This window comes from Methanocellales archaeon (assembly GCA_028715985.1).
Taxonomy (GTDB): Archaea; Halobacteriota; UBA148; order UBA148; family UBA148; genus UBA148.
Window position 1 is genome coordinate 1 of sequence record JAQUQR010000005.1, and the last position, 103,068, is coordinate 103,068.

Annotated in this window: 110 protein-coding genes; 62 read left to right on the plus strand and 48 right to left on the minus strand. The window is 42.8% G+C overall.

The genetic code is table 11. The annotated features are described in order from the left end of the window. The first annotated feature begins 355 nt into the window (after positions 1-355). The 4 genes from PHI74_05445 (at position 356) to PHI74_05460 (ending at position 2,609) form a co-directional block, all read left to right on the plus strand. A complete protein-coding gene (locus PHI74_05445; protein ID MDD5485447.1) occupies positions 356-706 on the plus strand; it encodes a methyltransferase in 351 nt (116 codons plus the stop codon). A 102-nt stretch (positions 707-808) separates the two neighbouring features. Next, on the plus strand, positions 809-1,318 hold the full coding sequence (locus PHI74_05450; protein ID MDD5485448.1) for an isoprenylcysteine carboxylmethyltransferase family protein: 510 nt from the start codon (positions 809-811) through the stop codon (positions 1,316-1,318). 166 nt (positions 1,319-1,484) lie between these two features. Then, positions 1,485-2,012 carry an isoprenylcysteine carboxylmethyltransferase family protein gene (locus PHI74_05455; GenBank protein MDD5485449.1) on the plus strand — a complete coding sequence of 176 codons (528 nt, stop codon included), beginning with the start codon at positions 1,485-1,487 and terminating at the stop codon, positions 2,010-2,012. Positions 2,013-2,198: 186 nt separating this feature from the next. After that, positions 2,199-2,609 (plus strand): nucleoside 2-deoxyribosyltransferase, encoded by a 411-nt coding sequence (locus PHI74_05460; protein MDD5485450.1) that lies wholly within the window; start codon positions 2,199-2,201, stop codon positions 2,607-2,609. 53 nt (positions 2,610-2,662) lie between these two features. On the opposite strand, the gene PHI74_05465 is transcribed toward PHI74_05460, so the two are convergent. Next, entirely contained in the window at positions 2,663-3,061 is a 399-nt protein-coding gene (locus PHI74_05465; GenBank protein ID MDD5485451.1) for a hypothetical protein, read from the minus strand. Positions 3,062-3,200: 139 nt separating this feature from the next. Here PHI74_05465 and PHI74_05470 point away from each other — a divergent pair, with 139 nt between their 5' ends. Together PHI74_05470 and PHI74_05475 are read left to right on the plus strand one after the other, a co-directional pair. Next, positions 3,201-3,803: a PH domain-containing protein gene (locus PHI74_05470; GenBank protein ID MDD5485452.1), complete on the plus strand. Its 603-nt coding sequence runs from the start codon at positions 3,201-3,203 to the stop codon at positions 3,801-3,803. A 233-nt stretch (positions 3,804-4,036) separates the two neighbouring features. Next, positions 4,037-5,005, plus strand: a complete 969-nt coding sequence (locus tag PHI74_05475) for an adenylate/guanylate cyclase domain-containing protein (protein MDD5485453.1) — start codon at positions 4,037-4,039, stop codon at positions 5,003-5,005. Positions 5,006-5,180: 175 nt separating this feature from the next. On the opposite strand, the gene rmuC is transcribed toward PHI74_05475, so the two are convergent. From rmuC to PHI74_05495, 4 genes are all read right to left on the minus strand, one after another. Next, a complete protein-coding gene (rmuC, locus tag PHI74_05480) occupies positions 5,181-6,062 on the minus strand; it encodes a DNA recombination protein RmuC (GenBank protein ID MDD5485454.1) in 882 nt (293 codons plus the stop codon). Between the two features lie 276 nt (positions 6,063-6,338). Next, a complete protein-coding gene (locus tag PHI74_05485; GenBank protein ID MDD5485455.1) occupies positions 6,339-6,839 on the minus strand; it encodes a hypothetical protein in 501 nt (166 codons plus the stop codon). A gap of 257 nt (positions 6,840-7,096) precedes the next feature. Then, entirely contained in the window at positions 7,097-7,888 is a 792-nt protein-coding gene (locus PHI74_05490) for a hypothetical protein (protein MDD5485456.1), read from the minus strand. Positions 7,889-8,245: 357 nt separating this feature from the next. Next, complete coding sequence (locus PHI74_05495) at positions 8,246-8,779, minus strand: hypothetical protein (GenBank protein MDD5485457.1); 534 nt, start codon at positions 8,777-8,779, stop codon at positions 8,246-8,248. A 274-nt stretch (positions 8,780-9,053) separates the two neighbouring features. Between PHI74_05495 and PHI74_05500 the strand changes: the two genes are divergently transcribed. Then, positions 9,054-9,368: a DUF1622 domain-containing protein gene (locus tag PHI74_05500; protein MDD5485458.1), complete on the plus strand. Its 315-nt coding sequence runs from the start codon at positions 9,054-9,056 to the stop codon at positions 9,366-9,368. Between the two features lie 5 nt (positions 9,369-9,373). Here PHI74_05500 and asd read toward each other — a convergent pair whose 3' ends face one another. The 5 genes from asd to thiD are packed head-to-tail and all read right to left on the minus strand — an operon-like array spanning position 9,374 to position 13,599. Continuing rightward, positions 9,374-10,399, minus strand: coding sequence for an aspartate-semialdehyde dehydrogenase (gene asd, locus PHI74_05505; protein MDD5485459.1), 1,026 nt, complete (start codon positions 10,397-10,399; stop codon positions 9,374-9,376). Positions 10,400-10,435: 36 nt separating this feature from the next. Further along, positions 10,436-11,200 carry a 4-hydroxy-tetrahydrodipicolinate reductase gene (gene dapB, locus PHI74_05510; GenBank protein ID MDD5485460.1) on the minus strand — a complete coding sequence of 255 codons (765 nt, stop codon included), beginning with the start codon at positions 11,198-11,200 and terminating at the stop codon, positions 10,436-10,438. Then, positions 11,197-12,069: a 4-hydroxy-tetrahydrodipicolinate synthase gene (gene dapA / locus PHI74_05515; protein ID MDD5485461.1), complete on the minus strand. Its 873-nt coding sequence runs from the start codon at positions 12,067-12,069 to the stop codon at positions 11,197-11,199. The genes dapB and dapA overlap by 4 nt, the downstream gene beginning before the upstream one ends. Beyond that, positions 12,062-12,265 carry a 30S ribosomal protein S17e gene (locus tag PHI74_05520; GenBank protein MDD5485462.1) on the minus strand — a complete coding sequence of 68 codons (204 nt, stop codon included), beginning with the start codon at positions 12,263-12,265 and terminating at the stop codon, positions 12,062-12,064. The genes dapA and PHI74_05520 overlap by 8 nt, the downstream gene beginning before the upstream one ends. A gap of 23 nt (positions 12,266-12,288) precedes the next feature. Next, positions 12,289-13,599: a bifunctional hydroxymethylpyrimidine kinase/phosphomethylpyrimidine kinase gene (gene thiD, locus PHI74_05525; protein MDD5485463.1), complete on the minus strand. Its 1,311-nt coding sequence runs from the start codon at positions 13,597-13,599 to the stop codon at positions 12,289-12,291. A gap of 122 nt (positions 13,600-13,721) precedes the next feature. Here thiD and PHI74_05530 point away from each other — a divergent pair, with 122 nt between their 5' ends. After that, the gene (locus PHI74_05530; protein MDD5485464.1) at positions 13,722-14,396 is read left to right on the plus strand and encodes an HAD-IB family phosphatase; all 675 of its coding nucleotides are present in this window, start codon (positions 13,722-13,724) and stop codon (positions 14,394-14,396) included. A gap of 8 nt (positions 14,397-14,404) precedes the next feature. Beyond that, positions 14,405-15,520, plus strand: coding sequence for a glycosyltransferase (locus PHI74_05535; GenBank protein ID MDD5485465.1), 1,116 nt, complete (start codon positions 14,405-14,407; stop codon positions 15,518-15,520). On the opposite strand, the gene PHI74_05540 is transcribed toward PHI74_05535, so the two are convergent. Both PHI74_05540 and PHI74_05545 read right to left on the minus strand, forming a co-directional pair. Continuing rightward, positions 15,517-16,815, minus strand: a complete 1,299-nt coding sequence (locus PHI74_05540) for a glycerate kinase (GenBank protein MDD5485466.1) — start codon at positions 16,813-16,815, stop codon at positions 15,517-15,519. The genes PHI74_05535 and PHI74_05540 overlap by 4 nt on opposite strands. 11 nt (positions 16,816-16,826) lie before the next feature. Continuing rightward, positions 16,827-18,038: a hypothetical protein gene (locus tag PHI74_05545; GenBank protein ID MDD5485467.1), complete on the minus strand. Its 1,212-nt coding sequence runs from the start codon at positions 18,036-18,038 to the stop codon at positions 16,827-16,829. Between the two features lie 406 nt (positions 18,039-18,444). On the opposite strand from PHI74_05545, the gene PHI74_05550 reads away from it, so the two are divergent. Further along, positions 18,445-19,368, plus strand: a complete 924-nt coding sequence (locus tag PHI74_05550; GenBank protein MDD5485468.1) for a branched-chain amino acid transaminase — start codon at positions 18,445-18,447, stop codon at positions 19,366-19,368. A gap of 162 nt (positions 19,369-19,530) precedes the next feature. Here the strand turns inward: PHI74_05550 and cofC are convergent, their stop codons facing one another. Then, positions 19,531-20,097 carry a 2-phospho-L-lactate guanylyltransferase gene (gene cofC, locus PHI74_05555; protein ID MDD5485469.1) on the minus strand — a complete coding sequence of 189 codons (567 nt, stop codon included), beginning with the start codon at positions 20,095-20,097 and terminating at the stop codon, positions 19,531-19,533. Between the two features lie 48 nt (positions 20,098-20,145). On the opposite strand from cofC, the gene cofG reads away from it, so the two are divergent. The 5 genes from cofG to purQ all read left to right on the plus strand — a co-directional run bounded on the left by cofG (position 20,146) and on the right by purQ (position 25,653). Then, a complete protein-coding gene (gene cofG / locus PHI74_05560) occupies positions 20,146-21,141 on the plus strand; it encodes a 7,8-didemethyl-8-hydroxy-5-deazariboflavin synthase subunit CofG (protein MDD5485470.1) in 996 nt (331 codons plus the stop codon). Continuing rightward, the gene (gene cofH, locus PHI74_05565; protein MDD5485471.1) at positions 21,116-22,210 is read left to right on the plus strand and encodes a 5-amino-6-(D-ribitylamino)uracil--L-tyrosine 4-hydroxyphenyl transferase CofH; all 1,095 of its coding nucleotides are present in this window, start codon (positions 21,116-21,118) and stop codon (positions 22,208-22,210) included. The genes cofG and cofH overlap by 26 nt, the downstream gene beginning before the upstream one ends. A 95-nt stretch (positions 22,211-22,305) precedes the next feature. Next, positions 22,306-22,545 carry a phosphoribosylformylglycinamidine synthase subunit PurS gene (gene purS, locus PHI74_05570; GenBank protein MDD5485472.1) on the plus strand — a complete coding sequence of 80 codons (240 nt, stop codon included), beginning with the start codon at positions 22,306-22,308 and terminating at the stop codon, positions 22,543-22,545. A 4-nt stretch (positions 22,546-22,549) separates the two neighbouring features. Beyond that, a complete protein-coding gene (gene purL / locus PHI74_05575; protein MDD5485473.1) occupies positions 22,550-24,838 on the plus strand; it encodes a phosphoribosylformylglycinamidine synthase subunit PurL in 2,289 nt (762 codons plus the stop codon). Positions 24,839-24,843: 5 nt separating this feature from the next. Further along, on the plus strand, positions 24,844-25,653 hold the full coding sequence (purQ, locus tag PHI74_05580) for a phosphoribosylformylglycinamidine synthase subunit PurQ (GenBank protein MDD5485474.1): 810 nt from the start codon (positions 24,844-24,846) through the stop codon (positions 25,651-25,653). A 383-nt stretch (positions 25,654-26,036) separates the two neighbouring features. On the opposite strand, the gene PHI74_05585 is transcribed toward purQ, so the two are convergent. The 4 genes from PHI74_05585 to PHI74_05600 all read right to left on the minus strand — a co-directional run bounded on the left by PHI74_05585 (position 26,037) and on the right by PHI74_05600 (position 29,235). Then, positions 26,037-26,180, minus strand: a complete 144-nt coding sequence (locus tag PHI74_05585; protein ID MDD5485475.1) for a hypothetical protein — start codon at positions 26,178-26,180, stop codon at positions 26,037-26,039. A 207-nt stretch (positions 26,181-26,387) separates the two neighbouring features. Further along, on the minus strand, positions 26,388-27,641 hold the full coding sequence (locus PHI74_05590; GenBank protein ID MDD5485476.1) for a YcaO-like family protein: 1,254 nt from the start codon (positions 27,639-27,641) through the stop codon (positions 26,388-26,390). Between the two features lie 496 nt (positions 27,642-28,137). Further along, positions 28,138-28,320, minus strand: coding sequence for a hypothetical protein (locus tag PHI74_05595; GenBank protein ID MDD5485477.1), 183 nt, complete (start codon positions 28,318-28,320; stop codon positions 28,138-28,140). 126 nt (positions 28,321-28,446) lie between these two features. After that, on the minus strand, positions 28,447-29,235 hold the full coding sequence (locus PHI74_05600) for a SagB/ThcOx family dehydrogenase (GenBank protein ID MDD5485478.1): 789 nt from the start codon (positions 29,233-29,235) through the stop codon (positions 28,447-28,449). A 607-nt stretch (positions 29,236-29,842) separates the two neighbouring features. On the opposite strand from PHI74_05600, the gene PHI74_05605 reads away from it, so the two are divergent. The 11 genes from PHI74_05605 (at position 29,843) to PHI74_05655 (ending at position 38,566) form a co-directional block, all read left to right on the plus strand. Beyond that, on the plus strand, positions 29,843-30,721 hold the full coding sequence (locus PHI74_05605; GenBank protein MDD5485479.1) for an ABC transporter substrate-binding protein: 879 nt from the start codon (positions 29,843-29,845) through the stop codon (positions 30,719-30,721). A 5-nt stretch (positions 30,722-30,726) separates the two neighbouring features. Further along, positions 30,727-31,638, plus strand: coding sequence for a UbiA family prenyltransferase (locus tag PHI74_05610; GenBank protein ID MDD5485480.1), 912 nt, complete (start codon positions 30,727-30,729; stop codon positions 31,636-31,638). Positions 31,639-31,659: 21 nt separating this feature from the next. Further along, a complete protein-coding gene (locus PHI74_05615; protein MDD5485481.1) occupies positions 31,660-32,862 on the plus strand; it encodes a radical SAM protein in 1,203 nt (400 codons plus the stop codon). Positions 32,863-33,117: 255 nt separating this feature from the next. Then, complete coding sequence (locus PHI74_05620; GenBank protein MDD5485482.1) at positions 33,118-33,384, plus strand: hypothetical protein; 267 nt, start codon at positions 33,118-33,120, stop codon at positions 33,382-33,384. A 325-nt stretch (positions 33,385-33,709) separates the two neighbouring features. Continuing rightward, the gene (locus PHI74_05625) at positions 33,710-34,363 is read left to right on the plus strand and encodes an isoprenylcysteine carboxylmethyltransferase family protein (protein MDD5485483.1); all 654 of its coding nucleotides are present in this window, start codon (positions 33,710-33,712) and stop codon (positions 34,361-34,363) included. Continuing rightward, on the plus strand, positions 34,336-34,992 hold the full coding sequence (locus PHI74_05630; GenBank protein ID MDD5485484.1) for an isoprenylcysteine carboxylmethyltransferase family protein: 657 nt from the start codon (positions 34,336-34,338) through the stop codon (positions 34,990-34,992). Before PHI74_05625 ends, PHI74_05630 begins: the two co-directional genes overlap by 28 nt. 166 nt (positions 34,993-35,158) lie before the next feature. After that, entirely contained in the window at positions 35,159-36,313 is a 1,155-nt protein-coding gene (locus PHI74_05635) for a hypothetical protein (GenBank protein MDD5485485.1), read from the plus strand. 256 nt (positions 36,314-36,569) lie between these two features. Beyond that, on the plus strand, positions 36,570-37,103 hold the full coding sequence (locus PHI74_05640) for a hypothetical protein (GenBank protein MDD5485486.1): 534 nt from the start codon (positions 36,570-36,572) through the stop codon (positions 37,101-37,103). Positions 37,104-37,278: 175 nt separating this feature from the next. Beyond that, positions 37,279-37,494 (plus strand): hypothetical protein, encoded by a 216-nt coding sequence (locus PHI74_05645; GenBank protein ID MDD5485487.1) that lies wholly within the window; start codon positions 37,279-37,281, stop codon positions 37,492-37,494. Then, positions 37,494-37,628: a hypothetical protein gene (locus PHI74_05650; protein ID MDD5485488.1), complete on the plus strand. Its 135-nt coding sequence runs from the start codon at positions 37,494-37,496 to the stop codon at positions 37,626-37,628. Before PHI74_05645 ends, PHI74_05650 begins: the two co-directional genes overlap by 1 nt. 365 nt (positions 37,629-37,993) lie before the next feature. Further along, positions 37,994-38,566, plus strand: coding sequence for a hypothetical protein (locus PHI74_05655; protein ID MDD5485489.1), 573 nt, complete (start codon positions 37,994-37,996; stop codon positions 38,564-38,566). Positions 38,567-38,657: 91 nt separating this feature from the next. Here the strand turns inward: PHI74_05655 and PHI74_05660 are convergent, their stop codons facing one another. Then, positions 38,658-39,851, minus strand: coding sequence for a radical SAM protein (locus tag PHI74_05660; GenBank protein MDD5485490.1), 1,194 nt, complete (start codon positions 39,849-39,851; stop codon positions 38,658-38,660). Between the two features lie 98 nt (positions 39,852-39,949). Here PHI74_05660 and PHI74_05665 point away from each other — a divergent pair, with 98 nt between their 5' ends. Next, complete coding sequence (locus tag PHI74_05665) at positions 39,950-41,134, plus strand: radical SAM protein (protein ID MDD5485491.1); 1,185 nt, start codon at positions 39,950-39,952, stop codon at positions 41,132-41,134. A gap of 1 nt (position 41,135) precedes the next feature. Next, a complete protein-coding gene (locus tag PHI74_05670; GenBank protein ID MDD5485492.1) occupies positions 41,136-42,134 on the plus strand; it encodes a radical SAM protein in 999 nt (332 codons plus the stop codon). A 27-nt stretch (positions 42,135-42,161) separates the two neighbouring features. Here PHI74_05670 and PHI74_05675 read toward each other — a convergent pair whose 3' ends face one another. Beyond that, positions 42,162-43,349, minus strand: a complete 1,188-nt coding sequence (locus PHI74_05675; protein MDD5485493.1) for an NAD(P)/FAD-dependent oxidoreductase — start codon at positions 43,347-43,349, stop codon at positions 42,162-42,164. Continuing rightward, positions 43,342-43,707, minus strand: coding sequence for a hypothetical protein (locus PHI74_05680; GenBank protein MDD5485494.1), 366 nt, complete (start codon positions 43,705-43,707; stop codon positions 43,342-43,344). Before PHI74_05680 ends, PHI74_05675 begins: the two co-directional genes overlap by 8 nt. Before the next feature lie 62 nt (positions 43,708-43,769). Between PHI74_05680 and PHI74_05685 the strand changes: the two genes are divergently transcribed. Next, positions 43,770-43,973 (plus strand): hypothetical protein, encoded by a 204-nt coding sequence (locus tag PHI74_05685; protein ID MDD5485495.1) that lies wholly within the window; start codon positions 43,770-43,772, stop codon positions 43,971-43,973. Between the two features lie 142 nt (positions 43,974-44,115). On the opposite strand, the gene PHI74_05690 is transcribed toward PHI74_05685, so the two are convergent. Continuing rightward, complete coding sequence (locus tag PHI74_05690) at positions 44,116-45,765, minus strand: putative manganese-dependent inorganic diphosphatase (protein MDD5485496.1); 1,650 nt, start codon at positions 45,763-45,765, stop codon at positions 44,116-44,118. 119 nt (positions 45,766-45,884) lie between these two features. On the opposite strand from PHI74_05690, the gene PHI74_05695 reads away from it, so the two are divergent. The 4 genes from PHI74_05695 to PHI74_05710 all read left to right on the plus strand — a co-directional run bounded on the left by PHI74_05695 (position 45,885) and on the right by PHI74_05710 (position 48,342). Then, entirely contained in the window at positions 45,885-46,142 is a 258-nt protein-coding gene (locus tag PHI74_05695; protein ID MDD5485497.1) for a hypothetical protein, read from the plus strand. Between the two features lie 71 nt (positions 46,143-46,213). Then, positions 46,214-46,579 carry a hypothetical protein gene (locus PHI74_05700; GenBank protein ID MDD5485498.1) on the plus strand — a complete coding sequence of 122 codons (366 nt, stop codon included), beginning with the start codon at positions 46,214-46,216 and terminating at the stop codon, positions 46,577-46,579. Between the two features lie 201 nt (positions 46,580-46,780). Further along, positions 46,781-47,089, plus strand: coding sequence for a hypothetical protein (locus tag PHI74_05705; GenBank protein ID MDD5485499.1), 309 nt, complete (start codon positions 46,781-46,783; stop codon positions 47,087-47,089). Positions 47,090-47,304: 215 nt separating this feature from the next. Beyond that, the gene (locus tag PHI74_05710; GenBank protein MDD5485500.1) at positions 47,305-48,342 is read left to right on the plus strand and encodes a hypothetical protein; all 1,038 of its coding nucleotides are present in this window, start codon (positions 47,305-47,307) and stop codon (positions 48,340-48,342) included. 12 nt (positions 48,343-48,354) lie between these two features. On the opposite strand, the gene PHI74_05715 is transcribed toward PHI74_05710, so the two are convergent. From PHI74_05715 to PHI74_05730, 4 genes are all read right to left on the minus strand, one after another. Next, the gene (locus tag PHI74_05715) at positions 48,355-48,927 is read right to left on the minus strand and encodes a BglII/BstYI family type II restriction endonuclease (GenBank protein ID MDD5485501.1); all 573 of its coding nucleotides are present in this window, start codon (positions 48,925-48,927) and stop codon (positions 48,355-48,357) included. 13 nt (positions 48,928-48,940) lie between these two features. Continuing rightward, positions 48,941-49,897: a site-specific DNA-methyltransferase gene (locus PHI74_05720; GenBank protein MDD5485502.1), complete on the minus strand. Its 957-nt coding sequence runs from the start codon at positions 49,895-49,897 to the stop codon at positions 48,941-48,943. A 119-nt stretch (positions 49,898-50,016) separates the two neighbouring features. Beyond that, positions 50,017-51,426: a radical SAM protein gene (locus PHI74_05725; GenBank protein MDD5485503.1), complete on the minus strand. Its 1,410-nt coding sequence runs from the start codon at positions 51,424-51,426 to the stop codon at positions 50,017-50,019. 4 nt (positions 51,427-51,430) lie between these two features. Continuing rightward, positions 51,431-52,474 carry a DUF1786 domain-containing protein gene (locus tag PHI74_05730; protein MDD5485504.1) on the minus strand — a complete coding sequence of 348 codons (1,044 nt, stop codon included), beginning with the start codon at positions 52,472-52,474 and terminating at the stop codon, positions 51,431-51,433. A gap of 325 nt (positions 52,475-52,799) precedes the next feature. Here PHI74_05730 and ahbD point away from each other — a divergent pair, with 325 nt between their 5' ends. From ahbD to PHI74_05785, 11 genes are all read left to right on the plus strand, one after another. Then, positions 52,800-53,846, plus strand: coding sequence for a heme b synthase (gene ahbD, locus PHI74_05735; GenBank protein MDD5485505.1), 1,047 nt, complete (start codon positions 52,800-52,802; stop codon positions 53,844-53,846). Continuing rightward, positions 53,843-54,292, plus strand: coding sequence for an AsnC family transcriptional regulator (locus PHI74_05740; protein MDD5485506.1), 450 nt, complete (start codon positions 53,843-53,845; stop codon positions 54,290-54,292). The genes ahbD and PHI74_05740 overlap by 4 nt, the downstream gene beginning before the upstream one ends. A gap of 5 nt (positions 54,293-54,297) precedes the next feature. Continuing rightward, complete coding sequence (locus tag PHI74_05745) at positions 54,298-54,759, plus strand: AsnC family transcriptional regulator (protein ID MDD5485507.1); 462 nt, start codon at positions 54,298-54,300, stop codon at positions 54,757-54,759. Then, on the plus strand, positions 54,752-55,387 hold the full coding sequence (locus PHI74_05750; protein ID MDD5485508.1) for a bifunctional precorrin-2 dehydrogenase/sirohydrochlorin ferrochelatase: 636 nt from the start codon (positions 54,752-54,754) through the stop codon (positions 55,385-55,387). Before PHI74_05745 ends, PHI74_05750 begins: the two co-directional genes overlap by 8 nt. Before the next feature lie 124 nt (positions 55,388-55,511). Further along, positions 55,512-56,741 (plus strand): glutamyl-tRNA reductase, encoded by a 1,230-nt coding sequence (gene hemA, locus PHI74_05755; GenBank protein ID MDD5485509.1) that lies wholly within the window; start codon positions 55,512-55,514, stop codon positions 56,739-56,741. 14 nt (positions 56,742-56,755) lie between these two features. Then, positions 56,756-57,718 carry a porphobilinogen synthase gene (gene hemB, locus PHI74_05760; GenBank protein MDD5485510.1) on the plus strand — a complete coding sequence of 321 codons (963 nt, stop codon included), beginning with the start codon at positions 56,756-56,758 and terminating at the stop codon, positions 57,716-57,718. Further along, positions 57,715-58,971, plus strand: coding sequence for a glutamate-1-semialdehyde 2,1-aminomutase (gene hemL / locus PHI74_05765; GenBank protein MDD5485511.1), 1,257 nt, complete (start codon positions 57,715-57,717; stop codon positions 58,969-58,971). The genes hemB and hemL overlap by 4 nt, the downstream gene beginning before the upstream one ends. Then, the gene (gene hemC / locus PHI74_05770) at positions 58,968-59,861 is read left to right on the plus strand and encodes a hydroxymethylbilane synthase (protein ID MDD5485512.1); all 894 of its coding nucleotides are present in this window, start codon (positions 58,968-58,970) and stop codon (positions 59,859-59,861) included. Before hemL ends, hemC begins: the two co-directional genes overlap by 4 nt. After that, positions 59,830-60,582: a uroporphyrinogen-III C-methyltransferase gene (gene cobA / locus PHI74_05775; GenBank protein ID MDD5485513.1), complete on the plus strand. Its 753-nt coding sequence runs from the start codon at positions 59,830-59,832 to the stop codon at positions 60,580-60,582. The genes hemC and cobA overlap by 32 nt, the downstream gene beginning before the upstream one ends. Next, positions 60,579-61,373 carry a uroporphyrinogen-III synthase gene (locus PHI74_05780; protein MDD5485514.1) on the plus strand — a complete coding sequence of 265 codons (795 nt, stop codon included), beginning with the start codon at positions 60,579-60,581 and terminating at the stop codon, positions 61,371-61,373. The genes cobA and PHI74_05780 overlap by 4 nt, the downstream gene beginning before the upstream one ends. Then, positions 61,363-62,559 carry a radical SAM protein gene (locus tag PHI74_05785; GenBank protein MDD5485515.1) on the plus strand — a complete coding sequence of 399 codons (1,197 nt, stop codon included), beginning with the start codon at positions 61,363-61,365 and terminating at the stop codon, positions 62,557-62,559. Before PHI74_05780 ends, PHI74_05785 begins: the two co-directional genes overlap by 11 nt. A 247-nt stretch (positions 62,560-62,806) precedes the next feature. Here PHI74_05785 and PHI74_05790 read toward each other — a convergent pair whose 3' ends face one another. From PHI74_05790 to thsA, 6 genes are all read right to left on the minus strand, one after another. After that, on the minus strand, positions 62,807-63,028 hold the full coding sequence (locus PHI74_05790; GenBank protein MDD5485516.1) for a hypothetical protein: 222 nt from the start codon (positions 63,026-63,028) through the stop codon (positions 62,807-62,809). 17 nt (positions 63,029-63,045) lie between these two features. Further along, positions 63,046-63,429: a CBS domain-containing protein gene (locus PHI74_05795; GenBank protein ID MDD5485517.1), complete on the minus strand. Its 384-nt coding sequence runs from the start codon at positions 63,427-63,429 to the stop codon at positions 63,046-63,048. A 111-nt stretch (positions 63,430-63,540) separates the two neighbouring features. Then, a complete protein-coding gene (dnaJ, locus tag PHI74_05800; protein ID MDD5485518.1) occupies positions 63,541-64,647 on the minus strand; it encodes a molecular chaperone DnaJ in 1,107 nt (368 codons plus the stop codon). A gap of 9 nt (positions 64,648-64,656) precedes the next feature. After that, entirely contained in the window at positions 64,657-66,471 is a 1,815-nt protein-coding gene (gene dnaK, locus PHI74_05805) for a molecular chaperone DnaK (GenBank protein MDD5485519.1), read from the minus strand. 4 nt (positions 66,472-66,475) lie between these two features. Then, positions 66,476-67,045, minus strand: a complete 570-nt coding sequence (gene grpE / locus PHI74_05810) for a nucleotide exchange factor GrpE (GenBank protein MDD5485520.1) — start codon at positions 67,043-67,045, stop codon at positions 66,476-66,478. Positions 67,046-67,364: 319 nt separating this feature from the next. Further along, positions 67,365-68,999: a thermosome subunit alpha gene (gene thsA / locus PHI74_05815; protein MDD5485521.1), complete on the minus strand. Its 1,635-nt coding sequence runs from the start codon at positions 68,997-68,999 to the stop codon at positions 67,365-67,367. Positions 69,000-69,220: 221 nt separating this feature from the next. On the opposite strand from thsA, the gene PHI74_05820 reads away from it, so the two are divergent. Next, the gene (locus PHI74_05820; protein MDD5485522.1) at positions 69,221-69,433 is read left to right on the plus strand and encodes a hypothetical protein; all 213 of its coding nucleotides are present in this window, start codon (positions 69,221-69,223) and stop codon (positions 69,431-69,433) included. 150 nt (positions 69,434-69,583) lie between these two features. On the opposite strand, the gene PHI74_05825 is transcribed toward PHI74_05820, so the two are convergent. Beyond that, a complete protein-coding gene (locus PHI74_05825; GenBank protein ID MDD5485523.1) occupies positions 69,584-69,727 on the minus strand; it encodes a hypothetical protein in 144 nt (47 codons plus the stop codon). A gap of 306 nt (positions 69,728-70,033) precedes the next feature. Here PHI74_05825 and PHI74_05830 point away from each other — a divergent pair, with 306 nt between their 5' ends. Beyond that, positions 70,034-70,645, plus strand: coding sequence for a PrsW family glutamic-type intramembrane protease (locus tag PHI74_05830; protein MDD5485524.1), 612 nt, complete (start codon positions 70,034-70,036; stop codon positions 70,643-70,645). A 132-nt stretch (positions 70,646-70,777) separates the two neighbouring features. Here the strand turns inward: PHI74_05830 and PHI74_05835 are convergent, their stop codons facing one another. Then, a complete protein-coding gene (locus PHI74_05835) occupies positions 70,778-71,761 on the minus strand; it encodes a transcriptional regulator (protein MDD5485525.1) in 984 nt (327 codons plus the stop codon). A gap of 59 nt (positions 71,762-71,820) precedes the next feature. Here PHI74_05835 and PHI74_05840 point away from each other — a divergent pair, with 59 nt between their 5' ends. The 3 genes from PHI74_05840 to pdxT are packed head-to-tail and all read left to right on the plus strand — an operon-like array spanning position 71,821 to position 74,622. After that, the gene (locus tag PHI74_05840) at positions 71,821-73,086 is read left to right on the plus strand and encodes a tRNA(Ile)(2)-agmatinylcytidine synthase (protein MDD5485526.1); all 1,266 of its coding nucleotides are present in this window, start codon (positions 71,821-71,823) and stop codon (positions 73,084-73,086) included. Between the two features lie 40 nt (positions 73,087-73,126). Then, a complete protein-coding gene (gene pdxS / locus PHI74_05845) occupies positions 73,127-74,023 on the plus strand; it encodes a pyridoxal 5'-phosphate synthase lyase subunit PdxS (GenBank protein MDD5485527.1) in 897 nt (298 codons plus the stop codon). An 8-nt stretch (positions 74,024-74,031) separates the two neighbouring features. Beyond that, positions 74,032-74,622, plus strand: a complete 591-nt coding sequence (pdxT, locus tag PHI74_05850; GenBank protein ID MDD5485528.1) for a pyridoxal 5'-phosphate synthase glutaminase subunit PdxT — start codon at positions 74,032-74,034, stop codon at positions 74,620-74,622. Between the two features lie 46 nt (positions 74,623-74,668). On the opposite strand, the gene PHI74_05855 is transcribed toward pdxT, so the two are convergent. Beyond that, positions 74,669-75,850, minus strand: coding sequence for a cation:proton antiporter (locus tag PHI74_05855; protein ID MDD5485529.1), 1,182 nt, complete (start codon positions 75,848-75,850; stop codon positions 74,669-74,671). Further along, complete coding sequence (locus tag PHI74_05860) at positions 75,851-76,333, minus strand: TrkA C-terminal domain-containing protein (protein ID MDD5485530.1); 483 nt, start codon at positions 76,331-76,333, stop codon at positions 75,851-75,853. 273 nt (positions 76,334-76,606) lie between these two features. Here PHI74_05860 and PHI74_05865 point away from each other — a divergent pair, with 273 nt between their 5' ends. The 3 genes from PHI74_05865 (at position 76,607) to PHI74_05875 (ending at position 81,879) form a co-directional block, all read left to right on the plus strand. Further along, positions 76,607-77,221, plus strand: a complete 615-nt coding sequence (locus PHI74_05865; protein ID MDD5485531.1) for a DUF3800 domain-containing protein — start codon at positions 76,607-76,609, stop codon at positions 77,219-77,221. A 394-nt stretch (positions 77,222-77,615) separates the two neighbouring features. Beyond that, positions 77,616-81,395 carry an N-6 DNA methylase gene (locus PHI74_05870; protein MDD5485532.1) on the plus strand — a complete coding sequence of 1,260 codons (3,780 nt, stop codon included), beginning with the start codon at positions 77,616-77,618 and terminating at the stop codon, positions 81,393-81,395. Between the two features lie 160 nt (positions 81,396-81,555). Then, entirely contained in the window at positions 81,556-81,879 is a 324-nt protein-coding gene (locus PHI74_05875; GenBank protein MDD5485533.1) for a hypothetical protein, read from the plus strand. Here PHI74_05875 and PHI74_05880 read toward each other — a convergent pair. Genes PHI74_05880 through PHI74_05890 form a run of 3 tightly spaced genes read right to left on the minus strand, consistent with a single transcriptional unit; the run spans position 81,876 to position 84,057 of the window. Next, the gene (locus tag PHI74_05880) at positions 81,876-82,565 is read right to left on the minus strand and encodes a phenylalanine--tRNA ligase beta subunit-related protein (protein MDD5485534.1); all 690 of its coding nucleotides are present in this window, start codon (positions 82,563-82,565) and stop codon (positions 81,876-81,878) included. The two genes, PHI74_05875 and PHI74_05880, sit on opposite strands and share 4 nt — an antisense overlap. A gap of 2 nt (positions 82,566-82,567) precedes the next feature. Further along, positions 82,568-83,158, minus strand: coding sequence for a DNA-binding protein (locus PHI74_05885; GenBank protein ID MDD5485535.1), 591 nt, complete (start codon positions 83,156-83,158; stop codon positions 82,568-82,570). Beyond that, positions 83,152-84,057 (minus strand): replication factor A, encoded by a 906-nt coding sequence (locus tag PHI74_05890; GenBank protein ID MDD5485536.1) that lies wholly within the window; start codon positions 84,055-84,057, stop codon positions 83,152-83,154. The genes PHI74_05885 and PHI74_05890 overlap by 7 nt, the downstream gene beginning before the upstream one ends. 127 nt (positions 84,058-84,184) lie before the next feature. Between PHI74_05890 and PHI74_05895 the strand changes: the two genes are divergently transcribed. The 5 genes from PHI74_05895 (at position 84,185) to PHI74_05915 (ending at position 87,811) form a co-directional block, all read left to right on the plus strand. Then, entirely contained in the window at positions 84,185-85,294 is a 1,110-nt protein-coding gene (locus PHI74_05895) for a DUF362 domain-containing protein (GenBank protein ID MDD5485537.1), read from the plus strand. Positions 85,295-85,407: 113 nt separating this feature from the next. Next, entirely contained in the window at positions 85,408-86,613 is a 1,206-nt protein-coding gene (locus PHI74_05900) for a trypsin-like peptidase domain-containing protein (protein MDD5485538.1), read from the plus strand. Positions 86,614-86,789: 176 nt separating this feature from the next. After that, a complete protein-coding gene (locus PHI74_05905) occupies positions 86,790-87,239 on the plus strand; it encodes a hypothetical protein (protein MDD5485539.1) in 450 nt (149 codons plus the stop codon). Next, entirely contained in the window at positions 87,240-87,623 is a 384-nt protein-coding gene (locus PHI74_05910) for a hypothetical protein (protein ID MDD5485540.1), read from the plus strand. Continuing rightward, a complete protein-coding gene (locus PHI74_05915) occupies positions 87,620-87,811 on the plus strand; it encodes a helix-turn-helix transcriptional regulator (protein ID MDD5485541.1) in 192 nt (63 codons plus the stop codon). Before PHI74_05910 ends, PHI74_05915 begins: the two co-directional genes overlap by 4 nt. A 2-nt stretch (positions 87,812-87,813) precedes the next feature. Here the strand turns inward: PHI74_05915 and PHI74_05920 are convergent, their stop codons facing one another. Next, positions 87,814-88,668 (minus strand): DMT family transporter, encoded by an 855-nt coding sequence (locus PHI74_05920; GenBank protein ID MDD5485542.1) that lies wholly within the window; start codon positions 88,666-88,668, stop codon positions 87,814-87,816. 441 nt (positions 88,669-89,109) lie between these two features. Here PHI74_05920 and PHI74_05925 point away from each other — a divergent pair, with 441 nt between their 5' ends. After that, on the plus strand, positions 89,110-89,337 hold the full coding sequence (locus PHI74_05925) for a hypothetical protein (protein ID MDD5485543.1): 228 nt from the start codon (positions 89,110-89,112) through the stop codon (positions 89,335-89,337). A 123-nt stretch (positions 89,338-89,460) separates the two neighbouring features. Here the strand turns inward: PHI74_05925 and nadA are convergent, their stop codons facing one another. The 3 genes from nadA to PHI74_05940 are packed head-to-tail and all read right to left on the minus strand — an operon-like array spanning position 89,461 to position 92,321. Further along, the gene (gene nadA / locus PHI74_05930) at positions 89,461-90,372 is read right to left on the minus strand and encodes a quinolinate synthase NadA (protein ID MDD5485544.1); all 912 of its coding nucleotides are present in this window, start codon (positions 90,370-90,372) and stop codon (positions 89,461-89,463) included. Continuing rightward, the gene (fdhD, locus tag PHI74_05935; protein ID MDD5485545.1) at positions 90,372-91,127 is read right to left on the minus strand and encodes a formate dehydrogenase accessory sulfurtransferase FdhD; all 756 of its coding nucleotides are present in this window, start codon (positions 91,125-91,127) and stop codon (positions 90,372-90,374) included. Before fdhD ends, nadA begins: the two co-directional genes overlap by 1 nt. Positions 91,128-91,136: 9 nt before the next feature. Next, positions 91,137-92,321, minus strand: coding sequence for a cysteine desulfurase (locus PHI74_05940; protein ID MDD5485546.1), 1,185 nt, complete (start codon positions 92,319-92,321; stop codon positions 91,137-91,139). A 177-nt stretch (positions 92,322-92,498) separates the two neighbouring features. Between PHI74_05940 and larE the strand changes: the two genes are divergently transcribed. After that, the gene (gene larE / locus PHI74_05945) at positions 92,499-93,230 is read left to right on the plus strand and encodes an ATP-dependent sacrificial sulfur transferase LarE (protein ID MDD5485547.1); all 732 of its coding nucleotides are present in this window, start codon (positions 92,499-92,501) and stop codon (positions 93,228-93,230) included. Here the strand turns inward: larE and PHI74_05950 are convergent. Continuing rightward, a complete protein-coding gene (locus PHI74_05950) occupies positions 93,227-93,850 on the minus strand; it encodes a DUF115 domain-containing protein (protein MDD5485548.1) in 624 nt (207 codons plus the stop codon). The genes larE and PHI74_05950 overlap by 4 nt on opposite strands. A gap of 180 nt (positions 93,851-94,030) precedes the next feature. Beyond that, positions 94,031-97,189, minus strand: coding sequence for an isoleucine--tRNA ligase (gene ileS / locus PHI74_05955; GenBank protein MDD5485549.1), 3,159 nt, complete (start codon positions 97,187-97,189; stop codon positions 94,031-94,033). Positions 97,190-97,235: 46 nt separating this feature from the next. Between ileS and PHI74_05960 the strand changes: the two genes are divergently transcribed. Both PHI74_05960 and PHI74_05965 read left to right on the plus strand, forming a co-directional pair. Beyond that, positions 97,236-98,201, plus strand: a complete 966-nt coding sequence (locus PHI74_05960) for a replication factor C small subunit (protein MDD5485550.1) — start codon at positions 97,236-97,238, stop codon at positions 98,199-98,201. 121 nt (positions 98,202-98,322) lie between these two features. Next, complete coding sequence (locus PHI74_05965) at positions 98,323-99,789, plus strand: hypothetical protein (GenBank protein ID MDD5485551.1); 1,467 nt, start codon at positions 98,323-98,325, stop codon at positions 99,787-99,789. Positions 99,790-99,796: 7 nt separating this feature from the next. Here the strand turns inward: PHI74_05965 and PHI74_05970 are convergent, their stop codons facing one another. Together PHI74_05970 and PHI74_05975 are read right to left on the minus strand one after the other, a co-directional pair. Beyond that, on the minus strand, positions 99,797-100,258 hold the full coding sequence (locus PHI74_05970; GenBank protein ID MDD5485552.1) for a DUF2240 family protein: 462 nt from the start codon (positions 100,256-100,258) through the stop codon (positions 99,797-99,799). Between the two features lie 43 nt (positions 100,259-100,301). Beyond that, positions 100,302-100,823 (minus strand): macro domain-containing protein, encoded by a 522-nt coding sequence (locus PHI74_05975; protein ID MDD5485553.1) that lies wholly within the window; start codon positions 100,821-100,823, stop codon positions 100,302-100,304. Positions 100,824-100,888: 65 nt separating this feature from the next. Here PHI74_05975 and PHI74_05980 point away from each other — a divergent pair, with 65 nt between their 5' ends. Next, on the plus strand, positions 100,889-101,266 hold the full coding sequence (locus tag PHI74_05980; protein ID MDD5485554.1) for a 30S ribosomal protein S8e: 378 nt from the start codon (positions 100,889-100,891) through the stop codon (positions 101,264-101,266). 406 nt (positions 101,267-101,672) lie between these two features. On the opposite strand, the gene PHI74_05985 is transcribed toward PHI74_05980, so the two are convergent. Together PHI74_05985 and PHI74_05990 are read right to left on the minus strand one after the other, a co-directional pair. Next, positions 101,673-102,239 (minus strand): hypothetical protein, encoded by a 567-nt coding sequence (locus tag PHI74_05985; protein ID MDD5485555.1) that lies wholly within the window; start codon positions 102,237-102,239, stop codon positions 101,673-101,675. Positions 102,240-102,302: 63 nt separating this feature from the next. Next, positions 102,303-103,068 (minus strand): hypothetical protein (locus PHI74_05990; GenBank protein MDD5485556.1); only part of this gene is annotated, 766 nt, incomplete at its 5' end.

A 103,068-nucleotide genomic window follows, 5' to 3' on the forward strand; every position in this document is an offset into this window, starting at 1 on the left:
TACTTGTTCGAGTACATGGGAGCCCTTGAGTTCCCTGTTATTGCCAAGCCGTATCAATACAATAAACTTAATATACCTATCGTAGACACTTACATCCATCCCCTGTTGTTGGTCTTCTGCTATCACTTAGGGGATACTTACTTTTTATAAGAGTTTGCATTAAGCTAGATTTGAGAGGGAAGGTTTTCTACAGAGCCGTAAAATGAGTCTTTTACACACCCTTTCACACATTATTTTAACTGTTTTAATAATCTCTCAAATTATTTTGACTTTTTTTCTGTATAACCAAGCTGGCACAGAAGTTATCAGAAATATCGGCTGGATAATTCTATTCATATCAGCTATTTTTGGTTAGTTGCCCATCTTTGAACTTCGCAGAAAGGGCGGAGTGCAGAAAGGCCAAAGTTTTGTTAAGACAACGGTTTTTGTCGATAGTGGAATCTATGCCATCGTTCGACATCCCCAATTTTTAGGCGGGATATTCCTTGGTCTTGCACTAATTCTTATTGCCCAAAATTGGTTAGTGACGTTCATTGGCATTCCAGTTATGATTATTTTCTATTTAGGGATAGTAGAAGGAGACGAATCCGGGATTGAGAAATTTGGTGATGTTTATAAAAGCTATATGCAAAAGGTTCCAAGAGCAAACTTCTTGCTCGGCATCATACGAGCGCTCCGACATAACGTAAAGGCTAAGAAATTGTAGAGGGACAAGATAAGAATGTCGCTCATACCTGTCTTTGAAATTGGTTTATGGAACGCTTGGATTTTAATGCTTTATGCAATATCTTACAATGTGTTGCCTTATATGTTGTCTTCAAGGCGGATAATCGATGAGAATGTCATTAAAAAAGCCCTTCAACCTGACATAGGCCTTACTAAGCCTCAGAAAAAACTCTCGTTTATCATAAACGTTACCTTTTTTATTCCAATTATTTACAGCGTCTTCTTGCCGCTTAAACCGGGCACAGCCTGGTTCTACGTTGGGTTAACCATTTATTTGCTGGGCGTGATTATCGGGACCATAGCAGCATTCAATTTTTTTAGCACCCCTGTAGACGAGTTGGTCATTAAAGGGGCTTACAGAATTTCAAGAAACCCTATGTATCTCAGCATGTTCTTGATATTCGTCGGCACAGGCATAGCATGTGTTTCTTGGATATTTCTGCTATTGGCGATTGCATTCTTAATCCTGTCACATATTCTCGTAAATTCTGAAGAAAGCTTTTGTCTCCAGAAGTATGGGAACGCATACAGAGAATACATGAACACAACACCACGATGGGTAGGAATGCCAAAATCAGGAGAGAAGCGATGATTTCGATCATCCTCACATTCATCAGATAAACGAGATTTTAAAATCTCTTGCCTTGAAAATGAAAAAATGAGCATGGGCGAGTCATAAAAAAAAGTATATAAACACAAAAGTACGTAACCCATAAACATAAAGTGACTTAAGTTGTCATCAATCGATTTGAAAGGTGGTGATTTCAATTTCAAATGGTTTAGGCTCTGAACACCCACTTTGCGATAAAATTCAATTAATAATGATAATTTTGTTTTTTGTCGTATGGGGAACAGATACCATAAGTTTCTTTACCTTCGGATATTCCACAGTTTTAGTTGGATTAATTTCGTTACCCATGCTAATACTTCCAGCAAGTGTTTTTTTGGGTTTGAGCTTATACCTTATATCAAAATCACATAATGTAGTTTTGGGTGGAACAAAGGATAACCAGCAACTCCTCGATTCGGGTGTTTATGCGTGGGTTCGACATCCCATGTATCTCGGAACACTACTGTTTTGTCTGGGTTTCTTTTTCCTAAGCCCTTCATTAATCTCACTCGGAATTTGGATGGCGTTCTTTATCATATATGATAAGATGGCAACATATGAAGAAAACGACCTAGTAAAAATACTTGGTAAAGATTATGAATCCTATCAGAACCGAGTGTCTAAATGGCTTCCAATTATGCGAATACGCTCAAAACAATCAATGAAATATGATTAGATTGATGGGAATTAAATTGAAACCTGATCAGATCAAGTCAATACAATAGAAATTAATTGAAAAAAAAATTCTATAGTGCGGTTTTAACTCCAAATAATAGAAAGGAAAAAGTGCTTTTAATCGGGTTTAAATGCACTATCAATCAGGGCAAGTTTTTTTAAGTAAAGCCTTTTTCTATATCATGCTATGAAGATTTATTTTGCAGGTTCAATTAGAGGGGGGCGAGAGGATGCGGAGCTATATCTTCAGATAATTGAACATCTAAAAAAATATGGCGAAGTTCTTACAGAACATGTGGGAGATAAAAATCTTGCACTTTTAGGTGAGGATGGCGTCGAAGACGATTATATCCATAAGCGGGACCTTGAGTGGTTTCTACAATCCAATGTTGTGGTTGCTGAAGTTACTACGCCCTCTTTAGGGGTGGGTTATGAAATCGGGAGAGCCGTGGAAAATCAAAAAAGAGTTCTTTGTTTGTACCGCCCCCAAGATAGAAAAAGGCTTTCTGCCATGATTGCAGGTTCTCCTGGTGTAACAAATGCGGAATATAAAACGCTTGACGATGCCAAAAAAATAATCGATGATTTCTTTGAATAAAAACTTGCACCTGCTTCACACTATTCTTAACTTAAGCGACAATTACAATCCAGTCAAAATGCATTGCCGAACACCTTATCCAACATTCTAGTCACATTGACCTTAGTTTGAATGCTGGCCGTGGCAGCCACAACTCTACCATTCTTGAAGTATATGGTGAATGGCAATCCCATGAAAGATTTACACTCAGGCAATTTTTTAATAAAAACTGCAGCTGTTATGTCAAAATCCAGATCGCGGAATGCAACATGGGTGTACACTTTCTCCAACTCCTCCATGATACGGTAAACAGGAGTGCACATCGCCCCCATTCTCCCACAACAAATCATGACGTTTTCATTGTTTTCCAGGACTTCTTTGATATCTTGTTCTGTTTCGAGGTGTTTCAAATTTGTACTCAACATCTTAACTTCTCCTTCTTTGAATCTATTATAAATTATATTGTTCAACATCTACCATAAAGCTTTTAAACCCTTATCACATCCAGTTTTTACGCTTTTATACTTGGCTAAAATGATGGGGTAATGATTATTTAAAACATAAAAGATAAGTATAGACTGAATTAATAAATACGAAACTAAAAGTGAGACCATGCAGGCAGTCCTTAACACAAAGGTCGGTGAAGAATTTAGGCCAGCCCAGCAATTTAAAAGTCTTTATTACATTTATTTGATGCTCGGAACCCTTTTCGGTATTTTACCCTGGTGCATCCCAGTGGTTTACTTTGCAGGGAGGACGGCTCCATTTTTAGTTACTTTTTTCGTTTTAGTGCCTCTTCTGGCTCTTTTGATTTTCGTAGCCTATTGGATCCCAAAATACTACGATACGATGCTTTACAAACTTACCGAAAATGAAATGGTTTGGAGAAGAGGGGTATGGTTCAAAAATACCGGGATTGTGCCTTATAACAGGATAACCAATATCGACATCGCTCAGGGTCCCATATCAAGAATGCTTAGGATAGCATCCCTCAAAATCCAAACCGCCGGCTATTCTGCTCCATCCGGTGGGACGGCTGAGATAAAGATAGAGGGTGTGGAGCAGTTTGAGGAATTAAGAGAGCTGATAATGGGGTTTGTCAGAGGCAAAAAACCAGTGGCAGTAGAAACTTATGAAGAAGAGGACATCAACTCGAAAATTCTTGATGAGTTGGTTAAGATCAGAAAATCGCTGGAAAAATCTTCAGAAAAATGATCGGCTCCGTCTTCGACCTTTATAAATTTCTAATCTCATTCTTGATCAGGTGAAATATTCCGAAGATAAAAATTCTGGCGAGTTAGGAGATGATTGGGTAGTAAGATAAAAAAAATGATTGGGTAGTAAGATAAAATAAGAATCTTTTTGAGGGATTTGCATATGATTAGTTAGACGACATCATAATATGATTTAAATACTGTATTAACAATTATCATAAATAGGACGTTAAAATGCATCGCCAATTTAGAGAATATTTAGACACAGCAGAAGGTCACTCAGAATTCATAATAGTTGTATTTGTGGATATAAGGGGATTTTCTGCATTTAGTAAAAGACATGAGTCTCCTGATACTGCAATGTATATCAAGAGAGTTTATAAGCGACTTATTGATGATTATTTTAATACGGCATCATTCTACAAGTCCACAGGTGATGGTTTGCTAATTACAATCCCTTATAAAGAAACAACACTTAAAGAAGTGGCCTCCGATACCATAAAATCTTGTCTAAGATGTTATGAAGAATTTGCACATATTTGTGCTGACGATCCTATGATTAACTTTGATGTACCTAGCAGAATTGGCATAGGAATTTCTCGTGGAACTGCTTGTTGTCTTAAATCCAATGACCGTATTTTAGATTACACAGGACACATTTTGAACATGGCTTCTAGACTTACGGGTCTTGCAAGACCTGCTGGAATTGTTATTGATGGCGATTTCAAAATAGAGGATCTTTTTGATGTTGAAGATCAGGAACTTTTTGAGAAGAGAGAAGCATTTCTTAGAAGTATTTCTGAAGAAAGTCCGAAAACTGTTTATGTAATGAAAGATGTTGTCGATATTCCACCTGAATATTTGCAACCGTTAAGACGTGATAAATGGGATTCAATTGAACAAGAGAAGACTATAAAACAATGGAAAAAATATTCACCGCGTTATTTTATTACCTTAGAAAATTATTTAAGACGACCTAATGCAATTGAAGTGACTTTGATATATCCTCCAAATATTGGGGGAAAAATTGATTCTAGCATTGTTAAATATCATAATTTCAAATATTTTGAATATAGAGAAAAAGCAGGTCAACCAGAAGTTCTTATTTATATAGATAAAATGATAGAATATCTGAAGTCTGAAGCTATTTCGCAAAATAGAAAAGTTAGATTAAGAATAAAATATGTCCCTAAGATCGTCTAATAAAAACCCTCTCAAAATGCGGTCTAAAAAAACTTATCTGGATTCGTGCCCTCGGCACGATACCTAAATTCCTCGCCCCCTCACAGCCAGATAAGACTTGTCTTATAACCTTCTTATCATTAGATTTCCTTTTTTATATCTTCTGCCATCTTTCATATTTCCAAAACTACCTAACTTAATCTTCCTCACCCATCTTCGAGACTCTTTCAAACTCATCTCTTAGTTTGTTATAGGCATAATCCAATTCTTCTGCCTTGGTTTCCAAATTTTTAAAGTGAGTTCTGTAAAAAATGCGCCACACCTCATCGACCTCTCCGAACCGCTGCGATAGCCTGAGGAGATTATCTCTCACTTTTTCTGCATCTTCTGAAAGTTTCTTTGCATGAACGCCGGCCTTTATGAGTTCGATTTTATGGGAAAGAGTCAGCGGCGATACCACCTGAACACCTCTCTTGGTATACTCCCGCAGCATATCAAACGCCTCATTTACCAGGAAATAGTAGATTCCCTCAGAGGGTATGTAGGCAAAAGCAAACTCTGCAGAACCTTTTTCCGGGCACACATAATCGCAGGCTATCTTGTCGAGATGACCTTGTGTATCCCTTATAAATTGTTTTTTGAAAGCCTCCTTTTCTTTGACATCCTCTGCATCCAACATCTTTCCAAAGTTATACAAAGGAAACTTGGAGTCTATGCAGATGATCCCAACCGTTGACCTTATGTATGCGTCTGGAGTCTTCCCGTCAAGGGTTCGCTTTCTTATGCCGTACATGTCCGGGGGAAGCTGGTCTGAAAGCATCGTCTCCAGGGAGAGCTCTCCGAAAGATGATCTTTCTGTGGGCACCCGAAGCATTTGCTCAAAGGATTTATAACTGTCTCTGATGTCCTTTGCATGGCTTTCCACTGCGCCTATTTTTTCATCTAAACCCAGTTTTATCCAAGTGCCTGAGACGGCAGCCTCAATATCCTTCGGTTCAACTTTTTTGCTTTTCAAGGTCAAGAAAATCAGTAAAACTAAAAGAATCAAGATAATTGCAAGTAAAATTTCTATCATCATTTTCTACCCCACCACCATTATTATTTATTTTATTTCTTTTGCCTTTATACGAATTTTACAATTTGGACACTCAAGATATTTGTATCCGCCTGTAAAGGTTATCCAGTGAGGACTGATAAGATCAGTAAAGAAAGATATCTTGAATTTTTCCTTACATTTCGGGCACTGATATTTTGTATTTTTTGAATGCCATAATACGAGAGCAGGTAACCCTATCACGATTAATAAGATCAGGACGGGTATTGGTGACATAATCATCAATTGGATACGGGGGATTTAAACTTCTGCAAAAAGAATAAGGTAGTTATGTCCGCTTTCTTTTGCACATTTCGGACAGTAAGCATAGTGGACATAATATTTTTCAGCTTTTTTTCCTTTGACTGCCAGATATTCGTCCATTTGTTTTATGTATTTCGGAATTGCGTTATAGGGACCCTCAAAAACTCTGCTTAAAAATGTTCCGGAAATCGTTACATTGTTTGCATCTGGGACGGTTCCTGTAACAGACAAATACAATTCCGATTTGAAAGGACTCGGATCGGCAAATAATATCAAAGCATCCTCTTTTTTGAGCGGAGCCGTATTTGATTCCTCTGCCATTTTCCACATTTTTGTTATTTTTTTCCCTATCATCGGGGGGAAAGGAATATGGAATAACGTAGGGATGGACTCTTTTATAAAGAGCTTGTTTTTCCAACTGAACATTTTTTTGTCCCATCTTTCAGGATCGAATTCAGGGCAGCATTCCTGGTCTTCTTCAGGCATATTATTTATCATCCTTTTAATTAACCTGCCATATAAAAGCGTTTTGGAAAATCTTTTTTCTTTATATTATTAAGTAACCCAAAGGAGGAACGAATCGCTTAACTGTTATAATGCGCCCCGAACGGAACGAAGTGGAATTAGAGTGCAATGTGGTCAAGGGAGCCGAAGCATCCGCCCCAAAGCCGCCATTTAATAATCTTATGTTTAAACTCATATCCCTTACATAATTGTTTTTGTTTATTGATTGTACTTTTATCTGATTTATCATTTTAAAATCTAACATTATAGTTTTTTCCTAACCTTCCTATCAACTCCCTTAATGTATAGTGTGTATCTACTATAGTAAAAGGAAATATATCCTCCCCGCATTTACTGCATTTTCTGAAATCATCGCTTAATCCTTCGCACCTAGAACAAGGTGTTTTTATCTCCCATTCCCTTAATGACCTTGGATATGTTGATTTTATGTTTGGGTCAGGATAAGCTACTTGAAAGATAAAACCAAGCCTCATCGCTGCTATAATTTGCCAATTTAGCTCCTCTCTGTTATACTTTATTAGTTCTTTACTAGATTTCACTTCAATAAGGGCCGGTGGCAATGGTCCCTTATCATATACATAGATTACCAAGAAATCAACCTTTGTTTGGGGGGCTTTTCGCTTTTTCTCATTCTTTTCCCAAATGTAATGTAAATTGGGAATAATATCGTACAATGGAATACACTCAAACCAAGGCGGAGGTTCTTCAAATTTAGCTCCCCCAAATTCACATAATTCTGCGTCGAGAAAAACAGTTTGTGCCTTCATGCAAGCATAGTAAAAAAGAGCTTCATAAAGAAAACCCTTGATTCTATTAAAATCTGCCGCAGGTGTATCTTTATATTCTTCTTTTAATATAGCCCATTCTTCTATGAGAGAATCTGGAATACTTTCAAATTTCATTCTATACTCATCATAATTAAGATAATCAATTAGTGATGTTTCTATCCTTAAGCGAGAGAGAAGTCTTCTTTTTGTTTCATCAACTATTCCCCAAAAGTTCTGTTCTTTTTTATATTTCATCATAACATCACTAACATTGATGATTTATAAGACCTCTTTTTCCAGTGGTGAAGGAACGAAATGTCATATAACATCGCGATTAACAGGAGTTCGCCCTCGGCGAATTTGAGGAAATTTCGCAGGAATTTCCCTGTTAATTGCTGTTAGGCGTCCTGAACGAAGTGAAAGCCCGCAGGGCGTGGCAAAATTTCTGAAAGAAATTTTGAGTTGCGAAGCGGCGCGTTGTTTTTATTTTTAACTATTATCGCTTAAAAATCTTAATATTCACCAACTTGAAAGCTTATTAGTTAGTCCACGAATAGAAATTGCCTATAAAGGCATGTGGAAACAGCCACGATTTTTTTGATTGCTTTAAGATTAAGGAAGGTAACCTAATAAAGACCTAAAAAAATCCACAAATGGCCTCCCATAAACTGCAGAATAAAATAATGTGAACAGAAAAATGGTTATTAAAATAATCGCGATTATTCTGGCATTTAAAAGCCATTTTCTCTCTACCTTAAAATTCCAAAGAGCATTTAATAATATTAACAAACCTGCGCCAACAACTATTACCAGTGCAGTGTATTCATGAGGTGTGGACGGATTATAAGGCGTGAGGAAGAAAATAAATGAAGCGATAATAGTCAAAATTAAACCACCATATAAAATAGCTTTATCCAAACTTTTTTCTTGCCTTGCAAAAATCTGGTATATTCCTGTAAAAAGAGTGGGTAAGAGCCAGATCATGTAAGGAGGAAGTAAATAATAAAATATAGTCCTAGTGAAAAATAGGATTGTGCCCCAGTATAATCCATCTGATTTGACTCCCATTAAAAATGGGAGTCCAATAGCCCACAATAAGCATAAGAGCCCAAGAATTTTTCTTTTTAAATCAAGATTGTTTTTCATGTTAGCTTAGTTATTTAAATAAATCATAAAAGTTTCTTTTTTAAAGCGCCGCCGAGCAATTACGCTTAACAACTATTAATCGCAATAAATATTCTTTTAACAGTACTAATCAGGGTCAAAAGCGGAATTTTATAGGCTCTTTTTAGACAGTAAAAATTTTTCATCAGAAAGTTGACCTAGGAATTAAAACTCAGTGAATGAAGTCGGCTGAAAAACTAACTTTATCCCAGCCGAAGCATAAATAAACTTAAATATCGTCTCCTAACAAAAAGAGATGGAGGATAGTATGGTGTTTTACGATCTTGCCGCTCCAGCCTTTCTTACAATCGCATTTATACTGGAGCTGTTGGGAATTATCGTAATCTGCTGGGGGGTCGTAGTCTGCACGCTGAAGCTGATCAGAGGCTGTCCATCGTTTAGCAATGAATTAGCAAGCTATCTGATGTTATCGTTGGATTACATGCTCGGAGCCGAAATCATAAGGACCGTCGTCGCCAGAACCATCGAGGAGCTGACCATAGTGGGCACGATCATAGTTCTGAGGGGCGCCCTCGGATACATCATCCGCCAAGAGGTTCGTCAAGAATAGGCTAATTAAATCATCTTCTTCTTCGCGAGGAGCTCTGCATTCAGCACAGATGCGCCTGCAGCTCCCCGGATCGTGTTGTGCCCCATGGCGATATACCTTATGCCCTCTCTGATCCTGCCGACCGAAACGCTCATGCCATTACCTGCATCTCTGTCCAACCTTGGTTGGGGTCTATCTTCTGCATCATGCACGATGATCGATTTTTCCGGCGCGGTAGGAAGCCCTTTCACCTCATCACATCTGAATTCCAGAAATACTTCCCTGACCTCCTCCGGCGTTGGGTCTTCTCTCATTATAGCCCATATTGCCTCGGTATGCCCGTCTATCACAGGAACCCTGTGACAACTTGCGCTTATTGAGAAGCCCGCATTTTCCACTTTAGAGCCGTCAAATGTGCCCAAGATCTTCTGGGCCTCGCTTTCCACCTTCCCCTCTTCGTCCCCTATGTAAGGAATGACGTTATCGAGGATTGCCATTGACGCCACACCCTCATAACCGGCACCAGAGACGGCCTGCATGGTTGCAACGTACAAACGCTCTATGTCGAAGCGCATCAAAGGTCCAAGCGTGATTGCCATCATAATGGTCGTGCAGTTTGGATTGTTGACTATGCACCCCTCCCAATTGCGATTATCCCTTTGTATTTCTATCAAGCCCAGATGATCCGGGTTGACCTCGGGTATAATGAGGGGTACGTCGCATTCCATTCTGTAGGCGCTGGCATTGCTCGCTACCACGAACCCTTCTTCTGCAAATTTGGGCTCCACCTCTTTCGCAATGGAGGCTGGCAGCGCTGAGAACACGATGTCTGCGTCCACTTCTTCCGGAGAGGTCGGCAAAACCTCCAGGTCTTTTACACTGTCGGGTAGTGGTATACCCAGCCGCCACCTTGCCACTTCGCCGTATTTTTTGCCTACGCTCCTCTCGGATGCGGTCAGTGATGTCAACTCAAACCACGGGTGGTCTGCCAATAACTGGACGAACCGCTGGCCCACTGCTCCGGTTGCACCGAGTATTCCTGCTTTGATCATGCTTAAATCACACCTTCCAGGTAAATATTAAGTCTGCTATATCCCGAGGACATCCTCCATCGAATGTATTCCCTTCTTCGAATTGACGACCCACCTTATTGCTCGGAGGACTCCAGAAGCAAACGCCTGCCTGCTATGCGCTCTGTGTATGATCTCCATCCTTTCGCCGTCTCCGGCAAACAGGACCAGATGGTCTCCCACGATATCTCCGCCTCGAACTGCATGGACTCCGATTTCGTCCTCTCTTGGACAAAGTCCCTCTCGCCCATATATTATTTTTTTCCCGCCCAGGGCATCGCTTATTATCTTTGCTGCACGCGTTGCAGTGCCACTGGGTGCATCTTTTTTTTGCCGATGATGAGCCTCGACGATCTCGACATCATAGCCCTCTAGATGCTTGGCCGCTTCCCCTATCATCTTCCAAAACACGTTCACACCAACAGAAAAATTGGGAGATATGACCGCTGCTACCTTCTCATCGATAGCTCTTTCCATTTGGGCTTGTTGCCGAGGTGTGAATCCAGTCGTACCTATGACCAAATTCACGCCATGCTCGGCCGCAAATATCGCATTCTCCACTGCTCCGCTCGCGGTGGTGAAGTCAACCAGTACATCTGGATTTTTTTTCGTGAGCATTTCACCGACATCTTTTGCATCTGAAACTTTCACTCCTCCCATATCTGAGCCCACGCCCCTCACGTCAAACGCTGCCACGAGTTCCATGTCCCCCTCTTGCAGAACGTTCTGTGCTATCAAGGAGCCCATACGTCCGCAGGCGCCAGTAACGGCGACTTTGATCATAATATCACCAGTGACTCCAATACGCTCCTTAGATTTGTCGCATTCTTTTCACTCAGTGTGTAGAGTGGGGGGCGAAGTTTGCCTGCCGCTAAGCCCCGCCAGCCCATTGCAGTCTTAATTGGAATCGGATTCGTCTCCAGGAAAAGGGCGCGGAATAAAGGCGATAGGATGTAATGCAGCTCTCTGGCTCTGTCCAGCCTGCCGTCCAGAAACGCAGTTACCATGTCGCTCACTTGCCTCGGAATGATGTTGGCTGCAACTGACACCACTCCCTTGCCGCCCAACGCCATAATTGGTAACGTTAATGCATCATCTCCAGAGAGCACGACGAAGTCCAGATCACGCGTTAACTCGATTATCTTGGAAACCTGGTTAATATCGCCGCTAGCCTCCTTGATTCCGACGATGTTCTCCACTTTTGCAAGTTCGGCCACGACATCCGCACTCATGTTCTTGCTCGTCCTAGATGGAACATTATACAGTATGATCGGAATGTCACATTTTTCTGCAACCGTCTTATAATGCGTGATTAAGCCTGCATCGGTCGGCTTATTGTAGTAGGGCGTGATCAGCATAGCAGCATCTGCACCGGCATCTGATGCATATTTTGTGAGTTCAATCGCCTCTTTCGTATTATTCGAACCGGTTCCAGGGATGACTGGAACTCTGGATGCATCTATGGCAACATCGATGATCTTCTTCTGCTCTTGATGCGAGAGCGTGGCCGCCTCCCCGGTACATCCGGCAGGAACTATCCCAGACACTCCATTCTCGATGGCAAAATTGATGTTCGAGCGCAAACCGTCTTCATCCACTTTGTCATCTTTAGTGAATGGTGTGATAAGAGCCGGAAAGATCCCTTCAAACATTTTTCCCCCCTCCTTTCTTAGGTTTTAATTGGGTGGTTATATATCCTGCGATCCTATTTCTGATCGCCGTGCTTTTGATGTCCGTATGCTCATATACGTGCTTCTTGTTCTCGTCGAAATCCGCTACAAACACATCTGGATACATTTTTATCAGTTTGTTTCCGACACTTTTGACGTATGTTGGTTTAACACCCATTCTCTCTCATCCTTCATCCTTATTTATCGTTTTGCTATTTTAATCACTTTTTGGGCTGCATCTGTGGCAGAACATCCCAGGACTCTTATCATCGGCTCTTTTCCCACGCTGCCCAAGTCATAGATGACATCTGGAACGAATCCGAATTTTTTGATCGCAGTATGAGCCCCCCACTCCATTGTCTCCATGCCTTTTGGCTCCTCTCCTCTGTCAAATGAAGTAACGGAGAATCCCAATTTTTTGCACCTTGCTAGGATATCTGGTGAATATTTTATGTTCATGCCTCCCCTGAATTCTTCATCAAATTGCATTGCTTCAAGAATAAACCGTGCGACATGGCTGCTAGCGCCAAAATCGACATCTCCTGCAGCCCTTGCACCGTCCATGCGTACGATCCTCCCCCTGACGGCAGCTACATCGTTTACGGAAGAGGCACCTGGGATGGCCATCCCAATATTGCTCCCAACCTCTGGAATTAGTTTTGAGAATCCCTCACATTTTTCCAGTAATGAAACAGCATTACGCACATCTTTCAGCACACTGTATCTTTCTGCACTATCTCGGATAAATCCCAAGGGGTTTACAATACTGCTACCGCCACCTACACCCACCCTACTGCTGATGGATGCCAGAACGAACTCCTTTGCCTTGGCTGCAGCATTTTTTAGATCGAAGGCTTTTGCTAAGTAGACCGCCAGAGCGGCAGAATAGGTACAACCCGTACCATGTGCGCCTCCGTCTATCAGTCCCCCCTCCATCAATTTAAATGCACCGTCATATAACACATCCGTGCCATCAAGATGCCCGCCGGTAACTATTACGGCCTTAGCGCCCAAATCATGTATTTTGATTGCAGCTCTTTTTGCACTCTCTCGATCGGTAACCTCCATATCAGCGATAACACCTGCCTCAAAGGCGTTTGGTGTTACAACCGTCGCTAGGGGAAATAGCTCCTCGACTAGGGATGAAATCGCATTTCGTCGAAGCAACGATCCTCCTGCCTCTGCTGTCATCACCGGATCGACTACCAGAGGTATCTTGTGTTTTCTTATCTGTTGGGCTACAGCGTTTACTATCTCAGCTGAGTGGAGCATGCCAGTTTTTGCATAATCCACATTGAAATCTTTCACTATGGAATCCATTTGGTCCACTACGACGTCTGGGGGCAAGCCGTGGACTTTCTGCACTCCGCATGTGTTTTGTGCCGTGATTGCAGTAATTGCACAGGTTCCATGCACGTCTAATGCGGCAAAAGTCTTCAGATCTGCCTGGATACCAGCGCCGCCTCCACTATCAGAGCCAGCTATGCTGATTATGCACCTCATGTCAACCATTAGAGAGTGGGGCTTATTATTTAAAGGAATATCTTGGTACGGTATATTGAATGGAAAAGGAGTTTTATGGTATATGAAATGGACAAATAAAATAAAACAAAATAAAATAGAAAAGGATGTTTATGCCATATAGAAAAGGACGTGATAACGCCCCCTACAAGTTAATAGTACTCGATATGGATGGAACCCTTCTTGAAGGTAGGACCATCTACGCTTTAGCAGCAGAGCTGGACTTTGAAGAGCATCTGCGCAAGATCATCACATCTAATCTGCAGGATTTTGAAAAGACCGTTGAGATTGCCAAACTTCTCAAAGGACTGTCTGTTGCACGTTTCTTAGAGATATTCGATAAGATCCCGCTTAGGGCAGGTGTCCAAAAAGTCATAGTTGCTGCTAAAAAAGCAGGTATGATGACCGTTATAGCCACAGACAGCTACCAACTGGCTGCTAATAGGTTGGCAGAAAGACTAGGTATTGACAGGGCATTTGCAAACGAATTGGAAGTCAGGGAAAAGGAGATCACGGGCAGAATTAAGCTGAACAATGATATATTAGAGCCGCGTATGGCTGGTTGTAATATCCATTCAGTCTGTAAGCGAGATATCCTGCATAAACTATGTGATGAACTGAAAATTACTCCTGCTGAAATTGTGGCAGTTGGCGACTCCTCTAATGATAAATGCATGATAAAGGCTGCTGGCGTGGGAGTTACCTTCGAGTCATCGACGGATATAAAGGAATTTGCCGATATAATATTGAACGACGATCTGAGCAAAATGTTGGATTATATTCTATGAGGGATTAGATGTACGATTTCGATTGTACTGATTTTGAACTGCCAGATCTGCTTCGTAAGAAAGGGGAGGCTAAGATATCTGTCATCCTACCATCTTTCAGGGAGAAGAAGACCATTGGGGAAATTATCGTTAAGATGGGAAAACTGGTAAATGAAGGGCTCGTCGACGAGATTTTAGTGGTGGAAGGCTCGACCCTCGATGGAGAAATTGAATACGAGACCATGAAGGTGGCAGCCGAGGCAGCCTTTGACTCGCTTGAAGATTTTGATAAGTTCAAGGTCATTCATCAAAGCCTACCAGAAATATGTGAAATATTGGAGACCAATGTGACACATGGGAAGGGGAATGCGCTCTATAAGGGGGCAGCATGTTCGCAGGGAGACATTCTGGTTTTTCTCGACTCTGACATTATAAACATCAAGAAGCGCTTTGCTACTGGCTTGGTAGGCCCCATCCTCTCCTTCAAGGACATCCTTTTCTCAAAGGCTTATTATCATCGCCCTAGGTTCAAGATGAGAGGCAAGACTATCTTCGGCGGGCGGGTGACAAGACTCTTCATGCTACCCATCCTGAAAATTCTGTGTCGAATGTACAATGTCTTTGATGGACTGGAGGATTTCAAGTATCCGCTTAGCGGCGAAATTGCGATGACAAGAGATGTTTTTGAATCCCTAGCGATTCCATGCCATTATGGTGTGGACGTAGCGATTTTGATAGAGGTATACAAAAAATTTGGTTATGGAGCCCTCTCCCAGGTTGACCTGCATGAACATATCCACGTTCATCGATCAGATAAAGCCCTCACAGAGATGGTGGAGCAAATTACCAAGGAGTTGTTCTGGCTCGTGCGCGAGAACACCAATATTGATTTTGGGGAGGAAATGAGGAGAAAAAGCATCATCGATCTGTATAGGTATCACGCCTTTGAGGGGGTGAAGACCGTGGACGACTTCGAACGGATTGATGCCTATGGGAGAAGCTTTGCCAGAGGGCTAAAAGCTCTGCACAAGTTTGAGGTGAGGCTTCAACCTCCGCTTCAAGAAAAGCCAAACTATGAAAAACGCAAGCATATGCTTCATAAATGTGCATCCGATTTTACTCGGGGTATTGGGAGCCAGCTCTAGAAACACAGGACGACACGTAGATCGTTGAGGTTTGTTCCCGTTTTTCCTGTCATTATCAGGTCATCCATCTTTTTGAAGAAGTTATATGAATCGTTGTTCTCTAGGAATTTTTTGGAGCCCAAGCCCAATTCTTCGGCTCGCTTGAGGGAATTACCATCAGCTACTGCTCCTGCGGCATCAGTGAATCCATCGATTCCATCAGAATCCACTGCAGCAATTACGATTCTTTCCTCGGCGATTTCATTCAAACAGGATAGAACGAACTCTTGGTTTGGTCCCCCATTGCCTGATCCTTTTACTTGGACGGTCAACTCTCCACCGCTGATCAGGCATGATGGGTGCTTTACGTGTTGGATTTCTTTTAAATGCCTGGGCCCCTCTAATCTGGCCTCACCTATGACATCCTCCATGATTGTCGTGGAGTAGCCTAACTTCTGTGCTTTTTCTTTTGCGGCAGATATCATGATCTTGCTAGTTAGAATTATCTCGTTATGGGCGCTCTCAAAGACCGAATCCGTTGACTTCGGCGTATCAGCCAGATTGCCTGCATAACCCTCCTCTAGCACTCTCCGAATATCCTGTGGAACTCTTACCCAGAGGTCATATTTTCGTAGTATATCAATCGCATCTGCGTAGGTGGAATCATCCGGCACGGTCGGACCCGAGGCGATGACATCTGCTCTATCACCCACGACATCGGATATTATCAAGCTTGTCAACCTCGCTGGATGCGCTCTGGCTGCTAACTGACCGCCTTTTATCTGGGATAAGTGCTTTCTCACTGCATTTATCTCATTGATATTCGCTCCTGACTTGAGGAGAAGCTCATTTGTCTTTGTCAACGATCTGATGGATACGCCTTGTTTGGGTAGTGTTAATAGGGCAGACCCCCCACCCGATACCAAACATATGACAAGATCGTCATATTTTGCCATGTCCACAACCTCCAACAAACTTTTCGTCGCAAAGACGTTCTTTTCGGCTGGTATGGGATGCGCTCCAACCAAAATTTTGATCCTTTTCGTTTCTTGAGGAGAGGTGGTGATGACAACTCCTCCACATATCCTGTCGCCCAGAATGTTCTCCGTCTCAACTGCCATCTGTCCGGATGCCTTTCCAAATCCCACCACAAAAATCCTGTTCGCATTTAGATCAAGACGCTCAAAAGCTCGCTGAAGAAATATTCTAGGATGAGAAGCTCTCAAGGCATGCTCTAAAATTTCAAGGATGTCAGACCTCGCTTTTTTGAACTCAGCAGTAGTATTTGAGATCAGCCCCGTCTTGTTCTGGATCATATCAATTCAATTCAATATATCTCTTTTAGATAAGGCATCAGCTTTTTGAACGTATCTGCCTGCTTCTTTATAATGATCTCAACTTGTCTTGTGCTCATGTCCCGTGTATCTAGCACGAAATGGGCATATCTGCCCAGCCAGAGATTATGTAGGATATCAAGAATTTGAATTTTATTCTCCTTCTCCGATCGCTTGTATGCGGCTGCCATGTGGTATACCGTTTTCGCCCATGTATCTGGGTCGAACCTATCACTTTGAGTGCATGCATGCACTTTTTTGAAGACATCCTTAGGCAATATCTGATCTAACGAATCCCTATGTTTTTTAAATCCCTCTTTGAAATGGAAAATCAGCTTCATCGGATCTACTTGCACCGGAACTGGCTTCTGTCCATATTGAAGGGCATTTCTCCGTCTCTGGATTGTAATATTCTGCGAAACATTTTTCCAGTTCTCTTCATAGTATTCTATCAGGTCAAACTGGGTGCCCACCACCTGTTGGAACATTGAACTCAGATGATTGCATGTGTCGATGTATTTTGTAACTGAAGAATGTATTTTCAGTCCCAAAAGAGACTCTCGGATTTTCATTTGCTCTGCTGCAGCGATAGTGGTTATGAATATATCAATGCCAAAATGGTGTGGGAACATCGGATGCTTAAGTAGTCTTTCAGCTAGCCTGCGAGAAAGAGCAAAGTCGCCGCCAATGGGCTGTCTGACATTCGCCCTGAACACCGAGCGAATGAGAGGGTAGGCGATATTGTTCGTGATCACGCCATCATATTTATCTCTGGTGTAAAATGGAACAACGAGGTCAGCCCCAAACAAGATAGGTTCAGCCAGGTGGCCTACCCAAGAAGGTGAAATGCTTAGCAAGTCACCATCCACCAATACGATGCATTTAGCCTCCGTCGCCATGGCGATCTCAAGTGTAGTGCGAACCGCACTACCTTTCCCAGCCCCGCCCACATCATCGGTCACAATCTTCTTGATGGATGGAGGTAGCGAGAACATTTTGGCTAACTCCTTCGTGGTATCGCTGGAAAATCCGTTGGAAATTACCACTAAGCTCTCAGCGCCTTCAAAACATTTTTGGAGTCCCATGCCGACTACGTTCAATGTATGGATGATGGTCGCTTCAACGTCCTTCGTAGGAATGCCGACAACGACATCCACTGGCCCCATATTATCAACTTGCTCCTGTAAAACCGGCGTTAGAACCATGTTGGAACCATCCCCGCTTATCAAAAGGTTAGTAAAACAAGTAGTAAATAAATTTTGCGGTTACTATATAATTATTTGATGCACTCAAAAATAAAACCTGAGCATAAATAAAATAAATTATTTTCGATCCATTTTAAATCGTCTGCCAGCACTCCATAAATTATTTACGATCGTTTTTTCGATACCAACCTATGTTAAGATTTTTTTTAAATGTTTATAATCCGGCTTGATCACTGTGGAGTACAGGTGTATCTCCCTGTTTTTTTTATGTAATTTTTTAATTGTAGTTAAACACCGTGTTATAAACTATCATTTTCTTTTCTTAAATGAATAGCAAAACCTTGTCAGACATCCACAAGTAGAAACCTATAAATTAATCTAATCCCCTTATTCTTGGGGAATGTAAATGGGTGAACTCTCTAGCACAAAGATATTGATGAATGGCAGATTCGTGGATTGGAATGATGCCAATATTCATGTGACCACTCACGCTTTTCTATATGGCACAGGCGTTTTTGATGGGATGCGTGGCTATTACAATAAGGAACGCAAGCAGATGTTCATTGTGAGACTGGGCGATCATGTGAAACGTTTGCTTACGAACATGAGATTGCTTCGCCTGAATCTCAGTCTTACTGCTGATGAATTGACGAAAGAGATAATAGAGCTCATTCGTCTGAATGACTTCCGAGAAGATGTGTATATTCGTCCAGTCATATATTTTGGTCCAGGCTCAGTCGGATTGAATCCTGCCGGCCATGGCACAGAATATCTCGTTTTTGCAACGCCGTTTGGAAAGTATCTGGATACAGAAAATGGGATATCCGCTTGCGTCAGTTCATGGCGTCGAATCACGGATGGCATGTTGCCTCCGAGGGGCAAGATAATAGGCGCCTATGTGAACAGCGTTCTTGCCAAACAAGAGGCGGTTGCCGGTGGCTATGGTGAGGCTATTTTGCTAACTAAGGATAACTTCGTGTGCGAAGGCAGTGGTGAGAACATCTTTCTGGTTCGAGATGGTAAGTTGATCACCCCCCCGGTCTATGCAGACATACTGGAGGGCATAACAAGGGCATCTATCATCAAATTGGCAGGAGATCTAAAGTACGAAGTTACAGAGCGCCTGATAGGAAGGACAGAGCTATGTATTGCCGACGAGGTCTTTTTCTGCGGTACGAGTGCAGAAGTAACTCCAGTCACCAGTATTAATGGACGACTGATAAACAACGGAAAGATAGGACCCATCACGAAAGAGTTGCATGACAAGTACTTCAAGATAGTTAGGGGCAACGAAAGCAGATATTTGGACTGGTTGACGCCCATCTATTAAGTGGTGTCTGTTGGATTGCTGGGTAGGTGGGTGCCCTAGTTTTCTGAAGTTAGTATGCCCTCTTTTGGTGTGTAAATTTAAATCAATTTAAAAGGAATTTAATGGACGTCAAGCAGTATCAAACGTAAAAAGTGTATCTCGGAAAAAGCTGCTAGCGGTTCGTTATCTCTTAACACGAACCCGCCCACTCATAATCTGGAGCGACACTCCAATACTGCGCAAATACTCGGCTGCTTTACCCCGACCATGGATTATCAATTCAGCCAAGTCATCCACTTCATCAATATCGCAACTCGCATAGAAAGACTCATACACTCTTGTCAGCAGCCCCTTATCTTTGGCTATTTGCAGGTGCTTTAAAAAGCTCGCTCCATGATAATCGACCCTAAAAGTAGAAGGAGATTTCAGGAATAAGATGTTGGTGCCGCCCCCCCTGCCAGGGGAGATGACCACGTCTTCCTTCGAGCTTATTATATCCTGGATATGCTCGACACGTATCAGTGGCAGGTCTGGCATTATGATCAGCACCGGCTCAGTCGAATTGACAATTATTTTATTCAATACAGCATTTAGGCCCTCATCGCTTACGATGGATACCTCCAATCCTGATAGAGCGGAAACTACATCCTCCAACATATGTTCAGCCAATTTCTCCCTTTCGGAGGGGCTTAAAAAAGGGGATAATCTGGACTTTCCGCCTTTTCTTTTATAGGGTACTATTGCTTTCATAATCGTAAGAGTCTTATATTTCTATTGCTTCTGGGTGCATGCATATACATGTCAATTCACATACCACCTTATATCACATTTTCCAAAAACGTTTTCGTTCCAGTCACGAACATTTGTAAAAATAGATGCGGCTATTGCGGATTTCGACGTGACTTCCATAGTCCAGAAGCGAATGTGATGAAGCCAGATCATGTTGAGACTTTATTAAAAAAAGGAGCTAAAAGTGATTGTACCGAGGCATTGTTCACATTTGGCGAGCCTGATAACACTCCGGAATTTAGGGAAATTTTACAGGATATCGGTTATTCGGATTTCATTGAGTACGTGATGGACTTATGCCAAATGGCAATAGATACTGGGCTTCTGCCACACACAAATGCTGGCGCTCTTTGTTATGCTGATTTGAGGAGGTTGAAGCCCTTGAATGCCAGCATGGGATTGATGCTTGAGACTACCGGCGAAGTGGATGCGCACAGAAACAGTCCCGGAAAGGATCCTTGCATAAGGCTGGAGACGATCGATAATGCCGGACGGCTGAAAATTCCATTCACTTCCGGCATATTGGTCGGAATTGGCGAAACATGGGACGATAGAATTGAGTCATTATTAGCGATAAGAAGACTGCATGAACGCTATGGCCATATCCAAGAAGTGATCATTCAGAATTTTATCCCAAAACCAAATACCCTGATGTCTGATCTCAGGCCCCCATCTTCAGAGGAGATGCAAAAGGTGGTTGCAATGGCAAGGGCCCTATTGCCCCAAGAAATTGCCATACAGGTGCCGCCGAATCTCGTATCCATAGGCTCATTGGTGGCATGCGGCGCATCCGATCTCGGGGGAATCTCACCGGTGACCATCGATCATATAAATCCTGAGGTGAGATGGCCTTCTCTCGACGAAATACGTTCTATGGTCGGAGACAGGGAGTTGAGAGAACGACTGCCGATCTATCCTCCTTTTGTCAAAGCGGGCTGGTACAGTCCCCCCATAGGGAAATTGGTGAAAGGATATTCAGATGAAAGCGGATTTAGGGCGAAATAAAATAGCTGAGGAGCAACAACTAATGATAGATGAAATTCTAGAGAGGGTGCAAGAGGGGAGCACTACGAAAGCTGATGCATTATACTTATCCTCTCTTTCACCGCAAGAACTCTTCCATCTTGCTGATCGGTTAAGGCGAGAGACAGTAGGCGACACGGTCACATACGTTATCAACAGGAACATCAACTTCACGAACTCCTGCATAGGTGATTGTACCTTTTGCGCGTTCCGGAGCGATACCGGATATGTGCTAAGCGAAGAGCAAATTCTGCAGAAAGTTCAGGAGGCAGTCGAAATCGGAGCGACGGAAGTCTGTATCCAAGGCGGATTGCTCAGGGGTATGCTGTTAGACGACTACTGTGGGATACTGGAGAGCATAAAGTCTAATTTCGCGGTGCACATCCATGCATTTTCACCAATGGAGGTATTCCATGCAGCCAGAAATTCCGGTTCGGACATCGGGGATGCGCTCAAAGCGCTAAAAAACAGCGGTTTGAACTCTATGCCTGGGACTGCCGCTGAAATTCTCGATGACTCAATTCGAAGAAAAATTTGCCCGAGCAAAATCTCGACTGAACAATGGGTAGATATCGTAACCACTGCCCATCGCCTGGGAATCCCAACCACAGCAACCATGCTTTACGGTCATGTTGAATCCTTTGAAGACAGGATCGATCACATTCTCCTGATCAGGGACATTCAACAGAAAACCCGGGGTTTTACCGAGTTCATACCGCTTCCTTTCATGGCTGAGAATAATTCTCTGGGTACGGTCGCACATCGGGCGAACGGCATCGATGATGTTAAGGTGCATGCCCTGTCAAGGATCTTACTGCACAAGAGCATAAAAAACATCCAAGCTTCGTGGGTGAAGTTGGGGGTCAAATTGGCGCAGATTACGCTTCTTTATGGAGTAAATGACCTTGGAGGGACGCTTATGGAGGAAAACATAACAAAATCAGCCGGTGGAACTGCCGGGGAATACCTGTCACCAAACGACTTAGAGGAGGTCATCACCGGCGTGGGGCGTATTCCTAGGAGACGGACTACGTTATATGAGTTAATTTAACATATAGCATGATAAATAAAACAAACAAGCCAGTCTATTAACGATAACCTAATTTGATAAAATAACAATATGATACGATATTAAGAGGAATGTAATTGGAAGCCGATGTTACCATAAGTCTCAACAAAGGGGTTGCAGATCCAGAGGGCTCGAACGTCAAAAAAGCTCTGAACCTGCTTGGGTTTGATGAAGTGATGAACGTGCGAACGATGAAGACGTTTAGGATAGATCTTGCTACAACTGACCGGGTGAAAGCGAAAAAGGACATCGAGGAGATGTGCAAGAAGCTTCTTGCGAACCCTGTGATTCAGAGCTATCAGATAGAGCTGAGGTGATTCCATGCCCTATGAGGTCAATTTGATAGATGCAGATGACCTAAAGCTAGTGAAGATCAGCCAAGAAGCCCAATTGGGGCTCAGCCTCTATGAGATGAAAAGGGTAAAAAAATATTTTTTCAAAAAAAAGAGGAATCCAACCGATATCGAGCTTCAATCCCTTGGTCAGGCGTGGTCAGAGCACTGTTGTTATAAGTGCTCCAAATCCCTCTTAAAAAAATTCATCTTTGGCATAGATGCGCCCCAGAACATTCTGGTGATAAAAGAAGATGCAGGCGTTGTAGAATTTGATGATGATCATGCCTACGTAGTGGCCCTGGAATCTCACAATCACCCCTCTGCAATAGAGCCCTATGGAGGTGCTGCAACTGGCATTGGGGGCATCCTTCGTGATGTCGTCTGTATGGGCGCTCAGCCGATAGCGCTGATCGATCCCCTGTTCTTTGGACCGCTGGACAGTTCAACCGTCCCGAAAGGGGTTAGGCATCCGAGATATCTTTTCTCTGGTGTCGTTGCAGGAATAAGCGATTATGGAAATAGGGTAGGCATTCCTACCGTGGCCGGCATGGTTTGTTTCGATGAGGGCTACACTGGAAATTGTGTAGTAAATGTTGGCTGTGTGGGGATGGTGAAGAAAAAGCACGTTATAAGGAGCAGGGTGAAGAAACCCGGTGAACTGCTCGTCTTGGTGGGGGGCAAGACCGGGAGGGATGGCATCCATGGCGTCACATTTGCATCTGCTGAGTTGACAGAATCCTCTGAAGAACTGAGAGGTGCTGTCCAGCTTGGCGATCCCATAGCAAAAGAGCCGTTAATCCATGCTTGTGTGGATGCATCTGAGAAGGGGTTGCTGGAAGGGATGAAGGACCTTGGTGGTGGAGGACTTTCCTGCGTAGTGGGAGAGATGGCGCTGGCAGGAGGATGCGGGGCAGAGATCGAATTGGATCGGGTGCCTTTGAAAGATGTTGGGATGGAACCATGGGAGATATGGGTGTCAGAATCTCAAGAGAGGATGATGCTGGCGGTCGATCCAAAGAATTTGAAAGAGGTATTGAAAATCTTTGAAGACTGGGACGTTCCTGCGACTGTCATCGGAAAGGTAATAGGTGAAAAGATCCAGAGAATTTTTTACGCCGGAGAGAAGATATTTGAAATGGACATGGAATTTCTCATTGAGGCACCGGTTTATAACAAGCCCTTTCAAATAAAAACTATAGAGCGGAAAGATGCGCCTTTTGAGGAGCCAGAGGATTATAGCGAAATCTTGTTGAGACTACTAGCCTCGCCCAACATCGCAAGCAAGGAATGGGTGATCAGGCAGTATGATCATGAGGTCCGAGCATCCACTGTAATTAAGCCACTGCAAGGTGTTTTAGGAAAAAATACGCATGGGAATGCCGTCGTCCTAAAGCCCTTAGAAAATTCATATCGAGGGTTGGCACTCACTGCGGATGTAAATCCATCCTACACGAAGATCGATCCCTTCTGGGGCTCAGCCTCCGCCATCGATGAGGCTTGTAGAAATTTGGCTTCTGTGGGCGCAACGCCACACTCATTTGCAGATTGCCTAAATTTCGGAAATCCAGAAAAACCAGATAAGTTGGGTGAACTCTATTCTTCTGCTGAAGCTCTTGGTTATGTTGCAAAGGCACTTGGCATACCCTTTGTCTCAGGAAACGTCAGTTTGTATAATGAGGCCCCCCATGGTAGCATACCTCCAACGCCCACCATACTTGGCATAGGGATCGTTCCAGATATCAGACGATGTGTTACAGTCGACGCTAAAAATGAGGGAAATCCCCTATACCTCATCGGGGAGACGAAAAAAGAAATAGGGGGTTCCGCATATCTCAAACTCTTGGGCATCCCGAGTACGACAGTTCCAGTGGTCGATCCGAAGGCATTACGAAAGGGCATGGATGCATTGATCTCTGCGATCCAAAATGGCTTCATAGCCTCCTGCCATGACATCTCAGAAGGTGGCATAGCTGTATGCATGGCTGAGATGTTGATTGGGGGGGATGTTGGTGCAAGGGTCAACCTTGGAGCAATTGGGAATATGAGGGATGATTACAAATTGTTCTCTGAATCCAACACGCGATGGATTGTAGAGGTGAAGCGTGATCGTGCTAAGGAATTCGAAAAGGCGTTCAAAAAAGGAGCTACTTTCAGGATAGGCGAGGTTGGAGGGAACACCCTACTGATACAAAGCAATGACAGAACGTTGATCGAGCTTTCTGTTAAAGAGCTAAGAGATGCCTGGAGTGCTCCGATCTACGCTTATATGGGGTGAATTGGATGGATACGAAGGACATAAGGGTCGCAGTTCTCCTGATAGAGGGGACGAATAATGAGCAAGAGGTGTATCTCGCCTTCAAAAGACTTGGTGCAGATCCGGAGTTGTTACATCTGAAGCAACTGGTCTCTAAGAAAGACCTGTCTGATTATCAGTGCCTGATGATCCCTGGGGGTTTCTCTGCTGGAGATTACGTTCGGGCTGGCGCAATCTTTGCAGCAAGAATGAAGAGCGCACTGTACAAACAAATCATGGAGTTCGCCGAGAAGGGCTACCCCATTGGCGGCATTTGTAATGGTTTCCAGGCCCTCGTTGAATTGGGACTTTTGCCAGCGTTGGATTCTGGGATGAGCGATTATCCCCAAGCAGCTCTAGCGATCAACGATTCAGCCAGATTTGAGTGCAGGCCCACTTTACTAAAGCATGAAAGCAAAGGAAATTGCATTTTTACGAAAGATATTCCGTACCAAGATGTCGTACTGATGCCTTCCGCCCATGCAGAAGGAAAATTCCTCCTCCCCTTAGAAAAACAAGACGAATACTTGCAACGTCTAATCGACAACGACCAGATCGTATTTCGATATGTTGATACCCAGGGGGATTATGCAGGCTATCCCTGGAATCCCAACGGCTCTTTATACAACATCGCAGCCATATGCAATCCTGAGGGAAATGTTTTCGGAATGATGCCTCACCCGGAAAGGGTTTTCTATGGGTATACGCATCCAGACTGGACGAGAGCCTACAAAGAAAACGGAGACGGCAAGGCTGTATTTGAATCGGTCTTGAAATACATAAGGAGAAAATTTTAAAATTTTTGGGTTGGATTGGGCGCTGACTTCACAGGCTCAGCCTCTGCGGGGGATTCTACAGAATCAATCGTTGGTACCTCTTTAATCCACTCCTTAACCAGTTTTTTTAAATCGTCTGAATGCTTTTTGATAATCTCAAGCTTTATAGGACGATAAAAGTAGTTTAAAAATACACCAATGACAGAAAATACCCCAATGACGGCAGCTAAATGCTACTATAAGGTACAATATAAACATAGCTTGATCGAAGGAAGTAATGTCTCCATCACTTCTATAGCTGTTGGACTAACAATCTATTATTCTTAATTCTTTTAATATATACGATACGCCCCAATATTACTCACTATTAGCAAGGAGATTTAGATCCGCTCATTTTTCATATTCTAGTAGGAAGAGAGTATCTCGGAGTGTGCTGCATTCATTCTGAGTGCCATTCTGACGTTTCTGATGTGTATTTCGATAACTCCATCGACAAAATCAGCGAGCGATTTCAATATTTTTGGATTGATCTCAAAAAACGACCCCACAGGAGGCGATATAAGGTATTTCTCGGGGTGTTCAGATATCAAACTACCATACTATGAAGAAAGACGCCAGAGAACGCAAATGTGAAAGGAGATATTCTAAGAAGTGAGAAGGCATATCCTTATGGAGTTTGAAGTATTGTTGAAACTACCAACCGAAAATTCTACGATACATTGTATCTATATAGGAATATAGTGGCTCTCCTTAAATTAAAGAAAGGGATGAGGGAATTTATTAACAACCCTAAGGGGCATAAATCCCAACTTTTTAGGAACTTCTTCTAACCTTTTTCCTTTCCAATAAGGAAATCTTTCATCTAAATAAAGAGGTTGGAATTGAGGAATAAGAACTTTCACAGTATAAATTTTTCTTCTTTCCAGATTTGGCGGGGTTACATCTACATATAATATTTCTACATTCTCTTCTTTGAAATAATCTAAAAGAGTATTCAAATTCTTGTTCTTTCTGTTAGGGAAATTTTTAAATAAAACACTCCCTCCTTCTAAAAAAAATTTAATTTTATCAATCATTTGAAGTCCTGACCAAAGAAGTCCTCTTTCTTTTATATCCGAAATAAAATATCTCCTCTCGTAAATTTCTTTTATCACTTTTGGGCCTTTTTTGATCATTTCACTCCTTATCCAAAAACGGCCATGGAATGCCTCTTCTACTGATCCAATTATAGCATTTTTAATACTTAAATCCGATTTCATTCCCAAAGATATAGCTGGCCCCAAACCCGTTCTATCAATGATAATTGCCAAAATAGAATAAACTGGAACTTCAGTGCTGATATCTAAAATATAAAGTTCAAGATTATATCTTTTAATCGAAGATATGATTTCCTCAAACATCTTATTTCCTGAATTTTCAATATCAACAATTTTTGGCGAGATTTTATTTAGATAATATATCATAAAAGCGTCCCTTTCTATGACTTCAAGAAGTCCTTCTAAAATAGCTCCTTTTAGGAAGCTATAGGAGGCTGCACCAGTAGAAATAGGAAATTGTATTACTGGCTCATTTTTTTTGTAACGATAAGGAACAAAAACAAGCTGCGCTGGAACAAAAACATCCTCATCTTGAGTCAATGAATAACCTTTTATCCAATTTAGTTTATTATTCTCGCTATTATAAAGCTTAAATTCAGATTTTATTTTGAACTCATAGGGAAAAATAAAATTTTCAGGATTGATTGCTTTTTCCTTTAAATTACTGTAACTATCCCATACAAAACTCCCCTCTCGATAAATACTCAAACTGTGTCTTTCTAAAGCCTCACCTATGGCTTTCATTAAAGCTTTATCTTTTGAAAAAGAGCTGCCTCCTGCAAATTTATCTACAGAAAAACCATCGGTAATTTTACTTGTGTTCCTTAATTGAGCACTAAAAGAATAAACTTTGGGCTCGTCATTATAAAATGTAGTTTGGTAAATTCTATTTATTACTTTGGCTTCATTCAAACTTACCAAAAGTTTTTTAATGTTACTTCTCTCTTGCACAATAATAGGTACCTTCTCTCAATCATAAAGGTTTTTTCTAATTCTGTCCATTTATCGCATTGACCAAAATCGTGACAAATACATTTACCCTTTTTACAACCATTACAATTACCGCCACAACAACTATTACTGTATCTTCTATAATTATAACCGGTTTCCAGAATTTGCTCTTTCAAATCTTCTATATTCACATTTTTCAATTCTATATTTTTATCTTTCGTTGCCTTATTTTACCTATTTTTATTTTATTATTTTATATTTTAAATCCAGTTATAAAAACATATCGAGATTGACCATCTTAAATATTATCAAATGTTTCTTCTTTATTTTCTCCATATTTCAAACAAAAGGGATTTTTTTACCTTTTTTAAGTTCACGTTCAAATTTAATTAGAAGAGAATATAGAAATGAATGGACAGTCAAATGGGAGAAAAAAGGTAGTAAAAGGAGTGGCAAATCAAGAACTCCCGGGACCTCCGCAACAACTTCCACAATGAGAGCAAGAACCGCCACAGTTGCAATTACTCCCGTAATTTGCCTCGTTTTCTTTTAGATAAGTACAGCCGACTCCGAGCAAAGTCTGCTCTTTCACATCCTCTAGGTTTACATCTTCCAATTCTATATTACTTTTATTGTTCATTGCGTTCTTTCACCCATTCCAATCCTTTATATTTCTAAAATGTTTAACCTTATATAAAAAATTATCTAAATTGATTAGTGCAGAGATATAAGAGATTTGGGGGGGAAATCCCTTTGACATAATTTTTCATTTCCCTATTGCCACCAAATATAAAGGTAATTCACTTTTTGGATTTAAATCTAGAAGTTTAATAATTTCCTTGTCTAAAAATCCACCAATAGGACAGCATTTAAGTCCTAAAGCAGTAGAAATTAGATGAATGTTTTGTGCGATATGTCCAGCTTCAAATAAAATATAGCGCCAGCCCCGTTCTTTATACTTTATAAGAGTCCTTGAAAACACTGCTGTGATTATTGCGATCATCCCGCTTTTTTGAATCTGTTCTTGATCGGTAATTTCTGCAAACTCTTCTTGGAAATCCCCCCCAAGAAGTAGCTCTATACTATTTCTCTTAACGTTATAATGGTAAATCCCTAATGGTATTTCTTCTGATCTTAGTAAAACAGTGTATATTTCAAGTGGGTATCGGGCTCCAGCTGAGGGATATACTCTTAAAGATAAATCAAAATCGTTTTTTATTTCATTAAAATTTCTTATTCCTGAGGAGAAATAAAGAACTTTGCTGATTGTTTTTAGTGTTAAATTTTTTCCTTCAAATTCTCTTTCAGATTTTCTTTCCTTTAAAATTGAAAATAATGGATCTTCGTTTTGGTTAATCCCTTCTAAGCTTATCTGAGGTAAACGTGGGTAAGATTTAAAATAAACTTTTTCCCAACTTTCAGGAATCATATCAGGTGATAGTTTTTTTGTAACTTTTTTCTGGAAAGTGGACTTTACGAAATTAAAACCAAGACTGTCAATGTCATCAGAAAGTAACTCTTTATACAAATTTTCTATTTTTCTTTTATTTTGCATACCCCCCTCCTTTCTTTCTCAGGAAATCTTTAGAAATGGTTGGAATTAAAAGTAATTTAATGTTTCCTTATGAAATTGTCAGTCCCTTTTCCTCTTCTAACCATTCATTAGAAACCTAACCAAACCTAACCAAAACCCATCAAAGCTAACCACATCCGTTTTTTCCAGACACGTGTTGAGAACTTGGGTTTCCTTTTTTCTCGGTTAACTTGGTTATTGATTTTATTTTGTTCTATTGTTCCGTTTGTTCGGGGAGTTCTTTAAGCTCTCTCATAGATACGGTCCACTTAACACTGCGATCATCATATTCCCAGATAACCCTATACTCCTTAGATTCGGGGTCCAAGTTCAAGAGGACTATGTGAGGTATTATCGTTGCATAGCTCATCTTCTACCTTCCCCAGAGTTTGGTTTTGAACTTCATATTTATACTTAATGCCCAGATATTATCATATACATTATCCTTCTGTGTAATACACCCTTTGTGATTACCCCTCTTAACTTGGTTTGAGTATTGTCTTCACAGGCCGTGAACTTTTTGTCCAAAATCTTTTTTAATGGTGCGATTAATCCTTAGTAAACTCTATCTTAAGTGAGGAGGAGAGATTTGTCCATCAAAATCGGATTAATAAGGGGCATATGCCAAATGCCCGGGTATGTAGCCTATGAGAAGGGATTTTTCAAAGATCAGGGGTTAGACATCTCATGTTCAGTTGATCCAACGGCATGGATACTGGCTGATAAACTTATTTCTGGTGAGATCTCTTTTGGGATCGTTCCTTGGACGAGAGTTGTGAGCGCAAGAGACAAAGGAGATAATTTGATCGTAATTGCTGGCTCAGGTTATGAGGAGACTGCCACAGTAGTTCGAAGAGACGCGAATATAAACAGCCTTTCAGAACTCAAAGGAAAAAGGATCTCCCTTCCGGTTGAAGGCGGCATGAAGGACCTGACATCTCAGGCTTTGTTCAAAAAGTATGGTATAACTCCTAAGAATACGGAGATTTTAAGGCTTCCCAGTGGGGATGCGGCCATACTTGCCATGTTAAGCGGCCGTGTAGATGCTACGACCAATGTGGAGCCCTATGCCACAATGGCAGTTGAGCTTGGCATAGGAAAGATAATCGCCAGAGGAAAGGACATTCTCCCGAAGGTGCCTGGCTGCAGCCTTACTACTACAGACCATTTTCTTCGGGATCATCCCGATATAGTTTTAAAGTTTATAAAAGCGATTTTAAAGGCAGAGGAATTTTGCCATGAAGAGCAGGAAGAGGCAGCAAAAATTAGCTCTAAATATATTGGAATATCCTCTGAAATTGTCAGGGAGGCTTTAAGGTACAATCAGCCCCACACCGACATAACCGGTAGCATAGAGGTGATGACGGGGATTGTAAGGCTGATGAAGGAGCTGGGCTATATCGAAAGCATATCCAAAGAATTTTATGATTTTGAGCTGCTCAAAGAGGCAAAAGCAGAGTTGGAATAGTTATCATGGAGCCGTCTATCTTAGACATAGGATTTGGCGTAGCAGGGCCGACAGGTAAAGGGTTAAAGGCCAAAATTCTCGCAGTACTTTGCGTTCATCGGATGCTATGGTTTCCTTGGGGTGTTTTGTGTGCCAGCACCGGAGCACTTCTATTCATGGTTCAGCATCTTCCACCATGGAAGCTTATCGTGGGGTTACTCGCAGCAGGTCTGTTGACAAGGGTAATCTCCCAGGCAGACATGCTATATGACTGGTGGTCGGGAGAGGATGAACGCCTCGGTCCGCCCAATTCAACCCTTCCGCTGGTAACCGGGCTCCTCTCCCCGAAAACTGTCCTATTCTTCATGGCGGTTGAGACGATATTTTGTTTGTGGGTTGCCCTCTTCCTATTCAATCTAACCTGCTTTTTTGTGGCAGTCCTAATGCTCATGTGGGGTTTGACTTACTCTGCAAGCCCGCCTTTGAAAAGACTGACCGAGCTTCAAAGGCGCATCTATCGCTCCCTGAGTGGTCTGATGGTCCTGGGCGGAATCGCCATGGTGGCACCCGAAAGAATATTTTCAGGGGAGGCTTTCGTCGCCACTCTGGCAGTCATCATTGGGTGCTTGGCTTACCATGATAAAGACTCCCTGCGTTTTACACCGCTGACTCCAAAGGGCACGATATCCTTCACGGTTTTGATGAGCCTATTTGAATACCTGTGGCTCATAGTGCTCTGGCAAACCTTTAGCTTGAACTGGGCATTCCTGATGCTATATTTTGGGCTGGCAATCTTTAAAATCAGGGCGATTTCCCAGGGATACGCTCACTCGGAGGAGCATAAATCTCATATAAAGTTGACACATGTGGGTGTTATGAACTACACTCTGATGCTTGTAATAATTAACATATCCGCAGCATATGCCATTTACATATAACTGAATGAAGGAGGGTTTAGTTTGGAACTATCGATTTATAAAGGCCCCGGCTTTGAGATACTGCTTGAGGTTAAAGGCAGAAGTGCCCAGATGGTGATAAAGGGCCCGATCTCAAGATTGGTAAAGCACATCTCCGAAGGGTTTAATGCGCATGCAGCTATGGAGAAACTAGCGGCCGTTCGAGAGGAAGAGGTCGTAATATCCTGTTTAATGCCCCCGGCCCCAAGTGGACCTTTTAGAAGGCTCGTAGGTGCACAGGTGAATCGTCTCCTTTTGCGAAAATCCATTCCTGAGAGCTTGATGCTGCTGACCACGGGCAGGTGCCAATGCACATGTAAGCACTGCATAGTGTACGGAATGGAGAAAAGCTCAGATCTCTCCACCAAGGAGCTTTATCATGTGATAGATCAGGCCCTTGAACTCGGAGCCTATCATATAAGCTTTGAAGGCGGGGAGCCAACCCTAAGGGACGATATATTCGATTTGATCGAGCATGTTGACAAGGATAAAGCCTCCACTCACCTGATAACGAACGGGCTCCGCCTGACAAAAAACTACGTAAGAAAACTGAAGGAGGTTGGGCTTTTCTATCTGCATGTCAGCCTGGACAGCCCCTATCCGGAGGAGCACGATGATTTTAGGGGGATCGAGGGAATTTTTGAAAAAGCATCTGCGGGAGTCAAGTATGGTGTTGAAGAGGAATTGATAGGAATCGTCGAATACACAGCTAATCCCTATAACTCAGATTTGGAGAGGTTGGAGGATTTATACAAACATTGCAGTTCACTCGGTGTGCATGAGATCTTGGTTGACGAGGTGGTTCCCGGAGGCAGGTGGGGGTTCGATGAAGGCGACATACTGAAGAAGGAGGATTATGAGAGGTTGGCTGAATTCCAAAATGAGGCGAATAAGAGGGAAAACGGACCCAGGGTATCCGCTTCTTACTCCTACAGGGATCCAGACATCATGGGGTGCTTTGCTGGAAGAAGATGGATGTGGATATCGCCAACCGGCGAGGTTATGCCCTGCTTGCACATCCCCCTTTCCTTTGGAAATGTGCGTGACACGAGCTTAGCTCAAGCCTGGAAAAATATAAGGAGAAATCCCCTTTTTAAGAAAAAGCCCAAAACCTGCACCTGGAGAGACCCGCAATACAGGGAGAATTATTTCGAGCATATCAGAACTGCCATTGAAGAAGAAAGGTTGCCCTACCGGGTGGAATAGTCTGTTTATCAAAGCATAAGATTAAAAATTGTTGAAACATTGGGCGTTGAAAATGTGGTACCGATTCGAGGTACATTCAGGAGCTATTAGCATAAAAGTTCAAAAACGACAGAAGTTTATATTCATGTTGAAATAGAGGATTTAAGCAGAATAAAAAGTCCACTGGATTTAATTAAAGGACATGATGAATAGAATATAAGTTCGGATATACTAAGTTACACGCAATTGGTCGCAATAAAATTCGGAGGTGTGAAGATGGCAAAAGAAGAAGAAAAAGTAATAGAAGGTGATAAAAAAATGAAAAAGAAAACTATAGTAGAATTAATAGCTATAGCGGTGATTGCATCAGTTGTAATATTCACAGGATGTGTTGAGGAGGATGAAGTTACGCCTGTAAAAGCAAGTCAATTGACAACACACACAGCGGCTGATAGCCGTCCTGACTGGAGCCCAGACGGCAAGAAGATTGCTTTTATATCAGAACGAGCTGGCAACGTTGACATCTGGGTGTTAATACCTTGAATAGATTAGAGGTGTAGAGGTAAAAATGGAAAGAAGGAGAAGAAATACAATGCATCGTTACCATAGGAGGAGGAAGGATTATTTTTGACTCTCTTGATAGTCTCTATTACCTCTCCGCGAAAGATGGCGGCATCTATTTAGCGGGGGAGAGGATAAAGCGAGATAAGGATAGGATGACAATACAGCAAGGCTTTCACCATGAAGATAGCGACTAACTGCGCATAACATGGTGTAAAAGACTATGCTTCGCTCCGTCCAAATTCTGCTTACGCAGAACTTCTTTTACACCGAGAACGTTATATGAAATCGCCCAAACCCCTCAAGGATGAAAAACTATGGAGATGAGATGAGAAAAATGGAAAAGAGAGAGGGTAACGTAAGGGATTTGGTGGAAAAACTCCAAAGAGGAGAACTCACTTCTAAAGAGACATTGAAAAAACTTAAAGAAAGAAAACTTACGGAAGGAACTTGGGGGAAGTGGGAGGGACAAGCTCTTAATATATTTTGGATTGTGTATTTCGTACTCTGGCTGCCTCTTAACTTCACGTTCTCCGGTCAACTCCTAATAATCCACTTTCCAGCGATTCTGATCTACCTTTCGATCGTTCTTCTAGCGATTGGAACATTTTTCAGTATTTGGGGAAATTATCTGCATCGCACAAGGGGCGGGCTCGAGAAAATTGATGAAGCCATCATTCTTTATAAAGAGGGAGCATATCGCATTATAAGACATCCTCAAGCTTTTGGCTTCATAATGTGGCCTATCTTGCTGCCTGTTATCCTCAGTTCATATGTTCCATTCACCATTCTTTCAATTGCCGCTATTATCACGATGATCGTTTACCTTTACTATGGATGCTATCTGGAAGAGAAGCTTGATATAGAGAAGTGGGGTGATGAGTACAGGCAATATATAAAAGAAGTTCCAAGATTTAATTTCATACTAGGGTTGTGGAATTTAAGGAGAAAAGGAGAATAATGACACCTCAGGAAGGAGAGGTAAAGGATCTGGCGGAAAAGCTTAATCGAGGAGAATTAACGACTGAAGAAGTGTTAAGGGAGATGAAAAAACGAGGGTTGTATCATCATGCTGATGAACCAATTCCAGGCGTATTTGCGATAAGTAGTACAATCCTATGGGGTTTGTTATGTTTTCTACCAAGTATTTGTAAGGTGTTGAATCTACATTTTGCTGAAATCCCTTCCATAGAGATACCTCTTGTAGTAACCTATGTAGCCCTTATTTTAGTGGTTGTAATGCCCCCTCCATTGTTTTATTCAGCCCATTTACGGGAAAAACGGAGTGTAACTAAGGACGAAAATATAATCTTGGTTAGAACTGGTGCGTATGGAGTTGTGAGGCATCCAGCAGGTTTAGGTGGACTAATTTTATTCCTTGCATTACCCTTCATCTTTGCGGTTGGGTTACCGTTTACTATATTATCGGTATTTGGCGAGATAGCACTGATAACGGGTGTTTATTTACAGGCTTTGCATGAGGAGAAAATTAATCTCAGGAAGTGGGGTGATGAGTACAGGCAATACATGGAAGAAGTCCCAAGATTTAATTTTATAAAAGGCTTATGGAATTTGAGGAAAAGAATATAGTGATTTCTATGAATAGCGGTTTGAGCCTATTTGCTCGCTATCGCTTCGATAGTATCCGCACAAATCCCCTTCGGCGACTTCAGATACAAGCAGCTGTTATTCTCAATCGCTCGGCTTGAAAAAATAAAAGATTTTATAATATTTGGAGAAATACTAAGAAGAAGGTATGGCAATAATCAATAAGCTGTTCAGCAGGAAAATAGAGGTATCCGGTGACTGGACACAGAGATTATGGGCAATAAGCTTCCACCGTGGCGGAGTAGACTACAAGACAGAGCCATTGAAGCTAGAAGCTAGACCCGACATAGATGCACTGTTTTCACGGAAAAAACTTCCCTATCTTTGGCCCAAGGACAAAGCCTATGTCCGATGGGCGGATTCAGCGAGTGATACACAATACTTTCTCAAGATTCAATGGGCCATAGCATATATGCATCATCCTGATCCCAAGGTGCTTATCGAGCTGGTTAATACGCTTCCAAAGCTCATGCCAGACGCACCTAGCGAAGTGATCTTTGAGCATGCGAACTTGCTCGCACACAATGATAACAATGTCCGTACAGAGGCTGCAAAGACCATTGGAAAATATGATAATGTTGTTGCCAAACTTGACAAACCTGCATGGAAGTTTTATAACATGATACCCGAGTTTATATTAGAGCACAAAATAGAGGCTTTGATTGCTATAGAAAACGAGGAAGCAAACAAAGTCCTTGGCGGAATACTTTCTTCGCACCTTATCATCAAAAGGAAAGCAAAACAAATTTCTCAGTCGAAGCAAGCATTCTTTATACCGTTGAAGCAAACATTGGAGCATCTCAAGAATATAAAACCAGAATACAGTGATCAGGTTATGGGAGCATTGTCAGAATTCAAAGGGGCTGTTTTTGGTTATGGGTGGGGTGAAGGTGGTATGGGAGAATCAGACAAAACTAAGGAGGATAAGGTCCTTCCCCATTTTCTTAAGGCAGATCCTGCGGTAATAAAGCCAGAACTTGAGCGACTGCTTTGTCTGCTCTGCAGATATGGAAGGGAGATCAAATATAATCCCATTGCTCAGCTACTTGACAAACTCGAACCTAATGAATTTATCCCACTGTTAAAAGATTACCTCAAGGTGCTAGAGGACGTTGTAGAATATATCGAAAAAAATAGGTCAGCCATACTGAGCGGCCTTAATGATGAGCTAAGAAGAGCTGAGTCAGGATACGATGTGAAGTGGGTAAGAGATTGCCAGGCCCAGATAGAAGACCTGAACGACTGGAAAAGATGTACTTCAAACCTTGAGGGATGGGTAGAATACTGGGAAGTCAAAAAATGACCTTTTTGAATCAAACGACACAAATTACAAAAAATCCCATAAAAGTGTGAGAGAATGAAAATCAACGATTTATCTCCCGAAGAAAAAATACGATTTGAGGAATTTAAAAATTTGTGGAAAGAAAGTACAGGATTCTATTGGAGGATAGCAATATTACTATTCTTTTTTTGGCCTTTATGGGATATAATTCCGACACTTATCTTCGTCCCTTTTGGGGGGTCCTATCAATGGTTATCTTCCAAGCATTCCCTTTAACATGAATAACATTGCACAATTGTGGTACCAGTTTTCTGTATTTTGTATGATGTTCGGGTTTTTTATATCATGGATGTGTGTAAAAGAAGCTAAGAGGAAAAAACTGGCAACAGTGCTTGTAATAATTATTTGGGCTGCGTGGTTCGCTTATATAGCGTCAATGGAAGACTGGATAAAAGATACATTATTAAGGCAGATTATAATGAGTGCTCAATTTTTAATTTGTCTTGCTATTACAACTTTCCTTGCTATCAAAGTAAAGTGGCCAAGATTTATATGGGTGATAACTGCATATCTTGGGGTTTTATTGGTACTTTATTATGGCTGTTACTATCCTTTGGCTTCAGTTTCAGTAAACCCTTGGCCATCTCCCCCTTCTTTGTCTAACCCCCCTTCAGGCACAATACTAGGGTATATGCCACCTGTTCTAGGGATTATCTCAGTAGTTTTTATGGCTTGGGCAAGTTCAGAGAAGGGACAAAAATGGGCAGCCTTTAGCCACATCCTAGAGGAACGCAAAAAGAAAAGAAAATAATTTTGCGTCGCCTTGCAACTCAAAAATTATGAGATTTCGCCCCCTTCAGTCGTTCCATCCAAATTCGCCCCCTTCTGTCGCAAACTTCGCATAGCTGCGAAACGTTAGATGAAATTGCGTTGTAAACATGCTTTTATAAAGTTCGAATCAAATAACAAATATGATGTGAGAGAGAATGCAACAATTAAAAATAATAGTTGAAAAGCATCTTGAGGGATATGTGGCGTATCCTTTGGGGCTGAAAGGCGTAGTGGTTGGTGAGGGTGATACCTACGAGGAAGCTCTTGCGGATGTGAAATCAGCTATCAAATTTCACATGGAAACCTTCGGAAAGGATATTTATGAAACCGAAGAGATTATTGAAACCTTTGTTGCAGAAGTGGCATTGTAATGAAATTCCCAAGAGATGCTCCTAAGCGAAAGGTCATAAAAACATTCGAAAATCTCGGATTCAGAATATTCAGAATGGGAGAACATATCTTAATGGTGAGAGAGAGAACCCTGATGGAACTAAAACTCCTTTAACCATGCCGAGGCCATGAGAGGATAAAAGGCTCGACACTGAGAGTTATTTGCAGGCAATCAGGTATAAAGCGGGAGGATTTTTTGAAAGCTTATGAAGAGATATGAGCCGCTTCGCCCAAATTCCTTCCTTCGGCTTCTCAAAGCCCTAGAACTTTAGGCGAAATGCTCACCTTTAAACGAAAAACCCATTCCAAAATCGATTAATTCACTTTAATTTTCGATATGTTACATCTTTAGATGTAAAGTAAGAAACTTACATCAAAAGTAATTAATGAGCGGAATTATCTTTTTGGTAAGAAACAGGATGGTATATTTAAAAGGGTTAAAAAAGATATACTAAAAAGGGTTACTTGGAAGGGATGATGATGTCAGATGAAAGAAATCCAGATGAAACTATTGAGATCAGTGCCACTTACGATTATACAGAAGAAGAATTGAATCAAATCAAAGAAGCGCTTACAGAACTAGGGTATAATACTGAGAGAAAAAGATATCACCGTCTCTCAACTTTTCCTTTACCTTTACCTCCAGCACTAATTTTGACATTTGCAACCATGTCAATAGCAATGGAATTTTTAAGGAGGCTCGGATCAGACTTATATGATTATACCAAAAAGAAAATAATCGAAACATTCTTCAAACCCAGAAAGAATGAAAAATCGAAAGTATTTTTTGAATTGAAAATTGATGATATAAAAATTAATACATCTTGTCAATATGAAACCAAAAAAGGTCTTAATCTATTTTTTAAGAGTTTAATTGATGTATATGAGTCCATTGAGGATCAATTCAGACATCAAGAACTCCCTGAAAATCTAAAACAAATTTTCATCGAATTTGATGGAGAGGGGAGAACATGGCAAATAACAGGTCATCAAACAAGCCTCCCGCCAGTTGAATTTGATGTTGATTCGGAGGAATGGAAGCCGATAAAATAGTGGTTTATAACCATAAAAATTAAATGAGATATTAAAAATTGTAATTAATCTCTACTAATTTTATTCTTGACAGTCTTGGGACCCATATAATCTAATCCAATTTTTCCATATGTATCGGAGCCCCTTTCGGAATTTCCTTAAAGTACTTCGACCTGAATTCCGGATCCAGCATCAGGCACGATCTCTTGCGCTTGAACTCCTGGAACTTTCTCATCCTCCCCCAGATGTCTTTGACCTTCTCTTCCCTTATGTTCCCGAAAGAGAGGGGCATATAAGTACAGGGAGTCAAATCCCCGGAATCCACCAAATTCAGCCACCTTCTCCCAGCCATACACCCGAAGAGATTCGGCGATTCAAAAAACGTCATCGAGAACATCCTTGGGCCTTCCGGTGTGGAGTTCACCCTCCTGTACATATCAAGTATGCGCTTTCTATGACTCTCATTAAGCATAATCCCCTCATTGTCCATGTAGTTCCAGGTAGAAATGGACTCCCATACCGTGAGTTCATGGACTCCGAGTTGTGCTGCGAGGTCATACAATCCCTCCAATTTTCCGCTTTCGATTAGGCTCGGATTTGCATGGGTATGCATCGAAACGTACAAGCCGGCCTTTACGGCATTTTTCATGGATTGCGTTGCTTTTTCAAACGCGCCTTTAACACCCCTGGCCGCATTATGTTCGGCAGGAATTGGGCTGCGTAGACCTATGATAGTGGCGTACAATCCCGCTTTCTTTAAATGTACTGCCTTTTCTTCGGTCAAAAGAATGCCAGGTGTGAATATGCTCGCTATGGCCTTCTCCTTATCAACATGCTCTACCAGGTCCACAAGGTCTTCACGCAGGAGCGGATCACCTTCAGCGAAGCCGAGGGATATGGAGCCCAGCCCAATCACCTGATCGACGAAATCCTTCAACTCACCTGTCGTAAGCTCCTCACCGGGAGATTGCACCATGTTGCAATGGGCACATCTGCATGAGCATCTCTTAAAAGCGTTGATGGATACGGCTTGGGGCGCATACTTTCTCCGCAGCAATATGTCGATTTCCGCTTTTAGCGCCCGTCTGAAGGGACCACTCGGAATGGGGGGCAACCACGTTGTGAGTATGACCGAATCCTCCCTCACTTCTATGGGCTTCTCATTTTGAAGCATGGAATTAACGTGTCTGAGGATGGGAGCACATGGCAGCGAAAGAGGACCGGATGACTTGAGTTTGGTATGGTGCTCTGTCGCCTCCAACCAAATCTCAATGCCCTTGGACTTGTACACCGACACCTCTGACACTAAATCATCTCCACTCCAAGCCAGTAAGCTGTGGCAATAAAAGTTTTCCAAGGCAGAAATAGTTAACTATAACTATAATATCTCCCATCAAAACAGTCATGAAGCTTTTAGCTTACCAAATGCCTGGCATTAGAGCCTTCTTGGAAATCGAAGATGGAAAAGTTAGGGCGGCGGCAGAAGGCCTTCTTTCCTTCTTGGCCAGGCCGATTTGCGAGAAGTTCAACGATAATTTTTCAGGATCGCCTGCGGCCATCCTCAAAGAGGGCGTATTTATTTCAACCGTCTTCCCGCTGGTTCCCAGTGAGCCCTTTAGGAGGTTGATGAGCGCCCAATTAAAAAATCGTCTCTTTGGCACGTTTACGCCCGAATGTGTCGCCATCATGGTTACCAGTAGGTGCCAGTGCAAATGCCAGCATTGTATTGCCTACGGAATAACAGGCAAAGAAGAACTATCCACTGAGGAAATGTGTGATTTAATCGATCAATCCCTCAAACTCGGAGCCTATCAAATCAGCTTTGAAGGTGGAGAGCCTACCCTTAGGTCAGACCTCCCAGAGCTGATATCCCACATCGATAAAAGCAAGGCGATATCGCGTGTTGTGACCAATGGTCTCCTCCTGACAGAGGAATACGTGCGGAGGCTAAAAAAGGCTGGATTGGACATACTCACCATCAGCTTAGACAGCCCCTATCCAGAAATTCACGATCGATTTAGAGGGGTGACAGGTCTATTTGACAGGGTCACTGAAGGCATCAAGCATGCTATAAAAGCTGGCCTCATAGTATGCGTGATATATGTTGCATCGCCCCAGAATTCGGATTCGGAAACCATGAACGATCTGTTAGAATATTGTGAAAAGCTGGGTGTTCACGAGCTTTTAATCGATGAGATCTTTGCCGGTGGAAAGTGGTCTGGCAAGGAGGTACTAACTGATCGCGATAGGGAGCGTTTGATCAATCTGGCGAGAGTACAGAAAAGAAACATCTGTGTAACTCCCTTTTTCCATCTCAGAAATCCCGATTTATTCGGCTGCTTCGCTGGGAGGCGATGGATGTTCATTTCGCCTACAGGCGATGTCATGCCATGCATGCACACCCCCATCTCATTCGGAAACATCAGGGAGACGGATTTGAAAGACATATGGAAGAGCATGCGTAGACATGCACTGTTCAGAAAAAAGCCAGAAATATGCACCATCAACGACCCCTATTTTAAGGATAACTATCTCAAAAAAATCCCCAAAGATGCAGATTTGCCCTATCCGATCGAGAAGATTGAGTAACATGAACATGAAGATAAGAAATTTCGCTCCTTTGACGGTAATGAAAGCCCTGTGGCAGCTATGGGTAAAAAAGGGACCTTTGATACTCTCTCACGGGATTAACTCAGAATGCAACCTCCGTTGCCAATTTTGCATCTATTGGAGGGAGAAGGGGGAGGAGATGGGAAAAAAAGAGATATTCCGTCTTCTTGATGAAGCGCGATCTATGGGCGTCTTGATATATAACGTATGGACTGCAGAACCCCTTATGAGAAAAGATCTCCCGGAATGTCTTGAGTATGCTAAGTCTCTGGGAATGATGACCTTCATGGTAACCAACGGGGTTCTTTTAAAGGAGAGAGTGGATGAACTCTCGAATCTGGATTACCTGTCGGTTTCCGTGGATGGCACCAAGAGCTATGAGAAGCTGAGAGGAGTCGATCTTGATAGGGTTTTGGATGGGATTAATGCCGCAAGAAAAAAGGGAATTCCGACCGTGATAAATTGCGTTCTCAACGGAAAGAATCTGGACGAGATCGAAGCGCTCATACGCATCGTCGAAGATTTGGGGATATGGATATCATTCGAGCCTCTTCATGAGTATGAAGACATTTCTCAAGATGTTTGGGATGAGCTGGGACTAAGCGATCTGGATAAATACAGAAAGACCGTCGACCGAATCATTGAATTAAAAAGAGAGGGCTCACTGGTTCTAAATTCCTACACCTATCTCAGGATGATGAGGGACTTCGACCCTGACTTCCGCTGTCATGTCAACGACATCATTCTCCATGTTGCATCCAATGGTGAAGTAGAAAACTGCAGGGTCTACCGCCAAAACATGGGAGAGGGGGGTCTCGGTAAAGCCTGGGAATCCTCCAAAGAGACTAGAAAAAAAATGTCTGAGGAATGTAACGGATGCCTCTTTTTTGGATACGCTGAGCTAAGCCTCCTTTATAGCCTAAAACTTGAAGTGATGCTGAACTGTGCCAGAATATTCAGAAAATTCATTAGGTCTTAGTTAATTAATTGTTTAGTAAGTAGTCAGTCATACAAGATATTTTACCAATCGCAGGAGCTTTGGGTCCTTCCTAAGTGCCAATGAAAGGATGCCTAGGCCCTTCATGAAAGTCGTTGAATGTCTGGATAGCTCTCTCGTAACGTCAACATCCCGAAGAGCTTTGACCATTTTATCAACGTCTTCGTCCGGTATTCTCTCCATGACCTTGAGCGCCCTATAGCCTGTCTTGTATTCTGGGAATAATTCCTTGCGCCACCTACCTACATATCCTTCAAGGCGTTTTTTAGATATATCGTCTGCTGCTATGGCTTTGGCTGCCACATCACCGCCTATGATCCCAGCTAACATTCCATAGGGTAAGCCTGCTTGTCCACCTGCACCGCCGACGATCATGATTCCCTTGTCTACTAAATCACCCGGCATGGTGGCTATGGGGTCCCCTCCCTCCAAAAGGTCCAGGATTTTAGCCTTCTCGAAAAAGTGAGATGCCAACTTGTTCTTATAAACAAATTGATTGAAGTATTCCATGGCAGGTCTTGGTGCATTGCGAACAAAGGCTGCAACGCTTGCTTTAGAGTCGCCTTTAGGAGATATGGTTGCCTTCCAGCCAGGTGCCACCGACCGCCCTATGTGATATTGAAAATAGTCTGGGTACTCTGTCTCAACGCCGATCATTTCTGCTTGAACTGCTGAGGCCATCTCCTCTGGATGCTTCATGGATTTCAATCCAGCCCAATGGGGGATGGACGATTCTATGCCGTCAGCTCCGATGACGATCTTTGCCTTATAAGCTCTCTTCTCGTTATTCTCTCTTGTGGTCACCTCCTGAGTCTCATCGCCAAGTGTTAGGTCAATGGCCCTTGAGCCTGTCTTGATCTCGGCACCCGAATCCCGGGCAATTCCAGCGTAATATTCATCGAACATAGCTCTATCGATGGCGAATCCCGGGCTGTTGATTACAATTCTGAAGCCAGACGGGGATACGATGTGCATGCCCCTTAACCCATGAATCACGTATTCTTTTTGGATGCTTAAGCCGGTTATTTTAAACATACCCTCAAACGTCGTGTCTGCCGGGTGCGGTCCATCCCCAATTCGCTCCTTTTTATCCAAAAGCAATACGCTCGATCCCGCCTGTGAAGCTTTCCACGCTGCCATCAAACCAGCAGGACTGGCTCCGACCACTATTATATCGTATGACATCTGATCAGCCATCTTCAAAATACTCCTCAAATATCTCCATGCATACGTCTCCCTTTATCGTGTAGTGCTTAGAGGATTTGCCATGGGATCTCACATATTTTTCCACCCGAAATCCTTTTCTCTCCAGGATATCGCCGATAGTCAGCTCTTTTTTATTTATCAACTGCAAAAAATCAGAGGGGTTGTCAATGGGAATGATGACCTTGCTGGTGACCAGTTTTTTGCCGTCCAATACGAAGCGTGACTCTCTGATGATGCCATCCTTGTGCCCATATTGCCTGACCACCTCAAATTTTGCGTTTTTGAACTTTCTTCGGATAAATGAAGTTGTTGATTCACTTGATTCGATCAGGTCAGCATACCATGTCATTCTATCGTTACCATAGTGCTTGGAAAAGTATAAATAGTATTTCATTCACGCATAGTGATATCATGAAATATGAAGACCCTGAAGAAGAATCATTAGATGAAGATGAGGAGCTTGAAGCAGAGGTAGTTGGCATATGTGACGGTTGTGGCATCGAGGTGGACGAGACAGAGGCGACCACCTGCTCAATATGCGGTGCCATATACCATGATTGGTGCATGAAAGATGTCTGTAAACGCTGTGGAACAGCCTGGTTAGATTCTGAGTAATTGAGCCTTAAGCGAAGCGAATAGGTTAAAAGAAATACAGGATAGGTTTAAAATTTTAAATTTCATTCTTACTTAGATATATATTAAAAAAGTAAAATCCCATCGATCAAGCTCTTATGCGAGCCGCGAATCAAGGGTATGCTCAGGAAGTAGTGCATACATAACCGATCTTCGGAATGAAGTCCTTTTTCCTCGATAAAATCTGGGGAATAAAACCTTTGTCGTTTTTTATCTCAATTTCAAAAGCCTTCTCTATTAGCCACTTCTCGCCTGTGACCATAAGCTCCTCACCTGATTCCAGGGGGTTCATAATCAGGAGAACGACCAAATCGTAGCGCTTCTCCGCACGTAAGCTCTCCATTGCTGCCTTTATATCGCTTTCTTTAGCCTTTATGTCCTCTTTATCTATCACCATCACTTGCCCAACGGCAATTCTCTTACCCCCGAGTTCGTATTCCTTAAAATCATGAAGCAGGATCTCTCTGCCGGATTTTCCCTTTAGGCTTATACATGCCGTCAAAAGCTCTTTGCCATATTCCTCTATCCTGACATGCGCGATACGGGCTAATTTACGTGCTAACTCTTTGTCGAGATCGGTGGTGGTGGATAAAGTCAACATTAGTGTATCAGACAGCAATCCTGAGAGCAGTAATCCCGCCATATCTTCAGGAATGGCAATTTGATGAAGCAGCATCTGCTCTGCCACAATTGTGCAGGTGCTGCCAATCGGCTCATTGTGAACGCGAATGGGCATGAGGGTTGATATATCGCCGACTCGGTGATGGTCGATGATCTCCAATATATTCGCCTCTTGCACGCCATCAACCGCCTGAGATATTTCATTATGATCGACCAAAATGACCTTCTTTTGTATGGGCTGCAGTAAATCGGTCCGAGTGACGATGCCGAGTAATCGAAGTTCGCTGTCTACGATTAACGCACTGCGATAATCGGACTCCAAAACCTTCCGTCTTAATTCTGCAATTCGCGTATACCGTTCAGCGACCGGCACATTCTTGGACATTATCGAATAAAGCGGCGTGGACAACTCGAGCAATCTGGCAGTAGTGAGGGTATCGTGGGGCGAAGAGATGAGCAATGTATCAGACCTTGATGCCTCTCTCGTGACTTCAGGGCTAATCGGAGAATTGCCGGTAATTATAAGGGCTGAGCATCCCTTTTTAATCAAATCCAATTGGATGTCTGTCCTATCGCCCAAAATGACTACGTCGCCGGCGTGTATTCTGTCTAAAATTGTCAGTCTCTGCATTGCCGCAATAAATACCCTGCCGGTTAATTTGTTTAACTTTTGAGGATTAACGATCACGTTTCCATTTAAGGCTCTGATTAGGGTGTTCAGGTCAATCGGTGTGGTGGATAAATCCCTGCGTCCCAGATTGGCGATGTAATATTCTGCGATGTCTCGAAGTCCCACGATTCCCAGGAGCTTTCCCTCCGGGTCGACGATCGGCACAGTACGGATGGCTTTCTCCCTCATTAAAGATGCAACGTCCCGTATCGAATCGTTGGGCGATGCGACAATGGGTTTCCTCAAGTCCATATCGCCTACGTTGGCTGCAAGACTCTCCATCTTCATCGGGTGCTCGAAGTTGAATCTAGAGAGCACAAATTTAGTCTCACCGTTCAAATCGCCCGCACTGGCAGGGACATACTGGTGCTTTTTATCGAGGGCGTTCTTGAGGTAGGCATAGCCGATAGCGGAGCAGACGGAATCCGAGTCAGGATGCGTGTGCCCGATGACAAATACCCGCTTCTGGTTCTCTGTGGTCATTTTCTCCAATCGTCTAAAATATATCGCTTACTATTTGATACTTCTTTAGATTTATCAAAGATGTCTTAAAAGGTTATATAATACAGGAAGTATCTAATGATTAAAGGAGGTGACCAATAATGGCTTTTGTGTGGGACCCCATATACGTGGTGAACCTGGTGCTGTCCGTCATAATACTGGGACTGGGCTTGTGGACTTATCAAAAGAGCAAGAACAAGACGGCTCTATACGTGGGTTTGGCCTTCGGCCTTTTCGGCTTTTCGCACGCTATGACACTGCTCGGTCTTAAGGATGCTCTGGAAGTTCTGCTCATCGTCATTCGGACGATAGCCTACCTGCTGGTAGTGTTTGCCGTGTACAAGCTTTGGAAGGGTTAACGTAGTTCGGTTTGATTTGAGTGCGACCTTCACCAACTCTATTTTTTTGATTTTTTTTATTTTTGAATCTAATGAACAGAATTTTTAAATATCCTAGTCTTAATTTATATTTTTGTGAAAGAGGAAGAAAAAACAAGACTTATCCTGAAGGTCATTTTGTAGGAATGTGGATGGGAATAGGTATTGCCATCTTTACAGGGATTGGAGTCCCGCTCAGTTTTGCTTTAGAAAATCCGGGATTAATTGGGATAGGACCTGCACTTGGGGTTGCTTTTGGATTAGCATTGGGTCAATCAATTGAAGATAAATATAGAAAAGAAGGAAAAATCAGGCCTCTTACAAAAGATGAGAAACATAAAAAAGAAATGCTTGTAACCGCAGGAATTGCTGTATGTATGATAGGGCTTGCATTATTTCTTATACTGCTTTTTCTATAATATAACAATATTAATTACATAGGCATTTTTTTCGATTTTAAGAAGCTTTTAAAAATTGATATTTCTTCAATTTAAATACCAAAAGGAGATTAAAAGAAAAAAAGTTTTAAAAATAGGTTTTATAATCCATCTAGTAAAAATCTTAAATAAAAATATAATATTATATACTAGCACTCTAAACTATAAAGCATAGGTGGTTAAATGCCAGAGGAGTTCATAGAAAATATTGATGCGACTCCAGACAAAAAGATTTTACTAGCAGTGTCAAAAGACATTGATCTCAGAAGAGGAATTTGTGAAATGATTGATAACTCTATTGACAAAATGACTCTTCAGAATAACGAACTCTCTCTTGTGATATCTATTTTTATGGATGAAGTAGAACAAACAATTCAATATGAAGATAACTCAGGTGGAATAAAGGAAGAGAATCTAAATATGATTATTCAACCTGACCTGGTGGGACAGAAAGAACTGAAGAGGAGGAGACAATTGGTATATTCGGAATAGGATCTAAACGGGCATTAATTGCACTTTCGCATTACTCCGAAACAATTAGTAGATTTGCTGGTGAAGATACTTTTAAAATAGTCGTTGATGATGAGTGGGTAAATACCGATTCGTGGGAGATACCAAAATATCGGACACAAAACATTGAGGAAGGAAAAACTATATTCAAACTGAGAGATCTCAAATTTGATTTCAATGAAGCCATAATAGACGAATTGAAAAGAAAGTTAGGAGAAATTTATTATTACTATATCAAGAATAGAAATGTAAGAATTAAGTTAAATGGTACGAGTATTAGACCGACACTATTTGAAGATTGGACATATCCTCCGAATCGTCATCCAAGAAGATATATATTCAAGCTATTAGGTCGATCTAATGATTCTATTCATTGTGAGATAATTGTTGGGTTAAGGTTTGAGGCGAGTATTATAGGCGAATACGGTTTTGATTTGTACTGTAATGATCGTTTAATTGTAAAACACGTAAAGGATTATAGACTTGGTTTTACAAAGGGGCTTCTTGGTTCTCCGCACCCATCTATAGCACGATTTTATGGTATAATAAAATTGAATGGAAAGAACAAAGATATGCCTTGGAATAGTACTAAATCCGATATTGATACACTAAATCCAACCTATAAACAGATTATGAATTTGGTTTTAAAATTTGCTAAGCCTTATGTGCAGTTGAGTAGAAGATTATCATCTAGTGCCGAGGAAGAGATAGTGCCTTATGCTACAGGAACAATTGAAAATGTCGATTTAACTAGTCGTAACGAAAATGATGATGACTTCCCAGATATTCCACCAGGTCGTATCACCCGCAATGAAAGAGCAAATCGCCAAAATATAATGGTTCTAAGAAATTCTCCTTGGACTAGAGGTTTATTGGAGAACATATTGGCTGTAGACATGATATTGCAATCGAAATTACAAAATAAAAATAGATATTCATTGATTCTGCTGGATAGTTGTTTAGAGATTGCCTTCAAGGAATATATAGTTAATGTACTTCGTTTTCCATTAAGTCAAAGCCAAAGAAGATTTAGACAAGGTTTGATATCAACAATGAGGGATAACTACAATTTTGAAGAAGCTATTTGGACACAGATAGATTTTTTCCATAATCTTAGAAATTCTTTATATCATGAAACAGCAACACTAGATATAACTGAGGAAGATATTTGGGATTTTAGATTATTAGTTTGTAAAGTGCTAAGTGATTTATTTGACATTTCATTTGAATTTTAGACAAAATTTAAGTTATTTTTGAACAGTTTTAGATTTAGTAACATCTACGCCTAAAATTAAGGTAGGTATATCTATATTGCTCTCTCCTCTACATTCCAAATCTGTTTTCATCTGCTCAAAATATGATACGCCAGAAGACATCTCTCTTGCGAGGCTTAACATGGGAACTATTTCCACACCAGAATCGATGATTTCTTGCTTAGCAAAAATCGTCATTTTTGCACATACATTGTAAACCATAAATGCGTACTTTCCAAATTGAACTTCTACACCTAGCTTATTTTTAACTGCATCCATCTCTCTAAAGCCCTTATGAATTTGCCCTATTTCAGGAATTTCTGTTTCAACACTAATCCTAGTAGTTTTCCACCCCCTCTCTTTAAACAACATATCGAATACTTTGTTCAATTCTTTAGGAGAATATAGAGCCTTGCCATTCATTGTTTTTTCCTTGCTAATCTTTGTTTTAAGGAGGGAGGCGTCAACAGAAGATATAATCTTTTTAATCTCTTTGAGTTCGGCTTTATGATTTTTTCCTATGAATTCTTTCCCATTTTTAAAAGAAAATTCTGCAATGATCTCCATTAATTACCCCCTATTAGAATTCATTAATCTTTTTCATTTTCCACTCCTCTGGAGGTCGAGCTACTTTTTCAGTGCCTTTGGGTCGGTATACCGGCTTTCCAAAAGGACGTTTTTTAAGTTTCCCTTTTTCATATTCTTTTATTCTGCACATTGCTATTTTTAGATATTCTTCAGAATAATCAACACCAACAGCACGCCTATTATGAATTACTGCGGCTAAAATTGTTGATCCCACACCAACAAAAGGATCAAGAACAATATCTCCTTCATTAGTTAAAGCAAGAACTAACCTCTCTATAAGTTCGATAGGGAATTGACAAGGATGAATAGTCTTTTCTGGATGGTTAGATTTCACATTAGGTATATCCCAAACCTCGCCATCCCAATCTCTTATCATAACATCCCAGATATCAGAAGGATTTTTACCTAAAGGATTACATGATGGTAAGCCCTTATTTTTCCCTTTATAATATCTTTTACCAGGGTATTTGATAGGTATTCTAACAGCGTCGAGATTAAAGGTGTAATTATCATTTTTAGTAAACCACATAATTGTCTCATATCTACCAGAAAAACGTTTAGATGCATGTAAACCATGACCAAATCGCCATATTATACGATTTCTCATCTTCATATTCAAATCCTTAAAAATATCATAGAAATATGCGTCAAGAGGAAAAACCTCGCCATTTTCTATATAATTTCCTATCTCCCAGCATATACTTCCGTTATCACTTAATATTTGTTTACATCTTCCAATGACCTCTTTTTGCCAATTCAGATAATCTTCAAATTTTTGCCTTTTCTCATAGATCTTCCCTATATTATAAGGAGGCGAAGTGACTATGAGCTTAATCTTTTCATCTTCTGGGATCGTGTTTAGAAACTTCAAAGTATCGTTGTTTGCGAGGAGTACATCGTAATCCTTTACATATTCTTCTTTAAAGACAACGTTCAGTTTTTTATTCATTACTTCTCTTCTTTCACTCTTTTCTTTTTCACCTTATTTAAACTTGAACTACCTCGTTGATTAACACCAAGATAGTTGTAAAATAGTTTTTAAATACCAAAAAATTAATTTAATCCTTCTCACATTCTCAAAAGCCACACCCATGTCTTCATCTGGTGATATGCCAAACCTGGGATATGCCTTGGCTTTATCACCCCTTCTTTTGTGAACTTGGATAACATCCTGAGATTGTTTTTTATCGCACTTGACCTCAGATAAAAATCCTTGTAGGCTTTTGCGTTCAGCTCTCTCACTTCCTTTAGTGAGAGCTCTTGCGTCTCTATGATCGGGTTGGCTGTGGTGTACTTGCTCCAGTCCAGCTCTTTGATCATTCCCATTTTTTCTGCGGTGTCATGAAACTTCGTTCCTGGGTATGGTGTGGGCAGGAAAAACAGCGGATATTCCGGGCTTAACTCTTTCATCAGCTCTATGCTCTCTTCTACATCCTCTCTCGTCTCTCCCGGCAGACCCAATATGACGTTGGCTATCCTCAGCATGCCCATGTCTTTTGAATCATCCATGACCTCTTTCATCTCCCAGGTGCTGATGTCCTTCTTCATGGTCGTGATCGACTTTTGAGAGGTGGTCTCTATGCCGTATGAGATTATCCTGCATCCCGCCTCTCCCAATTTTTTCAGGTGGTGTCTGTCGGTGCTCAGGATCGAGCTCTCATAGCCCCAGGGAATCTCCAGCCCCCTTTCCGTTATTTCATCGCATATATTCTCGGTTCTTTTCCTGTCCAGATCGAAGTTGTCGTCAAAGAACATGATCAGGTCGAGGTCATAGCTGTCGCACAAATGCTCCATCTCATCCACGACATTTTTCGCACTTCTGGCTCTCCATTTTCTGCCATATATGGCTGACACGCTGCAATAATGGCACCCATAGGGGCATCCCCTGCTTGAGACCATTGTAGCCATCCTGAAGGTTTCAAACAGTCTGTACTTATCCATGGGCAACAAATGCCTTGCAGGATAGGGAAGCCCATCCAGATCATCGATCAATGGTCTCGGAGGATTTCTTACGATGCGTCCGTTCTCTCGAAAAGCTATTCCTTTCACCTTGGCCAGCTCTCCCGACTCCCAGGCATTGGCCAGCTCTGGCACGGTGATGTCACCTTCGCCGCATACCACCACATCGAGGTTCGGATTTTCCCTCAAGACCTCCTCTGCCAGCAGGGAGGCATGCGGGCCTCCCATTATCGTTCTAATGTTAGCGTCAACCTCTTTTGTAGCGTTGACGACCTGGTTGGCATGGTTGACTCGATAGGTCGCACAGTACACCCCCAGCATATCAGGCTTAAAAGTCTCAATCTCCTTTTTGACCTTTGCCATATCCTTTTTTTCGGCCGGCATGTCAATGATCTTGACTTCATTATCTTTCTCTAACGCCGCAGCCACATAGGCCAATCCAGTCGGTGGTGCGGTAAGTCCCAAAAATCGTTGATATATTTCCCTCTCACAGGGGGGATGGACTAACAGGGCCCTCAAGCTCTCAGCATCCCCCAAACTTGTGTTTATAAGCCTCGACCAGTCCAAAGCACCCTGTCATCATCATATCCCCATGCGGGGCTGCAAAATAGAGGTCCAGTTTTGAATCACGTGCCATGGACCTCCTCGGACCCGTAACTGCGATCAACTCCACCTCATCAAAACCTGGGGCATCATTTATGAAACAGCCATGACCCCCGTCATCAAAAATCTCATCGAAAGTGAGCGTCCCCTCCCCCAATTTTACAATATATTCATCCAGTTTTTCCGCGTTCATGCAGTGGGTATGGTGCTCAAACAGTCCTGCAATGGTCTTGCCGCTCATCAACGCTCCTAACGTGTGACCGTTTCCGACGTTTATCAATATTACAGGATCTTTTTCCATTATGGGAGGATCGGTCAATGCACCCCAAATTGCAGCTATCCCCGTATCAGTCAGAGCCACATCATAGCCTCTTAAGCTCTTTGCCACAGCCTCCATCCTGGTTAGGTACGGAGGCAGGTTATCTTTATAGACATAGACAAAAGATGAAAGGTTCCCGCCCATCTCCATGAACTTTTTGATGTGTTGGAATCTGAAAATGCGGTTGCTCATTCTGGGCGAATAGCCGTGGTCTTGGACGGCTATAGCGACTTTTTTAGGGACTTCGACGTCAAACATGGATAATATACGCTTGATTGCGTCGATATCCACATCCCTGGTTTCGATGCGTGTCACATTTTTGGGGGCCTCGTCTACAATCTTGACGCCAAGGTCTTTCACCTTCTGCAGATTGTCATACAGTGTCAGGGCAGCAGATTCGGTGGCATACACATTGAGACCAGCCCCTATGTGGTCTTTGACAGCTTTTGTGCTTGGCCCGCCTCCCATGGTTCCCCCGGTCAAGAATATGTCTTTACCCTCATGAGTCGTCTCAGCGATCTTTTTGGCGACGATTTTTGTCTGTGTGGGCAGCACCATCTTTATGCAGTTTTCAATCCTCTCGTCGCTATCATAAAGCAGAAGGTCCTGTGTTCCGACACCCACATCTATGGCTAATATTTGCATATATAATCCCCGAAGTTCTAAAACTTGTTTTTTATTTTATGCGATACGATTCAACCTTTTACATGATTTAGTTTAATAGCCCATAATTGTTATCTCAATCGATACAACAAACATTTATTATTTCCTGTTGGCGGAATTCATGCACTTTTTGCCAGCTTAATAACTACGGCAACTATTTTGGCATCGCTCGTCTTTGAACCTGGGAAATCGAGATAAATTTACGCCCAAAGGGGGCAAGTCCAGAAGAGTTGTCAGAATCATGAATACATACATCTACGCATACCATACATAACTAATTAAGGTTAATAAGTGTTCTAAATGTTCGATGATCAAAATGGTCCCATTTTTGCCAAGGTTAATTGCATGGGAGCTCACTGGCGCTTGTAATCTGAAATGTGTACATTGTAGAGCCTCTGCTACAAAAGAGCGTGACGAGAGTGAGCTCTCTACAGAGGAGGCAAAGCACCTCATCGATGATATAACGAAATTTGCCGATCCGATATTGATTCTCAGTGGCGGTGAACCGTTGCTCAGGGAAGACGTATATGAGATTGCGGCGTATGGAACTGATAAGGGGATGCGAGTGGTCCTAGCGACAAATGGGACGCTTCTCACCCCAGAAATAGCTGCCAAATTGAAAAAGGCAGGAGTGCAGCGTATTAGCATCAGTTTAGATGGGGCAAGTGCTAAGGCGCATGATGACTTTAGGGGCACGCTTGGTGCGTTCGAAGGCGCATTAAGGGGCATAAATGCGCTCAAAGAGGCACATCTAAGTTTTCAGATCAATACGACCGTTACAAAGCGTAATATGGGGGAAATACCAAAGATTTTGGACTTATCCTTGGAGCTGGGGGCGGATGCCTTGCACATCTTTTTGTTTGTACCCGTTGGCAGGGGAAAGGCTATCGAGGGAGATGAAATCCTGCCAGAGGAATATGAGCGCGTGTTAAGCTGGCTCTGTGACATGCAAGGGAAAGTACAGCTACAGCTAAAAGCCACATGCGCTCCACACTACTTCAGGATCATGCATCAAAGGTCGAGGAGAGCAGAAAAGGCAAGTGGGCTTTCGATGATGACCAGAGGGTGTCTAGCTGGCACCGGATTCTGCTTCATCTCGAAAATAGGCGAGGTATACCCCTGTGGTTACTTACCTGTACTAGCGGGAAGTATCAGGGAGCAATCGTTCGAACAAATTTGGCATCAATCAAGAGTTTTTAAAAACCTGAGGGACTTTAACACATTAAAGGGCAAATGCGGCATCTGTGAATTCAAAAGGGTTTGTGGCGGTTGTAGAGCAAGGGCGTATGCTGCCACTGGTGATTATATGGCAGAGGAGCCGTGCTGTATATATCAACCGAGGAATTTGCTATGAGGCTTGATGCCCTCGATAAGAGTCTCCTGAATATGTTGCAAGATGAATTACCGCTCGTATCTCAACCTTTCGAGGAGTTGGGCAAGAGACTTGGAATCAGCGAAGAAGACGCCATATCGCGTGTCAAAAGACTTCTGGAAGAAGGTGCAATCAGACGCCTAGGGCCCATCATCGATATAAAAAAATTGGGTGGTATTAGCACTTTAGTGGCGATGAGCGTGCCCTTCGAAAAGATAGATGCAACAGCAGCCATAATCAATGAATATCCAGAGGTAACGCATAACTATCTGCGCTCCCACAGATACAATGTCTGGTTTACCATCTCTGCACGTAGCAAAAAGAGGTTGGAAGAGATACTAGGGGAAATAAAAAAGCTTGGCTACGAGACCATCGATCTTCCTGCAACAAAAATGTTCAAGATAAGGGTAAAATTCGATATGAAGTGATTCTAATGGACGATATGGATGTAAAATTGCTCAAGCTCACGCAAGATGGAATTCCACTAATACCCACGCCATTTGCTGAGATAGCTACGTCCCTAGGGATTTCGGAGGAAGAGGTCACAACCAGACTTAAAAAATTGAGGGATACGGGCATCATCCATAGGTTTGGCGCATCCATTGCGCATAGGAGAGTTGGCATTGTTGCAAACGCGATGTGCGTTTGGGCTGTGCCTTCAGAAAGGGTGGATGAAGTAGGAGGGATCATCGCATCTTTCGATGAGGTTACGCATTGCTATGAACGTTTGCGATCCAATAAATGGGGATACAATGTATTTGCGATGGTGCATGGACATGATAAAGAGGAATGCAAGGCCATAGCAGAGCGCATAGCTGAGGCGACTGGCATATATGATTATGAGATGTTGTTTAGCGAACGAGAGCTCAAAAAGGTGGGACTTCAAATTGAGTAAGCTGCTTCCATTGGTCATCGATCTCGAGAGCAAAAAAATCGTCATATTTGGCGGTGGGCTTGTGGGTGAGAGAAAGGCGAAGCTGTTCCAAGGTGCAGATCTTACAGTGGTAAGCAAGGATTTTACTTCAACGCTATGCAAATTAAAAGATGAAGGATATATCAAATTGATTGAGAGCGATCTTGGAAACATAAAAATTGAGTCCCTCATCAAGGATGCATTTATGGTAGTTCCTGCTACCGACGACTTGGCGTTGAACTCGAAGATCACAGCGATGGCAAAGAAGCACAAGATACTGGTGAACTCTGTGGATAGAGTGGATGACGTCATCATTCCCTCTGTCCTCAAGCGAGGAGATATTACGATCGGCATCTCCACATTGGGTAAAAGCCCTGCAATGTCAAAGCTCATCAGAAAGAAAGTAGAGCACATCATAGATGAGAAATATGCAGATATGGTCAAGCTCCAGTGCGAGATTAGGGCGCTATTGAAGCAGCAAGTCAAGGACCATAAGCTCAGAAAAAGAATTCTATTGAGTATCCTATTCGATGAGGAGATATGGCAGAGCATGGGCGACTATGATAAAGCTCGCGACTTAGCAATATCCAAATGGATTGATAGGGCTTGAATGTGATTGGCTCTCGGTTGAAAACGGAGAGCTTTTTAGTCTACTTGGACACAAAGGCGTTTGCAAGACCGCTATTAGCCGAGCGAAAAACGCTTAAGTCAATTATGCTGTAATAAGTGATGCGATGCCAGAAATATTCAGCATGGCAATCACTCATGAATGGGCGAGCATAGGAGATATTGAGCGTGCAAGAGCAGAAAATCTTGAGGATACGCTGAAGGAGATACACTCTCTTAGTGGCATCGATGAATGCATAACACTTCAAACGTGTAATAGAGTCGAAATCTATATCAACTCTTCTAATGGCAATCTGTCGCTTAGAGAATATCTCAAACAAAAAAGCATCCCAGAAAACATCATCAGATTCTATGACCGTGAGGAGTCGCTTCGACACCTGCTTAGGCTTGCAACAGGTCTTGAGTCAATGATCATCGGCGAGAATCAGATCCTTGGGCAAATCAAGGATGCGTTCAGTCTAGCAAAAAAGGTTGGCACGGTTGGCAAAAATCTGGGTATGGCTTTCAGCAAGTCCATCAGCGTTGGCAAAAGGGCAAGGACGGAAAGCAACATCAATGTAGGGGCAGTTTCCATAGGTTCCACTGCCGTTGAATTGGCTGAGCAGATTCTTGGCGATTTAGAAGATAAAACGGTCACGGTCATCGGTGCGGGTGAGATGGGCTCTTTGGTGGCAAGAGCACTATCGCAGAGAAATCTTCATTCGATCTTCGTCTCGAGTCGAATGCATGAGAATGCGTTGGAGTTAGCCAGAGAATTGGGCGGTAAGGCCATACATTTTGAGGAGATCATGGAATACCTCCCTCAATCGGATGTTGTCATTAGCGCAACCGCAGCTCCACATTTCATCATCACGACAAAAATGATGCGAGAGGCTGCCTTGGATAAAAAGATACTTATCATAGACATCGCAACCCCTAGGGACATAGAGGAGTCCGTGGCAGAGATTCCAAACATTGAGTTGCATAATATTGACTCTCTGAGAATCATAAGGGACAAAAATCTGGAAAAAAGGAAAGCTGAAGCTATAAAGGTCGAAAGGATCATCGAGGAAGAACTCGAATTGTTGGAAAAACACTACAAGCGGCAAAGAGCCGATGAAGTCGTCTCATCATTATATTCTCAGTTTGAGATGATCAGAGTCCAAGAGCAGAAGAGGGCAATCAATAGGCTGAGATCTATCAGAGAGTTGGACGAGGACCAAATTGAGATCGTAGATGATTTGACTGCCTCGCTGGTCAAAAAGATGCTTGCCCAGCCAACTAAAAGACTTAGAGAAGAGGCAGAAAACGGAAAAGAGGACTTTCTGCGATCCGTCTCCAAATTGTTCAGGCTGTGAGGTGAAAAGAAGATATGTTCCCTGACTTTAGAATGCGACGGTTGCGCCAGACCAAGGTGCGTGCCATGGTAAGAGAGACAGCTCTAACAACGAGAAATCTGATATACCCCCTGTTCGTGGATGAAAGAAGTACTAGGCCAGTGCCGATCAAATCCATGCCTGGGCAGTTTCGTTTCCCCCTAACTGGCATAGCGGATGAAGTTAGGGCTGTATCTGACCTTGACATTCCTGCCGTCATCTTATTTGGCATCCCCTCCCACAAAGATGAAATCGGAAGTTCAGCATATGATCCAGATGGCATTATCCAGAGAGCGATACGAGCGATCAAGGATGAAGTGGATATTGTTGTGATCACAGATGTCTGCCTCTGTGAATACATGACGCACGGACATTGCGGCGTCGTTGAGAATGAAAAAGTCTTGAACGATCCGACGTTGGACATTCTTGCAAAGACTGCAGTCAGTCATGCAGAAGCAGGGGCAGATATCGTAGCTCCAAGTGGTATGATGGATGGAATGGTAGATGCAATAAGAACTGCCTTGGATGATGATGGTTTTTCTGATACGATCATAATGTCCTATGCAGTGAAGTACGCCTCAGCCTTCTACGCTCCCTTCAGGGAGGCAGCCGAATCAGGATATGCGTTTGGCGACAGAGCCACATATCAAATGGACCCTGCCAATTCTGATGAGGCACTGAGAGAAGTGTCATTGGACCTACAAGAGGGTGCAGACATCATACTAATCAAACCAGCACTGCCATATTTAGACATAATATATCGGGTCAAGGCAGAGTTTGGTGTTCCATTAGCGGCTTATAACGTCAGCGGCGAGTATGCAATGGTCAAGGCTGCCGCAGAAAAGGGTTGGCTGGATGAAAAGACGGCTGTTATGGAGTCCCTGTTGGCAGTCAGAAGGGCTGGTGCCGATCTGATCCTAACGTATTTTGCCAAAGAGATTGCGGAGTGGCTCAGATGAGATCGGAAGAATTCTTCAATGAAGCCAGAGAACTTCTCCCTGGGGGAGTGAGTTCTCCTGTTCGGGCCATAAAGCCGTATCCTTTCTATACTGCTTTTGCGAGGGGCTCAAAGATATTTGATGTGGACGGCAATGAATACGTAGATTATTGTATGGCATATGGCCCTCTGATCCTCGGGCATAATCCTCCTGCTGTGAAGAGGACCATCGTGCGCCAATTGGATAAGGGATGGATCTATGGGACGCCGATTGAGCAAGAGATAGCTCTTGCCAAAGAGATAGTTAAGTATTATCCAAGCATCGACATGGTACGTTTCGTCAACACTGGGACGGAAGCTACCATGGGCGCAATAAGGGCTGCACGTGGCTTTACAGGTAAAGACAAGATCATAAAGATCGAGGGCGGATTTCATGGTGCACATGATGCCGTTCTAGTGAAAGCAGGGTCTGGCGCCACATCTCTGGGAACTCCTGATTCACTGGGCATTCCGCCAGATTTCACAAAACACACGCTACAGGTTCCTTTCAATGATATAGAAGCGATGACCGATGCGATGGATGGATATCACCATGACATAGCTGCAGTCATACTGGAACCTGTGATGGGCAATGTAGGGCCGATTTTACCAGAAGAGAGGTATCTACAAGAGGTGCGCACCTTGACAAAAGAAAACGACATCGTACTCATATTCGACGAGGTCATCACCGGCTTTCGACTGGAGATGGGCGGTGCTCAAGAATGGTATGGCATCACGCCAGACATGACCACGCTGGGTAAGATTCTGGGAGGTGGTTTTCCCATAGGTGTCTTCGGCGGAAAAAAAGAGATCATGGAAAACATATCGCCAGCAGGTAAAGTCTATCAGGCTGGAACCTTCAATGGCAATCCTGTTTCACTTACGGCTGGCTTGGCGACAATAGATGTGCTACATAGAAAAAAAATCCATCAAAAGGTGAATTCGATGGGAGATGAACTACGTGCTAGGTTGCGTGATATCGTAGACGATCATGGACTTGATTATACGGTTGCTGGCGTCGGATCCATCTTCAAGATTTTTTTTGGAGGTGAGGTGCACAACTATCAAGATGCGTTTAAGTGTGACAGTAAAGCCTATCTTGAGTTTTTTGGTCGAATGCTTAAGAGCGGGATATTTCTTCCCCCCTCCCAGTTTGAGAGCGATTTTCTTTCCTCAGCCCATTCAACAGGCGATGTCGAGAGAACGATCAATGCATATGAGGCAAACCTAGCATGATAATCGGGTCCAGGGGCAGCGCACTTGCACTAGCGCAGACAGAGATTGTGCGTGCATTGCTACGGGAAAAAGGAATCGAATCCGATATAAGGATCGTCAAGACAACTGGTGATGCCTTTGCTGACCGCCCATTGCGAGAGTTCTCTGGTTTTGGCGTCTTCATCAGAGAGATCGATGAGATGATGCTGGAGGGAGAAATAGATATAGCCGTGCATAGCATGAAGGACCTGCCAACTGAACGACCAAAAGAGCTGGTCATGGCTGCGGTTTTACGCCGCAGCTCACCTTATGATGCGCTGGTCAGCGATTACGAGCTCGATGAGCTACCAAGGGGTACAGTTATAGGCACATCCAGCATGAGACGAAAAGCACAATTGCTTCGGCTCAGACCCGATTTGGTCATTCAGAACATCAGAGGCAACGTGGATACCAGGCTGCGAAAATTGCGACAAGGGGACTATGATGCGATCATCGTGGCTGAGGCAGCCCTCGATAGGCTGAACCTCGTTGCAGAGATGAAACGTCTTCCATTCATACCTTCTGCCAACCAAGGGGCAATAGCTGTGGTGGCGAAAAAAGACACAGATGCAGAGGAATGCATTCATGTACTTGATCACAGAGCATCCAGGATAGAGACTGAGGTGGAGCGCATCATCCTCAAAGTTCTAGGTGGTGGCTGCATCGTTCCAATGGGCATCTTGGCCCAAGTCAACGATGAAATCACCGTTCAGGCAGAAGTTCTTTCGCCTGAGGGGGATCAATACGTATCCATCAAACGTTCGATCCAGGTCGGAGACTATGGCTCGGCTGCTATTGAAATAGGAACTGAACTAAAAAATAATGGTGGGGCTGAATTAATTGAAGAAACCATCAAAAGGATACGAGGGTAGGGTCTATCTGGTCGGTGCTGGACCAGGCGACCCTGAATTGCTCACGAAAAAAGCGGAACAAATCCTCAAAGAAGCTGATGTTATCCTGTACGATCAATTGGTCGGAGATAAGATAATCAAATCACTCCCTGCTGGAGCTGAGTTAATCGACGTTGGTAAAGATGCACACCTTCATAAATTCGAACAGGATGAGATAAATCAGATGCTGATCAAATATGTAAGAGAGGGTCGTACAGTCGTAAGACTCAAGGGTGGAGATCCTTATCTGTTTGGTAGGGGGGGAGAAGAAGCGGGGGCATTAGCTGCATCTGGGATAAAAGTTATGATCGTTCCTGGCATCACATCTGCCATGGCCGCACCTGCTTATGCTGGCATTCCACTAACACATCGCGATTATGCATCGATGGTGACGTTCATCACTGGACACGAATCAGCAAAGGAAGCATTGGCGATAGATTGGGGCCTACTGGCAAAATTGAAGGGAACTCTTGTAATCTTGATGGGCGTGAAAAATCTTCAGCGCAACGTAGATGAGTTGTTAAAAAATGGCAAGGACCCGAAGACGCCAGTTGCTTTGATCGAGCGAGGTACAACGGAGGAGGAGAGAATTACTGTGGGAACCTTGGATAACATCGTTGATATTGCGAAAAAGGTAGGTGTAAAACCACCCGCAGTTATGGTCATCGGCGACGTAGTCAAGCTGCGCAAGAGGATGGGATGAAGATCATTGCAATCACACGCCCAAAAGAACATCTAGAGGAGTCCGCTGAGCTAGCCAAATCCTATGGATATAAAGTGATTGCCGCTTCGATGATAGAGCTCCGAGAGAGGGGCGATCCGGAGTTCGATGTCTTCGTCCAACACGTTTTGGGGAGCGAGGCAGATTATGTGATCTTTACCAGCACAAATGGGGTCCGATTTACACTGAAAAAAGCATTTAAAGTCTTGAAAAAAGCAAATTGCACCAAAAAATTCATTGATGCGCTCAACGAGTGCAAGATCATTGCGATCGGTCCTAGTACGCAACGAGAGCTGGAAAAACATGGCATTGATGTAGATGGCATGCCGAGAACACACTCCTCCAGCGGAATCGTATCTATGCTGGCACCGTATGTCAAAGAAAAAAAGGTCGAAGTGGTGCGAAGCACACAAGGAAGCCAACTTCTAGTCAAAGGGCTACGAAAAAACGGCGCCTTTGTTCACGAAGTCCAAGTATATGAAATCATCTCACCGAGGGATGAGCGTTCAAGACAATTGATAGAGGTAGCATTGAAAGGTGAGATCGATGTGTATACGTTCACTAGCACGATGACCGTGAAGAATTTCTTGACCATCGCAGAGGAGCTAGGTGTAAGACATAACATCATCGAAAAAATGAATGAGAGAACCATTGCTGCGATAGGAGAGGCAACTGCAACTGCTCTTAAGAAAAATGGTGTCCATGTGGATGTGATTCCCAAACGATTTACCTTTAAGAACATGTTGGATGAGATAAAAAAGGTTGGATCATAACGTGATCATATTCTCGAAGGTCTTAGCAGACAAGGGAACGGTATGGGATGCTCTACGAGCGAAAGAAATGGCTGCATCAAAAGCTCCAGATGATCTCATCAGATTCTCATCTGAGACCAAGCCAGTGGTGATGTGGAATATCACACGAGAGTGCAACCTTAGATGCGATCACTGCTACGCCAGTGCAGCGCCTGCTCCACATCCTAATGAATTGACGCTGGTTGAAGGCGTTCGATTGATTGATGAACTCGCTGAGTCAAGTATTCCAATGCTCATCTTTACAGGAGGAGAGCCGCTTGCGAGCAAGAATTTTTTTCCTTGGGTTCATCACGCAAAAGATGTGGGGTTGCGTACTGTCCTTTCGACTAATGGTACGTTGATCACGCCAGAGATTGCGCAAAAATTGAGGGATGCAGATATACGTTATGTGGGAGTCAGCATCGACGCAGTAACGCCAGAGATTCACGATAGATTTAGGGGCGTCCAAGGCGCCTGGAAGATGGCGATGGATGGACTAAAGAATGCGATGGATGTTGGATTGAGAACAGGCTTCAGAATCACTATCACCAGAGATAACTGGGGTCAGGTACCTGCGCTGCTGAAGTTGGCGGTACAAATGAACGTACCTCGCTTTTGCCTGTATCATCTGGTGCCAACTGGAAGAGGTGAAAACATCGCAGTACAGGATATCACGAAGGCACAGAGGGTGGAGGTACTCAGACACCTATATGATAAGGCCATCGAGCTAAGGGATAAAGAGATCGAAATACTGACCACTGACTCGCCGATGGATGGCGTTTACATTTTAGAGAGGCTCAAGAAAGAAGACCCAGAGCGCGTGGATGTTGTGAGGAAGTTGCTGAAGATCTCGGGGGGGTGCTCTATGGGGAACAAGGTTGCAAACGTCGATTACCTTGGAAACGTCAACCCATGCCATTTTGCTCCTCATAAGACAGTAGGAAATCTTCAGAAGCAGACGTTCAATGAAATTTGGAATGAAAATCCATGCGAATTACTGTGCAAGTTACGCAGAAAAGAAGAGTTTCTAAAGGGCAACTGTGGAGTCTGCGATTATAAGGACGTATGCGGAGGCTGCAGGCAGAAAGCATGGTTCTTCAAGGATGACTTCCTAGAAGAAGATCCCACGTGCATCTACAATCCAATGACGAAGAGGATTGAAATATGAGAGCGTTCTCATCCAAATTTTAACTAAAAATCGGAGCTTTTAAAAACCCTACTTCTTTCAAAATTAGCGTTAAAATCAGACTATATTGGAGTTCAAACGATATCCTTTCAATTGTATATCAACCAATAGTTTACATTAAGTTCAGTTAAAATCAGATAGGATTAAAATTAATTCTTGGATGCGCCAGATATGGCAAGCCAGATACGGGGAAAGACATTTGACGCAAGTTTGAAAAAAAAATTAATTTTTACAATCCCTTCGGATAACATTTTTTGCATACAGGGACAACATCAAGATAGTCGTTGTACAATCCTCTTGTTTTAACACCTAAATAATGTGTATCATCGAAGCAAATCGGCTCTCCGCAAAAATGGCATCTTCTCCATTTTTTACCGAAATCATTCTGCAGCAGCTCTTTACCACAAATTGAACATTTTAGTTTCACATCTCGATGACCTTCGGCACTCATTTTATTGTTCCTCCGAACTAAAGAGTGGACTTTGCGATAAAATCTGCTAAATCCGCGGCAGTGAATATCCCGATTATTTTTTCATCTTTCATTACCAGGAGTCTCTTGATTTTCAGATCAGCCATTATCCTGGCAGCCTCTCTAATATGAAAATCCGGGCTTATGGTAACTATGGGCTCTGATGTAAAATCCTTGACCTTCACCTTTTTTATATCTGCTCCTTTTGTGATGACTTTTGATAGCAAATCCCGCTCAGTGAATATCCCATAGGGTTTATCTTTGTGTGTTACTACAACGCTCCCTATGTGCCTTTCGCCCATGATCTTGCATGCTGTTTCCACAGTACTGTTCTCGTCAACTGTGACCACTTTCTCCCGCATTACATCTCCGATATTCGTCATGGTTGAAAAGAGGTCTTGCTATAAGCTAATAAAAGTTGCGGAATAAGCGAAGTTTTTACTGCCTACCTAATCTTTTAATTCTTTGCTTTGCAGTCATAACGCAACAAAAATTCACCTTTTCCAGAATCCCGTGGATTTTTCATTCTCTTCCAGCTTTAACAGCAATTCTTTCTGCTCTTTACTTAGCTTCGTGGGCGTCTTTACCGCCACTTTTACGTGCTGGTCTCCTTTGCCCCTTCTATTCAGGTGAGGGATGCCCATCCCCTTTAAACTAAACAGGGTTCCGGTCTGCGTGCCTGGGGGGATTTTAATCTTGGTTTTGCCTTCCAATGTTGGGGCCTCTACCTCTGCTCCAAGGGCTGCTTGGGTAAAGCTGATGGGAATCTCACAAATGACATCGTCTCCTTCACGCTTGAAAATCTCGTGGGGCTTGACATCAACTATTATGTACAAATCTCCAGCAGATCCCCCCCTTATGCCTGCTTCACCCTCTCCCACGATTCTCAGACGAGAGCCGATGTCCACTCCGGGCGGAATTTTTACGGATATTTTCCTTGTGCGCCGAACTTTTCCATCGCCGTGGCAGGTGGTGCAAACTGATTCTATGATTTTTCCCTTTCCACGGCATTTGTTACATGTGGTGACTGATGTGAACATTCCAAAAGCAGTCCTCTTAGACTGGCTTATTTGCCCTGTTCCGTTGCAATCAGAGCAAACTTTCAAACCTCCTGGCCTAGCGCCCGATCCGTCGCAAGAGTCACAGGTCACCATTCGAGCTATTTCGACCTCTTTGGTGGCGCCGAAGGCAGCCTCCTCCAGGGTTATATCCAGGTCATACCTTAGATCGGCACCTCTGGCGGACCTGTGTCTCTCTTTTTTAGGGCCAAAAAATATGTCGAAGATATCCCTTCCAAAGAAATCTCTGCCGAAGATGTCCTCTATGTCCCCAAAATGAGTGAAATCCCCCCAGGAGAAACCACCCCTACCGAAGGCGTCTTGAACGGCGGCATGACCGAACCTGTCATAATTAGCTCTCTTGTCAGGGTCAGCTAAAATTTCATATGCCTCGGAGATTTCCTTGAATTTCTCTCCTGTTTCTTTTTTATCTAGATTTATATCCGGATGGTACTTCTTAGCCAATCGACGATAGGCTTTCTTTATTTCCTCTTGGGAAGCATTCTTGTCAATCCCAAGAATTTCGTAGTAATCACGTTTCACACTACGCCCCTACTTTTTCTCGTCCTCCACTTCGTAGTCCACATCCACTGCATCCTCCCCGGACTTCTTTTGTTCCCCTTCTCGTTTTTTGGCAGCCTCGGCATACATGGCGGCAAACAGCTCTTGAGACTTCTTAGCAAGCTCCTCTGTGGATTTCTTTATCTTTTCTATGTCATCGCCTTTCAAGGATTCTTTGACTTCTTCCACTGCTTTTTTCGTCTTCTCCAGTTTTTCTTTATCCAGTTTATCCCCCACTTCCTCAATGGCTTTTTCCGTGGAGTATACAATCGCATCAGCGTTGTTTCGGATCTCTACTTCTTCTTTCTTCCTTCTATCTTCCTCTGCGTGTTCTTCTGCCTCTCTGACCATTCGATCTATATCCCCCTTGGGGAGGATGTCTGTTCTCTGGATGGTGATCGATTGCTCTTTACCGGTTCCAAGGTCCTTCGCTTTGACGTTCAGAATGCCATTTGCATCGATGTCAAAGGTCACCTCTATCTGGGGTATACCCCTTGGAGCGGGAGGAATTCCAGCCAAGAGGAACTTGCCCAAGGTTTTATTATAAGCCGCCATCTCTCTTTCGCCTTGTAAGACATGAATTTCCACGGACGGTTGATTGTCTGCTGCAGTGGAAAAGATCTGACTTTTTCTGGTAGGGATGGTGGTATTCCTCTCCACCAAGGGTGTGGATATGCCCCCCAATGTTTCGATGCTCAAGGTTAAGGGAGTGACATCCAGTAGGAGCACATCTTTTACCTCTCCAGCCAATACGCCTGCCTGGATTGCTGCCCCAAGAGCGACGCATTCATCTGGGTTAATGTCCTTGTAGGGCTCTTTGCCGAAGTAATCTCTCACAAGTTTTTGGACCGCAGGGGCTCTTGTCTGCCCTCCCACCAGGATGACTTTGTCGATGTCCTTTGCCTCTAATTTAGCATCAGATAATGCCTGATCTATCGATCTTACCGTTCTCTCCACTAGGTCAGAGGTCACGCCCTCAAATTTCGCCCTCGTCAGCTTAACATCTATATGCTTTGGTCCGCTTTTATCTGAAGCTATGAATGGTAGGTTAATGTTCGTCGTTAACACAGAGGAAAGCTCTATCTTAGCCTTTTCAGCCGCATCCTTTAACCTCTGCATCGCCATTTTATCCCCTTTTAGGTCGATGCCATTTTTTTCTTTAAACTCGTCCACGAGCCAATCTACTATCCGCTGGTCCCAGTCGTCACCCCCCAGATGCGTATCTCCTGCGGTGGACAGGACTTCAAAAACACCCTCGCCCAGCTCTAGTATCGAAACGTCAAAGGTTCCCCCACCGAGATCATATACCAAGATGGTGTTCTCCTCCTCTTTATCCAGTCCATAGGCTAAAGCTGAGGCTGTGGGCTCATTGATTATGCGGAGCACCTCCAAGCCCGCAATCTTTCCGGCATCTTTTGTTGCTGTCCTCTGAGCATCATCGAAATAAGCTGGAACGGTGATTACTGCTTGGGTTATCTTCTCTCCCAAACGGCTCTCTGCATCCCTTTTCATCTTTTGCAGGATCATCGCAGATATCTCTTGAGGAGTGTATTCTTTTTTACCAATCTTCACTTTTTCTTTGGTACCCATCTTTCTCTTGATGGAAGCAACCGTACGCTCTGGGTTCGATATATACTGTCTCTTGGCAACCTCTCCAACGACTATCTCTCCACTATCGGTAAAGCCAACGATGGAAGGGGTAATTCGTCCCCCTTCTGCGTTGGTGATGATTGTCGGCTTGCCAGCCTCCATCACTGCCATGCATGAGTTAGTTGTACCGAGATCGATTCCAATCACTTTGGCCATTAGATCACCTCTTCTCCACCTTGACCAGTGCCGGTCTTATGACTTTTGATTTTAAAGAATAACCCTTCTGCAATTCCTCCACCACCGAGTTTTCCGGATGTTGCCCGGTTGTTACACCCATAACTGCCTCATGTTTATGAGGGTCAAATATCTCACCAAGGGCCTTTATGGGCGTCACCCCTTCCCACTCCAATATGCCCTGCAATTGCTTAAGGATCATTTCCACGCCCTTAACTAAGGGCTTCTTGCCCCCGGCTGAGCCGAGAGCCCGCTCAAGGTTATCCAATACTTCCAGTAGTTTGATGATCAACTTTTCAGCGGCATACTTGGAAAATTCATCTCTTTCTTTTAGGACCTTCTTCTTATAATTTTCAAAATCGGCTTGCAAATACTGTAATCGCTTTAAATATTCTTGAGCCAATTCATTTTTATCTCTCAGCTCTTTTTTTAGGACCTCGATCTCTTCTTCTAATTTCTTTTTTGGCTTTTCGTCTTTCTTTCGACTCACTTTGAGACTAGGGATGTCTTGATGGTTACTTTCTTTTTCCATCGATTTCGTGTGCTTCTCCATCATTCCCACACACCGTTAGTTTAGTATATCCCTCTACTATTTGGGTCCCTTTCATATAAGTTGTCAGATCGAAATGATGGGCCTAGCTTTTCTTTTATATATATATATATTATATCCATCTAACTTTTAGTGGTTTTTCATCATCTGATCCGAGCGTTTCCATCGGTGTTATCTCTTTGGTTTAGCCTTCTCGTTCTAGGATAGGAGGACGTGTTTTCAAAGCTGTTAAAATCAACACGAGAAGTTTTTTAGGTTCTTATTTTTTCTCACCGTTTTTAACGCTTCAGATCAGAGATGAAAAAAATAAGGGCAGCGGCTTGCCCTAGTAGTCTTCCATGCCGCCCATGCCGCCCATACCACCTGGACCACCTGGTGGCATTGCAGGCCCTTTCGTCGCGCTTGCTGCGATCACATCGTCTATCCTTAGAATCATGACCGCTGCCTCTGTTGCAGAGGAAATGGCTTGGGTTCTCACCCTCAGGGGTTCGACCACACCCGCTTCCATCATGTCGATGACTTTTCCCTTATAAACGTCCAGCCCTGCAGTCTTTTTGCCCTTCTCATGCTGAGATCGCAACGCAACGAGCATGTCTATCGGATCCAGCCCGGCGTTCTCTGCGAGCGTTCTTGGAATGGATTCCATTGCATTTGCAAATGCCTCTATGGCGAGTTGCTCTCTCCCGCCAACGGAAGAAGCATATTCTCTCAAACGGAGCGCAACCTCTACCTCAGATGCGCCACCACCAGGCACTTGTTTTTTGTCTTCGATCACAACGCCCACCACGCGAAGCGCATCATGTAATGCCCGCTCGAGCTCATCGACGACGTGCTCTGTGCCTCCTCTCAATAGCAAGGAAACTGCTTTGGGATTGTCACACTGCTCTACGAACAACATTTCCTCCTCGCCGATCTTTCGCTCCTCGACCAGTCCTGCTTTGCCCAGATCGCTATTTGTGATTTCGTCGATGTTGGTGACTATTTTGCCACCGGTTGCACTAGCTAGTTTCTTCATGTCGCTCTCTTTTACCCTTCTGACAGCAAAAATGCCTGCCTTAGCCAGATAGTGTTGCACCATGTCATCGATGCCCTTTTGACAGAATACCACGTTTGCTCCACTTGCCTTTATCTTTTCAACCATTTTCCTCAGGATATTTTCTTCCTCATCCAGGAAGGATTTCAATTGATCCGGTGAAGTGATCTCTATCTTTGCATCCACTTCTGTTTTTTCCATCTCTAGTGCAGCATTGATCAATGCTATCTTGGCCTTCTTCACGATTTTTGGCATGCCGGGGTGCACTCTCTCCTTGTCGAGGATCATTCCCTCTATCAACTTTGAATCTTCGGTGCTGCCCCCAACTTTCTTCTCGACCTTTATATTGTCCACATCTACTTTGCCATCTTCTTCTACGGCTTTGTCCGCCTTCACTGCCAGCTCAGCCAAACCCTCTCTTGCTGCACCCTTCCCGGTCATCGATGTTACCGCTATCTTTTTAAGAGCGCCCTCATCCTCAGGAGACAAAGTTGTAGCAATAGAGCGCAAGATTTCTTTTGCCTTTTCTGAAGCCAGTCTGTAGCCGGATGCTATGACCGTCGGATGCACCTCTTGGTCTATCAGCTCTTCGGCCTGCTTCAACAATTCTCCCGCGATAACTACGGCTGCGGTGGTGCCATCCCCGACTTCATCGTCTTGGGTCTTAGCCACCTCTACGATCATCTTCGCAGCAGGATGCTCGATCTCCATCTCCTTAAGAATTGTCACACCATCATTGGTGATGACGATGTCCCCCAATGGGTCAACAAGCATCTTGTCCATTCCCTTGGGACCCAAGGTAGTGCGGACTGCAGAAGCAATCGCTTTAGCAGCGAGTATGTTCCTGTTCTGCGCGTCCTTTCCTCTCGTCCGTTCGGAGCCTTCTTTTAATATCAATATGGGCGTTCCGCCCAGTTGTCCTGCCATTATGTTACACCTCTTTTGAATTTATAGCGCAAAATGGATTGTTTATTGTTCTATATAAAATTTACGGATCAAAGGAGGTTGCACCTAAAGTCTGAAACCTGACCCCCCCCAAATAATTGAAAATATAGGTACAAATTAGGTATTTTATTAGGTATGTTCTAAGGTATAAAATTAGATAGAAAATTATATATATGAGGAGGTCTTAGAGTAGAGTGATTAAAATGGCAAACGGGCAAATAACGACGCTCACAAGAGCGAACAATATAAGTGAATCGCTTAGGACTACAGTCCCATCGGGCATAATAAAGCAGTTTGACTTAAAGGAAGGCGATACGCTTGCTTGGAAGCTCGGCGTGGGAGAAGGCGAGTTCATAATCGTTGTCAGACCTTCCAAAAAAGTTCCAACTTACGAAGAACTGATGGAAGGAAGATAGGCGATACAAAGAATGCAAAATAGCTTAGGATGGGTAACTCTATGGGAAACATAGGAGAGTGGGATTAAACCCATTGCATAGGTCTAACTTTCCTTACACCCTCTCCTTACATCTCCCTTTTTGTATCTATCTTATCTTCTATCTACCCCCTCAATCATCATCTCCATACTCTTCTTCATCTTCCTCAAAACATTTTCTTATTGGCTTCTTCTTTTCTATCTTCTCCTTATAGTCCATCTTCCCCATCTTCTTATAGTCTGTCTTCTTTCTCTCCTCTATCTTTTTATCTTCCATGTTCTTCTCCTCCTTATTAGCCCCATCTTCTTATTTTCCATATCCTTCTCTTTTTTTGTATATTTACTATGTAAATATAGTTAGAGTGTTAGAATGGTAAAATAGGAAATTGGGGTCGAATAGCCGTTATACAGCTTGCCCCCCTTTATACTTTTCCCTCAAAGGCTTTGCACAAAAACTAACAATTGACTTTATGTGCAGAAAGTGGTAACTTGAGATTCAAACATGAATTTAGCGCAAAACTCCATTGTAGGCAAAGCATATATACTAATTTATTAATAAACTTCTAAGGGAGCAACTCTAAACATGATTGAGTTAGAAGAGGGTGAAAAGCCTGATGCTGAAAAGCTTGATGCAGAACGTCTGAGCGTAGGACATTTAATAGCACCCCATAAGCCCGACTTAAGAGAGAAACTTTTCTTTTTTCTCTCTGGATTTATAATAAGCGTACCTCTTACACTCTATATTAGTATATTTACAGACAATCTCTGTACTGTTTTGCCGAGATTATATGCTGAAGTATGTGCAGTTTCCATCTTCGCCCCCTTCATCGAGGAATTTGCAAAGGCTTATCCCCTCTTCTATCGTCATGGTGAATCTCAGAGGTCTATTTTTATACTAGGTTTTCTAGTTGGTTTGGGATTTGGCATATCTGAGTTTTTTGTTTATCTCGCAATAGGTGCGCCAATAGTCGTCAGATTGCCTCTGATGGTATTCCATGCCGCAAGCGCATCGATTACTGCCTATGGTATTGCAACAAATCGACCTTTGCAGTTCTATATTCTCGCAGTGCTTATCCATGCCTTAAATAATTTTTCTGCATTCTTTGATTCATTCTGGTTCATAGGCGGAATTGGTTCCGTAGTCATAGCATACTCGCTCTCTTGGAATCTGTATCGTAAAACTTCTGTCGATTAAGAGTTATTTTTAGGAAAATCCCCTACTTTTAAGCCTGCATCTCTTTGAAAGAGTTGCTACACAGGTATCAGTATTTTCTTAAAGTTCTTCAAAGTCTCTTCGCTGGTAGTTAAAACAAATTTATCTCGGACTCTAAAAGATGATTTGGATGTCACTTTCATTTGATTCTGCGTCAGAGTTAACTTTTCTATCCTGAACAAGGGAAATGAAATCGCTTGAATTATCTATTTCACCCAATTCCTCTTTTTCCACTAGCACCGTGCCATTTATCTGCAGTGTTTTGGATTGACCTTCGACGATTAAAACGGAGTGAGTCTGAGCTACATTTGAGATACTACTCATCAATCTGGCTCTTTTAATCATCTTATCGTTATATTTGCTGACCCCAGTGAGTATCACAATGCCTTTCTCCTGTGACAGCGCGTTGAACGGTGCATGTGCAATCGGCAGGACGTCAAATCCAATGTCAACAAATATTTGCAATATGTCTCTCACCATCATGGGCACAGAATTCGGATAGAGCTGAGATTCATTTTGTGATCGTGAATATAACAGGTCTATGGGGCAGGCTAGTGGCACATCTAAGATGGATTCGAGTTTTAGTGCTATCTTAATGGTCGCATCCATCCCCTCCTCGTATTTACTGATGGTACGTCGAGAGACGCCTAGCTCACGTGCCAGTTCTCCCAGAGAAATATTTTTATCTTTACGGGCCTCTCGCAACACATCTCCATCTATGCTGACGTATAGTCCTCCTGGTGCAGCATATATGAGAGGAGGGGTGCCTTCGACGAAATAATCATATAATGTTCGCACATTGAAGGAAGGAATGCCGTAGCGAAGGTAAACTGCGCCATTTTCCAAAAACGTGTCTCTTGTTTTATCGCCTATTATTAGGGGATAGCCGATCAGACGGTTTGCCAGACATCTTATTTCATTTGCGATCTCCTCGCTTAATCCGTCGATGTTGGAGAGCACCTTTAATAACAATAGTAATCGCCCCCTTCTCGCAGCGAGATCAAAACTTCGGGGGTGCACATCACATCGGTCTGATACGATGAATCCTGCTTTGGATAATATGGCCAAGACTTGCTGAATTAATGCATCTCGGCTCATGATATTCACTCAGCCATTAATTCTATATAATATTATGCATGCATGCGTCTAAGGTGAAGATGGTGCTACTCGGCATCGATGATACGGACTCCAAGAAAGGGATGTGTACCACTTACTTGGCCGCAGTGTTGGTGGAAGCTCTCCAGAACTATGGCATCAAGGGTTATCCCAGGCTGATCAGGCTAAATCCAAATATTAAATATAAAACCAGAGGGAATGGAGCGGTCGCCATCGAAATCGAGGCTGACGAAGATCAAGCAAGGGGAATAATGGACATTGCGGTTCGGAAAGTAGAGGAGATGGCAGAATTAGATGATCCGGAAACCAACCCAGGTATCGTGCTATTGAGCCATATCCCTCCTGAGGTAGAGAAATTCTCAGAGAAAGTGGTACGAGACGTTGTCACAATCCAAGAAGCCATGGACCTTGCGAAGAAATATGGCATGGTTCATGCTTTTAAAAATGGCAGGGGCGTCATCGGTGCATTAGCTGCGATAGGTTTCTCATTGCAGGATGATCGTACCTATGAGCTGGTTGCTTACAGGCGCAAAGAAAGTTGGGGCACTCCCAGGCGTATTGACAAGACGTCAGTACTGGAAGCGGATTGGGCGACATACCCTCATACATGGGACACTGTGGATATTACCAATGACAAAACAGTCTTTTCGCCGCACTCCCCCTGCCCGGTCCTTTTTGGGATCAGGGGTGATGACGTCGAAGCAATCAAAAGGGCATTCAAGATGATCAAGTCTGAGCGGATAGAGAGGTACATTATCTTCAAAACCAACCAGAGTACAGATGCTCACCTAGTGATTGGGGAGATTGCTTCTGCAAAAAATGGGCGCTCATATATTCTTGGCGGAACTGTGGTAAAACAGCCCCATTCCATCCAAGGAGGACATGTGTTCTTCACCATTGCAGAGGATGGTCACGAGATCGATTGCGCTGCCTATGAGCCGACGAAGAATTTTAGAGATGTGATTCGACAACTTCGTGTGGGAGATGAGGTTCTGGTCTATGGCAGCGTTAAAGACCAAACCGTTAATCTGGAGAAGATCGAAATCACATCGCTCAAAGATCAGTTCGCCGTGCGCAATCCCTCCTGTCCGAAATGTCAAAAACGGATGAAATCCTCTGGAAAAAATCAGGGATATCGATGCCGCAAATGCGGTACAAAGTCCCAAGAAGAGGAGATCGTACCCGTTCATAGGAGTCTGGAGCTGGGCCTGTATGAAACCCCTCCTTGCGCGAGAAGACACATATCGAAGCCGTTGATCCGGATGTCTGGGAGGATGTCCAGGAGAGAGATCCATCCCAGCAGGTGATCGTCAGATTTATGAACCTAGTATTCAAAAAGTGATAACGATGGAATTGGAAAGTTTGCGGCATGGAACAGAGCTGCTCAAGCGAGGTTTCGCTAAAATGCAAAAAGGGGGCGTCATCATGGACGTAACCAATGCAGATCAGGCCAGAGTGGCTGAAAATGCAGGAGCAGTGGCGGTTATGGCACTCCATGCAGTCCCAGCAGACATTCGTAAATCCGGAGGAGTGGCCAGAATGGCAGATCCCCTGGTCATATCTGAGATCATGGATGCGATGACAATTCCGGTGATGGCAAAGGTCAGAATAGGTCATTTTGTCGAGGCAGAGATACTTGAGGCATTGGGCGTTGACATGATTGATGAGTCGGAGGTTCTGACGGCTGCGGATGAGACCTACCACATCGATAAGGTTGGATTCACCGTACCCTTCGTCTGTGGGGCCAGAGACCTGGGAGAAGCCCTGAGAAGGATCAACGAGGGTGCGGCGATGATCCGAACCAAGGGAGAAGCGGGGACCGGTGATGTAAAAGAGGCCGTCAGACACATGAAAAAGATAATGGGTTCGATAAGGGAGCTAAAGGGCATGAATGATGCAGAGCGAATGAAAGTTGCCAGGGAATTGGAGGCGCCTTTCGAACTCGTAAAAGAGACGGCCGAGATGCAGAGATTGCCGGTGGTGAACTTTGCCGCAGGCGGAATAGCGACGCCAGCAGATGCAGCCATGATGATGCGTCTAGGTGCTGATGGCATCTTCGTCGGCTCAGGAATATTCAAGGCAGAGCATCCGGATAAAATGGCAAAGGCGATTGTAGAAGCGGTGAACAACTATGACAAGCCAGAGGTTCTGGCAGAGATATCAAAGGGCCTGGGCGGACAGATGAAAGGGTTGGATGTTCACACTCTGTCCGAGGATGAGATGCTGCAGACGCGTGGCTGGTAGAGCTAATTATGGTTATCAGAATCGGCGTTATCGCACTACAGGGGAATATAGGGGAGCATGTCCAAGCCGCAGAGCGTGTGTTGGCTGAGAGGGATGGCGGCGAGGTTATTCAGATTAAACATGGAGGCATAGTCCCGAGCTGTGACGCTCTCATCATTCCAGGGGGGGAAAGCACCACTGTTGGAAGGTTGATGGAGCGGGAGGGCATCGCACCAGAAATCAAAGCCGCTGCTAAAAAACATGTTCCCATACTTGGGACGTGCGCAGGTCTCATTCTGCTCGCAAAACATGGGCAAATAAACAGAACGAAGCAGCCTTTGTTGGGGTTAATGGACGTTCATATGAAAAGAAATGCCTTTGGGAGGCAGAAGGAGTCGTTTGAAGCTTTGCTGGATGTGCCTGTGTTGCCTGGTGACAAATTCCCAGCAGTCTTCATCAGAGCCCCGGCCATCATACATGCAGAAAAGAATGTGCAGATTTTGGCAACCCTGAATGGGTACATCGTAGCTGCCAGGCAGAAGAATTTGCTAGCCCTGGCATTTCATCCTGAGCTGACCGAGGACATGAGGCTCCATCATTACTTCATGGACATGATATGATATGGATTTTCATCCCGCATGATAGCGGTCGTCCCTATTTTCTCCTTTAACCTTTACTTTCTTGTTGCAATTTATTAATGCCACCCATCATCACTTTACCAATCCTATCCCCATGTTTAGCGATGAATGCGCCCACGATCGAAAGAAGGATTACGTAAGCAATGACAAGCGAAAATAATAGTTCAGAAATGCCCTCCCCCATTCCTATTGCAACAGCCAGCAGCACAATTGAAAACTCGCCCCTTGGCGTTGTGTATGCCCCGACCCTTAACCCCATTTCAAGCGAGCCGTACAGTCTCTTTCCAATAAGTGCGCCACTGGCGAACTTTCCAAAAATGGACAGGGTTATGAGCGTGAGGAGTGCGAAGACAAAATCTGTCGAAGGCAATCCTGCAAATTTAAATGGAAACATCATTCCGAAGGAGAAGAAGAAGATGGTGATGAATAAGTTCTTAAATGAAATGGTGTCCCCGAAGAGCTTCTTGAAGGACTTGACTTCTGAGAGTGCAGAGCCGAGGAAAAATGCAACAATCACCTCAGAAATGCTCAGGAGATATGCAATTGCTGAAAATCCGAATAATAATGCGAAAGTGAGCAGTATTGGTATTTCATCATCACGCTCAAACAGAGGCGAGATGAAGTTGCTTAGCCTCCTGATGAGAGTCAAAATGCATACAATGAGTAACAAAGTCATTGCTAAGGACACGGGAATCATGGCAAGACTGCTGGACATAATGGAAGTCAGCACCACGAGCAGGATTGCCAGTATTATGTCCTCGAAGACCATCAGCCACACGACGGTCTCTGCTTCCGGGTAGATCAGCCTCTTATTCTCTATCAGCGAGGAAATGGCAATGGCAGAACTGCTGATGTAAACTGCGGATGCGAGTATGAAAGCCTCTAACAGGCTCAAGCCAATGAGGAGACCCAGCGAAAATCCTGCGATGAAATTCACCGCGAAGTCCGTGCAACCCGCAAACAACCTCCCGGGCTCTTTTATGCCTTTGAAGTTGAACTCATATCCTATGTAGAACATCAGAAGGATTACACCGATCTTACCCAGCCACTCGACGAACTCGTAGGAGGTTATTAAATCGAGTCCACTCTTTCCGAGGATTATTCCTGCGATTATGTAAACAGGAATCGAGGCTTGCCTTAGATATTTCGATAACAATCCAAGAGCTAAGCAAGAGACCGTTACAACGGCCAAATCAACCAGAAAGTCCATCTAACCCTTCCCCAGGATATCCCTCGCACATACTTTTATTTGCTCGCTCTCCCCTATCAAAACTATCAGGTCCCCCTCTTCGAAGACCGTTTCCGGCGGCGGGCTGATGACGCTCCTACCCCTTCTCGATAATGCGATTATCGTGACGCCCGTCTTCTTCCTGAAGGCCAGCTCCTCAATGCTCTTTCCTACCACACCCTTTGTTACCTGGCACACATGGATGTTTATTCTGAGGTCAGAAATTTCGGAAAACGATACTTCAACGTCCTCGGGCGCTATTGTGAGTAAAGCTCCGGTCAGAACGCTTCCGACACGTCGTGCCTCTTCCGAGGTCAACCTCGTAACCGAAGGCTTATCTGCACCGGCCTCTAAGACATAGAGCTCTATTTCTCCGGTCGTCAAAAATATGACCGCTACTTTATCCCCTTTTGGACTTTCTATCTCATACTTCGTGCCTATCTCTGGAAGCTTGGAGATTCGCATTTGACAACACCCCTTTTAACTATCATGGTCAGAGATGATAAAAAGTAATTGTTTGGCTGAGACTCTGATTACTTTACTGTACTGAATAAGGGCGCGAGGAAGTTAGAAGAGCTGCCCGATAAGGGAGTTCCATCAGTATTTCATGGACATGATATGATGTGATTTGGATTTTGTATTTTAGAGAGAATCGGACATCTTGGACAGATAATCCCTGCCTTGACATAGAAGTGAAAAGTTTAACATACTTAGAATTTAAGATTGTTGACGAGTTGTATGTGTTTCATCTTCATCGACGAAAGTGGGGACTTGGGGATGAAGGGGTCAAACTATATGGTCATAGCCGCCCTCTTCGTTAAAGATTACCGACCACTCGATCGCATTATTAAAAACATGCGCAGATATAAATTTCGGAAAGAACTCAAGAACGTCTGTGAAATTAAAACTAATAAGTCCTCCGATGCCGTCCGAAAACACATGCTCAAGAAACTCAATAACATCCCCAATGCACGCATATTCTACATTGTCCTTGAGAAAAAGAAACTCTACAGCGACTACCTTAAAGATAACAAAGACAAACTTTACAACTACGTCGCTGGAAAACTCGCTAAAAATATCATCATACTAGAAGACACCCAGTTGGAAATCAAGATAGACAAATCAAAGGGGAAACACCTACTTAGAGAAGACTTTAATCGATACTTCCTGCAAAACCTGTGCGAAGGATCAGACCATATGAGGGTAACAATAGATCACAGCTATAGTCATTCGTGGAGCGGTATCCAGTTCGCAGACTTGCTCGCATGGTGTTGTTTTCAGAAATTTGAGCACGGAAACTCAGAATACATTGATATAATAACACAAGACCAAGAAGTTTATCACGTCTGGTAAAATTCAAAATGCAGAACCTGCAAGCACTAAACCGTGCACCTCAAGGTACACTGGCATGCAGGTTTTACCCGCAACCCATTATAGCACTTATAAGGTTAAAAAACTTTCGATATTTTTGACCATATCTATATCCTACCATATTTGAAGATTAACGCATCGCTACTCTTGGAATAACTCCCTTCATATTTGCTCTCTCTTACTTTTTTGCATATGATATAACACCAATTTTTGAGAGATGTGTGAGTCAACTCCTTAATGGAGGTTATCTGTAATTGACCGATAGAGGTGAAAAAGTAACTCTTAAGAACTTAGGTATTTAATATCTACATGGCGTTTGTTAGTTAGGTAATTAATATATAAAAAAAATAAGTAAATCCAATACACTGGAGTAACAATGAACGATTTCGAAATCATTAAACGGACGGTAAATCTACTCGATGTTTTTGGCAAGTTATACTCTCATCATTCAGTGGGTAGAACAGATAACTATTTGGTGTATGTAGGATTGGCTAAGGGGGTCAAAAAAGCCGACGAAAAAACACTCATACAACCAATATTATTTCCTGCATTTTTAGAGGAAATTTTGGATTTTAGCAAAATTGACTATATTCCAGAACAACGGAATGAAAACAGGATGGCGCCTGACTTTACTCCGATAGATACACTTCTCCATCCTTTCATTTTTGAAACAAAAGGAAACGACTCTGATTTAGAAGATTTTGAAAAGGAATTTCATAATAAATCAAAATTATATCTCTCTGCAGATCTTCACGCAAAATATGTTATTATCACAAACATGGACAAATTGGTGGTATATGAAAAAGACTCCGAGAAGAAAATCGAAGATTATTCTTTCAGTTTTACAAGATTATATGAAGATTTTAAAAAGAAGGTTCCATTTGATTTAAAAGATGAAAATTCGCAGTCTTTTATTCGATTTGTGAAAAGATTCCATAAGTCAGAATTGACTATGGAGAAAAAGATTGAGACAATAGCTAGTGCAGAGCCTTATCCCCCACTTTTTGGGGTTGTTACAGAGGAACGGGTTTTTGCAGAGGAACATGAAACATTGAAGTTGACTAATGCTATACGATTCATTGTAGATACTCTAAAAGATGACGTCAAGAATAATCGAGGTAAAGAATATGTCTTAAAAGCACTCAGAAACGACACTCTTAGAAAGGAGCAGATAGCAAGGGAAATTTATTCAATATGTCAAAGTCTCGATTCAAAATATCCTGTTCCAGAAAGTGAGAAAATAGAGGCTAAAGAACTCGACTTATTGTTAGATTCCAGTAACAAGACAATTAAGAAATCTGTTGATTTGTACTTCTATAGAGTGGCCTATTTCACAATGTCGAGATTGCTTTTAATAAGAGTTTGGGAAGATGCTCAGTTCATTGAGAGAGAATATGTAACTTTGTTTAATGGCGGGTTTAAAAAATGGTATCAAGCATATAATAAAAAGATTGTAAAAGTATTGGAACAAGCATATAATATAGGAAAAGGGAAATATGAGTGGTTATTCACTGATCAAAACAATTATGCTTGGTATCTACCTACCGATAAAGTTTTAGTTGATGTGTTATATGAATTGGCAAAATATAACCTATCAATTGTGAATCGAGACGTGCTCGGAACCGTTTACGAGGAGTACCTAGATGTCCAAGATAAGAAGAGCAAAGGCCAATATTTTACGCCACATCAGATAGTATCTTTAATATGGGACAGAGTCGGGTACACATCAATAAAATATGGCGATGAAAAATCTTTTTTTGATTTTAAAAATGGAAAAAGAATTCCTAAATTAATTTTTGAACCTGCTACCGGATCTGGGAGTTTTTTGGTGGAAGCGATATATAGATTGAGGAATCATTTCCAATTGTTAAATAGAGATAACCGGTTAAATGTAAGAGATGCGTTAGATGTAAGAGATGCTATAATCAAAGGCATGAATGGCTCTGAGATTAGTGCTTTCTCTTATTATTTAACAGAGGTTAATATTTTAATCCAACTAACACCAATAATCCAAAAAATAATTGATTTAAATAGTATAGAAAGAGAGTTATCTGGCAAATTTACTCTTAGGGTCATACATCAAGACTCACTAGGATTGCATAATCCACCAGAAAGAGCATTTGGTGAGAGTGCAGAGAAAGAATTCGTCATTGACAAAGATCATGACATATTAAAATTAGAAGGCGAGAAATTACAGATATTCAAATACATAAAAGATAATCATGATTTTGATTATGCAATAGCAAATCCTCCTTATATCGGGGAAGACGAGCACAAGGAATTATTTAGAAATGCTACTAAGAGATACCCATATTGGAAAAAATATTACCAAGGAAAGATGGATTATCTATATTTCTTCGTTATACTCGCCCTCCAAAAATTGAAAGAAAATGGAAAACTGGGCTTTATAACAACATCCTATTGGCTTACAGCAGATGGGGCAAGTAATCTTAGGAAATTTATTTTAGACAATGCAAAGATAGTAGAAATAATAGACTTTGGTGAAATAAAGCTATTTGAGCATGCAAAAGGGCAGCACAATATTGTTTTTGTTTTAAAGAGATGTAGAGATGAAAAGAAAAAAAAGCAAAAAGAACAAAATAAGATTAAACTCGTGAAGGTGAAGGAACACTTTGATGGAAAAAATGTTAGCGATAGACTAACTAAACTTGTGAATCATATTAAAAAGCACATAGATAAGGAAGATTATTCTGATCAGTATATTGAAGTTTTTTATTCGGCTGTAAAACAGGGGGAATTAACAGATAAAGCATGGTATATTTTCTATAGAGAGAGAGTGGCGAAGATATTAAATCAAATAGAAAGCATTGGTAAGGAATTGATTAAGTTTTGTGATATAAACCAGGGTCTAATTACAAATCCGATGACAGTGGATAAAAGCGTATTGGAAACCCTTACCACGAAAGAGATCGAAGAAAATAATATCTCTAAAGGAGACGGACTTTTTGTTCTTTCTGCAGCAGAAATAAAAAATATTGATATATCAGAAAAAGAAGGGGAGCTCCTAAAACCTTTCTTTTTTCCTTCAGATATAAAAAGATTTTATGTGTCATCTTCAACAGATTACAAAGTAATATACACAAATAAACATACAAATATTGAAGAGTATCCAAATATAAAAATTCATTTGGAAAAATTTAAAAAGAGATTATACTCTAGACGAGAATGTGAAGAAGGAAAGATTCCGTGGTATTCATTGCATTGGCCTAGGGAACAGGAAATTTTTGAATCTGAAAAAATAATTTGTCCTTATCGCTCAGATAGAAATATGTTTGGATATACTGAAAAACCTTTTTATGCTGAGGGGAGTGTACGCTTTATAACTCCAAAAAAAGATGAGAAAAATAAGCTAAAATTCACCAATAGTGAAAATTTAAGCAAACATGATTTGAGATATATTCTTGGTGTTTTGAACTCGTCTCTATTCAGGGTTTGGTGTCATCATAAAACGAAGCCAAAAGGTGATATGAGAGAGCTTTTCTACACACCCCTTACTCAGATGCCAATAAAACCTATTGATTTTGACAATTCTGAGGAAATGAAAATGTATGAAAATATAATAGAATATGCACAAACAATTATTGATCTCAAGAGAGAATTGTCTACTTATCAAAAATATTTCCAAGAATCAATCTTGGAATTAGAAACATCTGAACCACTTCCAAAAATATTAAATGAAACGATTCTACACGCTTTGAGTGAAAGTAAAAAAAGGGACATCTGGACATCTTCGCAATTAAAGCCCACTGATTCTGATAAGGATTTCATTTTAAAAAGAGCAAATGAAGTAACGATAAATATGGATAGGGGTATAACGGATTTTGAATACATGTTAATTTTAGAAGGAAAAAATAAAGGAATTATTAAAATAGACGGAGAAAAAGAAATCCTAACATTTTTGAAGATAATTTTAGATGAAAATTACGAAGGTATGTCTTGGAAAGAAATTGAGCAAAATATCATACTTCCGGATACTATGGAATCCTTTGAGATAAAGTATATAGAAATTAGAGATAAAGTACATGAGATTTTAAAAAAGATTCAGAAATCTCAAGATGAAATAAATGAGATGGTTTGTAAATTATATGGGATTAAAACAGAGGATGTAAATGATGCTATAGAACAGTCATTTTAATAATCAAAGATGACGTTTAAGGCTCTTAAATTTATTTTTGTGCGATGTAATTTAGTCATAAATCATCATTTTATCATACCATACAAAAATCCACTTCGATAATTTTTGAATCTACCAACACTTAAATATCGATTAACATAATTATCGATCGGGGACGTCTATGAACGTTAAAAGGATAATTATTGCAACAGCTGTCGGTTTGTTATGCGGCATCTTCTGTGCCTATGGGGCTGCCTGGAAATATCCCGGTCAATTTGAGATGCTGATTTTGGCATCCATCGTGTACAACAGGGTATTGCTGGGCTTTGTGATCGGACTTGCTGATCAAATAAAAATGCACCCCATCGCAAGAGGGGCAATTCTTGGAGCCATTGTAAGCGTAGCCATCGGGATACCATCAGGTCTAAGCGGCGGTTTGACATTGGTTGCCTTTGGCATTGTGTATGGGATCATCGCCGATTTCGTGGCTACGAGATGGTCCTAAGCTCTCAGCTTATATTCACTTGTGCCACCGCAAAACCTGGTGATGTAATCGATGGCCTTAACAATAGCTTGCTCTAGGAGGTCATCCTCTATTCCGGGAACTCCGCATGAAAGCAATATGACGTTTTTGGTATCAGACGTCACCTTCGTGCTGTCCGCATCCCTGTAGGGATAGATCGCCACTAATTTCTCATCCTCTGAATCCTCATCTGCATATGAAAGTACTACCTCCTTACCCCTTAGCCTCATCGGCTCATCCATCCCTATGCCTTTGAACAGCTCTCCTGGCTCGGCAAACCTCATGGTCAAGTTACCACCCTTTATCAAGCTCTCATCAAATGCTGCCAGTGCGATGCCGGTTTCTATGGAGGATAAATTGTAGGCATCCACGATGGGATTGATTTTCGGTATCGGGCTGCCTCTGAGAACTCTGCGGATTAAAGCCTCCCCTGCCGGTCGAACCTTTGTCGGATCCACGCCGATATTCCAGAAAAAATCCCTATAGGCTCTAAAGATGCTCACGTCCTTCAGGTCCTCAAGTGAGTACCTCTCCCTTACTTTGGCGAATACGGATTCTCTCAATCCTTCCATGTCTTCTTTGGCAGGGTGCATGTCGGAGATGGATCCGATGCAGACCTTCAGACCAGGAAATCTCTCCTTTACCTTGGGATCAAAATAGAAATTCATAGTCAAATATTTGACAGATCGATAAAGCTTACCTTTTCCCCGGATTTGCTGATCGTCTTGAGAGCTTCCAGCACCATCTGCTTATAATGCTCTATGTCCGGGGAATAATGCTCCTTTGCTTTAGCCGCATCCTCGCCCCCTTCGTTCAATTGTTGGAGACGCTGGAGCGTTTGTCTCGCAGTCTCGAGAATCCACAGATCATAGGTATCCGCATCCACGATATGTATCCTTTCGGGTCTAACTGATGTGAGTATGTCCCCACTCATTTCGTATATATTTGGCTTGCCAACCACAGCGACGAACTGGGGCGGCTCTATGCTGGATAAGGCTTGGGCTGCTTCTGGCTGGTATTGGCCGGCATAGATCAGGAATGAGCCTGTGGGGTCTGCCACCCTTGCACGCCAATATTCTACATCATTTCCGATATCCTCTTTCTCGATCAGTGTGCCCACGAAGAATATGCGATTGCATTTGGCACCGGTCGGGGTCAACAGATACTGAGGAGCATACTGGTCCTCCTGCTCTTTAAACGCCATATTGGACTCTGCGAACTCTCTTGCAAAAACCCTCTTGGCAACCTCTCTGCTCAACATCCTAAAGCCTCCACTTCTTTGATCAATTTCGTAACCTCTTTATCCGATATTTTTGGCGCACTTTTCATATCCTCTACCAGGATATAGCGGCCAACCCTGGGACCTTTGATGCTGAAATATCGTCCTATCAATCTTTCCTGGAAAGCATCTAAAACCAAAGATTGGTCAAGTGCCTCGGCTGCCATCTTCTTTGCCTCATCCAAGGTGATGCCAATTAAGCTTTCGACGATCTCTCTATTCAAGAGTGTCTCCTGTACGACCTTGCCATCGTCTATCACTCCTTTTATCCGCAGGTCATAGGTCCCTTCAACTTTTCCATGCTCTCCGCAGGATCCTTTTAAGAGAGCTCGGTTGCAGAATTCACATCTCTTGATCAAGCCAGATCCGGATTGTATATCGACGATTGCACCCTCGAGCTCCTCCACAAGAGAGCTGACCTCTATGTCCTCCTCCAGTGGAACGATCTCGGTGCTTCTTGTCAATTTTACGCTGTATCGTCCTTGCCACTCGTCGGTCACCACATTCTTGAGCAGGTAGCACCTATCTTCCTCCACAGGTGGCAGGTCAGATTTTACCCAGCTAACAAATCTAATGATCCCGGTATCATCTCCGATCAGACCGGATTGCGCGATCAACTCGCTCTCAGAGGGCCATAGTTGCACCACTTTCGTTTTAAGGGATATCCATCGCCCCTCGCTCTGGATGTCCTTGACCTTTACGAGGTCTGCGCTCTTGCGCTCTTTTGCATATTGGCTTACAACGCTTCGTTTCGCCTCCTCGATAGGGACCCTGAATCCGTTAATCAACTCATCCAGTTTCTTCTCGATCTCCTCTAATGGCACTTCTAAGCCCATTTCAGAAAAGCGATCTTTAAGCTGCTCAGCTATCTCCCTTACCATGTTTTATAGGTCGCCACCACGACAAATAAAACTAACGATGACATTAGATATTTCGATGACGATGATCGAGATATTATATTTATCCTACCGTTAACGTTTTGTAGATTGCTTGGCTTAGATTAATTCAATGGCAAAGGTCTATTTCACAAGCTCAAGGGCACCTGTTAGAGAGCCACATAAATGGTATCAACCAAGTCTGAGTGGTGTTAACAAGCTAGAGCGGCTTTTAAATAAGAGTGGAATTTTGGAAGACATCGAGAAGGGAGAAATCATCGCCCTAAAGATGCACTTCGGCATCCGTGGAACGACCAAATCATTGCGCTCGATGTTCATTCGTAAGGTTGCTCAAATGGTCAAAGCAAAGGGAGGAGAGCCTTTTGTGACAGAGACAACGGGACTTGGCATGCTTCGGGAACAATGCTTTGCTTTGGGCAAGATCAAGGCAGCAGAGGCGAGTGGCTACACACCTCAAACGCTGTCTGCACCGATCATAATTGCAGACGGTCTGAGGGGATTCGATAGCGTGGGTGTTAGCGTTGAAGGCTCACAGCTCAAAAAGGTATACGTGGCGAAACAAATTGCTGAGGCGGATAAAGTCATTTCCCTAGCTCATTTTAAGGGGCATATGAACGCAGGGTTTGGCGGTGCGCTCAAAAGCATTGGCATTGGGTGCGTAGCTAAAACGTCCAAATATGATGCGCACATCTATTCCCCTCCCAACATAAACGACAATTGCACTGAGTGCGGAGCATGTGTAAAGATCTGTCCTGTCGGTGCCATAATTGACTGGAAGGTTGACGCTGAGAAATGCATCAGATGTCAGGGATGTGCTGAAGTGTGTGAGGAAGATGCCATATCCTTCAAGTGGACCTCATCGAAAGACCTCTCAGAGCGAATCGTTGATTGTGCTAAAGCAGTTTTAGATTTGGTCGGAAGGGAGAACATCAAATATGTGAACTTCTTGCTCGATATAACGCCGCACTGCGATTGCTGCCCTTACTCAGATAATATAATAGTGCCAGATCTGGGCATTCTGGCCTCAGATGACATACTTGCGATAGATAAGGCATCCGTCGATATGGTGAACAAAGCTCCCGTAATAGCAGATTCCATGGCTCAAAATGCAGATGACAAGTTCCATGGGATGTATAAGTGGGCCCGCTCCTCAGATCAGTTAAATGCGGCAAAAAAACTCGGACTCGGTGAAATGGAGTATGAGTTGATAGAAATAAAATAGATTTGATTAAGTTTAAATCCACCCTCAATAAATAAATGCAATGATTTTAGTTAGGGCCGGTTTATCTATTATTTATAAAAGAAATGTTGTACTAAAAGAAGGATGAGGCCATTATGGGAAAGAAAATTCAGGTTGCGGTTCTTATTATTCTAATACTAGTTTTAGCGGGTTGTATCCAAGAAACCGTAACTGATGTGCCCACACCTAAAGTCTCTGTAGAGCCATCACCCCCTTCGGTTACGGAGGAAGATATTGAAGAACTCCGTACTGAAATTGCTGAATTGAAAGCGGTCGTGGAATCGCAGGGAAAAAGAATTACTGAACTTGAAGAGAAAGAACTTCAGAAAGACCTGCCTGCCCTTCAAGTGAAATCTGATCCGATGATGTTGTCCTTGGCTATTTCGGATATAGTGCAACGAGTGCAGCCCGCTGTGGTATTTATCTCGGTTGAAATCGAGACACAGGACTTCTATGGGCGGAGGACGACTCAATATGGATCTGGTTCTGGGGTTATAATCACCAAAGACGGATATATATTGACAAATAATCACGTAGTGGAGGATGCTACTAAGATAGAGGTTACACTCCCTGATTTTTCCAGCCCATTCGCTGCTAGGCTTATAGGCACCGATCCGACGACAGATCTGGCAGTGATTAAAATAGAAGGAGATTTTCCTACTGCCGAGTTTGGTGACGCCTCACAACTAAGGCCTGGAAATCTGGTTATAGCCATCGGCAACCCTCTGGGACTTGAGGGCGGTCCGACTACGACTCTAGGCGTGGTGAGCAATACCGAGCGCTCTACGGTGGTGGATGGTACCACCTATTATGATTTAATCCAAACCGATGCTGCCATCAATCCAGGAAACAGCGGAGGCCCTCTGCTGAGTTTGGATGGCAAAGTAATTGGCATCAATACACTTTCTGGTGGGGCCGAGAACATTGGCTTTGCCATAAGTGCCAACACTGCAAAGCCAGTCTACGATGCCCTAATAACCCCCCCACACAAGGTCATTCGTCCCTGGTTAGGGGTTGGTTTTAGGACGGTAACCCCTGATCTTGCAGCTCAAGAAGGCTATCAAAGGACTACTGGTGTCGTGATCCTAAGCGTGCAAAAGGGGAGCCCTGCGGACCAGGCAGGCCTGATGGTGGATGACATCATCCTCAGTTTCGATGGTGAGGAGGTAACCGTAGATACGAGGTTGATAAAAATGCTGTGGAGCCACAAGGTTGGAGAGGAGATAAAATTGACATTATTGCGCGGCGGGGAAGAGAAAACGGTGATAGTCAGGTTGGGTGAAAGGCCAGAAGGGCTTTAATTAAAGTAGGTCATCTTTCAAGCTATTGGATATTTGCTCTGAATCTACACTATAATCTCGTTATTCTGCCAAAAATTTAATTCTTATGTAATGTTTAATTTGCATAATGTAAAGCTTTATATACTTTAAGTCTAATCACTTTTACATAAAGTAAAGAAGCCTATGGGGTGATGAACATGGAAAAAAATAAAGGAAGAAAGAAAATGGAATTGAAAAGAAGTAGAGGGCATCTGATAGTGGGTTCCGTACTTCTAATATTTGGAGGTATCGCATTTGCGATATTTGACCTTGTGACTTTTGGAGTTGGTTTAGCCGCTCCTGGCTTGGTGTTATTCATAGCCGGTTTGTATAGGGCAACGAAACCTAAAACAGAGCTTCGTTTAGACGAAAGAATGCGGAGAATTGATGAGAAAGCAGGATTGTTTGCTTTCTGGCTCCTATTTGGAACAACAGGAATTTTATTTTGGGTGTGTATCTATTTTCCTGCTAGGTTTAGAACCACTGATATTTTAACTATACTCCTGCTCATCGGCATTTACTCATACTTTATAATCCGTTTTTATTACAACAGAAGGGGTTTAAATGAAAAACAAACTAGTACGAATGTAAGACGTGAGGCGATTTAAATGGAATTGAAAAGAAGTAAAGATCATTTCGTTGTAGGCTCGGGGATTATACTCCTTGGCATAGTTTTACTTGAGGTATTTGATCTCGCATTTCTGGGAATGGGCATCATTTTCTCTGGCTTGATGTTAATTTTTATTGGCATACATTGGGCAAGGAAACCCAAAATTGAGATTCCAAGCGACGAAAGATATATAAGAATTAATGAAAAAGCAGGTTCCAATGCGTTTTGGACAACCATAGGAATTTCAGCGGTTTTAGTGTACGTGGATGCCTATTTTCCATTAGGTCTGAAATTTAGAGAGTCTGTGACGTTAGTTTGGTTTGTTGGAATGGTTTCATTCATTATATATCGTTTTTACTACGATAAAAAGGGCTTCAAATGAAGAACAAACTCAAAGTATTCAGGGCGATGCATGACTTAACTCAAGAGGATCTCGCTGAAAAAGTGGAAGTTACCCGTCAGACCATCAACGCCATAGAAAAGGAGAGGTACGATCCCTCTTTAACATTGGCATTCAAACTTGCGAATCTTTTCAAAGTAAAAATTGAGGAGTTATTCATTTACGAGTGAAACTATTCCGTCTGAGCAAGCCATATTCCGAATATTATCAAGGCGCCACATACTACCTGGTAAGTATGTATCCTCTCGCCAAGGAAGACGGATGCCTGGATGACGGCAAAGACGGGTATCAGAAACGTGAAAACGTTTGTTTTGGATGCCTCCAACTCTCTGAGCGCCTCAAAGTATAGCAGGGTGCCACAAACGGTGCAAAGGATTGCTAACGCAAATATTATGCCCCATATGTTTATCGGATATGCAAAACTCACGGGCTCTACTAAGATGGATATGGCGTCCAACAATATCGTTCCAATGAGTGTGCTGAATGCCAGGATGAGCAGCGGGCTATTTTTTTCCACGATCTTTTTTCCGATGACAGTGTAGATGGAGTAGGCTATCGCTGTGGATATGAGCATCAAATTGCCGTAAAAGGCCATTGAGTTGCCGAAGGTTGGACTGTTGCCGTTCATCGATATGATGAGGACGCCTGTGAAAGAAAGCACCAAACCGGACATCTTTCGATAGCCGAGCGATTCGCGCAGAAATAAAGCGGCCAATATAAATGTAAAGGCTGGGCTGCTGTTCTGTAGTATGCTCGCCACGGAAACCGTCAAGTGCAGCATGCCTATGTTTTGCAGTATGTTTGGGATGGTGACGCCAACTATGCCCAATACGAGTAGGTTGGTGAAGTTGTCTTTTGCGAACTCTTTTATTTGTTGGATCTCGAACTTGATCAGCGCATATCCCATAAAAATGATGGTGGCAATGGAAAATCGCAAAGAAGCCAGATATATCGGCGTTACTTGATTCAGCCCCATCTTGGTAAGCACGAATGACATCGACCATAGGATTACTGCAATTAGGATCAACGCATAAGTTTTCGTAATAAACCTCCCCCGGCAAGACTGTTGATTTCGTGGATACTAAACTTTTGCGGATACTATACTAATTTTTTTTATAAATATATGTTGACCTACTTTGAGAAGCTACAGGATATATCGTTTGCCGCGTTTTGAGAACTTCTGAGATTTATATTGCATTTACGATCTCCGTATGCAGCTCTGAAATTTCGATCCCGCTTTCTATGCTTTATCCGAGTTTCTTTTAGGAGAGTCCCAAGGAATTTATGAGTTTAAGTCAAACTAAACCACAGCTTTAAAATTCAGCCCTGTTAAGAGTTGGACGTTAAAATTGATTGAAAAATGTTTAAATATTGTTATTGCCACATATCTATCTATCAGCATAACCTAGCTCAAACCACAGGTATTTTTAGGATTTAGATTAGATTAGACAATAGGAGTTGAAAAGGTATGAAAATAGAAATTCCCGAGGAGGAGGAACGTCCACCTGCACTAAAGTATGGATTGAGTACGCCCGAAGGTCGAAAATGGGTAGAGCAATTTCTACAGAAAAAACACCCGGATTTATTCGGGGGTGCAATGATAAGCGCTAATGGACGAGTGATTATGGTGACTAATGGTCTTAAAGGCATCAGACTCGGAAAGAATTTCGTTGAAATATCAGATAAAATCAGTTGAAACCGATTAAAGCTCTAAAGATTTCGACTGAAGTGAAAAGTGTAAACCGACATTGCCGATATGCACATAATTTCTATTCAGAGCATATTAATTGATACGCCCTTTGTATGAGCAGGATCTTTTTCATCTTGAAAGTTCGAGCATTCTTTCTATCGCTTTTCTGGCCTTGTCTGCTACGCCTTTTCTGACTGTTATCTCCGGCTCTTCGGTCTCCAGTGCTCTTTCCACCTTTTCTAGGGTGTGCATTTTCATATGGGGGCAAACCGCATATTGGGAGAGGGGATAAAATTTCTTCCCTGGGATCTCCTTTTCAAGTCTGTACAACATCCCCACCTCGGTACCTATCAAAAACTCCTTTCCTGCTGATGATTTGCAATATCTGACCATACCACTCGTTGAGGCGATGTGGTCTGCTGCCTCTTGAATTTCCGGTATGCATTCCGGGTGGACAACCAATTCGGCATCCGGGTGCTTCTCTCTCGCCTCCATTAAATCCGCTACAGTTATCTGGTGATGTGTGGGGCATAACCCATATTCCGGAATGGAAATTATCTCTTTCTTCGTTCTCTGTCTAACATAGTGCGCTAGGTTGTTATCAGGTCCAAACAAAATCAAATCGGAATCCATCAAATTCACTATCTGGGCTGCATTTGCAGATGTACAAATACAATCAGCATGGGCTTTATCCTCTGCCAACGTGTTTATGTACAGAACCGTCTCCGCATCGGGATATTTCCTTTTAGCAGCCAACAGCTCTTCTGTTTCCATCTGCTGAGCCATCGGGCAAATAGCACCAAGGTCCGGTATCAAGACCTTTTTATTCGGATTCAGTATGCTTGCGGTTTCTGCCATGAAATCCACCCCACAGAACACTATGATGTCTGCATCGGTCTTTGTCGCTTTCTGCGACAATTCCAGAGAATCGCCGACAAAGTCCGCGATATCCTGAACCTCGGGTCTTTGATAATTATGGGCAAGAATAACCGCGTTTTTGCTATCCTTTAGTCTCTCGATATTTTTGGTATTTATCATCATCATAATATCCTCTGTTCATTAGAATATATGTTCATCCTTTTACCTCTGACAAAGCCGATGACGGTTAATCCCGTCTTATTGGCGATTTCTACAGCCAAACTTGTAACAGCACCTCTTGAGGCGATGATCGGTATCTTTGCTACTGAGCATTTCAAAACCATTTCAGAGGATATCCTTCCAGTGCATACCACGAAGGTATCCGGAAAATGGTATTTTTTAAGCAGTGCATATCCTATGATTTTGTCCAGGGCATTGTGTCTGCCGATATCCTCTGAGACAAAGCACAGCTCCGTTTTTGAGACCTCAAGAATGGCACAGGTGTGTGTTCCACCGGTCCTTTGGTGCAATTCAGACGTCAGAATCTTTTTTATGCATTCAAATAAGACCTTTCTGTCCAGTTTCAGCTGGGAGCCAACCTTTGGGAGCTTGGACTCATCCAGAAATCCTGAGGCACCTCCGCAACCACTCACTATGACTTTTTTTGCAGCGAACACTTTGGTCGGATTTTTGGTTATCACCTTAGCCATATCCTCACGGATTTTCATGGATTCCACGTCTTCTATATCTTCAATAACTCCCTCAGATAAAAGATGGCCCAATACGAATTCCTTTTTCATTTGAGGGCTCATCATGGCAGTTGAAAAGTGCCTTCCGTTTACAAAGATCGCTAATGCGACCTCCTTAGCTACCTCCTCCTCTAGCTTTGTCCTCTGGTCTCCATCCAATCTTGTATATTCCTTTAGCACGCTTTTCATCTAATCTAGCTAACCTCTAGCAATCTCTTCAACGGCTCTCAATAAAGTTTCGACTTCCTCTTCGGTATTATACAGGTATAAGGACACTCTAACGGCTCCATTGACACCCAGTTCCCTAATCAAGGGCATGCAGCAATGATATCCGGATCTGACCATTATATTTGAAAAATTATCCAGCATCAAGGCAACATCATGGGGGTTTAAGCCTTTGATGTTAAAGGAGATCACCCCTATTCGTTGCCCTAGGTCTGGACAAAGGATTTCCACATTTTTTATCTCCTCTAATCCAAGGACTAATTTTTTAGTCAGCTTTTCCTCATATTTCCTTATGTCGTTCATTCCGATCTTTTCCAAATATTCAACAGCCCTTCCAAGGGCAATCCCACCAGCTATGTTCGGCGTGCCAGCTTCAAATCTCTCATAATTCTCCTTTAGCTTATATCCCTCCAGGGAAACATCATCTATTGTCCCTCCCCCTATGGTGAGAGGTTCGACACTCTCTAAAAGCGGCATTCTCATGAACAAAACTCCAGTCCCTGTGGGCCCAAGCATTTTGTGCCCTGAAAAAGCCAAGAAGTCGCAGCCCAGTTCTTTTATATCTACGGGTAGGTGCGGCACTGACTGGGCCCCATCAACCAAGAACAAAGCATTATTATCCTCACAGACCTTTGCAATCTCTTTTATTGGCGTTATCAAACCCAGAACATTTGAAACATGTGTTAGGGCAACCAACTTTGTCTTCTCATCTACCGCCTTTTCCACATCCTCTGTGCAGAGGATTCCTTTTTTTGGCTTGATGATCTCTAAGTCCACTCCAAATTTTTTCTTAACCCGTAGCCATGGCATTAAATTGGAATGATGCTCCAGTATGCTGGTTACAATCTTGTCTCCTCTCCTCCATCCAAGCCCAGATGCGACTAAGTTGATTCCCTCGGTCGTATTCTTTGTAAAGATGATCTCCTCCTCTCTGGCATTAATGAAATCAGCAATTTTTATGTGCCCCTCTTCGTAGAGTTGCGATGCTACCTGAGACAGCCTGTGAACGCCTCTCTCAATGTTTGCATTATAATCCCTATAATAGCTTTGGATCGAGGACACAACCGACTCTGGCGTTAAGCTCGTAGCTGCGCTGTCCATGTAAATTATCCCCTCGTCCAAAATTGGGAAGTCCTTTCTGATATTTTCCACATTCATTCTAAACATCACACTTTTGTTATATTCATGATCTGGCAAGGCAAATATGCCGCTCAGCCGCAGATTAGGGGTTTGTAGATAGATATGTACGTATTTATTAGTTATGGAAGGAAAGAAATACTTATGGGACTAAATATTTATTAATTTAATCTGTAGGAAAAGAACTGTGTGGAAGGCATGGATACAATAAAAAGATATATGGAAAAATTTGAGGGTGAAAGGGTTGCAGTTGCCTATTCCGGAGGAGTTGACAGCTCTCTCGTTGCTTATGCAGCCAAGGAAATCGCAGATGCTGTTACTGTTAAGTCAGATTTCACTCCCGATTGCGTCATAGAGGATGCCAAGGAGTTTGCAGAAAAGTTTGGCCTTAGACATAAAATTCTCAACGTAAACATCCTTGACGATGAGATGAAGGCTAATCCGCCAAACCGATGCTATCTGTGTAAGAAAAGGATCATCGAAGAGATAAAGAATCTGGGATATGATATTGTCATGGACGGAACCAATGCAGATGACTTGGATGCGGATAGACCAGGTTTAAAAGCCAAACAAGAAGAAGGGGTTATTTCCCCTCTGGCAGATCTTGGCTTGGGTAAACGGGACATAAGAAGGATAATGGCTGATATTGATGAAAATGTTGCAAGAAAACCCTCAGAATCTTGCTTGGCGACCAGGATTCCTTTTAATTCAGAGATTACGCCAGAGAGACTAAACAGGATAAAAAAAGCAGAGGAACTCGCCAAATCGATGGGTTTGAGTTCGATCAGGGTGAGGGATCACTTTCCGTTAGCTAACATAGAGGTACCCAGAGATGAGTTTGACAAGATGCTGGGTGCAGAGGACCTACTCTCAGGACTCAAGCAACTTGGGTACAAATCTGTTACCCTAGGTGTAAGGGATGAAAGTTAATCAAAAAGATTGATCAATTTTTTCGCCCATTGGAGCTTCATCTTCTTGACTTCGCTTACGTTTGGGTCTTCAAAATCAAAGCCGATTAATGTAATGCTATCGGCACCAAATTCTTTTGCGATAAAAACGCACCTATCGCCGTCCGTAAACCCTCCAAAGTTGTGAACGTTTTTTAGCGGCTCAGATTGCGTACTACCGATGACATTTTTCAGCAATGGAACGTATTGCTTAATAGCAGGAATGTTATCGCCATGTGCGTGCACCACTATGATTGCACACAGTTTATCTGCGCTGATTATATCCTCCATGCAGCCATCCAGGTCTGTGACGACGATATCGGGGACTATGCAATTTTTCAGAAGGATGGATGTCGCACCATCTGCGGCAATGACTACACGACCAGACAAATCAGTGTCCTTAATCTCCTCATCTAACAAAGGAGCGTTTCCACATATGGTGACGCATCGTCGATAAATCAAATCGGACAACATCTGTACGTTAATCGAGCGATTTCCGATTAATTTGGACAATAAACCTGCAGCTTCTTCGTCTTTGCGCCTATCAAAACCGAATTCATCCAAAATTTCCTGGTAAATGGGCTCCCATTCCTCGAATTTCATCGTGAGGATTTTTGGCATAACCTAAGTTAAATGTGTTCGTTGGAGTTAATAAAATAAAAAAACTACTGAGAGGGCATCGAAGCTCTATCCATTTTTAATAATGCTCTGGGCTATTTACGTCGATTATAGTATTCGACATCTGAGACAACTTTTCTTGTTGTACCTGGCTCCTGCTTTACCTTATCTGGTGATACCGAACCGCATCTCAACGTTATTGACCGTACACTCCCTCACCAGATCGCCTCTCACCCGTACTTCCATGCCCAGCTCAAGTTTCTTCGCCCTGATCTCCTCTGAGATGAAATCTCTCCACGTATCTATGAGGTCCACTAACTGTTCATCTCCAACCTGCACAAACACATCGATCTCAGCCTCGACATCAAGATCAAGCTCTTTCCTCATGTTCTGTATTCTTCGAACGATGTCCCTAGCGCATCCTTCTGCCCTGACATCTTCTGTCAGCGAAACATCAACATACACCTTCCCTAAAGAAAAATCGGCAGCATAGATGTGCTCTGGAATCGTCTCCTCAAAATGAATCATGTCCTTGGTGATTTTGACGGTTTGATCATGTAACTTGAGTTGATATCCTTTTTCGATGTCTTTTTTTAGCCTTCTGCCATCGACTTTATTCAGTGCATTTATGATCTCTTCGGCTTTGCCCTTGAACCTTGGTCCAATGAGGCTCAGGTCAGGAATGACCTTTAGCGAAATCTCATTGAACCTCTCACCAACGTTTAGCAGGTTTATCTCTTTTGTGTTAGCTTGCTCCATGATCACGCTTTTGAGATTTTTTACGGAATTTATCGCCTCCTCATTGTAAGGCAAGATTATGATCTGCTTGACAGGCCACCTGAGCTTTCGCTTCGCTTTCTGTCGGGCCCTATGGGAAGCCTCAACGATATCCCTCGCGACATCCATGTTTGCCTCGAGTTTAGCATCGATTAGCTCCTCGCTCGGAGAAGGCCAATCGCACATGTGAACCGTTAGCAGCGCCTTAGGATCCATCCCACGCACCAGGTTCTGATAGATCTCCTCAGTGATGAAAGGCGTGAAGGGAGCCATCAGCTTTATGATTTGTGAGATGACGTCATAGATGACCCAATATGCTGCCAGCTTATCTGGATCATCTGCTTCTGTCCACGTCCTAGGGCGAATTAATTGAACGTACCATCGCGACACATCCTCGAGGATGAATTTTTGCAAGAGACGAGTTGCACTGTGCAACTTGCAATCTTTCATCATATGGTCGACTTTTTTGATTAAGGAGTACATTCTTGAGAGAATCCACAGGTCTTCTGGCCTGAGATGCCCTTTTATGGAATCAAATGAAGTGGCGTATGGATCGAAATTGTCGAGCTTCATGTAAGGTAGCGGGAAACGATAGAGGTTCCACAGGATGTTGAGCATTCTGTGCACATTCTGAGCTTCCTCCCAGTTGAAGCGCAGGTCTTCCCAAGGTGCATTCGCTGATAAAACATAGAAACGCAGCGCATCGGCCCCATATTTTTCTATGACCTCTTCGGGTGCCACCACATTTCCCAGGCTTTTGGACATCTTCCTACCCTCATCATCCAGCGTGAAGCCATGCATCAATACGCTCTTGTACGGTGCCTTTTCGAATGCAACCATACTTGAGCCGAGTTGCGAGTAAAACCACCCCCTCGTCTGATCATGCCCTTCTGTGATAAAATCGGCAGGCCACCACTTTTTGAACTTTTCAGTATCTTTTGGAAAGCCCAGATTGGCCCATGATGCTACGGCAGAGTCGAACCATACGTCAAATACATCCTTCACGCGATACATTGTTTTTCCACATGTACATCTCAACTTGATGGCATCTATGCGGGGCCTGTGGAGTTCCACATGAGGGATGCTTGCCCTCTCCTTGAGTTCTTTTATGGTGCCTATCACTTCAATGGAACCGCACTCGCACATCCAAATCGGCAGTGGGGTGCCCCAGTACCTCTGACGTGAGATGCACCAATCTCTCGCAGATGATATCCAGTCCATGAATCTAGCGGATCCAGCCCATTCTGGATACCATACTATGCGAGGAATCTCCGTTAACATCCTATCTTTCAGTTCTGAGATTTTGATGAACCATTGTTCAGTCGCCAAATAGATGATAGGAGTTTTGCAGCGCCAACAATGACCGTATCTATGCGTTATCTCTCCCTGAGCGAGGAGGGCACCCCTTTCATCAAGATCCTTTATGACCTGTTGATTTGCATCAAAAACATACGTGTCGGCGTATGCGCCAGCATCCGTCGTGAAAAACCCATCAGGTCCCACAGGACAGAAGATCTGAAGCTGATGCTCTTTGCCCAACAAAAAATCTTCCAAGCCGTGCCCTGGAGCGATGTGAACGCATCCTGTGTTTTCCACCTCAGGAGAAACCTCGAGTGTCACGAAATCTGCTGCATATATATTATGGTCCAGTTTTTGCTGATAGGGCACTATGTCCCCCAGAGGATGCTCATACTGTGTTCCGACGAGATCTTTACCCCGCAGGGTATCTACCTTCTCGTAATCTTCATAACCCCCTTTTTTCAAGACATGTTCTACTAACCCAGAAGCCACGATCAACGTCTCATTTTTACATCTTATTTTGGAGTACTCAAAGTCAGGATGGACCGCTATCGCCTGATTGGAAGGAATCGTCCAGGGGGTCGTAGTCCATATCACGATGCTTGCATCTTCCCTTACAAGTGGAAACTTGACATAGATGGATGGATGGCGTTCCTCCCAATATTCCACTTCAGAATCTGCTATGGCGGTCTCACACCTAGGGCACCAGTTAACCACCCTCTTGCCTCTTTCAAGCAAACCCCTATCGTATGCATGTTTCAATGTCCACCATTCTGCTTCCATGTACTCATCGGCGAGGGTCATGTAGGGGTTTGTCCAATCAAGCCAAGCACCTAAGCGTTTGAATTGCAAGGTCATCTGATCCTTCGATTCAAGGGCGAAACGCTTACATTCAGCGATGAACTTATCTATGCCATACTTTTCTATCTCTTTTTTTGTTCTGAATCCCAAGCTCCCCTCAACTTTGACCTCTATCGGAAGCCCATGCATATCCCATCCTGCCCTATCAAGGACTCGAAAACCCCTCATCGACTTATATCTGAGCATGACATCCTTGAGGATCTTATTCCATGCCGTGCCGAGATGTATTCTTCCTGTGGTATATGGGGGGCCATCCAAAAAATAGAACATATCCCCTCGTGAGCGATGATTTCGAGTAAGATCATATGCATCTACACTCTTCCAAAATTCCATTACATTTTTTTCCACTTCTTGAGCGTCGTATCTGCTCGTTACTTCCCGGAGCATATAACGACAAGAAGGGTTAAGATATCTTAAACATATTTCTAACAAGATGAACAAGGAAGAGATTTGGGCTGAGAAGTATAGGCCTAAGATTTTGGATGAAGTCGTCGGTCAAGATGATATCATCGAACGTCTCAAATCCTATGTTGAATCCAAAAGCCTACCACACATGCTTTTTTCCGGTCCTGCAGGCGTTGGAAAAACTACGTCTGCCATCGCCCTCGCCAAGGAGCTTTTTGGAGAAGCGTGGGCCAACAATTTCACCGAGCTAAACGCCTCTGACGAAAGGGGCATAAACGTCGTCAGAAGCCAGATCAAGAACTTCTCCAGGACAGCACCTTTGGGAGATGCCAGCTTCAAGATCATCTTCCTCGACGAAGCAGACGCCCTAACGCCAGATGCACAGAATGCGCTTAGGAGAACCATGGAAAGATTCTCTGCCACATGTCGCTTTATACTCTCATGCAACTACTCCTCGAAAATAATCGAGCCCATCCAATCCAGATGCGCCGTATATAGGTTCAAACCGATATCCAATGCAGCTATCGAGAAAAGGATCAGACATATTGCAGGTATTGAAAAACTAAATGTGACCAAGGATGGGCTGGGTGCAATCGAATATGTGGCCATGGGGGACATGCGCAGGGCCATAAATACATTGCAATCAGCAGCAGTCCTTAGCAATCAAATAGACGCTGAAGCGATATACAAGATAGCTGCTATGGCCCGCCCAATAGAGATAAACGAGTTGGTCGAACTTGCTATGAAAGGTGATTTCATGGGGGCAAGGGACAAACTGGATTTATTGCTCATAGAGCAGGGTTTATCCGGGGAGGATGTAATCAGCCAGATCCATAGGTCCATAATGGACTTCGGCGGCATCTCAGAGAAGTTGAGGGTTCAGTTGCTCGACAAGATAGGAGAGATCGACTTCCGCCTAACGGAAGGCGCTCACGAGCGCATACAACTGGAGGCACTGATAGCCCATTTGGTGTTGGCCGGTGCAAAGGAATAAGTTCTTGCTCCTCCAAAAGGCGCAAAAAGCATGTGCATCAAACATTTTAGATGATTTTGACCTACACAATGAAATGAGTAGACAAAAGGCAAATAAGTGATTTGGATTTAGCTAAAAGAGGATGTTAGAAGGAAAACGAATCAAAAAGACTAAGAAGATGCTTGAAATCGAGAGAAAGATTGGAGAGCCGATAGAGGTCTTTCTTAGGCGAGAATATATTGATAATAAAAAATCCGCTATAAAGATGGGTGCGATTTTAGGTGTGGGTTCAAGCACTATCCGAAATTGGTTAAAAGAAGCCGGAATAAAAAGAAGAGGTCTAAGTGAGGCAAGGTTTGCACATTTTGACAAAGAAGTTGAAAAGCCCTCGGATGAGCAGTTACGCAAATGGTATGTTGACGAGAAGAAGTCTACGCCTGAGATTGGAAAAATCCTAGGTGTTAATGGTAGCACAATTGTAGACTGGTTAAAAGAAGCGGGAATAAAAAGAAGAGACCAAAGAGATGCTAGGTTTTTATCCGTGGGTAAAGAGATCATAAAACCTTCAAATGACCAGTTACGTAGATGGTACATCGATGAAGGTAAATCTACATATGAAATAGGCAAAGATTTGGGTGTTAATTGGGCTACTGCCTTGAATTGGTTAAAAGAAGCTGGCATACCGATAAGACATGATTATTATGAGATGCATGGTTATGATTTTGAAAAACCCTCAACAGATCAACTACGTAAGTGGTATGTTGCTGATAAAAAATCAACTATGGAGGTAGCTGAAATTGTAGGAGTGAGTTTTGGGACTGTTTCGAATTGGTTGAAAGAAGCCAACATACCAATAAGGGATCAAAGCGAGGCTAAATTTGTGCAGTATGGTAAAGAAATCCAAAAACCAGCAGATGAATTATTACGTAGGTGGTACATCGATGAGAGAGAATCAACATATGAAATTGCAGAAATTATCGGCGTCAGTAGGTCAACTGTCTCACATTGGTTAGAGGGTGCTGGGGTACAGAGAAGAGACGATAGAGAGCAGGTATTCGCTTATTATGGTAAAGAAGTTGAAAAACCCTCAGATGAACAGTTACGCAAATGGTATGTTGACGAGAAGAAATCTTCCACTGAGATAGCTGAGATTATAGGTGTTAGTCATAATGCCATACTCCGTTGGTTAGATCGAGCTGAAATATCAAGAAGAGAAGTCCTATATGGTTATAAAGAATGGTTACAGTGCGCAGATGGACATGAAGTTAGAAGTGGGTATGAGAGAAGGGTGGATGATTGGTTGTACTTCAATGGGGTTGCACATGATTATAATGAAGAACTGCCTGGGGATAGGAAATATAAATGTGATTTTAAGGTGGAAGACTGGTATATCGAAGTGTGGGGTTTAATAGGAATAGGTTCCTACGATGAGAAAACAGAGAGAAAGATCAATTATTATGAGAAACATGGCTTAAAACGAATAGACATTTTTCATTATGATTTTGACACAAACGATTGGATGAAGAAGTTAGAGCCATTATTAGAATTTTCAAATCCTGAGGAAAGGGTACAACGTTTTCTTAAAGATTTTGATCCGATCAATAAATAACGATATCTCATTTACCCTTTTGATCAATCAAGGATTGATATATTTCATCTATCAAATCTTCAATTTCAATGTCTCTTTCCTTCGCTACTAATAATGCAGAAATCTCTATTCCAACCATATTAGCCAGGCTTTCTTGTTTTTTGTTTACCAGAGCTATGGCTTCTTTTCTACTTAACCCTGTAACCATAATCCTCTCTATGGCGCGCTCAAAGACGGACTGTTCTCTCTTTAGGTCAGGTCTGAAGCCCAGCGGAATCTCGATTGTTTTAAAGTCAAAGGTAGGGCTTATCTCATCATCTTCTGTGGATACTAACCCATCTTTCTTTGCTTTGTTGAGAACTTCTTTTGCCTGTTCTGGCGAGAACCAACCCAGATCAAGGGAAAGCGCAAATATGAACTCAGAGGTTGTGAGGGCGTTTTTCCCCCTCTTCCTGAAGGGCATGGCAACCGTTTGCATCATATCGGTCATGATATCACACTCAATTAGGATCTTGAAATAAAATACCTGGTGCTCAGTAGCTACCCAACTCTTTCTGGAATATATTATAAGTGCGATCATCGATGAGGGTGAAAATGATGGTTTTAATCCCAGTGTCAATATTGGAATAATCGATTGCAGTTTGAATCATAATCTTTGCGCACTTATCCTTGGGGTAGCCAAACGCTCCCGTGCTTATGGCAGGGAACGCGATACTTTTTACATTATATTCATCTGCCAGCCTAAGGCTGTTTAATGTTGCATTCTTTAGTTTTTCATCTTCCTCCCCCTCACCCATTTGGGGTCCGACGGCATGAATGACGTACTTTGCTTTCAGCTTGCCTGCAGTCGTGATGATGGCTTGACCTACCTCTATTTCACCGATTTTGTTGCTCTCATCCTGTATTATGTGTCCTCCTTTCTTCACTATTGCTCTAGCAACCCCTCCACCATGCTGTAGTTTTGTATTAGCAGCGTTTACTATTGCGTCTACACTCATTTCCGTTATGTCTCCCTTGTCCAGCTTGATAGTCGTGTTTTTAAATTTCTTTTCCATTTAAGTCCCCTTTTTTATGCTTATAGCAGATGCATTAAAATACTTGTGTTCAAATAAGGGATAGCATGAAATGGCAAGGTAAATCCAGACGTAAGGCAACTGGCGGTCGACTGAGATCGACAAGAAGCAAAAGGAAGCATGAAATGGGACGTGATAGCGTAGAGGCACATATCGGTCCAATCAAGAGATTGAAATTACGTGTAATGGGTGGTGGCGAAAAGATAAGTTTACATCGGGGCGACGTTGCCAATGTCACAGATCCAAAGACCGGCAAGACACAAGTGGTTGAAATCCAAACAGTAGATGCAAATCCAGCAAATCAGCACTATGTTAGGCGAAATATACTTATGAAGGGTGCGGTAATCAGGACCAAATTAGGCAAGGCAAAGATCAACAACCGCCCAGGACAAGATGGAATCGTAAATGCTGTTTTAATCGAGTGAATTGATATCTCCCCTATATTATTTAGGGTTCCTGCAACTTGTCGGGAATTTGGTATTTCTCTATCAATTATAGCTATAATTATCCCATAGCTAGGATTATTCCGAATGTATCCGTAGTTTTTGGAGGTAGTAAAATGTATATAAGTAGGGGTAAAAATCGATTGTTAGCCTGTCCTTAGTTTTATGCCCCTATTTTGAAATTTTGTTAGTGGCAACTGTTTTATTTTAATATTTGACTGTCCAGATTTGATTGTATGGATGATGTGCTGCAAATATTGGTGATTTCATATTACAGACAGACTTTTAAAAAGAGAGCAAATACATATGCAGAAGAAACTTTTAAAGGAATGTTGAAATTAATGAGATGGATATTTCTCTTCTTAATGCCACCATTTCTCGTGACTTTTTACTCTCTTTTTACCATGACTGTTGCAAGCACGACACTCAATATCCCTATCAGGATCATCAAGCCCATCATATTGAGCTCAGGCAATGCCACCGGTGCAGAATAGGGGGTAACGGGTGAGATCACCTCAACATAGAACGAAGTGTAGGAGAGATCATAATATGTAGTTGAGCCGATTGTAAAAGAAGCGTTGCTGTCCACGGTTATAGTTTTGTTTCCAGCATCAGTCCCATATTCTATCGTAAGCGAGAGCGTTACATTTTTTGTAGAACCCGGAGATAAATCGAAATTACTTTCAGAAAAAGAATAATCCCTGATGATGCTATAATCGGGAGAGCTTTCGTTTATGCTGAGCTTCACGTTCTCGGTTACGGTTGATTCAGACATGGCACGGATGGTATATTCGACTTCGTTATCATGTTCACCTGCTTCAGCGTCTATGACATAAGCAGATAACGAAATGCCAGGAGACATTTTATGGATTTGGCCGCTTACATTCACGGGAATAAAAAATGGTAAACTGATTAGGATTGCCATACAAAAACATGCAGTTACAAGTCTACTCATCTGAACTCCACCACTTAATTATATGTTATCTTATAAATGTTTAGGCAATACAAATCGCTCGCATCATCCTGTCACATTAACTGCACCATAATCCTTAGAAGTGCCGAGCGATGCACGGGCAATCGCACAGAATACCTTGTAGCCCGTGCTGGTACCATCAGGTATGTCAACACGAACCATCCTGTCCGTATACCCGTTGGCTGGGAGTAAGAACGAATCGCTCGTCCAGTTAAACCAAGAAAGGTTTGCACGTTCCCCATCAGGGATACCAGAAAGCGTTATACTCAGCTCAATGGCTTCCTGGAAGGATTGCGTACTTCTCACCCTTAGGGTGAAGTTGGTGGAATTTCCAGCGGTGGTCTCGTTTATCTTCGGAATTATAATGACTGCAATGCCCCCTAGGGGCTGTTCTGCAATCGTAACTGCAGTATTGTTGGACCAGGAGGTGTTTATGTTTCCAACGATGTCAACAGTGCGGATGCTTATTTCATATGTGCTTCCAGGGTTCAATCCGGTGGCGTTGTAGTAATTTGTGGTATTGGATACGTTTGCTGCCCAGTTTCCATTAATGTAAATCATCGTGTGATTGAAATCATTTGGCTGGGCCCCGATAGGCGGATTAGTCCATGTCCATTTAATCCATGTTTTGCTGCCTGTCAGCCTTGTCGGATTTACACCGTTGGCAGGAGGTATATTATCAACTCCAACGGTCATGTTCACGGTGTTGTTGACATTGGAGACGTTGTCATAGGCAGTGATGGTGAGGTTAACCCACCCACTGGTAGCCCCTCTGTCAGCTATAATCGTCGTATTCGTCCAGTAGTCCCCG

What these genes read in the sequence shown, in the direction of transcription:
- PHI74_05450 (MDD5485448.1), top strand. Translation starts at nt 809, where the DNA reads ATGTTGTCTTCAAGGCGGATAATCGATGAGAATGTCATTAAAAAAGCC.
- PHI74_05460 (MDD5485450.1), top strand. Translation starts at nt 2,199, where the DNA reads ATGAAGATTTATTTTGCAGGTTCAATTAGAGGGGGGCGAGAGGATGCG.
- PHI74_05465 (MDD5485451.1), bottom strand. Translation starts at nt 3,061, where the DNA reads ATGTTGAACAATATAATTTATAATAGATTCAAAGAAGGAGAAGTTAAG.
- PHI74_05470 (MDD5485452.1), top strand. Translation starts at nt 3,201, where the DNA reads ATGCAGGCAGTCCTTAACACAAAGGTCGGTGAAGAATTTAGGCCAGCC.
- PHI74_05475 (MDD5485453.1), top strand. Translation starts at nt 4,037, where the DNA reads ATGCATCGCCAATTTAGAGAATATTTAGACACAGCAGAAGGTCACTCA.
- rmuC (MDD5485454.1), bottom strand. Translation starts at nt 6,062, where the DNA reads ATGATGATAGAAATTTTACTTGCAATTATCTTGATTCTTTTAGTTTTA.
- PHI74_05485 (MDD5485455.1), bottom strand. Translation starts at nt 6,839, where the DNA reads ATGATAAATAATATGCCTGAAGAAGACCAGGAATGCTGCCCTGAATTC.
- PHI74_05490 (MDD5485456.1), bottom strand. Translation starts at nt 7,888, where the DNA reads ATGAAATATAAAAAAGAACAGAACTTTTGGGGAATAGTTGATGAAACA.
- PHI74_05495 (MDD5485457.1), bottom strand. Translation starts at nt 8,779, where the DNA reads ATGAAAAACAATCTTGATTTAAAAAGAAAAATTCTTGGGCTCTTATGC.
- PHI74_05500 (MDD5485458.1), top strand. Translation starts at nt 9,054, where the DNA reads ATGGAGGATAGTATGGTGTTTTACGATCTTGCCGCTCCAGCCTTTCTT.
- asd (MDD5485459.1), bottom strand. Translation starts at nt 10,399, where the DNA reads ATGATCAAAGCAGGAATACTCGGTGCAACCGGAGCAGTGGGCCAGCGG.
- dapB (MDD5485460.1), bottom strand. Translation starts at nt 11,200, where the DNA reads ATGATCAAAGTCGCCGTTACTGGCGCCTGCGGACGTATGGGCTCCTTG.
- dapA (MDD5485461.1), bottom strand. Translation starts at nt 12,069, where the DNA reads ATGTTTGAAGGGATCTTTCCGGCTCTTATCACACCATTCACTAAAGAT.
- PHI74_05520 (MDD5485462.1), bottom strand. Translation starts at nt 12,265, where the DNA reads ATGGGTGTTAAACCAACATACGTCAAAAGTGTCGGAAACAAACTGATA.
- thiD (MDD5485463.1), bottom strand. Translation starts at nt 13,599, where the DNA reads ATGGTTGACATGAGGTGCATAATCAGCATAGCTGGCTCTGATAGTGGA.
- PHI74_05530 (MDD5485464.1), top strand. Translation starts at nt 13,722, where the DNA reads ATGCCATATAGAAAAGGACGTGATAACGCCCCCTACAAGTTAATAGTA.
- PHI74_05535 (MDD5485465.1), top strand. Translation starts at nt 14,405, where the DNA reads ATGTACGATTTCGATTGTACTGATTTTGAACTGCCAGATCTGCTTCGT.
- PHI74_05540 (MDD5485466.1), bottom strand. Translation starts at nt 16,815, where the DNA reads ATGATCCAGAACAAGACGGGGCTGATCTCAAATACTACTGCTGAGTTC.
- PHI74_05545 (MDD5485467.1), bottom strand. Translation starts at nt 18,038, where the DNA reads ATGGTTCTAACGCCGGTTTTACAGGAGCAAGTTGATAATATGGGGCCA.
- PHI74_05550 (MDD5485468.1), top strand. Translation starts at nt 18,445, where the DNA reads ATGGGTGAACTCTCTAGCACAAAGATATTGATGAATGGCAGATTCGTG.
- cofC (MDD5485469.1), bottom strand. Translation starts at nt 20,097, where the DNA reads ATGAAAGCAATAGTACCCTATAAAAGAAAAGGCGGAAAGTCCAGATTA.
- cofG (MDD5485470.1), top strand. Translation starts at nt 20,146, where the DNA reads ATGTCAATTCACATACCACCTTATATCACATTTTCCAAAAACGTTTTC.
- cofH (MDD5485471.1), top strand. Translation starts at nt 21,116, where the DNA reads ATGAAAGCGGATTTAGGGCGAAATAAAATAGCTGAGGAGCAACAACTA.
- purL (MDD5485473.1), top strand. Translation starts at nt 22,550, where the DNA reads ATGCCCTATGAGGTCAATTTGATAGATGCAGATGACCTAAAGCTAGTG.
- purQ (MDD5485474.1), top strand. Translation starts at nt 24,844, where the DNA reads ATGGATACGAAGGACATAAGGGTCGCAGTTCTCCTGATAGAGGGGACG.
- PHI74_05595 (MDD5485477.1), bottom strand. Translation starts at nt 28,320, where the DNA reads ATGAACAATAAAAGTAATATAGAATTGGAAGATGTAAACCTAGAGGAT.
- PHI74_05600 (MDD5485478.1), bottom strand. Translation starts at nt 29,235, where the DNA reads ATGCAAAATAAAAGAAAAATAGAAAATTTGTATAAAGAGTTACTTTCT.
- PHI74_05610 (MDD5485480.1), top strand. Translation starts at nt 30,727, where the DNA reads ATGGAGCCGTCTATCTTAGACATAGGATTTGGCGTAGCAGGGCCGACA.
- PHI74_05620 (MDD5485482.1), top strand. Translation starts at nt 33,118, where the DNA reads ATGGCAAAAGAAGAAGAAAAAGTAATAGAAGGTGATAAAAAAATGAAA.
- PHI74_05625 (MDD5485483.1), top strand. Translation starts at nt 33,710, where the DNA reads ATGAAAAACTATGGAGATGAGATGAGAAAAATGGAAAAGAGAGAGGGT.
- PHI74_05635 (MDD5485485.1), top strand. Translation starts at nt 35,159, where the DNA reads ATGGCAATAATCAATAAGCTGTTCAGCAGGAAAATAGAGGTATCCGGT.
- PHI74_05640 (MDD5485486.1), top strand. Translation starts at nt 36,570, where the DNA reads ATGAATAACATTGCACAATTGTGGTACCAGTTTTCTGTATTTTGTATG.
- PHI74_05645 (MDD5485487.1), top strand. Translation starts at nt 37,279, where the DNA reads ATGCAACAATTAAAAATAATAGTTGAAAAGCATCTTGAGGGATATGTG.
- PHI74_05650 (MDD5485488.1), top strand. Translation starts at nt 37,494, where the DNA reads ATGAAATTCCCAAGAGATGCTCCTAAGCGAAAGGTCATAAAAACATTC.
- PHI74_05655 (MDD5485489.1), top strand. Translation starts at nt 37,994, where the DNA reads ATGTCAGATGAAAGAAATCCAGATGAAACTATTGAGATCAGTGCCACT.
- PHI74_05665 (MDD5485491.1), top strand. Translation starts at nt 39,950, where the DNA reads ATGAAGCTTTTAGCTTACCAAATGCCTGGCATTAGAGCCTTCTTGGAA.
- PHI74_05670 (MDD5485492.1), top strand. Translation starts at nt 41,136, where the DNA reads ATGAACATGAAGATAAGAAATTTCGCTCCTTTGACGGTAATGAAAGCC.
- PHI74_05675 (MDD5485493.1), bottom strand. Translation starts at nt 43,349, where the DNA reads ATGGCTGATCAGATGTCATACGATATAATAGTGGTCGGAGCCAGTCCT.
- PHI74_05680 (MDD5485494.1), bottom strand. Translation starts at nt 43,707, where the DNA reads ATGACATGGTATGCTGACCTGATCGAATCAAGTGAATCAACAACTTCA.
- PHI74_05685 (MDD5485495.1), top strand. Translation starts at nt 43,770, where the DNA reads ATGAAATATGAAGACCCTGAAGAAGAATCATTAGATGAAGATGAGGAG.
- PHI74_05690 (MDD5485496.1), bottom strand. Translation starts at nt 45,765, where the DNA reads ATGACCACAGAGAACCAGAAGCGGGTATTTGTCATCGGGCACACGCAT.
- PHI74_05695 (MDD5485497.1), top strand. Translation starts at nt 45,885, where the DNA reads ATGGCTTTTGTGTGGGACCCCATATACGTGGTGAACCTGGTGCTGTCC.
- PHI74_05700 (MDD5485498.1), top strand. Translation starts at nt 46,214, where the DNA reads ATGAACAGAATTTTTAAATATCCTAGTCTTAATTTATATTTTTGTGAA.
- PHI74_05705 (MDD5485499.1), top strand. Translation starts at nt 46,781, where the DNA reads ATGCCAGAGGAGTTCATAGAAAATATTGATGCGACTCCAGACAAAAAG.
- PHI74_05715 (MDD5485501.1), bottom strand. Translation starts at nt 48,927, where the DNA reads ATGGAGATCATTGCAGAATTTTCTTTTAAAAATGGGAAAGAATTCATA.
- PHI74_05720 (MDD5485502.1), bottom strand. Translation starts at nt 49,897, where the DNA reads ATGAATAAAAAACTGAACGTTGTCTTTAAAGAAGAATATGTAAAGGAT.
- PHI74_05730 (MDD5485504.1), bottom strand. Translation starts at nt 52,474, where the DNA reads ATGCAAATATTAGCCATAGATGTGGGTGTCGGAACACAGGACCTTCTG.
- ahbD (MDD5485505.1), top strand. Translation starts at nt 52,800, where the DNA reads ATGATCAAAATGGTCCCATTTTTGCCAAGGTTAATTGCATGGGAGCTC.
- PHI74_05740 (MDD5485506.1), top strand. Translation starts at nt 53,843, where the DNA reads ATGAGGCTTGATGCCCTCGATAAGAGTCTCCTGAATATGTTGCAAGAT.
- PHI74_05745 (MDD5485507.1), top strand. Translation starts at nt 54,298, where the DNA reads ATGGACGATATGGATGTAAAATTGCTCAAGCTCACGCAAGATGGAATT.
- hemA (MDD5485509.1), top strand. Translation starts at nt 55,512, where the DNA reads ATGCCAGAAATATTCAGCATGGCAATCACTCATGAATGGGCGAGCATA.
- hemB (MDD5485510.1), top strand. Translation starts at nt 56,756, where the DNA reads ATGTTCCCTGACTTTAGAATGCGACGGTTGCGCCAGACCAAGGTGCGT.
- hemL (MDD5485511.1), top strand. Translation starts at nt 57,715, where the DNA reads ATGAGATCGGAAGAATTCTTCAATGAAGCCAGAGAACTTCTCCCTGGG.
- hemC (MDD5485512.1), top strand. Translation starts at nt 58,968, where the DNA reads ATGATAATCGGGTCCAGGGGCAGCGCACTTGCACTAGCGCAGACAGAG.
- PHI74_05780 (MDD5485514.1), top strand. Translation starts at nt 60,579, where the DNA reads ATGAAGATCATTGCAATCACACGCCCAAAAGAACATCTAGAGGAGTCC.
- PHI74_05790 (MDD5485516.1), bottom strand. Translation starts at nt 63,028, where the DNA reads ATGAGTGCCGAAGGTCATCGAGATGTGAAACTAAAATGTTCAATTTGT.
- PHI74_05795 (MDD5485517.1), bottom strand. Translation starts at nt 63,429, where the DNA reads ATGACGAATATCGGAGATGTAATGCGGGAGAAAGTGGTCACAGTTGAC.
- dnaK (MDD5485519.1), bottom strand. Translation starts at nt 66,471, where the DNA reads ATGGCCAAAGTGATTGGAATCGATCTCGGTACAACTAACTCATGCATG.
- grpE (MDD5485520.1), bottom strand. Translation starts at nt 67,045, where the DNA reads ATGATGGAGAAGCACACGAAATCGATGGAAAAAGAAAGTAACCATCAA.
- thsA (MDD5485521.1), bottom strand. Translation starts at nt 68,999, where the DNA reads ATGGCAGGACAACTGGGCGGAACGCCCATATTGATATTAAAAGAAGGC.
- PHI74_05820 (MDD5485522.1), top strand. Translation starts at nt 69,221, where the DNA reads ATGGCAAACGGGCAAATAACGACGCTCACAAGAGCGAACAATATAAGT.
- PHI74_05825 (MDD5485523.1), bottom strand. Translation starts at nt 69,727, where the DNA reads ATGGAAGATAAAAAGATAGAGGAGAGAAAGAAGACAGACTATAAGAAG.
- PHI74_05830 (MDD5485524.1), top strand. Translation starts at nt 70,034, where the DNA reads ATGATTGAGTTAGAAGAGGGTGAAAAGCCTGATGCTGAAAAGCTTGAT.
- PHI74_05835 (MDD5485525.1), bottom strand. Translation starts at nt 71,761, where the DNA reads ATGAGCCGAGATGCATTAATTCAGCAAGTCTTGGCCATATTATCCAAA.
- PHI74_05840 (MDD5485526.1), top strand. Translation starts at nt 71,821, where the DNA reads ATGGTGCTACTCGGCATCGATGATACGGACTCCAAGAAAGGGATGTGT.
- pdxS (MDD5485527.1), top strand. Translation starts at nt 73,127, where the DNA reads ATGGAATTGGAAAGTTTGCGGCATGGAACAGAGCTGCTCAAGCGAGGT.
- pdxT (MDD5485528.1), top strand. Translation starts at nt 74,032, where the DNA reads ATGGTTATCAGAATCGGCGTTATCGCACTACAGGGGAATATAGGGGAG.
- PHI74_05855 (MDD5485529.1), bottom strand. Translation starts at nt 75,850, where the DNA reads ATGGACTTTCTGGTTGATTTGGCCGTTGTAACGGTCTCTTGCTTAGCT.
- PHI74_05860 (MDD5485530.1), bottom strand. Translation starts at nt 76,333, where the DNA reads ATGCGAATCTCCAAGCTTCCAGAGATAGGCACGAAGTATGAGATAGAA.
- PHI74_05865 (MDD5485531.1), top strand. Translation starts at nt 76,607, where the DNA reads ATGTGTTTCATCTTCATCGACGAAAGTGGGGACTTGGGGATGAAGGGG.
- PHI74_05870 (MDD5485532.1), top strand. Translation starts at nt 77,616, where the DNA reads ATGAACGATTTCGAAATCATTAAACGGACGGTAAATCTACTCGATGTT.
- PHI74_05875 (MDD5485533.1), top strand. Translation starts at nt 81,556, where the DNA reads ATGAACGTTAAAAGGATAATTATTGCAACAGCTGTCGGTTTGTTATGC.
- PHI74_05880 (MDD5485534.1), bottom strand. Translation starts at nt 82,565, where the DNA reads ATGAATTTCTATTTTGATCCCAAGGTAAAGGAGAGATTTCCTGGTCTG.
- PHI74_05885 (MDD5485535.1), bottom strand. Translation starts at nt 83,158, where the DNA reads ATGTTGAGCAGAGAGGTTGCCAAGAGGGTTTTTGCAAGAGAGTTCGCA.
- PHI74_05890 (MDD5485536.1), bottom strand. Translation starts at nt 84,057, where the DNA reads ATGGTAAGGGAGATAGCTGAGCAGCTTAAAGATCGCTTTTCTGAAATG.
- PHI74_05895 (MDD5485537.1), top strand. Translation starts at nt 84,185, where the DNA reads ATGGCAAAGGTCTATTTCACAAGCTCAAGGGCACCTGTTAGAGAGCCA.
- PHI74_05900 (MDD5485538.1), top strand. Translation starts at nt 85,408, where the DNA reads ATGGGAAAGAAAATTCAGGTTGCGGTTCTTATTATTCTAATACTAGTT.
- PHI74_05905 (MDD5485539.1), top strand. Translation starts at nt 86,790, where the DNA reads ATGGAAAAAAATAAAGGAAGAAAGAAAATGGAATTGAAAAGAAGTAGA.
- PHI74_05910 (MDD5485540.1), top strand. Translation starts at nt 87,240, where the DNA reads ATGGAATTGAAAAGAAGTAAAGATCATTTCGTTGTAGGCTCGGGGATT.
- PHI74_05915 (MDD5485541.1), top strand. Translation starts at nt 87,620, where the DNA reads ATGAAGAACAAACTCAAAGTATTCAGGGCGATGCATGACTTAACTCAA.
- PHI74_05925 (MDD5485543.1), top strand. Translation starts at nt 89,110, where the DNA reads ATGAAAATAGAAATTCCCGAGGAGGAGGAACGTCCACCTGCACTAAAG.
- nadA (MDD5485544.1), bottom strand. Translation starts at nt 90,372, where the DNA reads ATGATGATAAATACCAAAAATATCGAGAGACTAAAGGATAGCAAAAAC.
- fdhD (MDD5485545.1), bottom strand. Translation starts at nt 91,127, where the DNA reads ATGAAAAGCGTGCTAAAGGAATATACAAGATTGGATGGAGACCAGAGG.
- PHI74_05940 (MDD5485546.1), bottom strand. Translation starts at nt 92,321, where the DNA reads ATGAATGTGGAAAATATCAGAAAGGACTTCCCAATTTTGGACGAGGGG.
- larE (MDD5485547.1), top strand. Translation starts at nt 92,499, where the DNA reads ATGGATACAATAAAAAGATATATGGAAAAATTTGAGGGTGAAAGGGTT.
- PHI74_05950 (MDD5485548.1), bottom strand. Translation starts at nt 93,850, where the DNA reads ATGAAATTCGAGGAATGGGAGCCCATTTACCAGGAAATTTTGGATGAA.
- ileS (MDD5485549.1), bottom strand. Translation starts at nt 97,189, where the DNA reads ATGCTCCGGGAAGTAACGAGCAGATACGACGCTCAAGAAGTGGAAAAA.
- PHI74_05960 (MDD5485550.1), top strand. Translation starts at nt 97,236, where the DNA reads ATGAACAAGGAAGAGATTTGGGCTGAGAAGTATAGGCCTAAGATTTTG.
- PHI74_05965 (MDD5485551.1), top strand. Translation starts at nt 98,323, where the DNA reads ATGTTAGAAGGAAAACGAATCAAAAAGACTAAGAAGATGCTTGAAATC.
- PHI74_05970 (MDD5485552.1), bottom strand. Translation starts at nt 100,258, where the DNA reads ATGACCGATATGATGCAAACGGTTGCCATGCCCTTCAGGAAGAGGGGG.
- PHI74_05975 (MDD5485553.1), bottom strand. Translation starts at nt 100,823, where the DNA reads ATGGAAAAGAAATTTAAAAACACGACTATCAAGCTGGACAAGGGAGAC.
- PHI74_05980 (MDD5485554.1), top strand. Translation starts at nt 100,889, where the DNA reads ATGAAATGGCAAGGTAAATCCAGACGTAAGGCAACTGGCGGTCGACTG.
- PHI74_05985 (MDD5485555.1), bottom strand. Translation starts at nt 102,239, where the DNA reads ATGAGTAGACTTGTAACTGCATGTTTTTGTATGGCAATCCTAATCAGT.